Raw genomic sequence first — 114,189 nt, forward strand, 5'->3', positions numbered from 1 at the left:
TCGACCTCTTCCCAGGAGAAACGGCCATCTGCCGACAGCTCATGCGGTTTGCTGGCGATGCGTTCTTTGCAGACGGCGACCAAATCTTCGGCCCCACAGATCATGCAGGACGTGGTGCCGCAAACCTGAATATGTGCTACGGAACCAACGGGTTGCAACTGGAACATAAAGTAGAATGTCGCCACTTCCAGCCCGCGGATATAGGCCATGCCGAGCATTTCCGAGACATGTTCGATCGCCGGACGGGTCAGCCAGCCCTCTTGCTCTTGGGCGCGCCACAGCAGTGGGATGATCGCGCTGGCCTGACGGCCTTCAGGAAATTTGGTGATCTGCGCTTCGGCCCATTCTTGGTTGGCGGGCAAAAAGGCAAAACTGTCGGGCTGGTCAGGGTGTAGACGGCGGAGCATTAGTTCGAACCTATGGTCAGGCGGAGGCCAATCGTGCCTCCGGCGTAAATTTCTTCAAAACAGGGTGACGCGATCAGCATCACCGGTCGATCTCTCCAAAGACGACGTCCATGGTGCCGATGATCGCGGCCACATCGGCAAGTTGGTGCCCGCTGGCAACATGATCCATCGCCTGCAGGTGCAAGAACCCCGGCGCGCGGATCTTAGCGCGGTAGGGTTTGTTGGAGCCATCGGCAACAAGATAGACGCCAAACTCACCCTTTGGCGCTTCGACGGCGCAGTAGACTTCGCCCTCGGGCACGTGGAAACCTTCGGTGTAGAGCTTGAAGTGGTGGATCAGGCTTTCCATGTCGGTCTTCATCGCGGTGCGCGACGGCGGGGTGATCTTGCCACGGGCGAGGATATCGCCCTGCCCTTCGGGCGCGCGCAGTTTTTCAATCGCCTGCTGGATGATGTAGGTCGACTGGCGCATCTCTTCCATGCGGCAAAGGTAGCGGTCAAAGCAGTCGCCGTTCTTGCCCACGGGGATTTGGAAGTCGAATTCGTCATAGCATTCATAGGGTTGCGAACGCCGCAAATCCCAAGCCAGCCCCGAGCCGCGCACCATGACGCCGCTGAAACCGTAATCGAGAATTTCCTGCTCGGACACGATCCCGATGTCGACGTTCCGCTGTTTGAAGATCCGGTTTTCGGTCAGCAACTCGTCAATATCGACCATGAATTTCGTCAGGAACTGCTTGGACCACGCTTCGATATCGTCCAGCAGTTCGGGCGTCAGATCCTGATGCACCCCGCCCGGACGGAAATATGCCGCATGCAAGCGCGCACCGGAGGCCCGCTCGTAAAAGATCATCAAGTTTTCGCGCTCTTCAAAACCCCAGAGCGGCGGGGTCAGCGCGCCCACGTCAAGCGCCTGCGTGGTGATGTTGAGCAGGTGGTTCAGAACGCGGCCAATCTCGCAGAACAGCACCCGGATCAGCGAGGCGCGGCGTGGCACCACGGTGCCAGTCAGCTTTTCAATCGCCAGACACCAAGCGTGTTCCTGGTTCATCGGAGCCACATAATCGAGCCGGTCGAAATACGGCAGGTTCTGCAGGTAGGTGCGGCTTTCCATCAGCTTTTCGGTGCCACGGTGCAGCAGGCCGATATGCGGATCGCAGCGCTCGACCACTTCGCCGTCCAACTCAAGCACCAGCCGCAGAACGCCGTGCGCGGCGGGGTGTTGCGGGCCGAAGTTGATGTTGAAGTTGCGGATCTTCTGCTCGCCGGACTCAAAGTCGGTCGACCCGTCGTCAAAGGCTTTTGTGCGAATGTCGCCGTCCATTACCGTTTCTCCAGTTCTTGCAGCTTCATGCCCATCCACCACAGCAGGGCAATCGTGCCCAGCGGGATCAGGCAGGCCGCCGCCCAGTATTTGTTAATGCCAAAGAACGGCAGCAGCTTGACCATCGGAATGGCCGTCAGCGCCGAGAGGATCAGCCAGCCCAGCCCGCCCATTACTTCGCGTCCTTGCTCACATGGCCATCTGGCGCCGACTTGTCATCGCCGGGCAGGATGTATTCCGCACCTTCCCATGGCGACATGAAATCGAACTGGCGATACTCTTGCACGAGGCTCACAGGCTCATAGACCACGCGTTTGGCCGCTTCGTCATAGCGCACTTCGGTATAACCTGTGGTCGGGAAATCCTTGCGCAGCGGATGGCCGCGAAAACCATAGTCGGTCAAGATGCGGCGCAGGTCCGGGTGGCCAGAAAACAGAATGCCGAACATGTCGAAAACTTCACGCTCAAACCAATCGGCACTGGGGTGCACACCGGTGATCGACGGCACCATATCCTTTTCACGCGCGGTGGCACGCAGGCGGATGCGGTGATTTTGGTACATCGACAAGAAGTGATAAACCACGTCGAACCGTTTGGCACGACCGGGGTAGTCCACCGCAGTGATGTCGACCAAGGTCGAGAAACGGCAGGTCGGATCGCCCTTAAGGAACTCTACAAGGCCCGCGATATTCGCCAGCGCCACGGTCATGTTCAACTCACCTCTGGTGACATCCCATCCCAACACACAATCAGGGCGTTTGGCTTCGATATAAGCCCCAAGTTCCTGCAGTTGTTCGCTCATCGCAAATCTTCCTTCCACGCGCCGATCAACGCCATCAGTCTGTCCCGCGCATTTTGCGCGTCGTCCTTTTGCCTGCCCCTCGCCTGGCGCAGGCCTATGTCTTAGCGCACGATCGTCCCGGTGCGGCGCATCTTGCGCTGCAACTGTAGGATACCGTAAAGCAGCGCCTCTGCCGTGGGCGGGCATCCGGGCACATAGATATCGACCGGCACAATCCGGTCACAGCCGCGCACAACCGAATAGCTGTAGTGGTAGTACCCACCGCCATTGGCGCATGAGCCCATCGAGATCACATAGCGCGGCTCTGGCATCTGGTCATAAACCTTGCGCAGTGCCGGGGCCATTTTGTTGGTCAGCGTGCCCGCGACGATCATCAGGTCCGACTGCCGCGGAGAGGCACGTGGCGCTGTGCCGAACCGCTCAAGGTCGTAGCGCGGCATGGAGCTGTGCATCATCTCGACCGCACAGCAGGCCAGACCAAAGGTCATCCAGTGCAAGCTGCCGGTGCGCGCCCAATTGATGATGTCTTCGGTCGAGGTCAGCAGGAACCCTTTGTCCTGCAACTCGGCGTTCAAGCTATGGGTGGCCACATCACGGTCTGCACCTGCGCCGTACTGGCCATAGGCCTCAGGTGCAGAAGCGCCAGATTTCACCCGCGGGCTCTGGTGGCCATCGCCCATTACGGGGGTGACCAGCGCGTCGTCATTTACTGCCATTCCAGCGCTCCCTTCTTCCATTCATAGGCGAAGCCCGCCGTCAGCACACCCAAGAATACCATCATTGACCAAAAGCCCACCATGCTCACATCCTTGAAGGCCACGGCCCACGGGAAGAGAAAGGCGATTTCGAGATCGAAGATGATGAAAAGGATCGACACCAGATAGAAACGCACGTCGAATTTCATTCGGGCGTCGTCAAAAGCGTTGAACCCGCACTCATAGGCCGAGACCTTTTCCGGGTCCGGATTGCGTACAGCAACCACCACAGCGGCAAGGATCAGCACAAGGCCAAGGCCAATCGCCACAGCCAGAAAAACGAGGATAGGCAGGTATTCCCGCAGCATGTGGTCCAAGGGGATGCTCCTTTCGCGGTGCGCGGCATGAGGCAAAGGCCAAAAGCCCGCGCAGACAAACTTGGAACGGGTTTAACTCTGCCCGTGGGTAGGGTCAACGGGCCAAGCCCGCTTAATGCCGCCCACGGGCCCCCAATAGAACCATTTCGCCGCAGCCTTGGGCTAGACCACCCAAGCGGCCTTGCGCTTGTCGAAAAAGGCGCCGATTCCTTCAGCGGCTTCTTCGGTTTCCCAACGCGCGGAGAGCGCGTTAATCGACATCTCCACCGCCTCGGGCGTGGCGATTCCTCCCAAGTCCTGCGCCAGCTTCTTGGCGGCCGCGACGGCTCCCGGCGCACAGGCAAGATAGGGCACGACCTCGGCCTCAATCGCCGCATCGAGATCGGCAGCAGGCACCGCACGGGCCAGCAGACCCAGATCAACCGCTTCAGCCGCGCCAAAAATTCGCGCTGACATAAAGACCCGCCGCGCGCGCCCTTCGCCCATCCGCGCCAGCACGTAGGGCCCGATCGTCGCAGGGATGATCCCTAACCGCGCTTCGGTGAAGCCCATCTTGAGCGTATCGACCCCCACCGCCACATCACAGACCGAGGCCATGCCAACCCCGCCGCCAAAGGCATTGCCCTGCACTTTGCCGATCACTGGCTTGGGAAGTGCATTAAGCGCGCCCAGCATTGTCGCCAGTTTGCCCGCCTCTGCCGAGCGCGTCTCGGCATCCATATCCGCCTGCTCGCGCATCCAGCCCAAATCGCCCCCGGCGCAGAAGGATTTGCCCGCCCCAGTCAGGACCACGACGCGCACTGCGTCATCGGCGGCCAGCTTCCCAGCGGCATCCGTCAGGTCCGCCAGCATCTGCGCCGACATGGCATTATGCTTCTCCGGCAGGTTCAGGGTAAGCGTCGCCACCCCGCGCGCGTCGGTCTCGACCGTCAAAGTCTCGTACATGGTTAGCCTCGCATCGCCCGTGCCATCTCGGCGGCCTCGACCACCACCGCCTGATCGACCCCGGTGTCATAGCCCAGAGCCATCAGATGTTCGTTCACCGCCTCAGTGGCGACATTGCCCGCAGCGCCGGGCGCGTAAGGGCATCCACCCAAGCCGCCAACCGCTGCATCAAAGACCCGCACGCCCATAGAAAGCGACGCGTCGATATTCGCCATCGCCCGGCCATTTGTGTCGTGGTAGTGGCCTGCAAGGCGGCCCACCGGCACCACATCCCGCACCGCCAGCAGCATCCGTGCGATGCTGTCGGGCGTGCCCGCGCCGATGGTGTCCCCGAGCGAGACCTCATAGCAGCCCATGGCAAATAGCTTATCGGCCACCCGCGCCACATCCGCAGGCGCGACCTTGCCGTCATAAGGGCATTCAATCACGCAAGAGACATAGCCCCGCACCGGCAGATCAATATGCCGCGCCTCTTCGAGGATCGGGGCGAAGCGCTCAAATGCCTCTTCGATGCTGGCATTAATGTTCTTCTGGCTGAACCCTTCGGATGCCGAGGCGAAGATTGCAACCTCATCGGCCTTTGCGGCTACCGCGTCTTCATAGCCGCGCATATTGGGGGTAAGTGCCGCGTAGCGCACGCCGTCAGCGCGGTTGATGCCCGCCAGAACGTCGCCCGACCCGGCCATCTGCGGTACCCATTTGGGGCTCACGAAACTGGCACATTCGATCCGGCGGAACCCTGCTTCGCTGAGCTTGTTCACCAGCGCCACTTTCTCAGTCACCGGTATTTCGCGCTTTTCGTTCTGCAAGCCGTCCCGCGGGCCGACCTCGAAAATCTCACATGGTCCAAGGCTCATTCGCCGTTCTCCTCCACTGCAATTCCTGCCTGCCCGGTTTTACTCAACCGGCCACGGCGCGTAGAAATCCTGCGCGTACAACCGCCCCTCCTCGGGCAGTGCTTGTTCAAAGCTTTCACGCTCCGTGATCCGTTCATACCACGCCGCAACCGAAGGGTGGTCATCCAATTTCACGAAATGTTGCGCCATATAGACCGCTTGGCCGACCGAGATATCGGCAGCTGAAAACCCGCTGGTTAGTAGGTAGTCCCGGTTTTCCAACGGTGTGCTTAACCGCGCCTCAAGCGCGTCATAGCATTTGCTGATCCGCGCGGCTTCGAGCTTCATCACGATGGGGCTGCGCATCGAATCGTTGCGCAGGGCGATATGCTGCTGGGTCAGCGCCGCCGCGTGCTGGCTGATCGTCTCGGCGAAATGTACCCAAACCAGCCACGCCATACGATCTGGACTGCCAACCGAGCGGCCCATCCGGTCGGGCGAATAGCGCTCGCAAAGGTACTGGGTGATCGCCCCGGTCTCGAACATACGCTCACCGTCGATCTCCAACGCGGGCACACGGCCTGCGGGGGAAAGGATCAGATAGTCCGGATCCCGCAGGCTGCGGTCAAAGGCGCGGATCTTTACCTGAAACTCGATATCATCAAGCTCATGCAACAGCCAAAGCGTGCGCATGGAGCGGGTCTGTGGGCAGTGGTGTAGTGTAATCATGCCGCGTCCTCCGCTTCGGCTTCCAGCCGGACCAAGGCCGCCCCGGCCTCGACCTGATCGCCGGGCTGGGCTAGCACTTCGGCCACGACACCATCGCGTGCGGCCAACAAAGAGTGTTCCATCTTCATCGCCTCTAGCACCGCAAGACGGTCGCCTTTGGTGACATTCTGACCGACCTTGGCGTCAATCGCGCGGACCAAACCAGGCATCGGCGCCTCGACGATATTGCCGTCGCCATGCGCGCCTGCGGTCCGTGCCAGCGGGTCAATTATATCGAAGGCGATCCCGTAAGCGTCAAACACCGTGACCACGTCCCCGGCAACCGAGGCCGTGGGCGCGACATGCCCATCAACCTTCCAGCGCCCGCCGATCCGCTCGGCCCGGACTTCGCAGTCACCTACAGTCCAAAGCTGAACGTCCTCCGACAGCACCCGTACTTTCAGCAGATGCTCTTCGCCGTCGCGGCCAAGCATCACCTGCCGCCGCAGCGGTCGCCAAAGGTTAAAACCGGCCTCGGCCTGCGGTTGATCCAACCCCAACGCCGCCATACCGGCCAAAGCAAAATGCCGCTCCGGCACCTCGGGCTGGGCGGTTAGCGCATCGATATCGCGTGCGATCAGCCCGGTGTCGACGTCTCCATTCGCGAAACCTTCATGGCTCGCCAAAGCTCCGAGGAAGGCAAGGTTTGTCACCGTGCCACCGACCTCGCACCCTTTCAGCGCCGCACGCAGCCGTGACAGCGCCACATCGCGGGTCGGTCCGTGCACGATGACCTTGGCAATCATCGGGTCATAAAAAGGGCTGATCGTATCGCCCGCCCGCACACCACTGTCAGCGCGGGTTTGCGGGGTGAAGGAAAGATGCGTCAGCGTGCCTGTGGCGGGCAAAAATCCCTTCGGCACATCCTCAGCATAAAGCCGCGCCTCAAAAGCATGGCCGTTGATCGTCAACTCGTCCTGCTGCTTCGGCAACGCTTCCCCGGCCGCCACACGCAGCTGCCATTCGACCAAATCGACGCCGGTGACCAGTTCCGTCACCGGATGCTCCACCTGCAAGCGCGTGTTCATCTCCATAAAGAAGAACCCGTCCGCAGACAGACCGCCCGAGCCATCGACGATGAACTCAACCGTGCCTGCCCCCGCATAGCCAATCGCCTCCGCAGCACGCACAGCCGCTTGCCCCATCGCGCTGCGCATCTCTTCGGTCATGCCCGGCGCGGGGGCTTCTTCGATCACCTTCTGGTGGCGCCGCTGAAGCGAGCAATCCCGCTCAAACAAATGCACCGCATGGGTGCCATCGCCAAAGACCTGCACCTCGATATGGCGCGGTTTGGTGACAAATTTCTCGACCAGAACATCCGAGTTGCCAAAGGCGGTCTTAGCCTCTGAGCGCGCCGAATCCAGCGCCGCCTGAAACTCCTTGGCTTCCTCAACCAGCCGCATCCCTTTGCCGCCGCCGCCCGCCACGGCCTTGATGAGCACCGGATAGCCGATCTTCTCGGCCTCGTCGGCCAGCAGCGTGTCATCCTGATCCGCGCCATGATAGCCCGGCACTACGGGCACACCTGCCTCGACCATCAGCGCCTTGGCGGCGTCCTTTAGCCCCATGGCGCGAATGGCCTTGGCCGAGGGGCCGATGAAGGTGAGACCCGCCGCCTCCACCGCGTCCACAAAATCCGGGTTTTCGCTTAGAAAGCCATAGCCCGGATGGATCGCCTGCGCGCCGCTGTCTCGCGCGGCTTGAATGATTACATCGCCCTTGAGGTAACTCTCCGACGGTGCCGAGCCGCCGATATGCACAGCGGCATCCGCCATCTGAACATGTTTCGCGCCCGCATCTGCATCTGAATACACCGCAACACAGCGCACGCCCAATTTCTGGGCCGTTTCCATTACCCGGCAAGCAATCTCACCCCGGTTCGCAATCAGGATCGTGTCAAACATGCTCTAACCTTTTTATCCTCTACATTTCCAAATGCCGCGCGCGCCGGGAAACCCCGGAGCGCCCTGCGCGGATCACATCCGGAACAACCCAAATTTCGTCGGCTCAATCGGCGCGTTTAGACTGGCCGAGAGGCTCAGATAAAGCACATCCCGGCTCTTACGCGGGTCGATGATCCCGTCATCCCACAGCCGCGCCGAGGCATAAAGCGGGTGGCTCTGCTCCTCGAACATATCAATCGTCGGCTGTTTGAAGGCGGTCTCTTCCTCTTCGGTCCACGTATCCCCGGCCCGCTCGATCGCGTCGCGTTTCACCGTGGCCAGCACCCCCGCCGCCTGCGCGCCGCCCATGACCGAGATCCGGCTGTTGGGCCATGACCAGAGGAACCGCGGGCGGTAGGCCCGGCCCGACATGCCGTAGTTGCCCGCGCCAAAGGAGCCACCGACCAACATTGTGATTTTTGGCACATTGGTCGTGGCCACGGCGGTTACCATCTTGGCCCCGTGGCGCGCGATGCCTTCGTTTTCGTATTTCCGACCGACCATGAAGCCAGTGATGTTTTGTAGGAAGACCAACGGGATATTGCGCTGGCTGCACAGTTCCACGAAATGCGCGCCCTTCTGGGCGGCTTCGGAAAACAGCACGCCGTTGTTGGCAATGATGCCGATTGGGCAGCCTTTGACATGGGCAAAACCGGTCACCAGCGTATCGCCAAAACGGGGCTTGAACTCGTCAAAGCGGCTCCCGTCGACCAGCCGCATGATGACCTCGCGAATGTCATAAGGCGTGCGCAGATCGGCAGGCACCACGCCAAGCATCTCATCGGGGTCATAGGCGGGCTCTTCGGGGCTGGCCCAATCCACTGTCGCGGGCTTGGTCTTATTCAGATGGCCCACGGCACGCCGCGCCAGCGCCAGCGCATGGGCGTCGTCCTCGGCCAGATAATCCGCCACGCCGGAAAGCCGCGTATGCACGTCGCCGCCACCGAGGTCTTCGGCACTGACCACTTCGCCCGTCGCGGCCTTCACCAGAGGCGGACCGGCGAGGAAAATCGTGCCTTGCTCTTTCACAATGATCGTCACGTCCGACATCGCCGGCACGTAAGCACCGCCAGCGGTGCAGGAGCCCATCACCACGGCGATTTGGGCAATGCCCTTGGCGCTCATCCGCGCTTGATTATAGAAAATCGCGCCGAAATGGTCGCGGTCGGGGAAAACTTCATCTTGGTTCGGCAGGTTCGCGCCGCCACTGTCCACCAGATAGATGCAGGGCAGATGGTTCGCCTCGGCAATCTCCTGGGCGCGGAGGTGCTTTTTCACTGTCAGCGGGTAATAGGTGCCGCCCTTCACGGTGGCATCGTTGCAGACCACCATGACCTCATGCCCCTGAACCCGGCCAATGCCTGCGATCACACCCGCACAAGGCGCAGCACCACCATAAAGCCCATGAGCTGCCGTTGCACCGATCTCAAGAAACGGGCTGCCGGGGTCCAGTAGGTTCGCCACCCGCTCACGCGGCAGCATCTTGCCCCGGCTTTCATGCCGCGCGCGAGATTTTTCGCCGCCGCCGAGGGCTGCGGCTTCGGCGGCTTCGCGGACTTCGCTCAGCGCCTTAAGGTGGGCCATTTCGTTGGCCTTATAGGCCTCCGAGGATGGCAAGGCTTGGGATGTCAGTTTCATGTTACGTCCTCATTCTCTCGCGCCGCCAGACGCTTTAGTTCTTTGCGGATGACCTTGCCGGTGACGGTCATCGGCAGGTCTTCCACGAATGCAATCTCACGCGGGTAGGAATAGCTCGCGAGCCGCTCCTTAACCCAATCTTGCAGCTCTTTTATCTCGACTTGCGCGCCGGGTTTCAGCACCACATAGGCCTTTACAATCTCGGTCCTGAGCGCGTCGGGTTTGCCGACCACGCCGCAGGTTGCCACGGCGCTATGGGTCAGCAAGCAGTCTTCGATCTCTGCCGGGCCAATGCGGTAGCCTGCCGAAGTGATGACATCATCTTCGCGCCCCACAAAGCGCAGATAATCATCCTCCCAGATGCCCCGGTCGCCGGTCAGCAGCCAGTCGCCATGGAACTTAGCCGATGTTTCCTCGGGCCGGTTCCAGTAGCACAGCATCATTGAGGGCGCGCCCTTGCGCACCGCCACATCACCTTCGGCATCAGTGGGCTGGCCATTACCGTCCAGCACTGCCAGTTCAAACCCCGGCACCGATTTGCCGATGCAGCCGGGTTTAGCAGGGAAGTCAGCGCCGCAGTTTGAGGCGACCATGTTACATTCGGTCTGGCCGTAGAACTCGTTGATCTCAAGCCCAAAGGCCTTGCGCCCCCATGCCAGCATCTCTGCGCCCAAAGGCTCGCCGCCGCTGGCGACCGAGCGCAGACCGGGCAAGGACACATCCGCCGCTTTTAACATTCGTAGCGCGGTTGGCGGGAAGAAGACATTGCGCACCTCACCCCGCGCAATCACATCGGCGCAGCCTTCGACAGTGAACTTTGGCATCCGCGCGGCCACGACCGGCAAGCCGAGCGCCAGCGCGGGCATCGCCACGTCAAAGAGGCCGCCAATCCACGCCCAATCGGCAGGGGTCCAGAGGCAATCGCCGGTTTGACCTAGATGATCATGGCTGACCGAGACGCCGGGCAGATGACCCGAAAGCACCCGATGTCCATGCAACGCGCCTTTTGGCGTGCCGGTGGTGCCGGAGGTGTAGATCAAAACGGCGGGGTCTTCGGGGCCGACATCGGCAAACTCGACCGGCTCGCCCGCGATGCCAACCTCTGCCGCCATCAAAGGCGTTGCAAGATCGCCCAGCAGGTCGGCGCCTTCGGGGTCCGTCAAGACAATCGCACAGCCCGCGTCACCGATCCGGCTGGCCAGGGCGTCGTGCTTGAACAGTTTAAACAGCGGCACCGAGATCGCGCCGACCTTCCAGATCGCCAGATGTGCCGCGGCGCACCACGGCGATTGGCTGAGCAAAACGCCCACCCGGTCGCCGGGCTGCACCTCGGCCAACAACGCCCGCGCCAGACCATCGACCATTTGATGCAGCGCACCGTAGGTCACGTCGCGGCGGGTATCACTGGTCAGGTCGATAATCGCCAAAGCATCATCTGGCTGCGCAAGGCATTGCGCTGCCATATTGCCCTGCCAGATCGGCCACTGAGCGTCTTGTGTCATATCAGCTTCGATACTCCGGGTTCTCAAAATCAAACCGCGCGCCTGCGTCCCATGCGTTGCGGTCGTTGCCCTCTTGGGGATAGCCGCCCGCGCCTTTCAACATCCGCGCAAGATGCATCGCGTTCCATGTCATGATCGTGGTGTTGCGCTGCGTGAATTCGTTGTCAAAGCCCGCGCGCTTGCCGTCCACGTCATCGCCATAAGACGGCCCCGGCCCCGCCTCACCAATCCAGCCGCAATCGGCCTGCGGCGGAATGGTATAGCCAAGGTGGTTCATCGCAAAGCCGGTGGTCATGGCGACATGTTTGATACCGTCCTCGTTACCCGTCACCACCGAGCCGCCAACTTTGCCGTAAAAGACCGACTGACCCTTGTCGTTCAACTTACCCGACATGGCATAGAGCCGTTCGATCAAGACCCGGCAGACACTGCTTTCTTCGCCCAGCCATAGCGGCGTGCCGATGATCAGGATGTCAGCGGCCAGCACCTTTTCCCAAATCGCGGGCCAATCATCACGGTCCCAGCCATGTTCGGTCATGTCCGGATAGACGCCCGGCGGCACTTGATGGTCGAGCAGATAGAGATGTTCAACAGAGACGCCCTGCGCCTCCATGATGCCTGCGCTTGCGTTGAGCAAAAGCTGCGTGTGGCTGTCGCCCGGTGTCTTTTTCAGCGAGCAATTTACGTAGAGCGCGTTGAGGTCGGAAAGATCAGTCATCGCCAAGTTCCTTCTTCAGTTGTTCAAGTTCCCGGTCGAGGAAATACGACGTGATGGACCTGATGATGACCAGCATCAGCAAGAACAGAAGGTCAGCGAAACGCAGGCTGATCGCGGTGTGGATCACGTCAGAGACGATGAACAACTCCAGCCCGGCAAGGATGTAACGCCCCAGCTCTATGCGCTCGCGGTTGGTGCGGCGCACGCGTTCCGGCCCCTTCTTGACAATCTCGGCAATCGCAACCCCGGTCAGGAACCGCGCTGCGCCAATCAGCAAAAGGATGATCGCGGCGATATCAATGACCGCCGCAAGAATTTCGAAACCCTCAATCAGCCAAGGCAGAAAGTGGTGCATCACACCGCCTTCGGTCTCTAATTTAATTAGGTTCTCCATCCCGATCCTTCCGTCCTGTCTGGCCGACACGCCGTGACGCGGTTAATAGGCCGCTCCAAGACGCAGTGCCTGTTCGCCAGTCATCTGCATCAGGCAAGCAAGTGTCGCAGGCCCGCCGCCGGTGCCACCGCCCCATTGGCTGCGTTCGTAATCGCAGGCGGCATCGCGGAAGGTAATCCACACGCGCTGCATGTCACGCAAAGCCTCGGCCTGAGAAGGCAATTCCGGTTGATAAAGTGCTGCATCTTCATCGGCAGATTTGGCCTGAACCATCCGCGCACGGTAGTTCTCGTTCAACAATTCGTCCCAGAATGACAACTCCGCGTCGAGACAACCGCCCATGCCATAGGTCGAATAACCGCCCGGTCCTTCCATGCACAGATTGGACGAAAGGCCGATGCAGGCGCGCTGGTCGGGGAACTCTTCCGCCCCGGCTAGACATTCTGCCGTGGCTGCGTCGGAATAGGTGATCTCCTGCGCGGCCACCGGCCCGGCCAGAAGCGCGAGAGCCAGCAGCGCGGCGCGCATCACATCGCCCCCATCATCTCGCGGCCCACCAGCATGCGGCGGATTTCCGAGGTGCCCGCCCCGATCTCCATCAACTTGGCATCGCGGAAGATGCGGCCCACGGGGTTGTCCGACAGATAGCCCGCGCCGCCCATCGCCTGCACCGCCTGATGCGCCTGCACCATTGCCTGCTCAGAGGCATAGAGGCAGCAAGCCGCCGCGTCCTGACGGGTCACGTCGCCGCGATCACAGGCCTGCGCGACACTATAGACATAGGCACGCGCCGAGTTCATCGCGGTGTACATATCCGCCATTTTGCCCTGCATCAGCTGGAAATCCCCGATCCGCTGACCGAATTGCTTGCGCTCGGCCATGTAAGGCATGATTTCGTCCAGACAGGCCGCCATGATGCCAAGGCCGATGCCCGCCAGCACAACGCGCTCGTAATCCAGGCCAGACATCAGCACCCGCACGCCCTTGCCCTCTTCGCCGAGAATATTTTCGAACGGCACTTCGCAATCGTCAAAGATCAACTCGGCAGTGTTCGAGCCGCGCATGCCCAGCTTGTCGAAGTGTTTGGACGTGGTGAAACCCTTCATCGACTTTTCGATCAGGAAGGCGGTGATTCCCTTGGAGCCTGCTTCGGGGTCGGTCTTGGCATAGACGACCAGCGTCTCGGCGTCCGGACCGTTGGTGATCCAGTATTTGTTGCCATTCAGTCGGAAGTGATCGTTCCGCTTTTCGGCATTGAGTTTCATGCTGACCACGTCACTGCCCGCGCCCACTTCGGACATCGCTAGCGCGCCGACATGCTCGCCAGAGCAGAGCTTCGGCAGATACTGTGCCTTTTGCTCAGCCGTGCCGTTCAGCTTGATCTGGTTCACACAAAGGTTGGAATGCGCGCCATAGGAGAGCGAGACCGAAGCAGACGCCCGGGCGATCTCTTCCACGGCGACCGTATGGGCGACATAGCCAAGGCCCGAGCCGCCAAACTCTTCCTCAACGGTCATGCCCAAAAGGCCCAGTTCTCCCATCTCGGTCCAAAGCTCTGGCGGGAATTCATTCTTGCTGTCGATCTCGGCCGCCATCGGCTTGACGCGCTCCTGCGCCCAGCGATGCACCATCTCCCGCATGGCCGCGACGTCTTCTCCCAGATCAAACTGCATACTTGCGTTGAACACGGCTTCTCCCCCCGATTTATTGAACGCTTGTTCATTACCTACCGCCCTGTCCGCTTTGCGTCAAGCGGCGCGATGTGGAACCGCCCCGCGCCGCGGCGGGTTGGCCCTGCGACTGGGCGAACTTTACAACAAAGAGAGATGCAAATGAGCGATGATCTGAAAAAAGAGTTTTGGGACCGGCTGGACGACACCCGCGCCGGGATGTTGATGACCAAGACCGCCCGCGCGGTGCCGATGACACACTACATCGACGAAGACGACCGTGCCGCCGTGCTATGGTTCATCACCGCCAAAGGAACAGACCTTGCGAAGTCTGCTGAGGGCCGCGCGGCTGCGGAATATATCATCGCCAGCAAGGACGAATCTCTTTGGGCGCGGATCGACGGGCATGTCTCTGCCGTGACCAACCCTACCGAACTGGACAAAATCTGGAACGCCATTGCCGGCGCATGGTTCGAGGATGGCAAGCAAGACCCAGATGTGCAGCTGGTGCGTTTTGATCTGACCGAAGCCGAGGTCTGGGCCACTGACTGTGGGTTCAAGTTTCTTTACGAGATCGGCAAGGCGCAACTGACTGGCGGCAAGCCTGATATGGGCAAGCACGGTACGATCCGCTTCTGACCTTATCTGATCTGGGAGATGGTGCTGACCTCTGACCGGACGATCCGCGCACGTTCGTCCAATAGGAATATCGTGGTCAGCACCGCCCGCCGGTTCTCAACCAAACGGCGTGCAGAGCAGCAATCACACCATAGCACCCCTAGCCCACTGGGAGGACAGCATTTCACGCCTCAGCAGTGCGACCTCAGCGGCTGTCGCTGGGGACCAGTTCAAGCGGTGTCGCTGCTTGTCCCGTACCTCCTAAAATCAGCTGAGCCTAGGCGAAGCTGCGGATTTGTCGATGCCCCCTCAAGCAGCCTTACCGATCAGCCGCTCAACCACCCCCGGCAGATCGGCGAAATCGTTCAAAAGCGCCTCAGGTTCCAGCGCGGCCACATCTGTGCCGCCGGGGCCAAAGGTGACCAGCACACAAGGCACACCTGCCGCGCGCGCAGTCTTCCGGTCGGTTTCGGTATCCCCAATCAGAACACATTGCGCCGGGTCCCCGCCCGCGCGCCGCGCGGTTTCAAACAGGTGTTCCGGGTCAGGTTTGCGCACCGCCAGCGTATCGGCGCCAAGCATCGCACCAAATGCATCGCGGACGCCAAGCCGCGTGAGCAGAAGTTCCGCCAAGGCTTCGGGCTTGTTGGTGCAGATCGCAACGCGGTAGCCTGCCGCCTTTAGCGCAGCGACGGCCTCCATCGCACCGGGATACATGATCGTATGGGTGTCAATGTCGCGACCATACGCCTCAAGGAGCATCGGATAGTAGCGATCAATCGTCGCCGCATCATCGGCACGGCCAAGTTTCTGCATCCCCAGCGTCAGCATCGCGCGCCCGCCACGCAGCGCGGTCCCTGCATCTTCGGCATGGACCAGCACATCGCCCTCGCCCATGTCGCGGAAACAGGCATTGGCAGCGGCGATCAGATCGCCCGAGGTATCGGCTAAAGTGCCGTCGAGATCGAAAACGACTGTCTTCATCGGATACTCCTAGGGCGGAACCCCGCCTCTTTAATTGTCATCGTGTTGCAGACCGCAATCTAGTTTGATGGGTGGTGGCCTTGCGCCTTTGTGCGAAGCGCGTAAAGAGAATGCAAGCTGAAGGACAAAGAGATTTACATGGATACTGCACTGATCATCCTCGCCGCAGGCAAGGGGACACGGATGAACTCGGACCTGCCAAAGGTTCTGCACCGGGTCGCCTCTGCCCCGATGCTGGAACACGCCATGGCCGCTGGTGCCATGCTGGCGCCGCGCCATACGGTTGTCGTCGCGGGCCACGGGGCGGATCAGGTGCGTGCTGCGGCCACTCTATTTGATGAGGATGCGCAGGTGGTCGAACAGACCGAACAACTGGGCACGGCCCATGCTGTGGCACAGGCCCGCCCGGCGCTGGAAGGTTTTGATGGCATGGCGTTGGTGCTCTATGGCGACACGCCCTTCGTGCAACCCGAGACGCTGGAAAAGATGCAAGAAGCGCTGGCCACCCATGATGTGGTCGTTCTGGGCTTCGAGGCCGCTGATCCGGCCCGCTATGGCCGTCTGGTGATGCAGGGCGACGCGCTGGAGCGTATCGTCGAGTTCAAAGACGCCTCCCCCGAGGAACGCGCCATCACCCTGTGCAACTCCGGCGTGGTGGCTTGCAAGTCAGACCTGCTGTTCGATCTGATCGACAAGGTCGGCAACGAAAACGCCTCAGAAGAATACTACCTTACGGACATCATCGGCCTTGCCCGTGCCGAGGGCCGCAGCGCTACTGTGGTGACCTGCGCTGAGGCCGAGACGATGGGCGTGAACTCCCGTGCCGATCTCGCCCGCGCCGAGGCTGCGTTCCAATCCCGCGCCCGCGCGCTGCTGATGGAAGACGGCGTGACCCTGATCGCGCCCGAGACTGTTTTCCTCGCCCGCGACACCTATATTGGTCGCGATACGGTGGTTGAGCCCAACGTGGTCTTCGGCCCAAACGTTACCGTTGAATCCGGCACTACGATCCGTGCCTTTTCGCATCTTGAAGGCTGCCATGTCTCGCGCGGCGGCGTGGTCGGGCCTTACGCCCGCCTGCGGCCTGGGGCCGAACTCGCCGAAGACGTGCGGATTGGCAATTTCGTGGAGGTGAAGAACGCGCAGATCGCCGAAGGGGCCAAGGTTAACCATCTGAGCTACATCGGCGACGCGACCATAGGCGCGCGCAGCAATATCGGCGCGGGCACGATTACCTGCAACTATGATGGCGTAATGAAACACCATACAACCATCGGTGCCGGAGCTTTCATCGGCTCCAACACCATGCTGGTCGCGCCGGTAACCATCGGGGACGGTGCAATGACGGGCTCGGGCTCGGTCATCACATCCGACGTAGAGCCGGAAGCACTGGCACTGTCACGCGCGCCACAGGTCGAAAAACCCGGCATGGCGCGTAAAATGTTCGAAATTCTAAAGGCCAAAAAGGCAAAAATGCAGAGGGGCAGCTAAAAATGTGTGGAATTGTAGGGGTGCTCGGCAACCACGAAGCTGCGCCGATCCTCGTTGAATCGCTTAAACGTCTTGAATACCGCGGCTATGACAGCGCCGGTATCGCCACCTTAAACGAAGGCAAACTCGACCGTCGTCGGGCCTTGGGCAAGCTGGTGAACCTTTCTGATGCGCTGGTGCATGACCCGCTGGCGGGCAAGTCTGGTATCGGCCACACCCGTTGGGCCACCCATGGCGCGCCCAGCGTGAACAATGCGCACCCGCATCAAGCCGGACCGGTCGCCGTGGTACACAACGGGATCATCGAAAACTTCCGTGAACTGCGGGCCGAATTGGCCGAGCATGGCGTGCAGTCTGTCACAGAGACCGATACCGAAACTGTTGCCCTGCTGACCCAGCACCACATGGCCCAGGGCGCAGCCCCCATTGAGGCGGCCAAGCAAACCCTCGCGCGACTTGAGGGCGCTTTTGCGTTGGCTTTTCTTTTCGATGGGCACGAAGACCTCCTCATCGCCGCGCGCAAAGGCTCGCCCTTGGCCATCGGCTATGGTGAGGGCGAGATGTATGTCGGCAGCGACGCCATCGCGCTGGCCCCGTTGACCAACCGCATCGCCTATCTCGAAGAGGGCGATTGCGCTGTGATCACCCGCACCTCTGTCGAAATCACTGATCGGAACGGCGCGCTGGCCAACCGCGCGATCAAGACTGTGCAGATCGACAGTACCCGCATCGACAAAGCCGGGCACAAACACTTCATGTCGAAGGAAATCGCCGAGCAACCCGGCGTGATTGGTGCGGCTATCGGCCACTATCTAACGCCCGAAGGCCAGATCAATATCAGCACGCAGGATATTGATTTTACGCAGTTTGACCGGATCGTCATGGTGGCTTGCGGCACCGCTTCCTATGCCTGCCTTACCGCCAAATACTGGTTTGAACAGATCGCCCGCCTCCCGGTCGAAGTGGATGTGGCCTCTGAATTTCGCTACCGCGAACCGCCGATCTCGCCGCGCACGCTGGCGGTGTTTGTGAGCCAGTCAGGCGAAACCGCCGATACACTGGCCGCGCTGCGCTATTGCGAGGGCAAAGCGGCGCGGATCCTATCGGTCGTTAACGTGCCCGAAAGCTCGATCGCCCGCGAAAGCGATCTGGCCCTGCCGATCCATGCTGGTGTCGAAGTCGGCGTAGCCTCGACCAAGGCCTTCACCTGCCAATTGGTCGTGCTTTTCGCCCTCGTCCTCAAGGCCGCGCGTGACCGTGAGACGATCACGGCTGAAGCCTTCGCAGATCACATCTCAAGCCTGCGAGGGTTGCCCGCGATCATCAGCACCGCGCTGGAGCAGAACGACACGATGCAAGAGGCTGCGCTCAAGCTGTCTCATGCCCGCGACGTATTGTTCTTGGGTCGGGGGCAGATGTATCCGCTCGCTCTCGAAGGCGCACTTAAACTAAAAGAAATCAGCTATATACACGCCGAAGCTTATGCTTCTGGGGAGCTGAAGCACGGCCCTATCGCATTGGTCGATGAACATGTGCCCGTGGTGGTCATGGCCCCGCGCGATGCGCTTTTCGACAAAACTGTAAGCAACATGCAAGAAGTCATGGCGCGCAAAGGCAAGGTAATCCTGATCTCGGATTCCAAAGGTCAGGCCGAAGCCAATGATGGCGTTTGGTTCAGCATCGAAATGCCACCCGTTCCCGATGCCCTCGCCCCCATCCTCTATGCGATCCCGGCGCAGTTGCTGGCCTATCACACCGCTGTTGCCAAAGGCACGGATGTGGATCAGCCACGCAACCTTGCAAAGTCGGTGACGGTAGAATGATGGTTGAAACCGCTCTTGAAGAGCTTGAAGCACTGGCCAACCCGGCCCGTGCAGAAGAGATGCGCGCCTATCACAAAGCTGACCGCCGCTATCTTGGCCTGACCAACCCGCAAATCGCGGATCTTGCACAGGCTTGGCGCGAGGCGCTCGATGTTGAGGGGCGCGTCGCACTGGCCGACGGGTTGTGGCAGTTCGATATCTTTGAGGCGCGGGTCGCGGCGGCCAAATTACTGACCCAAGCGCGGCTACGGCCCGACGATCAAGCCGCATGGTCACTGATTGCCAGTTGGACCGCGGATTTCGACAGTTGGGCAATTGCCGATCATGCCAGTATGGCGGCGCAGAAACGCCTAATGGCCGATCCGACACGTTTGGACGAACTGGAAGACTGGGTCGCCTCTGATCACCTTTGGACGCGGCGCGCGGTGCTGGTTTCGACCCTGCCATGGACCAAGCAGAACAATCCCAGGCCCGAGGAACTCGAAGCCCGCGACCGCATTCTTGGTTGGGCGGCGACGATGGTTCCGGATCACCGGCAGTTCATCCAAAAGGCAATCGGCGCGTGGCTGCGTGACCTGTCCAAACATGACCCCGACCGCACGCGCACCTTTATCGCGGCCCATGGAGAGGCGATGAAACCTGTGGCGGCAAAAGAAGCCCTGCGCCTGCTGAAAAAGTCCGACGGCGCAGGCTAAAAGCCCATAAGCGTTTAACTTTCGGCCGACACTTCGACCGTGGTGAGATCAGTCAAAGACGCACCGATCAACCGCAATGCGGGCAGCGACATGCGGCTGCCCGCAGTTGCAGGCCCGTCCAGCGGGATCAACGTCACCGAGGCTGATTTGCCGGTGGTGGGATTGGTCACCCGGCCGGGCTGCTCGGATTTTACGAGGGGGGTTTTCAACCACAACCCAGGTTCCGTTGCGCTGCCGAGACTGGCCACAGTCGTTCCCAATGTAGCGCCTGTACTGGCTGGGGCGCGGGTGGCCGCTTCGCGTTCTGCCGCGGTTGTCGTATCCAGCGCCTCGGCACTGGCGCCTGAGGTCGCGATCGGAGAGGCGGCAGGCGCAGGGGCCGCGACCTCTGCTTGGGCGTCAACCGATGCCTCCGCTGATGCGGCAGCTGCGGGTGCCTGCTCTGGTTGGGCAGTTTCCATCCCAAAGCGTTCAGCCAGATTGCTGCAGCCCGCAGTGGCGGCTACGATGAAAAGCGGGAGAATAATACGTGTCATGCTGCAAGACTATCTCTGCCCCGCGCCCTTATCAATCGCCCAAATGCCGCTTGCCCCGCACTGGGCGGAGCATTACCTATGACACATGACAGCACCCCTTATTGACCCATTCATGCGCGCGATCACCTATCTTCGCGTCTCCGTCACCGACCGCTGCGATTTTCGCTGCGTCTACTGCATGTCGGAAAACATGACCTTTTTGCCTAAAAAGGAATTGCTGACGCTGGAAGAATTGGACCGGCTGTGCAGCAACTTCGTCAACTTGGGCGTGGAGAAACTGCGCATCACGGGTGGTGAGCCTTTGGTGCGCCGGGGGATCATGACCTTCTTTGAGGGGATGAAACGGCACCTCGACAGCGGCGCGTTGAAAGAATTGACGCTGACCACCAATGGCAGCCAGCTGGAACGTTTTGCCGATGACCTTTACGCCGCTGGTGTGCGCCGGGTGAATGTCTCGCTCGACACGTTGGATGAGCAGAAGTTCGCGGATATCACTCGCTGGGGTCGCCTGCCGCAGGTGCTGCGCGGGATTGATGCCGCGCAGCGTGCAGGGCTGAAGATCAAGATCAACGCCGTGGCGCTTAAGGGCTTCAACGAGCCCGAGCTGCCGCGCATCACCGAATGGTGCGCTGAGCGTAGCATTGATCTGACGTGGATCGAAGTCATGCCGATGGGCGATCTGGGCAACGAGGACCGCTTTGGTCAGTTCTGGTCCCTCAAGGACGTGCGGGCCCGCTACGCGGAGCATTACACCGTCACCGATCTGGCCGAGCGTACCGGCGGCCCCGCCCGCTATGTGCGGCTGGAAGAGACCGGTCAGAAGATCGGTTTCATCACCCCGCTAAGCCATAATTTCTGCGAAAGCTGCAACCGGGTGCGGGTCACTTGCACGGGTGAGATTTTCATGTGTCTCGGTCAAGAAGACGTGGCCGATCTACGCGCACCGCTGCGCGAGCACCCCGATACGGATGTCCCACTGCAAGAAGCGATCCGCGCGGCAATTGACCGCAAGCCGAAGGGGCATGATTTCGACTACTCCCGCCAGCGCGTCGACGGTCAAATGCCGCGCCACATGAGCCATACGGGCGGCTGAGCCCCATGGTCACGCCGCTTCTTTACCGGGTATGGGTCGCGGCAAGCGCTGTGATGCTGCCTGTTGCTGGGCGCCAGTCCATGGCCAAACTGCGCCGAGCTGAAGTTGACCCGCAACGCGCCCGCGAAAAGCTCGGCCACGCCAGCCAACCGCGCCCCGCAGGCCAGCTGATCTGGTTTCACGCCGCCTCAGTTGGGGAAAGCCTATCGGTGCTGGCGCTGATTGACCGGATGGGCCACGCGCTGCCCCAAGCGCATTTTCTGATCACCTCAGGAACCGCGACCTCGGCCCGGCTGCTGGCGAGCCGTCTGCCGCCCCGTACGCAGCATCAATTCGCGCCGCTCGACGCCCCTGGCCCGCTGAAGCGGTTTTTGAACCACTGGCGCCCGGATGCAGCACTTTTCGTCGAAAGCGAACTCTGGCCTCAAATGCTGCGGCGCACCCATGCACGCGGCACGGCGATGGCGCTGATCAACGCGCGGCTCTCGCAACGCTCGATTGAACGGTGGCAAAAGCAGCCCGCGCTGGCGGGGTTCCTGTTCGGCGTCTTTGATCTGATCTTGACCCAGAATGACGCGATGGCGCGGGCAATGGGTACAATCAATGCCCCCGCTGATCGCGTCGCGGCGGGGATAAACCTCAAATCAATGGCTGGCCCCTTGCCGCAGGAGGATGAAACCATCGCAGAGGCCCGCAAGGCCTTGGGCACCCGCCCGGTTTGGATCGCTTCTTCTACCCACCCGGGCGAAGAGAAATCCGTTTTGGAGGCACATCGGCAGTTGCTCACACGCTTCCCCGATCTCTGCCTCATCCTTGTCCCCCGCCACCCGGAACGCGGTGACGAAGTGGCCGGTCTCATCGCCAGTGTTGGTCTGACCCATGGCCGCCGAACGCGGGGCGACATGCCGGAAGAACAGGTCTATCTGGCCGATACTCTGGGGGAATTGGGCACGTGGTACGCTCTGTCGAACATCGTCTTTCTGGGAGGCTCACTGCACCCTATCGGGGGGCATAACCCATATGAGGTCGCACAGGCCGGCGCGATGGTACTGTCTGGCACCCATGTCACCAACTTTGCCGAAACCTATGCCGAGATGGAGACCGCAGGCGCGGCGCGGCTGGTCGCGGGCACGCAGGATTTGGCGGATCGGGTTGCGGATTTGCTCAGCAACGACATCGCCCGCGCCAATGGTGGGGCCTCGGCCAAATCCTATGCCGCGGCGCAAGCTGACAAGCTCGACAGTATCGCCGAGCGGCTGATCACGGCGCTCCGTCTACGTGAGAGAGGCCCGGATGCCTGAGCTTTACGTCACCAATTACAACCGCAACTTCACCGGGGTTTCCGCCACTGCGGCCAATGTGATCCGGCAACAGATCACACGCCACGAGATGGCGCTGGTGGGCCAGCCCCTGCCCGGCTGCCCGACCCCGCTGACCCGCGCGGCGGCTGCGCGGATCACCCGCAATCACCCGCCCGCAGATCATCCCTTTGCCATCTGGCACGTGCGCCGCAATACTGAGATGCGCAGCGCACTCTGGCTGCGGGATGTGCGCCGCGCCAATATCAAAATCGTCTTCACCTCGGCTGCGCAGCGCTTGCATTCGACCTATCCCCGTTGGCTGATTCGGCAGATGGACGCGGTGATTGCGACGACCGAACGCGCGGCGGAATTCGTCCCCCATGTCCGCGCCGTGGTGCCGCATGGTGTGGACACCGATGTCTTCTCGCCCGCCACGAACCGGGCGAACGCTTGGGAGCAGCTGGGCTTTGGCGGCACCCATGGCATTGCCACCGTGGGGCGCATTCGGCCCGAGAAAGGCACTGACCTTTTTGTAGAGGCGATGCTGCGCCTGTTGCCTGAACTCCCCCGCGCGGTGGCGCTGGTCATTGGCCGTGCGGGCGGCAAGCATGATGCGTTTCTGACCAAGCTCAAGGCACAGGTCGAAGCCGCAGGGCTGGCCGACCGCTTGCTCTTTGTCGGGGAATATCCGGCCGCCGACCTGCCGAAACTGATGCGCGCGCTGTCACTCGTTGTGCAACTGCCGCGCTACGAGGGCTATGGGATGGTCCCGCTTGAAGCGCTGGCCTCTGGCGTGCCTTTCGTGGGCAGCGACGCGGGCTATTACGGGGCATTCTCAAACGCGGGCCGCGTGGGCAAAGTGGTACCACTGGGCGCTGCGGAAGCTGCGGCCCATGCCGCGTTGTCTATACTTGAGCGGGATGACCAAGCCGCCCTCTCAGAGGCCGCGCGCCACTGGGCAGAACAGCGCTTTAGCGCGCGGGCCGAGGCAGACGGGATCGAAACGGTTTACCGCGCGCTTTGGGAACGCGGCTGACCCCCCAAACGAAAACGCCCCCCCCCCCCCCCGAGGGAGGCGCGCAATCTCTTCATGGGGTATGAAATTAAGCCGCTGGCATCCGCTGCTCGACGATCCCCGCCCACCAGCTACACCCAGCCGGAATAGCCTCATCGTTGAAGTTATATTCCGGGTGGTGCACCGCTGCGGTATCGCCATTGCCCACCAAAATATACGCGCCGGGACGCTCTTCGAGCATGAAGGCAAAATCTTCGCCGCCCATGACCAGCGGCGCCTCAACACAATCACCCGAGACGGAGCGCGCCACATCGGCTGCGAACTCGGTCTGCTCGTCGTGGTTCACCATGACCGGATAGCCCCGGTGATAGGTCACATCGGCCTTGCCACCAAAGGTTGCTGCGATGCCGTTGCAGATTTCATTGATGCGTTTTTCAGCAAGGCTGCGCACATCTGCCGACATTGTCCGCACGGTGCCTTTCATCTGCACCCGCTGCGGGATCACGTTGAACGCTTTGGAGGATGTCTCAAATGCGGTGACCGAGACAACGATCTGCTCAACCGGGTCGGCATTGCGCGCGGCGATGGTCTGCAACGCCAGAACGGCCTGTGCTGCCATGACTGTGGTATCAATCGTCTCATGCGGTTTGGCGGCATGGCCCCCACGGCCTTCGAAGGTGATGTCGAACTGATCGGTCGCGGCAAAGAATGCTCCGGGGCGGATGCCGAAAGAGCCGGTGGGCATGCCCGGCCAATTGTGCATGCCGTAAACTTCCTGAATGCCCCAACGGTCCATCATGCCGTCTTCGCACATTTCGCGCCCCCCGCCGCCGCCTTCTTCGGCGGGCTGGAAGATCACAACGACGGTGCCGTCGAAGTTCCGGGTCTCCGCTAGATATTGCGCGGCTCCCAGCAGCATGGCGGTGTGGCCGTCGTGGCCGCAGGCATGCATCGCGTCGGGGGTTTTCGAGGCATAGTCGAGGCCCGTCTGCTCATTGATCGGCAGCGCGTCCATGTCAGCGCGCAGGCCGACCACCTTGCCCGAGGCGGTAGAACTGCCCTTGATCACACCGACAACACCGGTACGGCCAATGCCTTCGACGACTTCGTCACAGCCAAAGGCGCGCAGTTTCTCAGCGACGATGCCTGAGGTGCGGTGCGTTTCAAACAGGATCTCTGGGTTCTCATGCAGGTCGCGGCGCCATGCGGTGATGTCGTCATGCAGTTCGGCAAATCGGTTCTTAACGGCCATTTGGGAAGTATCCTCCGGTTGGGTTTGAGCGCCGCGTTTCATGCATGCGCATTTATCTGCCACATGCTTACGCCCTTGCCAGCCGGTCCTCAACCACCTGCGCGAACCACGAGCAGCCCGCCGGGATCGCAGCATCGTCAAAGTCATATTCTGGGTGGTGCACCGTCGCCCCGTCGCCGTTTCCGATCATAATATAGGCACCCGGTCGCGCATTGAGCATGTAGGAAAAATCCTCCCCCGCCATGATGGGCGGTGTGTCGCGGTCGGTGCCGGGGGTGATCTGGTCGGCGGCCTCAGCAGCAAAGCGGGTGTGCTCGGCGTGGTTGCGGGTGACGGGATAGCCGCGCTGGTAGTCGATCTCGGCACGGCACTGATGTGCCTCGGCGGTCAGGCGGGTGATGTCGTGCAATCGCTTCTCGGCCAAGTCCCGCACATCAGGGTCCAACGTGCGCACTGTGCCGCGCAAGAGCACCTGATGCGGCAGCACATTATGGCTGTCGGTGTCGCTGCGCAGGGTGCAGACCGAGACGACGACCTGTTTCAGTGGGTCAGTGTTGCGGCTGGCGATAGATTGCAGGGCTATCAACACATGGGCGGCGGCGAGGTTGGTGTCGATCGCCTCATGCGGGGCAGCCGCATGGCCGCCCTGCCCGGTGAGTGTGATGGTAAACTCATCCGCTGCCGCCAAGAGCGCCCCTTCGCGGATTGCAAAATGCCCCGTCGGATGGCCGGGCATATTGTGCATGCCGTAAACTTCATCAATGCCCCAACGGTCCATCAGCCCTTCCTGCACCATGACTTCGCCGCCACCGCCGCCTTCTTCGGCGGGTTGAAAGATTAGCACGACACGCCCATCGAAATTGCGTGTTTCGGCCAGATACTGCGCGGCGCCGAGCAGCATCGCGGTGTGACCGTCATGGCCGCAGGCATGCATCTTGCCGGGGGTTTTGGAGGCATAGGGCAGCCCCGTCGCTTCCATAATCGGGAGCGCATCCATGTCAGCGCGCAGCCCGATGGTGCGGCCAGAGGTGTTGCTCTGCCCCTCAATCACCGCCACCACGCCCGTTTGGGCAATCCCGGTGGTGATGTCGGTGATGCCGAAGCTACGCAGCTTCTCTTCGACGAATTTCGAGGTTTCGGGCAGATCGAACATCAGTTCTGGATGCTCATGCAGGTGGCGCCGCCAAGCGGTGATCTCGGCGTGGGTTTCGGCGAAACGGTTCTTGATCGGCATGGGCTATCCTTTAATAAAATCGGGTCAGATCGCCGGGCCGGGGCGGATGGGACTGCCATCACTGAAACGATCGGCGCGGAACCTGCTCAGATCATGCCCCGGCGCATTTCCCATGACCAGAGCTGCCAGCACCCGGCCCATACCCGGCCCTATACCAAAACCATGACCAGACATGCCGGTGCCAATGGTCAGGCCCGGAATTTGCGCACAATGATCCACCACCGGCACGATATCGGGCATTGTGTCGATCATCCCGGCCCATGAAGTGCGCGCCGTGATGGGCGGCAGATCAGGATAAAGGGCAGCGAACTGTTTCAGCACTTTGCGCAGGCGTCGGTGATCGGGCGCGGGATCAAGAATGCGCATCGCCTCAAAGGGGCTAAGGCTGTCAGCGGCCCAACGGCGGGGGGTGGTCCAAGCGTCGGGAAACCCCTTTGGTGCCGATGCGCGGAGCCGCTGGCCAAACGGGTTGTCGCGCAGTTGCGGCAGGTAATGGCGGAAGGCGCGGAAGGCATCGGGGCCGATGTACAGGTCCGGAGCCGCCCCCGGCGCGAGCGAATAGCCCCCATCGGCACGGCGGCGGAAGGCAAGACCAGCCTCGGCCACGGCACCGGCGTGAACTTCGGGCAGCACATTGGTTGCCACGACGGATTCGCGCACCGAAAGTTGAGGCAGGCTGACGCCATGCGCACGTAGAAACAGCGCCGACCATGCTCCACCCGCCAGCACGACCGCGGCAGTGCGGATTGCGCCCGCTTCGGTCACCACCCCCGCGATGCGGCCAGCGGCAAGGTCGAGCTTGCGCACGGCGCAGTTCTCGATAATTCGCACGCCCTCTTTGACGGCCAAGGCGGCCAGCGCGGGCACCGCCACCCAAGGTTCGGCCCGCATGTCCGAGGGGGTGATCAGTCCCCCGGCATAGGTCTTGCTCAGTCCCGGAAAGGCAACAGCAACCTCGCCTGCGTCCATCAGGCGGCTGTCGATGCCGTTCGCAGCCGCATGGGTCAGCCAATCGGCATATCCCTGCATCTTGCCGTCCGAGTCTGCCAGATAGGTAACCCCGGTCTGCTTCAGCCCAATGTCGCGGTCCAATTGTGGGGCCAGTTCGCGCCAGAGTTTTGCCGCCTCGACCATGATAGGCAGTTCCGCCGGATCCCGCCCTTGCTGGCGAATCCAGCCCCAGTTGCGGCTGGACTGTTCGGCAGCGATGCGCCCCTTCTCCAATAGCGTGACCTGTTTACCTGCCCGCACCAGAAACAGCGCCGTGCAAACGCCGATCACCCCGCCGCCAATCACCACGACCTCGCTCTCGCGCGGCGGGGTGCGGGGATAGCTGGCAGGGCTTGAAAGGGTGATGGGGAAAGTAGACATGGCGCGGCCCTTTAGCAAAGGCCGCGTGAGCAGCATCAGGCGGCCGGAAAAATTTGCAGATCGTCTTACCGGGTCGCGGGGGCTGTCGGCCCCCGCCCCCGGCTTAGCCTTGTAGACGGGTCAACAATTTGCGCATGAAGTTATGACCTGCCTCAAATTGCGCCACCTCGATATATTCATTCGGCTGATGCGCCTGCACAATATCGCCGGGGCCGCAGATCACGGCGGAATAGCCTGCCTCCTGAAACTGCCCGGCCTCGGTGCCATAGCTCACCTTATGGCTCGCATTATCCCCAGTGATCTGGCGCACGATCTGCTCAGCCTCGCCGTCTTTCTCGGGCTGAAGCGCCGGCACGTCAAACCGGGTCGAAGTCTCGATATAGGTCTCCGGCACGATGGCCTGCATCTGCTTTTCGACCTCGCGCACCTTTTTGAGGTAGGCGGTGCCCCATTTGTCTTTGTCTTCGCCCGGCACCACGCGGAAATCCATCGCGAACTTGCAGTCTTTCGCGGTGATGTTGTGCGCCGTGCCGCCTTCGATCACGCCGACATGGGCGGTGGTGAAGGGCGGGTCGAACATCGCGGCCGTATCGGTCGGTTTGGCGGCCATATTGTCGCTGTTCACATCATTGGCCCATTCGATCAGCTTGGCCCCCGCCATGATTGCGTTGACGCCGGTGTGCAGCAGCGAGGAATGGACCTCAAACCCCACCAGATGCGTGTTGAAACCGATGCCGCCCTTATGGCCGGTCACGGCCTGCATGGTCGATGGCTCGCCCACGATAACGGCAGAGCCTTTCGGCACCACGCCCTGCATCGCTTGGATCATCGGCGGGGCGCCGGTGCAGCCGATCTCTTCGTCGAAGCTGAGCGCGATCTGTAGCGGGCGCTTCACTTCTGCATAATGCGCCTCAACCAGCGTCCAGATCGCAAGCGCATCGAACCCCTTCATGTCACAAGTGCCGCGTCCGTAATAGCGGCCATCGCGTTCGGTCACGGTGAAAGGATCACTTTCCCAAGGCTGGCCATCAATCGGCACCACATCGGTATGCCCCGAAAGCACGACAGCCCCCTCTTCCCACGGGCCCGCATGAGCAAAGAGCGCGTGTTTGGGTTGGTCGGGGTCGATGTAGCGGTGGCTGTCGATGCCGTGCGAAGCGAGATACTCGGCCACCCAGTCGATCAGCGGGATATTGGTGTCCCGCGACACGGTGGGAAAGCTGATGAGCTTGGTCATCAACTCAAGCGGGGTCAGGCGTTCGGTCATGGGTGTTCTTTCAATAGCCGCTGTCGGTGATAAGCACATGATGGCCCGGTTCCACCTCTTTATAGATCGAAGGCTCGGGCACATAGGAGGCAGGGTGGATCGGCGATGGGATGGGCTTGAAGTTCAAATCCTTCTCGGACTTGCGCCGCCGTGGGTCGGCGATCGGCACCGCTTTCATCAACGCTTGAGTATAGGGGTGCTGCGGGTTTTCAAACACCCGCTGGCGCGAGCCTAGCTCAACAATGCGGCCCAGATACATAACGCCGACATAGTGGCTTACCCGCTCCACCACCGCCATGTCGTGGCTGATGAAGAGGAAGGACAACTCCATCTCGGCCTGAAGCTCCATCATCAGGTTCAGCACCTGCGCTTGCACCGACACGTCGAGGGCCGAGACCGCCTCATCCGCGATGATCAGCTTGGGGTTCAACGCAAGCGCACGGGCGATGGCGACACGTTGGCGCTGGCCGCCCGAAAGCTCATGTGGGAAGCGGCGCATGAAGCTGCGCGGCAGTTCGACCCTGTCAAAGAGCATCTCAACGCGTTTGGTCACCTCGGCCCCTTTCAGGGTGGCGAAGTTGTGGATCGGTTCGGCCACCTGATCCGACAGCTGCATCTGCGGGTTGAGCGAGGCAAAGGGGTCTTGAAAGATCATCTGCATATCAAGCCGCGCGGTGCGTAGCGCGGATTGGTCCAGCGACATGATGTCGACGCCGTCGAGGTTCACCTCACCCGACATCGGTTCCACCAGCCGCAAGATCGACCGGCCCGCTGTGGATTTACCGCAACCGGATTCGCCCACAAGGCTCAGCGTCTGGCCCTTGTTGATGGTAAAGGACAGGTCTTCGACGGCGTGAACATTGGCCACGGTGCGGCGCAGGAAGCCGCCCTGCACTGGGAAACGCGTGGTCAGGTTCTTGACCGACAAGAGCACCTCTTCGCGTCCTTTGATCGGCAAGATTTCCTTGTCTTCCGACCCCAGCAGCTTCATCGGCTCTGGGTAGGGCTTGCCTGTCATCTCGCCCAGTTTTGGGACGGCGGCCAGCAGCGCCTTGGTATAGGGGTGCTTGGGGTTCTCGAAAATCTCTTCGACGGTGCCCTCTTCGACCTTCTTGCCGCGGAACATGACGACGACGCGGTCGGCCATCTGTGCCACCACGGCCATGTCGTGGGTGATGAACATCACCGCTGTGCCGGTCTCACGCTTCAAGCGGTCCATGAGTGCCAGGATTTCAGCCTGAATCGTCACATCAAGCGCTGTGGTCGGCTCGTCCGCGATCAGCAAGCGTGGCTCACAGGCCAGCGCCATGGCGATGACAACACGCTGGCGCATACCGCCCGACAGCTCATGCGGGTACTGCTTCAGCCGCCGCTCTGGTTCGGGGATGCGGACCTGTTTCATCAGTTCCAGCGCGCGGGCCTCGGCCTCTTTACGCGACATTTTCAGATGCAGGCGCAGGCCTTCGGTCATCTGCTTGCCGATGGTGAACACGGGGTTCAGCGCGGTCATCGGCTCTTGGAAGATCATGCCGATCTCATTGCCGCGAATCTTGCGCATGAGGCTGCCGCTGCTGGCCGCCAGATCAAGCTGGCCTTTTTCGCCGCGGTCAAAAAGGAGGCGACCGCCTGAAATTTCACCGCCGCCATATTCCACCAGCCGCATCAGCGACAGCGAAGACACCGATTTGCCCGACCCTGATTCTCCGACCACGCAAACCGTTTCGCCGGGGTTGATGTCAAAACTTACGTCTTCGACTCCCACCACCGGGCCATCTTTGGTTTGAAATTCGACGCGGAGGCCCTGAATTTGGGCGATTGGCGCCCCGCTTGTGTGATCCAGCATCTGTTTCCCTGATGTTTTTATTGGCGCAGATTTACCTGACGCTACGGCGAATGGGAGGAGGCTGTCAAACCTGACGCGTGGACGTTGAGCTTTGTCATAAATGCGCCATGTCCGCCCTTGCAATTTTCGGGAAACCTGTTTCGATACGGCCTATGCGGTTCGGAAAGAGCACTTCGATCACAGGTTGAATATTACTTGTTTTGTTATGTTTAGCTGGTGAAGTTCATGTTCTTTCTAAATCGACAACAAAAAGGCGGGGCTAATCCCGTCCACTAAAAGCGGCACGCCCACGTGTCCAACATGGAGTAAGATATGAAATTGAAGACCCTATTGATGGGGGCCGTCGCATCGACTGCGTTTGCCCCTATGGCCTTTGCCGAAGCCCATGAGGGCGAGCGCGGCCGCGACGGTGAAGTCAAAATCATCTATTGGCAGGCACCGTCGATCCTGAACCCCTATCTGTCCTCGGGCACCAAAGACGTTGAAGCCTCCTCGTTGGTGCTTGAACCGCTTGGCCGCTATGATGAAACCGGCGCGCTGGTGCCTTATCTGGCAACCGAAATTCCGACGCTGGAAAACGGCGGCGTGAGCGAAGACCTCACGACCATCACATGGAAGTTGAAAGACGGGCTCGTCTGGTCTGATGGTTCCCCGGTTACCGCCAATGACGTCAAGTTCACTGCGGACTACTGCATGAATCCCGAAGGCGGCTGCGCGCAGTTGGCAAAGTTTGAAGGCGTGTCCTCGGTCGAAGTCGTTGATGATCAGACGATCAAGGTCACCTTCTCTGAGCCGATGCCGAACCCCTATGGCCCCTTCATGGGCGGGCAATCCCCAATCATTCAAGCGGCACAGTTTGCTGATTGTACCGGCGCCAAAGCGCCCGAGTGCACCGAAGCCAACTTTAACCCCATCGGCACCGGCCCCTTCACCGTCACCGAATTCCGGCCCAATGACGTGATCACCATGGCCGCCAACGAAAACTTCCGCGATGCGGGTAAGCCTGCTTTTGCAACGCTGACCTTTAAAGGTGGCGGTGATGCGACTGCCGCTGGTCGTGCCGTCATGGAAACAGGCGAATTCGACTACGCGTGGAACCTGCAGCTGGCCCCCGATGTCATCGCCAAGATGGCCGAAGGCGGCAAAGGCGAGCCCATGTCAGCGTTCGGTACGTTGGTTGAGCGTCTCGAGCTGAACATGACAGACGCCTCGCCCGACCTGCCAGAAGGTGAGCGCGCCACAGCCAAACACCCGCACCCGATCCTGAGCGATGAAAAAGTGCGCCGCGCGCTTTCCATGGCGATTGACCGCGAACTGCTGGTTGAAGTCGGCTACGGCCAAGCGGGTCGCGCAACCTGCAACATGGTGCCCGCACCAGAGCTTTATGCATCCGACAACACCGACTGTCTGACCCAAGACATCGAAGGCGCCAAGGCGCTTTTGGACGAAGCGGGCTGGACCGACAGCGATGGCGACGGTGTGCGGGACAAGGACGGCAAAAAGCTGGCCCTGCTCTACCAGACCTCGACCAACGCCGTGCGTCAGGATTTCCAAGCGCTGATCAAAGATTGGTGGAGCCAGATCGGTGTTGAAACCGAACTGCGCAACATCGACTCTTCGGTCTTCTTTGGGGGTGATCCCGGTTCGACCGACACGTTCCAGCGTTTCTATGCAGACGTTGAAATGTACGCCAACAACTTCGATGGCACAGACCCGCAAAGCTACCTCGCTCAGCGGACCTGCGCCAAATTCCCAAGCCCGGAATCGCAGTGGCAGGGTGAGAACATCAACCGCTTCTGTAACGAAGAGTATGACGCGATGGTGGCCGAACTAGGCCGCACCGGCGAAATGGAAAAGCGCGGCGAGCTGGCCAAAAAGCTGAACGACATGCTGACCAAAGACAGCTACTCGATCCTGCCGCTGGTTGACCGTGGTCGCGTTTCGGCTGCTGCCAACACCCTCGGTGGCGTCGTGCTGAACACATGGGACTCCGAGTTGTGGAATGTCGCAGATTGGTACCGCAAGGCAGAATAACATAGGACGGAGGCGTGTCATAAAGCGCCTCCCTCCACCGACCTTCGGGGGTGTGCGCCATCCGCACGCCCCCTTTCGCCCCCACCCCCTCACAGACTGACTTACAAAGGCGACGCCCATGTTGACCTTCACCATCCGACGACTGTTTTTGTCGATCCCGACGCTTTTGTTTATCAGCCTGGTGATTTTCCTGCTGCTACAACTCGCCCCCGGCGACCCGATGGCCCAAGTGCCCCTCACGGTCCCGCCTGAGGTGAAAGAGAAGATGCGCGAGGCGCTTGGCCTTGGGCAACCGATCTATATCCAATATTGGAAATGGCTGGTTCAGGTCTTCTGGATCGAACCGCAGGTTTTCATCGACTACCTCACGAACCGTTCTGCCCTGTTTAGCTGGCTGCCCGACACCAACCTGTCTGACGGCAAGCTGCGCGTGATCTCTTGGCAGACCCGTTCGCCGGTGATGGATATCGTAATCCAGCGAATGCCGCAGACCCTTTGGGTCGTGGGGCTGGCCTATATCGTCGGCATCGTCATCGCCATTCCGATCGGCATCTACTCGGCCTACCGGCACTACTCGGTCTTCGACCAAGCCGGTACTTTCATCACCATGATCGGCTTTTCGATCCCGCCGTTCTTTACCGGGCCGCTGTTGATCGTGATCTTTTCGGTCTATCTGGGTTGGCTACCGTCAATCTATGACACGACCCATGTGGTGACTGACTGGGCCAGCTTTAAGGTGCAATTCATGCAGATGATCATGCCTGTCATGGTGCTGGCGCTGCAAACCACGGCGCAAATCAGCCGTTATATGCGTGGCGCGATGCTCGACAACCTGAACCAAGACTACGTCCGCACCGCCCGCGCCAAGGGGCTCAAGGAAAGCGTTGTCGTCATGGTGCATGTATTGCGCAACTCGATGATCCCGGTGGTCACCATCATCGCGCTTGGCATGCCTGCCATCTTTGGCGGGGCAATCATCACCGAGAACGTCTTCAAGGTGAATGGCATCGGCCAGCTGCTGCTGACCGCGCTGCGCGCCAATGACCTGCCGATGGTCATGACCCTGACCTTCATCTTTGCTGTGTTGATCGTTCTATTCAACCTGATCGCAGATATCCTGTACGGCCTGCTTGACCCGAGGATCCGTTATGACTGAGCAACCCATCCCCGCCAGCCCAATCGAAGCCGATCTGGAGTTTATGAAAGCCCTGCAGGACAAGGGCCCGCAGAAACCACCGCGTAGCCAGTGGCGCGATGTTTGGGACCAGTTCCGCAAGCACAAGGGCGCGCTCTTTGGCGGCTCGTTCCTGATCTTCATCACGCTGGCGGTAATCTTTGGCCCCTATATCTGGGACATCGACGCCAAGAAGCTGGACATCCGCAATAAGGACTGGCGGCCGATCTATACGCTGCTGTGGGACAGTGAGGCCAAGGCGGGCTGGATCCATCCTTTTGGGACCGACCAGCTGGGCCGCGATATCCTCGCGCAAATGCTATTCGGCGGGCGCGTGTCGATGGCCGTGGGCTGGATGGCGATGGCGCTGGCGCTGCTGATCGGCACCGCGGTCGGTGTGCTTTCGGGCTTTTTCAAGCGGATGGACTTCTGGCTCATGCGTTTTACCGACCTGATCCTCAGCCTACCGATCTTGCCGTTGGTGCTGCTGGCGGTGACACTCTTTGGCCAACCGCTGCGCTCGCAGTTCGGGCCTGAAGGCGGGATGTTTATCCTGATCGTCTCGGTCATCAGCCTGACCTCTTGGATGCAGACCGCGCGAATCGTGCGGGGTGATATCCTCGCGCTGAAAGAGCGTGAGTTCATCCTCGCCGCCCGCTCCATCGGCACCACACCGGGCAAGATCATCCGCCGTCACCTGCTGCCCAACGTCGTGTCGCCGATCATGGTTTCGGCCACGCTTGGCCTCGCCACGGCGATTATCACCGAAAGCGCGCTGAGCTTTCTTGGCGTCGGCTTCCCGTCTGACTTCCCAACATGGGGCAAGCAACTGGCCGATGCAGTGGACCGGATGCAAGAGTTCCCCGAGCGGGTGATGCTGCCGGGAATCGCGATCTCGCTAACCGTGTTGGCGGTGAACTACCTTGGTGACGGGCTGCGCGACGCACTTGATCCGCGCATCCGCGGCCGCTGAGTAGAAATAAGGACCGACCGGCCCCCGTCCATCGCGACGGGGGCCGGTTGTTTCGCGCACCCTGCTATGGGGTGAACAGCGTCGCCTATTTCCTCATCAAAACAGAATTTATTTCACTGACGCAGCGGACCTCGTCACCAGCTTTCACTTGATTGTGCCCTCCAGCCGCTCCAAATGGGAAATAATTCCGTTTTCGAGGGTTTTTGCGATGTTTGAGTCTTTCGGCTTTGAAGAGACGACAGCGAAAGAGGCGTCCGTTCTGCTGGCGGCGCTGATCGGGCTGGCGTTTGGCGTGTTGGCACAGCGCACGCGCTTTTGCTTCCGTCGCAGCCTTGTCGGCGAAGAACGCCGCCAAGCGCTTGGCATCTGGCTGACGGCACTCGCACTGGCGGTGGTGGGCACGCAGGCTGCCGTGGTTGCCGGTTGGATCAATTTCGACGCGCACCGCTTTATGGCCTCTGACGTGCCACTGTTGGCGATTGCTGTCGGCGGGCTGCTCTTTGGTGCGGGTATGGTGCTGACACGCGGTTGCATCTCTCGCCTTACGGTACTGACAGGCGGTGGTAACCTGCGCGCGGCGCTGGTGGTGCTGGTCTTCGCTGTGGTGGCCCACGCCACGCTCAAGGGCGTGCTGGCCCCGCTGCGCGTGGCGCTCGGCTCGGTGACCGTCGATATGGGCGAGAGCGTGAGCCTTGCCACCCTGCCCGGCGGCGCACTGATCTGGGGCGGCATGATTGCCGTGGCGGCGCTGGCCTATGCGCTGCGTTCGGGCAACCGTCCGGGGCAACTGTTGATGGCCGCGCTGATTGGCCTTTTGGTCCCAGCCGCTTGGATCGGCACCGGGTTTATCCTGCTTGATGAGTTCGACCCAATCGCGATGGAGAGCCTGAGCTTCACCTCCCCCTCTGCAGATACGCTATTTTGGACTATCGCCAGCAGTTCGATCCCCGCAGGTTTCGGGACCGGGCTTTTGGGCGGCGTTTTTATCGGCGCGCTCATCGCTAGCCTGATCGCACGAGAGTTCCAGTGGCAGAGCTTTGACGCGCCGCGCCAAACGGGCCGCTACCTGACCGGCGCTGCGATGATGGGCGTAGGCGGTGTACTGGCCGGTGGCTGCACGCTGGGCGCGGGCCTTTCGGGTGTCCCCACCCTGTCGGTTGCGGCCATCGAGGCCATTTTGATGATCGCACTGGGCGCGCTCGCCATGCAGGCGCTGCTCAGCCGATCTTCCGGCGCAGACGCCGCAGGGTCCACCACACGCCAAGTACAACCGGCAGAGTGACAACGGCGGTCAGCAGCCCCTTGCTGACCCCCAAAGGCTCTGCCAGCGGGTAGAGCAGATAGCCCATCAGTGACACCGCATAGTAGCTGATTGCCACCACTGACAGCCCTTCGACCGTATGTTGCAGACGCAATTGCAGATCAGCGCGGCGGTCCATGCTGGCAAGGATCGCTTGGTTCTGGGCCGAGCGTTCCACGTCCACCCGCGTGCGCAAAAGATCAGCGGCACGCAGGGCGCGGGCAGCGATGGTTTGCAATCGCGTCTCTGTCGACTTTACCGTGCGCATGGCGGGGGCATAGCGGCGCATCATGAACTCGCCAAACCCCTGCCGCCCCATGAAGCGCGCCTCGCGCAGGGCTGAGATGCGTTCATAGACAATAGCCTCATACGCACCCGTTGCGGCAAAGCGATAGGCCGTCTCGGCAGTCAGCGCCTCCAGCGCCACCGATACATCCAAAAGCGCGTGTAGCGTCTCCTCTGCCGCTGTCCCGGCCCCGCTGCGCATGGCCCCCATCAAGGTAGTCAGTTGCGCATCTAGATCATTGAGCGCCGCTGCCATGTTGCGGGCTTGCATAAAGCCCAGCATCGACATGGCCTTATAGGTCTCGATCTCGCATAGCCGCTGTACAATCCGCCCGATACGCCGCTCACCGGTTGAGGCATCGGTAAATAGCGCCAGCCGGAGATGCCCCGCAGGATCAATCCGAAAATCGCTGGCCACCACCGCGGCCCCTTCCAACACCTCGGCCACGGCGAGGCTTTCGGGCACGAACCAGTCACGCAAGTGATCTGCGATCTCCTCGTCCACTGCGGGTTTCGGCAGAACAGTCAGCAGCGCAGATGTGATCCGTTCGCCTTGTATCTCTGACAGCCAGTCTTCGGGAAAGGCATTGAAATCCGAAGCGGCAAATGGCGCAGACCGGCCAGCGTGGGCGATAACCGTATAAGTCACGAATTCGGTATGCTGCTCCCATTTCAGGGTGAAGCGACCCATCTCCCCGTAGTAATGCGTCGCCTCCGCATCCGCGCGCGGCGCGCCGTAATGGGACAACAGCGCGTTCAACTCCGCTTGCGCCACGGCACCCGGCGCAAGCTTCACCGCCAAAAAGGCAACCCGCGAAGGCGCGACAAGCTGCGGAAAAGGGCGCGCGTGCATCTCGCCTGTGAGCGCAAGTCGCTGGGGGTGGTCTTTGATCGGGGCCATGTGGGATTCCGCTGCTTTAGGCTGCATATTCCAGTAAGAATAGCGTTAAAATCTACGCTGAACAGCAAATAATCATTAATTTTCAGCATGTTGCAGTGTACCGAAGTATACCGCCCTTAAAAAGGCAAACGCCCCACCGTTTCCAGCAGGGCGTTAAAGGAATGTGGCGCGGGAATTTTTTGAAAATTCCCGGTCGTTTTCTTTAAAAGAAAACGATCAGTCGATCAGCGGCAGCAGCTTATCAAGGCTGGCTTTCGCATCACCGTAGAACATCCGCGTGTTTTCCTTGAAGAACAACGGATTCTCGATCCCCGAATAGCCCGTGCCCTGCCCCCGCTTGGAGACAAAGACCGTCTTGGCCTTCCAGCATTCCAGCACCGGCATACCGGCGATGGGGCTGTTGGGATCGTCCTGTGCCGCTGGGTTCACGATGTCGTTGGAGCCGATAACAATCGCCACGTCGGTGTTGGGGAAATCGTCGTTGATCTCGTCCATCTCCATAACGATGTCGTAAGGCACCTTGGCCTCGGCCAAGAGCACGTTCATGTGACCGGGCAGGCGACCCGCCACCGGGTGGATGGCGAAACGAACGTTCTTGCCCTTGGCCCGCAGCTTTTTGACCAGTTCGCTGACCGCGCCTTGTGCCTGTGCCACCGCCATGCCGTAACCGGGAATGATGATGACGCTGTCGGCCTCGTTAAGGGCCTGAGCGACACCATCCGCCTCAATCGCTACCTGCTCACCCTCGACCTCCATCGCCGGGCCAGATGTCCCGCCAAAGCCGCCGAGGATCACGCTGACGAACGAACGGTTCATCGCCTTACACATGATGTAGCTCAGGATCGCACCCGAGGAGCCGACCAGCGCGCCAACCACGATCAACAGATCATTGCCAAGCGAGAAGCCAATCGCCGCCGCGGCCCAGCCGGAATAGCTGTTGAGCATCGACACAACCACCGGCATGTCCGCACCACCGATGCCCATGATCAGGTGATACCCGATGAACAGGGCCGCCAATGTCAGCACGAAGAGCGGGAAGAAGCCCCCGGTGTTGAAGTACCAGATCAGGCAGATGACAGAAATCGCAGCGGCAGCAGCGTTCAGCATATGACCGCCGGGCAGTTTGGTTGCAGCAGAACTAACGCGCCCCGCCAGCTTGCCATAGGCGATGACCGAGCCGGTAAAGGTCACGGCACCGATGAAGATACCGAGCACCAGCTCAACCCGCAGGATCGCGATCTCAACGCTGTCTTTCTTGGCCAGCAGTGCTGCGAAACCTTCAGTAGACGCGCGCGCCACCTCGTCCATCGCCATTACGTTTCCCAGTTCGATATGGGCGTTGTAGCCGACGAAGACCGCCGCCAGACCAACGAGGCTGTGCATCGCTGCGACCAGTTCGGGCATCTGCGTCATCTGCACACGGGTGGCCAGTTGATAGCCGATGGCCCCACCTGCCGCGATCAGGATCAGCGAGAGGAGCCAGAACCCCGCCCCCGGCCCGATCAGTGTGGCGATAACCGCCAGCGCCATGCCTGCGATGCCGTACCAAACGGCGCGTTTCGCGCTTTCCTGACCTGACAAGCCGCCAAGCGACAGGATGAAGAGAACCGCTGCAACCACATAGGCTGCTGTCGTAAATCCATAGTCCATTATGCGTGCTCCTTCAGGATTTCTGGAACATGGCGAGCATGCGCCGTGTCACGAGGAAGCCGCCGAAGATGTTGATCCCACACATGAAGACCGACAAAGCAGCAAGAATAATCACCAGCGCCGAGTTCGAGCCGATCTGCATCAGCGCGCCCAGAATGATGATCGAGGAGATCGCGTTAGTCACCGCCATCAGCGGCGTGTGCAGGCTGTGCGCCACGCCCCAGATCACTTGGAAACCGACAAAGACCGCCAGAACGAAAACGATAAAGTGCTGCATGAAGCTGGCAGGCGCCACAAGGCCCACACCCAACAACACTGCCGCACCCACGGCCAAGAGCGTGACTTGGTTCTTGGTCTGCGCTTTGAAAGCCGCCAATTCGTCAGCACGCTTCTCTTCGGGGGTCTTTTCCTTGACCTTTTCCTTCTTCGGCGCTGCCGCGATGGCCGCAACCTTGGGCGGAGGTGGTGGGAAAGTGACTGCCTTTTCATGCGTGATGGTGGCGCCCCGAATTACGTCATCTTCCATGTTGTGGTTGATAACGCCGTCTTTTTCGGGGGTCAGATCGGTCAGCAGGTGGCGGATGTTGGTGGAATACAGGGTCGAGGCCTGCGTCGCCATGCGGCTGGGGAAATCGGTATAGCCGATGATCGTGACGCCGTTGTCGGTGACAACCTTCTCGTTCATCTTCGTGAGCTTACAGTTGCCGCCCTTTTCCGCTGCGAGGTCAATGATAACCGAGCCGGGCTTCATCGCCTTGACCATGTCCTCGGTCCAAAGCTCCGGCGCTTCGCGGTTGGGGATCAACGCCGTTGTGATAACGATGTCGACATCTGGCGCCAGCTCCCGGAACTTGGCCAGCTGTGCTTCGCGGAATTCGGGTGAGGAAACAGAGGCATAGCCGCCAGACGCCGAGCCGTCGGCCTGCTCTTCTTCGAAGTCGAGATAGACAAACTCCGCCCCCATCGACTCGACCTGTTCGGCCACTTCGGGGCGCACGTCAAAGGCCAGTGTGATCGCACCCAGCGAGGTCGATGTGCCGATCGCGGCAAGACCGGCCACACCTGCACCGACGACCAGAACCTTCGCCGGGGGCACCTTGCCCGCCGCCGTGATCTGCCCGGTAAAGAAACGGCCAAAGTTGTTGCCTGCCTCGATCACCGCACGGTAACCCGCGATGTTCGCCATTGACGAAAGCGCGTCCATCTTCTGGGCACGGCTGATGCGCGGCACCATATCCATCGCCATGACGGTTGCGCCCTGTTCGGCGGCGGCTTCCATCAGCTCGGTGTTACCGGCGGGATTGAACATGGAAATGAGCGTTTGGCTCGCGCGCAGACGCTTGACCTCGGCCTCGGACGGCGGGCGCACCTTAGCGACCACATCGGCGGCCTTCCAGAGGGCTGCGGCGGTTTTCGCCACTTCGACGCCTGCGGCTTCATAGGCGGCGTCGTCAAATCCTGCGGCAGCGCCAGCGCCTGTTTCAATAATACATGTATGTCCGAGTTTCTGCAGCTGCAGCGCGCTTTCCGGCGTCATCGCGACCCGGTTTTCGCCCTCAAATACTTCTTTTGGTGTCCCGACCTTCAAACCAAGAGTCCCCCTTTGCTGGCCTGCCACGCCGCCATGGCGCAACTTTGTTAGTCAGAGCGATAGCGCGCGCGCAGCAATAGTACAAGCAAACCAACACGTGAAACGGTGCAAAATTGCTGCACTGCCACATCGGGGGAACGGTTTGCTAATTTAGGGGCGGGGATAGAACAGTTGTTCCCTCAAGTGTCGAAGGCATGGCCCGAAGGCCATGCCTATTGATGTCGCCGACGCAAGACGCGCGCTTGGCCCCTTACAGGCCCGGAATAAGCCGCGAGAAACCGCGCTGTTCAAAGGTCGCACCACGCTCGGCACCAAAGGCGATCGTGCCGCCCAAACCAACAAATGGCTCAGAGTCGCTCAGGCCACCAACGTCCAACTTCGCAGAGCCAATTTCAACAAAGAGGTTCGCCATCGGCGAGACATCACGGTCCAGACGAACGGCAAAACGCGATCCGTCAATTACGCTGGAATCGGCGTGGTCGTAAGAGCCGGTCACCCCAAGACCCGTAGGCGTTTCATACCGCGCCTTAAGGCCACCGATGGTACCGTCGCCACCGTCGAAATCAACGTTGCCAAGATAGCCTTCGAACTCCCAGGCCAGCATCTCATAGCCGGCTTCGACACCGACGATGTCCAAGTCGTCGCCTTCGACGTCTTCGCGGGTGTAGAATGCGCCGAAGGACATTGCCTCGTCTGCGTGGTAGATACCGTGCAGACCCAGCGTATGGCTGTCGATGCCCGAGATATCAAAATCGTTATAGCCCGCATCAAGTTGCAGGCTCAGGTTTTGGTTGAACCCAAATTCAACCGATCCTTCGAGACCGAGACGGTTAAAATCCGTGTCATCGGTAAACGCCGAATAGGACAGCCCGACCGAACCGCCGGTGACTTCGACAGCCTGTGCCGTGGTGGCACCTAAGGCAAGTGCTGCGGTGAGCGTCAATGCTGGGAAATGCGAGAAATTCATAATACTGCTCCAATACAAAACAGGGCCCTGTGATCAGGTTGCCCAGTGCAACCCCTGAGGGAATCTACGGGGCGCCGCAAGGGCTGCTAAAGCCAGCGCAGTGAATTGTGTCTCGGCCGCAACTGCCCCCTCCCTTTGCCGTCTGATCCGTTGCAATTTAACGTCCCGTCATCCCCGGAAGCCTATTGTGCTGTCGCCTATGCCACGCCACCCTGTCCTGAAATGGGAGGTATTATGACACTGCAAGACAAACACGCATTCATCACCGGTGGCGGCACTGGCATCGGATTGGCCATCGCACAGGATTTGGCCGCCAAGGGCGCGCGGGTCACGATCACCGGGCGGCGACAAGAGGTGCTTGATGCCGTGTCGGGCAATGGCATCACCGGCATGGCAATGGACGTGCGCGAAGAGGCGCAGGTCATCGACACAATCGCCCGCGCGGTCGAGGCCAATGGCCCGGTCCAGATATGCATTGCCAACGCAGGCGTGGCCGAAGGGCGGTCGCTTCATAAAACCGACCTCGATTTTTGGCGCGACATGATGGCAACCAACCTTGACGGCGCGTTCCTGACCATACGCGAGAGCCTCAAATCCATGCGCCAGACCGATTGGGGCCGGGTTATTGCGGTTTCTTCCATAGCGGGGCTGCGCGGCCTCCCGGGGGCGGCCTGCTATTCTGCGTCGAAACATGGAATGATCGGCCTGATCCGTTCGCTGAGCGAAGATTACATGGGCCAGCCATTCACCTTTAACGCTTTGTGCCCCGGCTATGTGGATACCGACATTATCGCCCGTAATACTCAAGCGATCTCGCAGCGGGCCGGACTGTCCGAAGATAAAGCGCGCGATGTGATGGTGAATGCCAACCGCCACAAGCGCCTGATTGCCCCTTCCGAGGTTGCGGCAGCCGCGGCATGGCTCGTTGGCGAAGGATCGGAAAGCGTCAACGGGCAATCTATCGAGATCGCAGGCGGACAAATGTAGCGGTGTTAAAGCGAACTTAACCAAGGTGCGCGAAGTTCGGGGTCATGAAACGCGTCGCTTCCTCTCATGGCCCCGGCCGCTATTTCCTGACCTTGCGACTGGCGCGGCGGGGCGATGACGCGCTGCTGCGGCATATCTCGGTTCTGCGGCAGGCCATGCGAGAGACCTTGGCGCGCAAACCTTTCCAAATTGACGCCATCGCGGTGCTGCCGGATGTCATCCATACCATTTGGACCCTGCCAATTGGCGACCACGATTATGCCAACCGCGTTGGCATGTGGAAGGGCCGGTTTTCAAAACACCTTCCGCCTGCCCCGCATCGCAGCCTGCAACAGATCAAGCGCGGCGAGAAAGGGATTTGGCAACGGCGATTTTGGGAACATCAGATACGGGATCAAGCTGATTTCGCCCGGCACCGCGATTTGGTGCACCTCAGTCCGGTCCATGCAGGCTATTGTGAGCGTCCAGAAGACTGGTTATTCAGTTCATACAATCGTAAAGCAGCGCGCAAGGTGCCACCAAATTTCGACGTTGTGGATCACCTAGAGGAAGATGATGTGCTGGACGACAACTTGACACCGCTTAACCAACTTGCTCTGTTCAACGGCCCATCGGATCGATTGCACAGCTAAGGCCAGTGGTTTGCCTATTGCGGTCTATAACACGTTGGATGCGGCGTGAGACGCAGAGACCAACGGCTTGATAGCAAAACTGCGCGTACACCGCCGATATACTTCAGTCTAAGCGGATACCAGAGCAGGCTTTCTTTTAGGTAAAGCGCCCGGCGCTGCTACTGCGCGGCCGTCATCACCGGCAGGGCCGACCCATCCGCCGCCCAAGCCCTTACCGCTGCGCCGAATTGCTCGAACAAGGGCCGCGAGACTGGGTCTTTGGCCGCGTTCCACTCAGGGTGCCACTGCACCGCGAGGGTAAAGCCCGGCGCGTCTTTGATGTAGATCGCCTCGGGCGTGCCATCATCGGCACGACCGTCGATCACCACGCGCGGGCCGGGCTCTTTGATCCCCTGCCCATGCAGCGTATTCGTCAGCACTTTTGGTGCGCCCATCACCTGATGAAACACACCGCCTTCGGTAAAGGTCACGTCATGACGCAGCTCAAACTTCTCCTCGATCGTGCCATCGGGGGGCATGCGGTGGTTCATTCGGCCCGGCAGATCACGGATTTCAGGGTAGAGCGAGCCGCCCATGGCCACATTTACCTCCTGAAACCCTCGGCAAAGGCCAAGGAACGGCTGCCCCCGTGCCACGCAGGCGCGCACGAGCGCCAGCGCAACAGCATCGCGGGCACGGTCAAACGCGCCGTGTGCTTCGGTCTCAGGCTCGCCGTATTCTTCAGGATGGACATTGGGCCGCCCGCCGGTCAGCAGAAAACCATCGCAGACCTCAAGTAACTCATCGACCGAGACAAAGCGCGGATCGCCTGGAACGATCAGCGGCAGGCAGCCCGACACTTCGGCGATCGCTTCGGTGTTCATCTGCCCGCCTGCGTGCACAGGATAGCTATCGTTCAGCAGGTAGGAATTGCCAATAATACCAACGACGGGTCGAGCCATGAGTTACCTCTTTTCCACGATGGCCCAACCATATGCGCTTCGCGCCGGGGCCTCAACCTCAGCGCTGCGCCTTCAACTGCAAACGTCGCGCATGGAGCACCGGCTCAGTATAGCCTGAGGGCTGCTCACGGCCCTTGAGAACCAGATCACAGGCCGCCTGAAATGCCACCCCGTCAAAGTCGGGCGCCATCGAGCGATAGCTTGGATCGTCGGCGTTTTGCCGGTCCACGACCGCTGCCATTTTTTTGAGCGCTGCCTCGACCTCCTCGCGGCTGATGACACCGTGGTGCAGCCAGTTGGCCAGCGCTTGGGCCGAGATGCGGCAAGTGGCGCGGTCTTCCATCAGGCCGACATCGTTAATGTCAGGCACCTTAGAGCAGCCAACCCCGTGGTCGATCCAACGCACAACGTACCCCAGGATACCTTGGGCGTTATTCTCAATCTCGCGGGTGATTTCTTCGGTGCTGAGGTTGCGGCCTTCCATCACGGGGATGGTCAGCAGCGCATCAAGCGTCCCGCGCGCACCGCCCTCTTTGATCTCTTCCTGCCGCGCCAGCACGTCAACCTTGTGGTAATGTGTGGCATGTAGCGCGGCGGCGGTTGGTGACGGCACCCAAGCACAATTCGCGCCGGACTGCGGGTGGCCGATCTTGGCGTCGAGCATCTCGGCCATGCGGTCGGGCATGGCCCACATGCCCTTGCCGATCTGCGCGCGGCCCTGAAGGCCGCAAGCCAGCCCGATATCGACGTTGCGGTCTTCATAGGCGGCGATCCAAGCGCTGTTCTTCATCTCGCCTTTGGGCACCATCGGCCCGGCTTCCATGCTGGTGTGAATCTCATCGCCCGTGCGGTCAAGAAAGCCTGTGTTGATGAAGGCGACCCGATCTTTCGCGGCGCGGATACATTCAGCGAGGTTCGCACTGGTGCGGCGCTCTTCATCCATAATGCCCAGCTTCACCGTGTTTTGCGGCAGGCCGAGTGTCTTTTCCACATGGCTAAAGATTTCATCGGCAAAGGCCACTTCCTCGGGCCCGTGCATCTTGGGCTTCACCACATAGACGCTGCCGGTTGTTGAGTTCCCCCCCTCGCGCTGCAGATCATGCATTGCGATCAGCGTCGTCATCATCGCATCCATCAAGCCTTCGCCAACTTCACGGCCTTCGCGGTCATGCACGGCGGGGTTGGTCATCAGGTGCCCCACATTGCGCACCAACATCAGCGAACGGCCTTTGAGGGTGACGTCTCCGTTACCATCCGGCGCGGTGTAGCGACGGTCTTCGGCCATGCGCCGAGTGACGGATTTACCGCCCTTCTCGAATGTTTCCGCCAAATCGCCCTTCATCAGGCCGAGCCAGTTGCCATAGGCCAGCACCTTATCCTCGGCATCCACCGCAGCGACACTGTCTTCGCAATCCATAATGGTTGAAAGCGCGGATTCGATGATCAGATCGGCGACGCTCGCGGGATCATCTTTGCCGATGGCGTGATCTGGGTCGATTATGATTTCAATATGCAACCCGTTGTTACGCAAAAGGATTACGTCTGGCGCTTCGGCTGCGCCGCGGTAGCCCGCGAATTGCGCTGGCGTTGCCAACCCGCAAGGCGCTGCATCATGTGCCATCACACCTTCCAGATGGCCGTCCACCACACGGTAGCCTGCTAAATCCGCGTGGCTGCCCGCTGAGAGCGGCGCCGCTTCGTCCAAAAACGCTTTCGCGCGTTCGACCACCCGCGCGCCACGCTTAGCGTCATAACCTTGACCGCTTGGCAGGTCGCCCAGCGCATCGGTCCCATAGAACGCATCATAAAGGCTGCCCCAGCGCGCATTGGCCGCGTTGAGCGCAAAGCGTGCGTTGGTAATCGGCACAACAAGCTGCGGCCCCGGCACTTGGGCAATTTCGGGGTCTACGTTTTGAGTATTAATTTCAAAAGCGGGCCCTTCAGGTAGGAGATAGCCAATCTCGCGCAGGAAGGTGGTGTAGCCTTCCGCGTCATGCGCTTGACCTGTGCGATCCCGATGCCATTCGTCAATCTGCGCCTGCAAGTCGGCGCGTTTTTCCAGCAAGGCGCGGTTCTTGGGGCCAAGTTCGTGGACCAGATCAGAAAAACCAGCCCAGAAAGCCGCTGCCGTTACACCGGTTCCCGGCAAAGCCGATGTTTCAATGAACTCAACCAGTGCAGGTTCTACCTGCAAACCGTTTCTATCAACCTTGCCCGTCATTCTCTGCCCTCTCCCGCACTGAATACCATTTGGAAATGTCTAGCAGAAAGGCGAAGCCGCGCAAGCGTGCGGCGAATGCCGGGTCTAGCGGTGCTCCTCAACCGGTTGCGGTCTGGCGATCACGGGCTCAATATCGGCCGGGCCATCGACGGGCTGCACATCTCCATCGGGGGAAGGGTCGGTGGCCTGGAGCACGGCATAAACAATGCCAGCAATCATCAACAGCGCCCCCGCGATGATTGCGGTTTTGATACCGATCAGCGCGTGGCGATGGCGTTTCTTCTGCGTTTTGGTATCGGTGTCGGGAGCGGACATGGATATACCTCATTGCTCGAAGTTAGGGCAGCTCGGCTTGCAGGCCGCCACCTAGAGACCTAACCTCTCCCAAACCATTTACGTTCCCCCCACTGGAGGCCCAATGCGCTACGCCACCCCCCAAACGATCTATCTCAGCGACTATCAGCCGTTCGGCTTTCTTGTGGATGAGGTGGCGCTGACCTTTGACCTTGATCCCCATAAGACGCGGGTGAAAAGCCGCATCTTGTTTCGCCCAAATCCGGCAGCACAGGATGCCGTATTTTTCCTGCATGGCGAAGACCTCAAGCTGGTCTCCGCGCAGATTGATGGCAAGCCGGTTACCCCCAAGGTGACGGACCGTGGCCTAACCTGCGATGTCCCCGACGCGCCTTTCATTTGGGAGGCTGAGGTGGAGATTGACCCCAAAGGCAACACCGCCCTCGAAGGGCTTTATATGTCGGGCGGCATGTATTGCACCCAATGCGAGGCCGAAGGGTTTCGCAAAATTACCTATTACCCCGACCGCCCCGACGTGATGAGCGTCTTCACCGTCACGATTAACGGCCCGCATCCCGTATTGCTCTCCAACGGCAATCCAGTGGCGCAGGGGCAGAACCATGCCGAATGGCATGATCCATGGCCGAAGCCCGCCTACCTATTCGCGCTGGTCGCGGGCGATCTAGTCGCCCATTCCGACCGCTTCACCACCATGTCGGGCCGCGATGTTGAGCTGAACCTCTATGTGCGCCCCGGCGACGAGGGCAAATGCGCTTTTGGGATGGAAGCGCTGAAGGCCTCCATGAAATGGGACGAGGAGGTCTATGGCCGCGAGTATGACCTCGATATTTTCAACATCGTCGCAGTGGATGATTTCAACATGGGCGCGATGGAAAACAAGGGGCTGAATATCTTCAACTCCGCCGCCGTGCTCGCCTCTCCCGAAACCTCGACTGATGACAATTTCGAGCGGATTGAGGCGATCATCGCCCATGAGTATTTCCACAATTGGACCGGCAACCGCATCACCTGCCGCGATTGGTTCCAGCTGTGTCTTAAAGAAGGGCTGACGGTCTATCGCGACAGCCAGTTCACATCCGATATGCGCTCTCCGGCGGTGAAACGCATCAGCGACGTGATCGACTTGCGCGGCCGTCAGTTCGCCGAAGATCAAGGCCCGTTGGCGCATCCGGTACGGCCTGAAAGCTTTCAGGAAATCAACAACTTCTACACCGCCACCATCTATGAAAAGGGCGCCGAGGTGATCGGCATGCTCAAGACATTGGTGGGCGATGACGCCTATGCCAAGGCGCTGGACCTCTATTTTGAACGTCACGACGGCGATGCCGCAACGATTGAAGATTGGCTAAAGGTGTTTGAGGAAACCACGGGCCGGGATCTGACCCAGTTCAAGCGCTGGTATTCCCAAGCTGGCACACCGCGCCTGTCGGTGTCGGAGGCTTGGGACGCGGGCAAAGGCGCCTTTACGCTCACCTTCACCCAACACACGCCGCCCAGCACGGCCACGCCAAAGCCCGAGCCACAGGTCCTGCCCATCACTGTGGGGCTGATTGGCGAGGATGGTGCCGAAGTGGTCCCCTCCCGCGTGTTGGAGATGACCGAAGCCAAGCAGAGCTTTACCTTCGACGGGCTGGATGCGCGCCCTGTCGCCTCTGTCCTTCGTGGCTTCTCTGCGCCGGTGGTGCTTGCACATGACCTCTCAAAACAGGAACGTCTGCTTCTGCTGGCCCATGACAGCGATCCCTTCAACCGATGGGAGGCCGGGCGCACTTTGGCGCGACAGTCCTTGCTGGCAACGATCACCGAAGGCAGCGCGCCGGACGCTGAATGGCTTGGCGCACTCCAGGCCGTATTAAGCGATGAAGCGTTGGAGCCCGCCTACCGCGCGCTGATGCTTGGCCTACCCAGCCATGCCGATCTGGCAAACACCCTCTATGATACAGGCAACACGCCGGACCCTGCCGCGATCCATGCTGCTGTTGAGACCACCCGCGATGCAATGGCACAGGCTTTCGCCTCAACCCTGAGCGGGCTTTACGATCGCCACGCCGTCGACGCCCCCTACCAGCCCAATGCCGAACAATCGGGCAAACGCGCGTTAACCAATGCGGCCCTTGCCCTACTCACCCGCGTGCAGGGTCCGGCGCGCGCGCAGGCGCAATACGATCAGGCCGACAACATGACCCAGCAACTGAGCGCTTTGGCCGCGTTACTGCGCGCGGGCCATGGCGACGAGGCACTGGCTGAGTTTGAGGCGCAGTGGCGCGAGGACCGGTTGGTGATGGACAAATGGTTTGGGCTGCAGGTCTCTCAAGCGGCCCCGGAGCAGGCCGCCGAGGTCGCGCAAAAGCTTACCCAGCACACGGACTTTAACTGGAAGAACCCCAACCGCTTCCGCGCGGTCTTTGGCAGTCTTGCCACGCATCATGCCGGGTTCCACCACGAGAGCGGCAAAGGCTACGCACTGCTGGCCGATTGGCTGATCAAGCTCGATCCTGTGAACCCGCAGACCACGGCGCGAATGTGCTCGGCCTTCCAAACATGGCGGCGCTATGATGCGGCGCGACAGGAGATGATCCAGACGCAATTGGACCGAATCCTCGCCAGTCCCACGCTCAGCCGGGACACGTCAGAAATGCTCAGCCGCATTCGCGGTGCCTGAGACCTTGACCCAAACAGAGTCCATGGCGACCTATGATTACCGCCGCCATGGCCGCAGTCGACCCGCAGTATTGGTGCTGCCCACAATCTGGGCAGGACTAACCGCGGCTTGGGTTTGGTTGGATGCATCGGGCTGGATCATGGGGCTGCTGGGGCTGTTTACCCTACCCGCCCTGTGGGAGGTTTTTACGGATCCCCCAAGCGGCCTAACCCTGACCTCTAGCGACTTGTCATGGTTCACCGGAAAGCGCGACGCAAAGATCGCGCTGTCGCAGATAGATCACATCCGGCTTGATACACGGCTGGACATGTCAGTCCGCGCCACAGTGGTCTTGCGATCGGGCCGCAAGATCAAGCTGCCGTTCGAGGCCACGCCACCGCACCGCGCGTTTGAAACCGCGCTTCAGGCACGCAGCGTCGCCACGCAGCGACATCACTTCACGCTAATCCAATAATTAAGGTCGGCTGCGAGGCCGGGTGGTCCCTAAAGGCTTGCAATAGGACTGCTGCCGCAGCCAGCGGGCAATATCTTCACGTTTGGACGCACTGCGCATCGGCCCCCAATCGGCCCCGACCCCTCGCCTGCCATTTCCGGCGATCACGCCGTCACGGGGCACAGTTGTGGCCATGATCCGTACGGCACAGCTTAGGTTCGCGGCCCCATTCTTGAGCCCATCGCCGCTGCCCGCATTACATTTATAGCCCCGCGCGGTGCCGGGCAGGATTTGCAGCAGCCCATACCACCGCCCCCCGCCGCCCACGGCCCAAGACCGATAGGTACTCTCATGTTTCGCCAGCGTCGACATGAACCCAACCCAAAAGGCGCGCCGCTGGCTGTCTGATGCTGTCGGATAGGCCGGGCACCATTCCTCCACATCTGCGGGCACCATATCCACCAAGGGCTTACCGTGAGATTTCAGTGCCGAGATTGCCGCACGGGTCCATAGGGAATGCCCCCGCATATGCTGCCAACGCGTGCGCGGCAGGTTGCCGGGGCGTGCCGACGGGCGCAAGGAGGTGGTAAAGGGCGCAGTCTCAAGTGCGGGAGGGGTTGTGTCGGCCTCAACTTCGTCGGGAAATGACAGTGGCACAGATGCGGTCTGTACGACGGCCTCAGCCTCGGTCGCCGAAACGGGGCCGGGTTGTTTGGAAAGGTCAGCCAACAAAAAGCTGGGGCTGGCGCAAAGAATTAGGGCAATCATGGCAGGTTTCATGGCGCGCATAAGACCGCCCCAAACGGCGCTTGGCAAGCGCGGTGGCGGCTTGGCATCGGCAGTTTTCCTCTGATCGCGGCTCAAGGGGCGGCACGGCCTTGAGGTTGCCGACCAAGACCGCACGTTGTCCTGCCCCGCTTCGCTGCAGAAATTTCCCGAAACCTCCGCAGCGTGGTCACGGTTCCGCCCCATTGCCCGGTCAAATCTAAGCCATCGAAAATAGCAGGCAGGACCGGCCCCAGATGAAGAACCTCGCTCACATGATCCCGTCCGCCTTGCAGGGGATTTTTGCCAAGTCCGCGCCTCAAGCGCCTGAGCTTGAGCCACTGGAAATGCCGATGCTGCGCCGCCGTGCGCCGCGCGATGCGCTGCTGCGGATTGCCTGCGCCGATCCCACCGCCGAAGAGATGCAGCGCGACCGCCACCAGTACCGCGCGCAGTGGCTGGTGCGCCAGGAACGCTGGGAGGAGATGGCAGACCTGCTGCATGACGCCGATATGAACCGCGAAATGACGCCGGGCGCGATGCCGGTGGCCGAGTTGATGGCCTTTGGCGCGCGGGCGGATGTGATTCTTGCCGCCGAACATGCGCTTTATGACGGCAAACCGGCCAGCGATGCGCCGTTGATGGCCGGGATCGAAGCGTTGGAATATGTGCTGGCAGACCATGCTGGCAACCAAGTGATCGCGGCCATCGTGGCCCAAGCGCACATTGACATCGGCTGGGCGTGGCGCGGTACCGGCTGGGACAGTGACGTGCCCGTCCGCAACCGCGCAGCCTTTGAGGCACACTTTGACCGCGCTGAGGAAATCCTCGCGCCATTCGATAAGGACACGGCGGGCTCGCCCCTGCTCGCGGCGACGCGCTGTGCCTTGCTTGGGGGATCAGGCGGTGACACCCGCATGGTTGCTGACCGCTATGAACGGCTCATTGACCTGAACCCCGAAAACCCGCGCCCCATGCGGGCTATGGGCAACCACCTTCTGCCGCGGTGGCATGGCTCATACGCCCAACTAGAACTCGAAGCCCGTCGCACTGCCGCGCGGACCGAAGAGACATGGGGCGCGGGCGGCTATACGTGGGTGCAATTCGACGCGATCAGCTGCGATGCGCAGGCCTGTGCCAACCTTGACGTGCCGTTCTTCATCGAAGGGCTGCGTGATATCCTCGCGCACCGCCCCGATCCGCATACCGCCAACCTGCTGGCCGCCTATTGTGCCAGCGCCATCGGCCAAGCCGCCCCGTCCGAGGATGCCGCAGGGGCCGTGCGCGCCGAAATCGCAAATTGCGCGCGCTGGATCGTGCGGGATCATATGACCGAACTGCATCCGATGCTGTGGGCCCATGCCGCGCGCGGCTTTGACAACAACCTGCGCGTCCGCTCCCCCAGCCGCTTTGCCGCAACAGGCCGAGACGAGGCAATGCGCATCATCACCGGGCTGTTTCAGCGCGAGATTGATGCCGGCAAACGGGTCATCTTTACCGAAGGACGTCGCGCGATTGCACAGCCGGGCTAAGCCTGCCTCTTGAAGCGCGTGTTGCGCTCCAGTATGACCGGCCAAGTTCCAATTGACCGAAGGCGGCCGCGATGCTTGATCTGAGTTACGACACCCCGAAACCGCGCGTGATTGCCGGTGCCAAACATGACTGGGAACTGGTCATCGGCATGGAGGTGCACGCGCAGGTCGCGTCGAACGCCAAGCTCTTCTCTGGCGCGTCCACCCAATTCGGTGCGGAGCCCAACAGCAATGTGGCGTTTGTTGACGCCGCGATGCCGGGGATGCTGCCGGTGATTAACGAATACTGCATCGAACAAGCGGTGCGCACCGGGCTGGGCCTCAAGGCCGAGATCAACCTGAAGTCCGCCTTTGACCGCAAGAACTACTTCTACCCCGATCTGCCGCAGGGCTATCAGATCAGTCAGCTTTATGAACCCATCGTCGGCGAAGGCGAAGTGCTGGTAGAGCTTGGCGACGGCACCGCGCGGCTGGTGCGGATCGAACGCATCCACATGGAACAGGACGCGGGCAAATCGATCCACGACATGGACCCGAATATGTCCTTCGTCGACCTAAACCGCACGGGCGTTTGCCTGATGGAGATCGTCTCCCGCCCCGACATTCGCGGCCCGGAAGAGGCCGCAGCTTACCTTAGTAAACTGCGCCAGATCCTCCGCTATCTGGGCACCTGCAACGGCGACATGCAGTCGGGCGCGATGCGCGCTGACGTGAACGTGTCGATCTGCCGTGTCGGTCAGTACGAGAAATATCAAGAAACGCAGGACTTCTCTCACCTAGGGACCCGCTGCGAGATCAAGAACATGAACTCCATGCGCTTCATCCAGCAAGCCATTGAAGTCGAAGCGAAACGCCAGATTGCCATCGTCGAAGCTGGCGGCGAAGTCGTGCAGGAAACCCGCCTCTTTGACCCCGACAAGCAAGAGACCCGCTCCATGCGCTCCAAAGAAGAAGCGCATGACTACCGCTATTTCCCCGACCCCGACCTGCTGCCTTTGGAAATCGAGCAAGCCTGGGTCGATGAGATCGCCGCGAACCTGCCGGAATTGCCCGACCAGAAAAAAGCGCGTTTCATTGGCGACTTTGGGCTCAGCGACTATGACGCCTCCGTTCTAACCGCCGATCTCGACAGCGCAGGCTACTTTGAGGCCGTGGCGCAGGGCCGTGATGGCAAGATGGCGGCAAACTGGGTCATCAACGAGTTGTTCGGACGCCTCAAGAAAGACGACAAGAACATCACCGACAGCCCGGTCAGCCCGGCGCAGTTGGGCGCAATCGTCGATCTGATCGCCTCGGATGCCATCTCGGGCAAGATCGCCAAAGAAGTCTTTGAGATCACCTATACAACGGGCCGCGACCCGGCAGAGATTGTCGAGACCGAAGGCCTCAAGCAGGTAACCGATACCGGCGCGATTGAGACTGCGGTGGATGAAATCATCGCCGCCAACCCGGATCAGGTTGCCAAGGCACAGCAGAACCCGAAACTTGCAGGCTGGTTCGTCGGTCAGGTGATGAAAGCCACGGGCGGCAAGGCCAACCCCAAGGCCGTCAACGAAATCGTGTCGCGCAAGCTCGCTCAGCAATGAGCGAGACCCCGGCCCCCTTCCGTTCGAGCGAGATGAAAGTTCTCCCCGAGTGGATTGATTTCAATGGTCATTTGAACATGGCCTATTACAACGTCCTGTTCGATCAGGGCGTCGACCAAGCCTATGCGCAGATTGGTTTCGGCCCCGACTATCAGCGGACCGGTTGCACCACCTATGTAGCGGAATTTCATGTCTGCTACCTGCGCGAGTTGCACGAGGGCGACAGCGTCTATACGACGCTGCAACTGCTTGATTACGATGAAAAGCGTTTTCACAGCTTCCAGCAGCTTTGGCACAGCGACGGGTGGCTCGCTGCTACAGGCGAAGGGCTCACATTACACGTGGACCAATCCGGCCCGCGCGTCGCCCCGATGCCCGAGGCCGTGCTGGCCAAACTTGACAAGATGCACCGCGCGCATGCCACCCTGCCCACGCCCACGCAGGCAGGGCGCAGCATCGGCATCCGTCGCAAATCTACATAACATTCCGGCCTTCGCGGCTTTCTCAATGAGGTTCTTATGCGCTTTGAATACAAGATCGTTCCCGCTCCTACCAAAAGCCTGAAGAACAAGGGCCTCAAGTCTGCCGAAGACCGTTTTGCCTACACGCTGGAAGAGTGTCTGAACGAACTCGCTGCTGAGGGCTGGGAATACCAGCGCGCTGAGACGTTGCCGTCGCAGGAGCGGTCTGGCCTAACGTCGACAACGACAGAATGGCGCAATGTGCTGGTGTTCCGCCGTTTGGCCACCGCCGCCACCCAGCAAGATGACACCGACCTTTTGCCCTCTCCTGCCGCATCCGCAACGCCCGCGCTGGCCGCCACGATTGAGGGAGAAGACACGGCGCTTCAGGCCGATGCCCCCGCCTCCATCACACCGGATGAGGAGGAACCTGCGAAGGTGGAGCCTGCTAAAAAGGCGATGCCCCCGGCGTTTCTTACCCGCACCTCGGAAGGCGTAGCGCCGGAAGTGTCCTCGCCGGACAAAACCGACGAAGACGACGATAAATCAAAGCCCTAAGCGCGGGCTTCTATTCGTCCAGATCAAGCGCTAACGCATGGATGCGCCCCATCAGATCCGGCCCCAAGGCATTGTGCACCGCACGGTGCCGCGCCAGCCGGTTCTGACCCTTAAAACGCTCTGAGCGGATGCGCACGTTGAAGTGGCTTTCGCCCCCCTCTTGAAACCCGGCATGACCGCGATGGCTTTCGCTGTCATCCACCACATCCAACTCTCGCGGCGCAAATTCGGCCTCCAGTCGGTCTGAAATCTCTTGAGTTGTCGACATGTTTTTTACCTCGGCCCCCTTCAATCCTGCGACGCAGGGTATATGGTGACCGGCCTGAGTCGGAAAGGTCTATCCACATGCCAAAAGCTGATCCCTTCGGATTCGACATGTCCGTGTCGTCCTCCAAAAAGAAAAACCCCCGCGGCCGTCGCGGCATGTCTGGTGCGTCTGAGACTTCCACCCGGATTTGCGACCACGAAGGCTGCGAAGAAGCGGGCAAATTCCGCGCGCCCAAAGCGCCGGATGTGCTGGATGACTACTTCTGGTTCTGCCAGCAGCACGTCCGCGAATATAACGCGAAGTGGAGCTTTTTTGATGGCACCACCGAAGCCGAGTTGAACGCGCAAATGTCCAAGGACAAGGTCTGGGAACGCGCCACCAAGCCGCTCGGCGACCCTGAACAACGCGCATGGGCCCGCCTTGGTATCGAAGACCCGCATCAGGTGTTGGGTAAGAACGCGACCCAGAACCCAGGCAAAGGCCAGCAAGCGGGCCGCCGCCTGCCCCCGACCGAGCGTCGTGCGATCGAGATTCTGGAGGCCAAGGACACTTGGACCAAGCCCGAGGTGCGTAAATCCTACAAAGCGCTGATCAAAGTGCTGCACCCTGACATGAACGGCGGTGACCGCAGCCAAGAAGAGCAGCTGCAGCTGGTCGTCTGGGCATGGGATCAGATCAAGGCCAGCCGAAACTTCAAGGATTAATAAATCGGCAAGGCGGCGCAGAGGGCGCACTGGTCCCTGCGGATAATGCCAGTTCCCCCTTCCCCTTGCGGATAGGCACGATATGTTGCACCAGATACGCGCGCGGCCCGAACTGCGCGCCTAAGGAAAAGGATGACGAGCGATGGCTGACGGCGCACTGGAACAGAACATGAGACCCACCGAAGAGCTTTCGGTTCGCGACGTTTTCGGCATCGACTCCGATATGATCGTCAAGGGTTTCCCTGAGCGTACCAACCGCGTGCCGGACATCGACAGCACCTATAAGTTTGACCCTGACACGACGCTGGCGATCCTCGCGGGCTTTACCCACAACCGCCGCGTCATGATCCAAGGCTACCACGGCACCGGCAAATCGACCCATATCGAACAGGTCGCCGCGCTGCTGAACTGGCCCACCGTGCGCGTCAACCTCGACAGCCACATCAGCCGGATCGACCTGATCGGCAAAGACGCGATCAAACTGCGCGACGGCAAGCAGGTTACTGAATTCCACGAAGGCATCCTGCCTTGGGCGCTGCGCAATCCGACGGCGATTGTGTTCGATGAATACGACGCGGGCCGTGCAGACGTGATGTTCGTAATCCAGCGTGTGCTGGAGCATGACGGCAAACTGACGCTGATGGATCAGAACGAGATCATCACCCCGCACCCCTATTTCCGCCTTTTCGCCACGGCCAACACCGTGGGCTTGGGCGACACCACCGGCCTCTACCACGGCACCCAGCAGATCAACCAAGCGCAGATGGACCGTTGGTCGCTCGTCGCCACGCTGAACTACCTCAGCATTGACGCCGAGACCGCGATCGTGCTGGCCAAAAACCCGCATTACAATACCGAGAAGGGCCGCAAGACCCTCAAGCAGATGGTCACCGTGGCCGACCTGACCCGGACCGCCTTCATGAATGGTGAACTCTCGACAGTGATGAGCCCGCGGACCGTCATCGCATGGGCGCAGAACGCGGAAATCTTCCGCAATGTGGGTTACGCCTTCCGCCTGTCCTTCCTCAACAAATGTGATGAGTTGGAGAGGCAGACCGTTGCGGAATTCTACCAGCGTCTGTTTGATGAAGAACTGCCCGAAAGTGCTGCGAGCCTCAGCTTGGGGTGACCTCGCTTCACCATTGAACACAGAAAAAGGGGCGCTGGTATCAGCGCCCCTTCTTCGTCCCGGCTGTGGCCCGTGCTTAGTTGACAGGCGTGGGCTCAGTCGTGACCGCGTTGGGGTCTTGTGGGGCAGCATTCTCAAGCGCTTGCTGCTCGGCTTCCATATCCTGCGCGGTTTTGAAGGCTTCTGCGGCTTCAAGGTCGGTCTTGGTGGCCGAAGACACCAAACGCAGCGTGCCGCTTTCGTCGGTCATGGTTGACAGGCTGTCCATCTTAACAGCCACCCATTTCTCGCCCAATCCGAGGAAACCACCAACACCGATGACAACGCCTTCGACGGTCCCATCAAGGTTGACGATCAAGTCATCCACATCACCGATCTTTTCACCAGCGTCTGAGAAGACATTGCTGCCAATCAGGTCATCAGCGAGGATCGTGTTCTCGCTCTGCATGGTGATTTGACCTTCAACCGGCTTTGCAGGCTCTTCCACTGGTGCTTCGGCGGTTGCATCGGCGGTGGCGGCATCGTCGGTCATCGGCTCAATCGCGGGGGCCTCTGCGGTGTCTTCGGTCATCGGCTCGGTTGTCGCCGGTGCATCGGCGCTGTCGGCGGTCGCATCCGTTTCAGGCGCCTCTGCCGTATCGGCTTCCATTTCGGCGTCAGTTTCAGGCGCCTCTGCCGTGTCGGCTTCCATCTCGGCGTCGCCTTCGGGCGCTTCGGCAGTGTCGGTCTCGGTCTCGGCCTCTACTGCATCATCGCTCGCGTTGGCCTCACCAGCCTGAGCCGCCTCATCAGTCTGCGGCGCTTCGGCGGTGGCTTCATCGGTTGCGGGTTTTGTGGCATCCTGTGCGGTGGCGGCCAAAGGCGCGGCACCCAAAACAGCGATCATAGCCAGACGGCTTGCGTGTTGCATAAAGTTGGTCATTTTCTCACTCCTACTTGCTGAGACGCGTTGCTGCCAGGGTTCAGAGCGGCACCGATGCGTCGACTGCTGGGGAAATGCCGATCTACGGGTGGGGGTTCCCGCTCAGCGGGTGATATGGGCGGAAACTGGCGCATACCGTGCAGTGGTCCTGCCCCTTTGACCCTTCTGCGAAAACCTGCCAAACCTCATGTCAAAGCTGACAAAGGCATGGGCTCATGAAGAAATCCGACAACCCCGCTGACGCGTTCAAAAAGGCCCTCGCAGAGGCGACCAAAGTGATGGCCGATGACGCCGATCTGAATGTCAGCTACTCCGTTGATCCCTCAGGGCTTTCCGGTGATGCGATGCGCCTGCCGCAGGTCAGCCGACGGATGACCCGCGAAGAGGTTTTACTGGCCCGTGGCACCGCCGATGCGCTGGCGCTGAACCGTCGCTATCACGATGACGCGACCCATGCCCGCTATGCACCCCAAGGCGAAATGGCGCGCGAGCTGTATGAAGCGATGGAAACCGCGCGTTGCGAGGCGATGGGCGCGCGCGACATGCCCGGCACGGCGGGCAATATCGACGTAAAGATCAAACATGACGCGCTGCGCAAGGGCTACGATCAGGCCAAACAGGCCAGTGATGTGCCGCTTGCGGTGGCGGCAGGCTATATGGTGCGCCATCTCGCCACCGGGCGTCCGCTGCCCGCCGGGGCCGAGAATGCGATGGAATTGTGGCGCGGCTTTATTGAGGATCAGGCGGGCGGCACGCTGGAGGGGCTCGACGGCAGCCTCGCCGATCAGGCCGATTTCGCACGGTTGGCGCGCAAGATGATCTCTGACCTTGGCTATGGCGATCAGCTGGGCGACGACCCCGACCAACAAGATGATACCCAAGAGGATCAGGCCGAAGAGGGCGCCGAGGAGGAGCAAGATCCCGACAGCACGGGGCAAGACGATCAGGACGAGGAAGAGGCCGAAGGCACGCCCGAAAACAGCCAAGAGCAGCAGCAGGACGAAAGTCAGGCGCAGGTCTCGATGGACGATGAGGCCGATCAGGAATTGGGCGACGAGGCCGATATGCCCGAGGGCGACGCGCCCATGGACCCGCCGCCCCCGCCGCCTGTCTCGGATGCTGACCCCGAATACCGCGTCTATTTGGGCGAGCATGATGAGGTGATCGGCGCCGAAGAACTGGCCGATCCGATTGAGTTGGAGCGTCTGCGCGCCTATCTGGATCAGCAGCTTGAGCCACTTAAAGGCGCGGTAGGCCGTCTGGCCAATAAGCTGCAACGCCGCCTTCAGGCACAGCAAAACCGCTCTTGGGAGTTTGACCTTGAAGAGGGCACGCTGGACGCAGGCCGTCTGGCGCGGGTGGTGGCGAACCCCACCACGCCGCTCAGCTTTAAGGTGGAGAAGGATACGGAATTCCGCGACACCGTGGTGACGCTGCTGCTGGACAACTCCGGCTCTATGCGCGGGCGGCCCATCTCAATCGCCGCGATCTGCGCCGATGTTTTGGCGCGCACGCTGGAGCGGTGCAACGTTAAAGTAGAAATCCTCGGATTTACCACCCGCGCGTGGAAGGGTGGTCAGGCCCGTGAGGCGTGGCTGAACGACGGGCGGCCTGCGCAGCCCGGGCGGCTAAATGATCTGCGCCACATCATCTATAAATCCGCTGACGCGCCATGGCGGCGGACCCGTGACCACCTCGGATTGATGATGAAAGAAGGGCTGCTGAAAGAGAACATCGACGGTGAAGCGCTGGAATGGGCGCATCGTCGCATGACCGCACGGCATGAGGCACGCAAGATCCTGATGGTAATCTCGGACGGTGCACCGGTAGATGACAGCACGCTGTCGGTGAACCCGGCCAACTATCTGGAGAAACACCTGCGCGATGTGATCGCCATGGTCGAGAAACGCCGCGCCGTGGAATTGTTGGCGATTGGCATCGGCCATGACGTGACACGCTACTACGACCGTGCCGTCACAATTACGGATGTTGATCAGTTGGCTGGGGCGATGACCGAACAGCTTGCCGCGCTCTTCGACAGCGATCCGCGGAAACGGGCGCGTGCCATGGGCATGCGTCGCCGCGGCTGAACCGTCGGACGGTATTTAAGAAAAGATGAAGGAGGGGCGTTTGTTCCAGAGTTTCGAGGTCACCGCACGTCCGGAACAGGGGCCGCCGCGTTTGGCGGCGCTGCGCGAAGAATTGCTACGTGCGGGGCTGGACGGGTTTCTGGTGCCGCGCGCCGATGCGCATCAAGGGGAATATGTAGCACCACGTGATGATCGTTTGGCGTGGCTGACGGGGTTTACCGGATCGGCAGGCTTTTGTGCGGCGCTGCGTGATGTGGCGGGGGTTTTTATCGACGGGCGCTACCGCACGCAGGTGAAGGCGCAGGTGGCGGATGTTTTTACGCCTGTAGCATGGCCAGAGACCTCTCTTGCTGATTGGGTGAAGGACCAGTTGCCTGAGGGCGGTGTGATAGGATTTGACCCATGGTTGCATACGCCGGGACAAATGGATCTGTTGATGGATGCACTAGCCGGCTCTGGCATTGAGCTGCGGCGCGTCGAGAACATGGTGGACCGGGTTTGGGAAAACCAACCTGCGCCACCAGTGGGCAAAGTGGCGGCACATCCAGAGCGTTTTGCCGGGGAGAGCCATGAGGCCAAGCGGCAACGCTTGGCGGCGGATCTGCGCGCGGCAGGGCAGAAGGCGGCTCTGATCACTTTGCCGGATAGCCACAATTGGTTGTTGAATATTCGCGGGCAGGACATTCCGCGCAATCCGGTGGCGCATGGATTTGCGGTGCTGCACGACGATGCGCGGGTTGATCTGTTTATGGCGGCGGAAAAGCTGGTGGATGTGCTGGATCATCTGGGGCCCGAGGTGGTGCCGCATGATCCTGAGGCCCTGCCCAACTATCTGAACGCGCTTGAGGGGCCGGTTCGGCTTGATCGGCAGTCGGCTCCGGTTCTGTTCGCGGAACTGCTGGGGGATCGCGCGCAGGCGGGGGAAGACCCCTGCGCCCTTCCAAAAGCTTGCAAGAATGAGGCTGAGATTGCCGGGGCCGCGGAGGCGCATTTGCGGGATGGTGCGGCAGTGGTCGAGTTGCTGGCCTGGCTTGATGCGCAAGAACCGGGATCGATTACGGAAATAAAAGTCGTGCGCCGGTTGGAAGAGTTGCGCCGCCGTGACCCAGCATTGCGCGACATTAGTTTCGAGACGATTTCGGGCAGCGGGCCAAACGGGGCGATTATCCATTACCGGGTGAACGAAGAGACCGATAGCGTGCTGGAAGATGGGCATTTGCTGGTGCTCGACAGTGGCGGTCAGTATCTTGATGGGACTACGGATATCACCCGCACCATCGCCATCGGCACGCCGGACCCAGAAGCCCGCAGCGCCTTTACGCGGGTGCTGTCGGGCATGATCGCCATGAGCCGTCTACGCTGGCCGCGTGGGCTGGCCGGGCGGGATATCGAAATGTTGGGTCGTTTGCCGCTTTGGATGGCGGGGCAGGATTTCGATCATGGTCTGGGGCATGGCGTTGGCGCCTACCTGTCGGTGCATGAGGGGCCACAGCGGCTGAGCCGGATGAGCCATGTGCCGCTGCTACCAGGTATGATCCTTAGCAATGAGCCGGGATATTACCGCGAGGGGGCGTTCGGCATTCGCATTGAGAACCTTCTGGTGGTGCAAGAGGCCCCCGCCCTGTCCGGCGGAGACGCGCATCGCAAAATGTTGGATTGGCGCACCCTGACGCTCGTGCCGATTGATCGACGTTTGATTGATGCCGAGGCACTGAGCCCAGAGGCGCGCGATTGGTTGAACGCCTATCACCGCGACGTTGCGGAAAAGATCGGGCCGCGGCTATCACCTATTACGAAACTGTGGTTGGATGCGGCAACGGCGCCCCTATGAGCGTCCGAATTCAGTAAAACTAGGGGGGTACGGCATGTCCGACCATATTACGATTACTCCGGCCCAAGGCACATGGGTTATCCGCGCTGGCGGTGCAATTTTAGGCGAAACGACAGAGGCCCTGGAACTGCGCGAGGGTGACTATTCGCCGGTGATTTATTTTCCCCGCGGTGACATCGCCATGGCCTTTCTCGATGGCTCCGACAAGACGACGCATTGCCCCTATAAGGGCGATGCCAGCTATTACTCCGTCGTGACCAAGAGCCGCACGTTGGAAGATGCCGTCTGGTCCTACGAAGATCCAAAAGCGGATGTCGCGGCGATCAAAGGTTATCTTGCCTTCACGCCGATGGAAGAAATCGCCATCGAACGCCTTTGATAACGGATCAGGAATGCTCCTCGGCCGCTGTGGCGGCCAAGGCGCGGTTATAGGCCTTCAGCGCATCAACATGGAACAGCGCGCCCAGCAATTCGGGCGGCGCATCTGCGCTGAGGGTGACCACCGGGATAAAGTTGGAGTGTGTCTGGTCAAACAGGGGCAATGCGGCCTCTAGCGTGGCGCTGCCGTCGATATAGGTGCCTTTGTCGATTAGGTCCCAACAGGCGTCTACTGAGGCCGCGTCTTTGTCATCAGGGCGGCGCATGATGCGGCCCACCAAGAACATCGACAGCAGATAGGCCTGCGGGCCTGCGGCCAGATGGATCCCGCGCCGCTCCATCTGGGTCAGGAAGAACGAGCGGTCCACCAGCTTTGACGCCAGTGCCGTCGACATGCTGACGGCAACCATGACGGCGAGGCCGGTCTGCCAATCCCCGGTCATTTCAAAGACGATGAGCGTGGTCGAGATCGGCGCGCCGAGTACGGCGGCGGCCACGGCCCCCATGCCAGCCAGCGCGTAGAGCGATGAAGAACCTGAGATTTCGGGGAAGACGCCAGTGGCGATCAAGCCGAAGGCCAGCCCCGTGAGCGCGCCCACCATCAGCGAAGGCGAGAAGACACCACCGCCCATGCGTCCGCCCAGTGTGATCGCCACGGCGGCGACCTTGAGCACGGCAAATATGATCACCTCGTGTAGTACCAGCTCACCCACCAGCGCGCGGGAGGTCGTCTCATAGCCGACGCCAATGATATGCGGGAACCAGAGCGCGATGATGCCAAGGATCGCCCCCGCCACCGCGGGACGCAGCCAGCGAGCAAGGCCCGTGCGGGCTTGGAGGTAATTGCCAAAATCCTCGGCCCAGAAGATTGACCGCATCAGCACGACAGAGACCAAACCGCAGGTCAGGCCCAACAGCAGGAAGGCGGGCAGTTCGACATAGAATTGCACGTCGCCAAGGCTGGGTAAGACGAACTCGGTCAGCCCGCCAAATTCCAGCCGGTTGATCACCGTGCCCGCTGCCGAGGCGATGACGATGGGGGCAAAGGCGTGGACCGCAAAATGCCGCAGCACAACTTCGAGCGCGAAGAGCGCACCGGCGATGGGGGCGTTAAAACTAGCCGAAACCGCTGCGGCCACCGCGCAGCCCAAGAGATCACGCCCGGTGATCCCGTCGGCTTTGATCAGGCGGCTGACCTTGGTGGAGATCACGGCGGCCAAATGCACCACCGGCCCTTCGCGGCCCGATGACCCGCCCGTCGACAGGGTGATGAGCGAGGCAAGTGCTGACGCCACGCCAGCACGCGTTTCAACCCGACCGTCGTGCATGGCGGCACCAAGGATCACATCGCCGACGCTGCGCGCCCGCCCGTCGCGGGTGAAACGGTGCAGGATTAACCCCACAGTAAGCCCGCCAAAAGTCGGGATCAGCACCACCCAATACCAAGGCAGCCCGGCTAGAAAGCTGTGCAGGAATTGTACATCATCGGTGCCATAAAGTGTTGCTTGTAACCAGTTGATCCCCTTACGGAAAAACAGCGCGGCGAAACCTGCGGCAATGCCGACCAGCAAGGCGATGAACCAAAATGTGATCTTGCCCGGACCGCGCGTGCGCAGCACTTGCCAGCCCAATTTACAGCCGCCAAGCGCCTGATCGAATTGTTGCGAGAAGAATGAGTTATCTTGCGGGGGCATGGGACTTTGACCAGTTGGACCCTTCCTGTCTAGGCCAAGCTGACCTTGGGTAAAACCGCCATTTAAGAAGTAGTTGCGTCCTGTTGCCCGTTCAGCAAAGACAGGGCCGCGGCGCGGGCGGCGTCGGTGATCGTATCGCCTGCCAACATTCGCGCGACTTCATCAACGCGTTCCTCGGCGACAAGGGGCGTGACTGTTGAGGTGGTCATGCCCTTGGTGACCGATTTGGCCACACGCCAGTGATGCGCGCCAAGGGCCGCGACCTGCGGCGAGTGTGTTACGACAAGCACCTGACCCTCAGCCGCGAGCGCTTTTAGCCGGCGCCCTACGGCGTCAGCAGTGGCCCCCCCCACCCCACGGTCAATCTCGTCAAAGATCAGCGTGAGGCCGGATTGGCTCTGGGTCAGGCAGACCTTAAGTGCCAAAAGAAAACGGCTAAGTTCCCCGCCCGAGGCGATTTTGCCCAACGGGCCAGCAGGTGCGCCGGGGTTGGTCGCAACGGTGAAAGACACCGCATCGCGCCCGTCGGGACCGGAGGTGTCTTCTGTCAACTGCGTCTCAAAAACGGCGCGTTCCATCTTAAGCGGGGCAAGCTCTGCCGCCACGGCTTTGTCGAGCTTGATTGCCGCCCTGCGCCGCTTTTCGGTCAAAGCACTGGCGCGTTCGTCATAAAGCGCCTGTGCGTCGCGCACGGCCTTTTCCAGCCCGGCCTGTGCCGCCTCGCCCGCGTCGAGCGCGTCGAGCTTGGCACGCAGCGTGTCAGCGAAACCGGCCAGCTCATCGGGCTGCACGTCATGTTTGCGCGCCAGCCCCCGGATCGCGAAAAGCCGCTCTTCGCAGGCCTCCAACTCATATGGATCGAACGACATGCCGTCGATTGCATCAGCCACGCCGGACATCGCTTCGTCCAACTCCACCATCGCACGGTTAAGCGCGGCCAGTGGTCCTTCCAACGCGCCCTCGGCCTTGTCAGCCACACCGTCGAGCCAGCGCAGCGCATCGCCCATTGCGGTCTCTGCCCCACCTTGACCCATCAGTTCATAGGCGTTGACCACATCGCGGCGGATTTTCTCGGCGCCCTGCATCTGGCGGCGGCGGGTGTCGAGGGTGGCTTCCTCGCCTGCCTCTGGGGCAAGCTTGTCGAGTTCGGCCACTGCGTGGCGCAGGAACTCTTCCTCGGCGGCGATGGCGTCGCGTTCGGCGGCGGCAGCGGCGGCAGCTTTACGTGCGGCACCTAAAGCCAGCCAAGCCTCACGCACGCCAGCAATCGCGCGGTCGTTGTTCGCATAATCATCAAGAATGGCGCGGTGGCCACGGGGATTCAGCAGGCCACGATCATCGTGCTGGCCGTGCAGCTCCACCAGCGTCTCCGACAGCCGTCGCAGCACCTCACCCGAGCAGCGGCGGTCATTGACCCATGCGGTTTTGCGCCCGTCTGAAGTGTTGATGCGGCGCAGGATCAACTCATCCCCGGCAGGCAGCCCCGCCTCTTCGAGCACCACATGAGCCGGATGCCCCGCTGGCAGGTCGAACCAAGCGGTCACCTCGCCCTGTGCGGCTCCTTGGCGCACCAAATCAGCGCGCCCGCGCCAGCCCAGCACAAACCCTAACGAATCCAACAAGATCGACTTGCCTGCGCCGGTTTCACCGGTCAATACATTCAGCCCCGGCTGGAAGCCAAGCTCCAGCCGGTCGATGATCAGCATGTCCGAAATATCAAGTCCGCGCAGCATCTAGAACCGTTGGATGGGTTTGCCCCACCCCCCTTAAAGCCACTCGCCCTTGATGGTCTGGCGATAGGCTGACCCCAGCCAATTGTCTTTGTAGAAGGCAGGGGCAAGGCCACGGCCTGTCAGCAGCTTGTAGCTGTCTTCGTACCATTCCGAGCCACGGTAGTTGTGGCCCAAAATTGCCCCCGCTGTCTGTGCTTCTTTGTCCAGACCAAGCGAAAGGTAGGATTCCACCAGACGGTGCAACGCTTCAGCCGTGTGGGTCGTGGTTTGGAAGTCCTCCACCACAACGCGGAAGCGATTAATCGCGGCGGTATAGTGATCGCGGCGCAAGTAGTAGCGGCCGATCTCCATCTCTTTGCCTGCTAGGTGGTCGAAGGCGAGGTCGAATTTCAGGATCGCAGAGCGGGCATATTCACTGTCCGGGTAGCCTTCAATCACGGCGCGCAGGGACTGCAGCGCTTGGAAGGTCAGACCCTGATCGCGGCCCACTTCGTCGATCTGGTCGTAATAGCTCAATGCCAGAAGATACTGCGCATAAGCGGCGTCATCTTCGGCGGGGTAGAAATCAATGAACCGCTGCGCCGCCGAGCGGCTGTTGGGGTAGTCTTGATCCTTGTGATAGGCGAACGCCTGCATGATCAGCGCGCGTTTGGCCCATTCGGAATAGGGATAAAGGCGCTCAATCTCAGCGAAATAAAACGCCGCCTCACCGGGGTTGTTGCTGGTCAGCTCGTATTCGCCACGCTCAAAAATCTGCTCGGCTGAATAGGTTTCAAGCGGGATTTCCTGCGGGTTAAAAAAGCTCCCGTTCGAGCGTCCGTCACCACCGCCGCAGGCCGCCAGTGTCGCGACCAGCAGCACTGCACTGATCGTCCGCTTGCGCGATCCTGCTACCGTCATGCCCGCACCCCTTGCATCGTCCAACCCATGGTCTTTGACCCTCTTGCGCATGTGACTAGCACAATATTCTGCGTTGCAAAACGCCCATTGCACCCCCCGCCCGCAGCCGGGCGCGCGGCGGCGCATCGCTGGGTCAGACTTGTCACTTTGGATTAGTGAATACAAGGCATTGGCGGGGCGTTCAATGGCAACTCGTCGCCGAAGCGAGATGCCGTCTGGCACCATCTTAGGCAACCGTCGGGTCAGGCCACCTGTGGGATTTCGTTCCAAACCAGCCCGAAGCCGGGGAGACGCGCCGCTTGCGCCGCATCGCAGGTGACAAGACGCACGGCATCCGGTGTCGCGAAAAGCGCGCGCAGCAAGGTATTTGTCAGCGAATGACCTGCGCGTTTGCCTTCGTAATGGCCAAAGAGCGGCGCACCAGCGAGCGCCAAATCACCAAGTGCGTCGAGCATCTTATGGCGCACAGGCTCATCCGCGTGACGCAGACCGCCGGGGCTAACAACCGCATCACCATCGAACACAACAGCGTTTTCACCAGCCTCGCCGCCAAGCGCCAGACCATTGGCCTGCATCGCATCGACGTCGGCTTGACGGCAGAATGTACGGCTGTCGCAAAGCTCACGCGCGAAGGCGCCATTATTCAAGGTCAGCGACTTATGCTGGTGACCGATGGCGGCGTCGGCGAAATCGATCTCGAAATCGATCCGCAGCGTATCGGCAGGGGAAATCGTTGCTGTCGCATCGCCGTCTTGCACGGTCACGGTTTTCAGGACTTCGAAGGCCATCACAGGCGCGGCGAGCTGACGCAGCCCGCGCTGCATGATGCCCCGTACGAAGGGCACGGAAGAACCATCGAGGATCGGCACTTCTGGACCGTCGATTTCGATCAGCAGGTTATGAATGCCGCAGCCCGCAACGGCGGCCATCAGATGCTCTACGGTAGAGATCGACAGGCCTGTGCGGTTTTCCAGCTTGGTGCACAGCGGCGAACGGTTCACAGCATCCCAACGGGCCGGGATCATGCGGTCACCCACAGCCACATCGCTGCGCGAGAACCAGATACCATGATGGGCCGAAGCCGGACGCAAGGTGACAGTCGCAGGCAGGCCGGAATGCAGGCCTGTGCCAGAAAAGCTTACTGCTGATTTAATTGTTGTCTGCACCGGATCATCCTCAAGCTTCGAACATCTTATTGTGTGTTGAACTCTGGATTAAGGCGCTGGTTCGTTTTGCTCAACTCAATCTTTGCAACGGTCTGAAACATGCCCGTAACATTTGGGCGCTAGAGTGCCACCCCAATTGTAATTGTCTGATCTACAACGAAAAAGGGTCGCCCTAAGGCGACCCTGTCGTTCATTATCGTGATCGGATTAATTGGCCTGACGGCGCAGGAAGGCAGGAATTTCGATACGCTCTTGATCGGGATCGTTGTTTTCTTGCGGCTGCGGCGCAGCTGCAGAAGCGCGTGTCTGCACCGGAGGCTGCTGACGCGCAGGGCGCGGCTGTGCTTCGCCTTCGGCGTGACCGGTCATCCGGTTGATCAGAGAGTTGATGCCAAAGCGACCTTTATCGCCCTGCTCACCCTGCTGCTGCTGGGCCTGACGGTGCTGCTCAGGGGCGGCCTTTTGAGCAGCGGCGCGCAGACGGGCCAGTGCTTCGGGGGATGGCGTGCCGGGTGTCGGCGCGCGCGGTGCAACGAAGGCTTCAGGCTGGGCTTCGATCGTTTCTTCCTGACGCGGCTCGAATGCGGCGACTTCGGGCTGGTAGGCCGGTGCAGGCAGACCGTCATCATCTTCAACAACGTTCTCTTCTTCGTAGCGGTCCTGCTCACGCGGCGTCGGCTGAAGGTCTTGGAACAGAGCGGCTTGCTCAACCTCCTGCTTCATTTCCGCAGCAATCGGAGCCGCGACAGGCGCTTGGGCGGCGGAAACCTGGGCAACATCGTCAACCGACACGTTCTGACGCAGCGGCTGGCTCATGGAGCGGCGCGGCACCGGCATTTCGGTGTTCACGTCGGTGGCGTCGATGCCGGTGGCAACAACGCTGACGCGCATCAGGCCACCAAGGCTTTCGTCCAGCGTGGAGCCGACGATGATGTTTGCTTCGGGGTCGACTTCTTCACGGATGCGGTTGGCCGCTTCGTCCAGCTCAAACAGCGTGAGGTCGTGGCCACCAGTGATGTTGATGAGCACGCCCTTGGCACCACGCAGGCTGATTTCGTCCAGCAGCGGGTTGGCGATGGCCTTCTCGGCGGCCTGGATCGCGCGATCTTCGCCCTCGGCCTCGCCTGTGCCCATCATCGCTTTGCCCATCTCGTCCATCACGGCGCGCACGTCGGCAAAGTCGAGGTTGATCAGGCCCGGACGGACCATCAGGTCGGTCACACCCTTCACACCTTGATACAGCACGTCATCGGCGAGCGAGAAGGCTTCGGTAAAGGTGGTCTTTTCGTTGGCCAGACGGAACAGGTTCTGGTTGGGGATGATGATCAGCGTGTCGACGACCTTTTGCAGCGTCTCAACACCGTCTTCGGCCTGACGCATGCGCTTGGCGCCCTCAAACTGGAAAGGCTTGGTCACGACGCCAACGGTCAGTACGCCCAGCTCACGCGCGGCCTGCGCGATGATCGGTGCCGCACCTGTACCGGTGCCGCCGCCCATGCCAGCCGTGATGAAACACATATGCGCGCCAGCAAGGTGGTCAACGATCTGCTCAATGCTCTCTTCGGCAGCGGCGGCGCCAACGCTGGCACGGGCGCCCGCGCCCAGACCTTCGGTGACTTTGATGCCTAGCTGGACGCGGTTCTCGGCCTGTGCCTGCTGCAGTGCCTGAGCGTCGGTGTTCGCCACGACGAAATCAACACCATCCAGCTGCTTCTCGATCATGTTGTTGACCGCGTTGCCGCCTGCCCCACCAACACCAAAGACGGTGATACGGGGTTTCAGATCATCTTGTCCTGGCATTGAAAGGTTGAGTGTCATGTGCTGTCCGCCTGTCCAGTTATCCGCGTTCTGCGGGAGTTTTTCGACCAAATTTACCCGACCCTACCGGGCTAGGGCCGGATCGTCACCTAAAAAACATCGTTTTGACGCTAAATATGGGCAGAAACTTGCCAGTTTCCGCCTTATCTCGGGTCTGCCACCCGATATTGCGGTCACCAGTTGTCTCTGAACCATTTCACCGCGCGTTTAAGCGAGCGTGACGGGTAACGGTCGGCGGGGATGTCGAAATCCCACCACTCGTCCTGTGGGTGCGCCGCAAAGAGCGCGAGGCCCACCGAGCTGGCAAATCCCGGCCCCGTTGCCGCCTGCGGCAGCCCATGCACGCGCAGCGGACGGCCCAGACGGACCTGCTGGCCAAGGATCTTGCTGGCAAGCCCATCAAGCCCCGGTATCTGGCTGCCTGCGCCAGTAAGTACAATCTGTTGGCTTGGCAGGTGGTCAAAACCGGCAGCATCCAGCCGAACGCGAACTTCTTCGAGGATCTCTTCGACGCGCGGACGCATGATGCCGATCAATTCGGCCCGGCTCGCGGTGCGGCGGTCGTGCTCATAGTCGCCCGTCTCGCCGCCGATCTCGATCATGTCGCGGTCGTCCATGCCCGTCGCATGCACGCCGCCGTAGAAGGTCTTGATCCGCTCGGCATTGGCCATCGGCACCTGCAGGCCCATGGAGATATCAGAGGTGACGTGATCGCCGCCCATACGCACGGTATCGGCATAGATCATATGTTTCTTGATGAAGATCGACACGCCGGTGGTGCCACCGCCAAAGTCGATACAGGCCGCGCCGAGTTCCTGCTCGTCCTCAACCAGCGCGGAGATACCCGAGGCATAGGAGGATGACGCAATGCCCGCCAGTTCCAGATCGCAGCGTTTGATACAATGCGCCAGGTGCTGCACCGTATCGGCATCCACGGTGAGCATATGCATGTCCACCGAGAGACTGTTGCCCAACTGGCCACGCGGATCAGCCAGACCGCTGCGGTGATCCAACGCAAAGTTCACCGGTTGTGCGTGCAGCACCTCGCGGCCCTCGCCGTACTCAGGCACATCGCAATCCGCGAGCACGCGCGCCACGTCCTGCTCGGACACCGACTGCCCCTCAAGTTCGACCTGCGCATCCAAGCCGTAGCTGCGCGGCTCCCCGCCCGAGAAACAGGCGATGACGTGATCGACGCGGATACCGGCCATTTTCTGTGCGGCCTGAAGTGCTGTGCGGATCGCACGCTCGGTCTCGCCCATAGCGCAGATCTCGCCAAACCGAACCCCACGGGAGCGGGTGGTCGCGGCCCCGATGACCCGGAAACCCGATTGCCCGGCCAATGAGCCGATGTCGCCGTTCTCTCCGTCATGGGTAATGCCGTCAAAACGCAACACCAGACAGGCAATTTTGGAACTGCCAACATCCAGAATGGCAACCACCCCACGTTGGATCGCCATTTTGCGCATATGGCGCATCGAACGCTGACTGTCGTATAGGTCCATCATTTCGTTACTGTCCCGATTCCAATGGCCATCTTACTGGCCGGAAAGCTGCCTGATGTGCCACCATTCGCGGGTGGCATCTTCGTTCATTCTAACGGTCGGTCTTGCCGCCAACCTCATGTCCACACGCGCCACATCCCGCGTGAGGACTTCTTGTGCGCCTTCCAGCGCGATCACCCGTTCCAGCGCTTGCAGCGCGTTTTCTTCGGGCAACATGATCGTCTGATCGCGGTCCAGCACCACATCCCAACGGCGGCCACCCACGCGAACCAAACCGCGCAAACGGTCGCCCAGTACATTGGCCGCGGCGATCAACTTGAGCGCCTCAGGCACCTCTTTGGCGGCCCCCGCCCCGGCGATCAAGGGCAGATCGGCATGGTCGCGGCGCGCGTCAATCCGTGCCACATGCGCGCCGGTATTGTCCACCAGCGCCAGCCCCGTCTCATCGCGCCAAACGGCAACGGGCACACGCGGCGTGACGTCGATTTGCAACACGCCACCGGGGCGGATACGCACGTTGGCCTGCTTCACGCCGTCAAGCGCCGTGATCTTCTCGCGTATTTGCGGCAGATCGAGGTCAAAGGATGACAGCGGAAACTCCAGCGGCAAAGCCGTGCGGATTTCCGTCGACAGCATATCGCTGCCGCCATCGATGGCCATGAGCTTAACCATGAACTCGGGCCGCTCTTGGATGCTGGAGCGCACGTCGGCGATGGCCTGCACCACGGTGCCGCGCCGCTCTTCATCCGCCATATAGATTGTGCCCACCAGCAGGCTTAGCGTGAAGGGCAGCCCCACGCGCAGAGCAAAGCGAAAGCCGGGCGTGAGCATCAGGCGCTGCATGCGCCATGACCACCGCGAGGGGGCGGGGTCGGCCTTGCCTGTTTCAGGGCGGCGGCGGATCAGCGGTCGCATGATGCATCCTCCACCATCCAAGCGCATAGCTCAGGGAATGAAATGCCGCAGGCGGCGGCCTGTTCGGGCGAAAGCGAGGTGGCCGTCATGCCGGGCTGGGTGTTGGTCTCAAGCAGGATCAACCCCTCAGGCCCGCGCGCTTCGTCCCAGCGAAAATCGGTACGGCTGACGCCCCTGCAGCCAAGCGCCTCATGGGCGCGGCGGGCATAGTCGAAACACAGGTCGGTAATCTCTTGCGGCAAATCGGCGGGCACCACGTGGCGCGAGCCGCCGGGCTTATACTTTGCGTCGTAGTCGTACCAACCAGTGGTGATGATGTCGGTCACCGCCAGCGCGCGGTCGCCCATCACGGTGGTGGTCAGTTCCCGCCCGGGGGCGAAGGTTTCAACCATCACCTCGGCAGGCATATCTTCCGAGAGTTGCGGCGGGCCGTTGTTTTCCTTGGCCACCAAATAAACGCCGACAGAGGAGCCTTCGTTATTTGGTTTAACCACATAGGGCGGCGCCATCACATGGCCTGCCATGACATCGGCCTTGGGCGCAATCATGCTTTCCAGCACCGGCAGTCCCGCGTGGCGGAACACGTCCTTGGACCGTTGCTTGTCCATCGCCAGCGCCGAAGCCAGCACGCCAGAATGTGTATAAGGGATATGGAGCCACTCAAGCAGCCCCTGCACGCAGCCATCTTCGCCCCAGCGGCCATGCAAGCAGTTCAAAACGGCATAGGGCTTGAGGTCGGTCAAAACAGCAGCGAGGTCGCGGTCGGCTTCGACCTCGATCACGTTATACCCGCCATGTTCCCGCAAGGCAGCGGCGCATGCACGCCCACTGGACAAGGACACCTCGCGCTCAGCCGAGGGGCCGCCCATTAATACCGCCACTGTCGGGGTTTGTCCGCTCGACTTACCCACCAAAGTGCCTCTTTGCCTTGGGCCGTTTGCGGCCCCTATCATTGTTATCTTTGTTTTGCCGTCACTTAGCTGCCAGCCAAAGGCTCAGCCCTGCGACACCGGATCACCCAATTTTTCACCGATGCGCATAATTTCCCATTCTAGCCCTATACCGCTTGAAGCGTAAACCTTTTTTCGCACCTCTTCGCCTAAGGTTTCGAGATCATTGGCGGTGGCGTCTCCGGTGTTGATGAGGAAGTTGGAGTGTTTCGGGCTCATCTGTGCGCCGCCAATGGTGGCTCCGCGCATACCGGCGTCGTCGATCACCTTCCACGCCTTTAGGTCGTGCACATCATCTGCCTTCCCGGTCGAGGAGAACCCCGCCGGATTGCGAAAGGTCGATCCGGCGCTGCGGTCCTTAGTGGGTTGAGTTTCATCGCGTTTGGCGAGCTGCTCTTCCATCCGCGCGTGAAGCGCCTCCGGCTCCCCCTTGGGCGGTGCAAAGGTCGCGCCGATCAGCACCGCGCCGGGCGACAGATCAGACTGCCGATAGCGGAAATTAAGGTCATCGGCGGTGAGGGTCACCACTTCGCCCGCGCGGGTCACGGCCTGAGCCGAGACGAAATGATCCGCCGTGTAAGTGCCATAACAGCCCGCATTCATGCGCAAGGCTCCGCCGATGCTGCCGGGGATGGTGCGCAAAAAGGTGAGGTCCAGCCCCGCGTCCGCCGCTTTGCGCGCCACATGGGCGTCCAGTGCTGCGGCCCCTGCGGTCACCCGGTCGCCGTCAATCTCGATCCCGTTGAAGCCACGGCCCAACCGGATCACCACAGCCCGCAGACCGCCATCGCGCACGATCAAATTGCTGCCCACCCCCATCGGGAAAACCGACACCGCTTGCGGCAAACGGCGCATGAAGAGGCACAGATCCTCAATATCGGCAGGTTGGAACAGATAATCCGCAGGGCCGCCAACGCGCAGCCATGTCAGGTCGCTCAGATCGCGGTTCGGGGTCAGCCTGCCGCGCAGGTCGGGGATATTCAGCGTATTCATGGCGCGGGACTTAGCTCATTTCCACGACAGAGCAAACCATCAAGAGCGCGGATCATCAACGCGGCTTTCGCGCCAGCGTTTGGCCACGCGGCCCGCCAGCCAACCCAGCCCAAATCCGCCCACGGCGTAGAGCACGACCGAGACCTGCGCCAAAAGCGCATGCGGCTCGAACACCCGTGCGTCCAACCCGAACACCATCCAAATGGCGTTGAGTGACAGGCCAACGGCCAACACGACGAAAAACCACAGCACACGAGCGCGAAAGCCGGTCCAGATACAGGCGATCAGCCAAAGTGCGAAAACAGCCAACAGCGCGACAAGCGTGGGCGTTAGGGTCATTCTGCCGGTCCTTTGACCCGCCCTGCCCCACGGCGCAGCCAGCGCGCGAAATAGATCACGGGCCAACGCAGCACCGAACAGCCCCCCGCCAGCACCAACAGACCCAGCCACGGGCCATGCTGCGCGGTGACAAAGCCAACGATTGGAATGCCAGCAGCGATCAGCATATAGGCGCTGCGCCAATGAAAGTCCTTGCTCGGCGTCATGGCCAGAACATTCGCAATGACGAACCAAAAACAGGCGAGGATGAGAGAAAGGCTCATTTCGGCAGCTCCGGTTTCCGGCCCCGCAACCGCGCCCAAAGATAGCGCAGCGGATTACGAAACATTGACAGGAACGCCAAAAGCGCCAGCAACGCCAAGGCCCATGAATAGGTCATCCCGATGGCGATGATCAAAGCCGGGGCTGCGATCAGCAAGTTCACCCCCGGCAGATACTGGGAACGCAGAGGCAGCATGGCCACGGTCACGGCGGCGAAGACCCAGAGGATCGACAGCCAGACCAACGTCACGCGGCGGCCTCTTTGGCGGCGCGCAGTGCCTCCGGCAGATCATTGGCCCATGCGCTGATCGTACCAGCCCCAAGGCAGACGACCATATCGCCCGCTCGCGCCTCGCGTAGGACCAGTTGGGTCAACGCCTCCGCATCCTCGACCGCATAGGCGTGGCGGTGTCCGTGTTGGATGAGGCCGGCAACCAGACCATCGCGGTCGGCACCGGGGATCGGCTCTTCGCCCGCGGCATAGACATCGGTGATGCCCACGACATCGGCGTCGTTAAAACAGGCGCAGAACTCATCAAAGTGATGGCTCAGACGCGAGTAGCGGTGCGGCTGGTGAACTGCGATAACACGCCCCTTGCTGGCCTGCCGCGCAGCTTTGAGCACGGCAGAGATTTCGACCGGGTGGTGGCCATAGTCATCAATGACCGTCACCCCATCAACTTCGCCCACGCGGGTAAAGCGACGGTTAACGCCGCCAAAACTGCCCAAGGCGGCACGGATTTGCTCAAGTTTCATGCCGAGGTGCCGCGCCACGGTCACTGCCGCCAGTGCGTTTGAGACGTTGTGATCGCCCGGCATCGGCAGGGCGCAGTTTTCAATGACCATATCCTCGGACTGCAGATGCACATCGAAATGCGCCACGCCGTCCTTATAATGAAGCCCCACCGCGCGGACATCGGCCTGCGCATTAAAGCCATAGGTCATGACGCGGCGGTCTGTCAGCTTGCCCACCAAAGACTGCACTTCGGGGTGATCGGTGCAACAGACGGCCAGACCGTAGAAAGGAATGTTCGACACGAAGTTCAGAAAGCCTTGGCGTAGCGTGTCGAAATCACCCCAATGCTCCATATGCTCGGGGTCGATGTTGGTGACGATGGCAATAGTGGCCGGCAGCCGGTTAAAGGTGCCGTCGCTCTCATCGGCCTCAACCACCATCCATTCGCCCTGCCCCATCCGCGCGTTGGAGCCATAGGCGTGGATGATGCCGCCGTTTACCACAGTGGGGTCGATGCCCCCCGCAACAAGCAGTTCGGCCACCAGCGTGGTGGTCGTCGTTTTGCCATGTGTGCCGGCCACGGCAATGTTGGATTTCAGGCGCATCAACTCGGCCAACATCTCGGCGCGGCGCACCACCGGCAAGCCACGGCGGCGGGCCTCGTCCAACTCGGCATTGCCCGGCTTGATCGCCGAAGAGATCACGATCACCGCCGCCCCTTCGATATTCTCAGCCGCTTGGCCTTCAAAGATGCGCCCGCCCAACTCAGCCAGCCGCACGGTGATTTTGGTGGTTTTCAGGTCAGACCCCTGCACCTTGTAGCCGTGGTTCAACAACACTTCGGCGATGCCGGACATGCCAATACCGCCGATGCCGACGAAGTGGATCGGGCCGACATCGGTCGGCAACTTGGTGGCGGCGGCGTTCATTGGGGGTATTCCTCTTCTGCGGGGGTCAGCGTGCCGTGGGATGCAAGCTGTTCAACCATATCAGCCAGTGTCTCAGCCGCATCGGGTTTGCCGACCGAAAGCGCGGCCCGCGACATCTGCAACGCCCCTTGGGGCATCTCCAGCACCGCGAGGATTTGCTCGGTCATGATTTCGGGGTTCGCCTTGCGCTCAGGCACCATGATCGCGGCTCCGGCCTCGACCAAACCACGGGCATTGGCGGTTTGATGGTCCCCGGCTGCGGCGGCAAAGGGGATCAGGATCGAAGGCCGTCCAATGATTGACAGGTCTGCCACACTCGACGCGCCCGAGCGGCTGATCACCAGCTGCGCTTCGGACATGCGGCGCGGCACGTCGTCAAAGAAAGGGCGCACATCGGCGCTGATGCCAGAGTCGGCATAGTAATCAGCCACCCGCTGACCGTCTTCGTCGCGGGCCTGATGGCTGACGCGGATGTTGCGGATCATGTTCATCGGCAGAGCGGCCAGTGCCGGGGGCACCACGTCACTGAGGATGCGCGCGCCTTGGCTGCCGCCCATCACCAGCACTTCCATTGGATAGTCACCGGGCGGAATATAGGCGGCCCCTGCACGGTCCAAAACACTCGCGCGCACCGGGTTGCCGACGTGCCAGCCCTGCACGCCCTCGGGCAGTTTGGTGGGCCAGATGCCACAGGCCACCGCATGCACACGTTTGGCAAAAATCTCGTTAACGCGGCCCAGAACACCGTTCTGCTCATGAATCATCCGTGGCATCCGCAGCGCCCAAGCGGCGCCAAGGGCCGGGATCGACGGATAGCCACCAAAGCCCACAACAACTGAAGGCCGGTCGCGCAGCATGTTCAGCCCCGCGCGCACCACGCCAGAGGCGATACGAAAGGGCACCAGCGCCTTGGCAGCGACCCCGCCACGGGCAAAGGTGGCGCTGCTGATCTGGGTAATTTCGACCGCTTCTGGAAAGCCCCCCGTATAGCGCGCGCCACGCGCATCGGTGCTGAGTTTCACCCGCCAGCCACGCTGCAACATCACCTCAGCCAGCGCCTGTGCCGGAAACAGATGCCCACCGGTCCCCCCGGCGGCGATGATCAGCAGTGGCGCGGCCATCAGCGGCGACCCCGGCCCAGAATGTCGCTGATCTCACCCTGCGGGCGTGAGCGGGTAAAGGCCAAGAGCATGCCCACGGCAATGCCGCTGGCGATCACCGAAGAGCCACCGTAGCTGACGAAGGGCAAGGTCATGCCTTTTGCGGGCAAAAGCCGCACTGCCACACCCATGTTAATCATCGCCTGTACTCCGAATGTGCAGGCCAGCCCGGTTCCAGCCAGCCGGATGAAAGGGTCACGCTCGCGCACCAACCGCAGCAGCGAACGGACAACCACAACAGTATATAGAGCAATGATACAGACGACCAGAATAAGGCCATATTCCTCGGCGGCGACAGCAATGATAAAGTCGGTGTGCGCGTCGGGCAGCGACCATTTCACTTCGCCCTCGCCGACGCCCACGCCAAACAGCCCACCCTCCCGGATGGCATTGGTGGCATAGCCAAGCTGGGTGGTCGGATCGACATCGACGCTGAGAAAGCCGTCAATACGCCGCGCGAAGTGCTCGGAGTTGGAGTAGGCGAAGGTGCCTGCCAGAACCACCAGCCCTGCCATGCCGACCAGCAGCACCATCGGCGCGCCAGCAACGAAATACATCACGCCCCAACCAAAGAGCACAAGGCAAGCTTGGCCAAAGTCAGGCTGCATCGCCAGCATCAGCACGATGGAGATACACAGCGCAAAGGACCAAGTTTTGCCCGGAGGACCGTTAATCTCGGTCGCGGCGGCCATCATCCATGCGGCGGCGACCATGAAACCGGGTTTGAGAAACTCGGACGGCTGAAGCGAGGCAAAGCCCAGCGAGTACCAGCGCGTGGCGCCTTTGCCAAAGTCGGTGCCGAAAAAGGGCAGCAGGGCCAGCGCTACGAAGGAAAGGACAAACCCCAACACTGCTAGACGCCGGACCAGTGTCGGCGACATCATCGAGGTCAACAGCATCGCAATCAACGCCAATCCGCCGAAGAACGCTTGTCGCTGCACATAGTGGAAGGGATCAAAGCCATTTTTCGACGCCAAAGGCGGCGACGCAGCCAGCCCCAGCAAGATGCCAACGGCAAACAAAATCAACACGCCGGACAACGCCCAGCGGTCGACTGTACGCCACCATTTTGGAAGAATCGGTTCACCATCCCGTACCGGGACCGCGCCATAGACCATCTCTGTCATGGGTATCTGCCTTAACTGCCTCAACGGCCCCTTTGCGGGGTCTCATCCGGGCAGAGTAGCCCGAATTGTTATATGAAGCTAGTGCATTTCACCCGTAGACGGCGCGTAGAGTCGGCGGGGCCGTGCAAGGCCCCGCCATTGAGCGATCAAGCCGCCTTATGGGTACCGCGCACTGGATAGCCTTTGTCGCGGATGAACTTGAGCCCGTTCAGCAGACCTTCCAAGTCGGGGCGCGCAAAGGGCGCGTTGGAGATGTCGATGATCTGCAGCTTGCCTTCCTCGTTAATCACAAAGGTCGCAGGCTCGGCGAAGGGCCGGTCGGTTTCCTGCGGGCTGCGCGGATCAGAGATATAAAGACCAAGTTCAGCCATCTGCGCGAGGCTCATATCATAGCCGATGGGCAGAGTTAGGCTGTCTTCCTCGGCCATTGATTTGGCCTTTTCCTCCGGATCGCCAGAAACCGCGATCACATCAACGCCGATCTCATGAAACTGGCTTTGCAGTTTCTCAAGCTGCGCGAGGTATTTTTTGCAGATCGGGCAGTGCAGCCCACGGTAGACCACGACCAGCTGCCAATCGCGCCCCTCTTGGGGGTTGCCCAAGGTCAGCGTGCCGCCGCCCAGCTTGGCCACGTCCATTTTCGGAAAATCTTGTTCTGCGGTCAGTTTGGTCATTCTCTGCTCCTGTTTAATTTGCGTCTGCACCCCAACTATGACGCTTTAGTGATCCGACAACCGCTGTCACGTCTTCTTGACCGGGGCCGCGCATTCGGGCAGAGCGCGCCCATGCAAGTCGATACAGCCATTATTGGAGCCGGTGCCGCAGGCATGATGTGCGCCGCCCACGCAGGCGGGCGGGTGTTGATCGTCGATCATGCGAAAGCGCCGGGCGAAAAAATCCGCATCTCAGGCGGCGGGCGCTGCAACTTCACCAATATGTATTGCGAGCCGCAGGCTTTTCTCAGCGAGAACCCTCATTTCGCGAAATCCGCATTGGCGCGCTATACCCAGTGGGATTTTATCGAGCTGGTCGATCGCCACGGCATCGCGTGGCATGAGAAAACCTTGGGTCAGCTTTTCTGCGATACCAGCGCGAAAGAGATTATCGCCATGCTGCGCGGGTTGATGCAGCAGACCGGGGTTGATCTGCAGTTGCAAAGCAGCGCGCGCAATTTTGAAAAGGTTGAAGGCCACTTCACCTTTGACCTGCAAACACCTGATAAGACGGTAAAAGTAACCGCGCGCAACCTCGTGATTGCCACAGGCGGCAAATCGATCCCCAAGATGGGCGCGACCGGCATCGCCTATGACATCGCGCGCCAGTTCGGCCTGAAAGTGACGGACACACGCGCGGGGCTGGTGCCTTTCACCTTTGCCGACGGCCGCTTTGCCCCGCTGGCCGGGGTGGCGACGCCTGTCCGTATCACTGCCGGTGCCACGGGCTTTGACGAGGCGCTGCTGTTCACCCACCGTGGCCTCTCAGGCCCCGCAGTTCTGCAGGCGTCATCTTACTGGCACGAGGGCGAAGCGATCACGGTGAACCTCGCCCCTGAAGGAGCCCTTCTGGGCGCATTGCGCGATCAGCGGCAGCAGTCCGGGCGGCGCAACTTTACCACCATCCTCGCGCAACACTTACCGTCGCGGTTGGTCGAGTATCTTGGGCAAGAGTTCGATCTCTCGGGCAACCTCGCTGATTGGTCGGACGCACGGCTGACCACCTTCGTCGAAGCGCTACAGAATTGGCAATTGCACCCCGGCGGAACCGAAGGCTACCGCACGGCGGAGGTGACCCTTGGCGGCGTGGATACCGACGCGCTCTCATCCAAGACCATGGCGGCGAAAGAGGTGCCCGGGCTTTATTTCATCGGTGAAGCTGTGGACGTGACCGGCTGGCTCGGCGGGTATAACTTCCAGTGGGCGTGGTCGTCGGGCATGGCGGCGGCGCGGGCGATTGGCGGCTAGGCCCTGCCCTACTCCGCCAAAACCTTCTGCACCTGCGCCACGAAATCCTCACCGCGCCGTTCGAAATTGTCATATTGATCGAAACTCGCCGCAGCCGGGGCAAGCAGGACAACATCGCCCTCTTCCGCCTCTGCCGCCGCGCGCGCCACGGCTTTTTCCATCGTGCCGCAGACTTCGGCTTCGGTCGTCAACTGCATGGCAAAATGCGCAGCCTCGCGGCCAATGACATAGGCCTTGCGTACTGACCCTTGGGCCTCCGCCAGACCTTTCAGCCCGCCCTCTTTCTCCAACCCGCCGCAGATCCAGCGGATATTGCGGAAGGCCGCAAGCGCCTTGGCCGCGCTGTCGACGTTGGTGGCTTTGCTGTCGTTGACATAACGCACGCCATTCGCCTCGGCCACGGTCTGTGAACGGTGCGGCAAGCCGCCGAAACTGTGGAACGCCGCTTCGATCACGCGCGGGGCGAGGCCAAGCGCGCGGCAGGCGGCATAGGCCGCACAGGCGTTCTGGTGGTTATGCGCGCCCGGCAGCCCCTGAATGCTGCGAAGATCGATCGAGCCGACCTGTTTGCCGCGCCGGTATTCGCTCAAAAACCCTTTTTTGGCAAAGACCTGCCAGCCGGGGCCGGAGAGTTTGGTCTCCGCACTGATGCGGATCACCCGGTCATCGCTTGGTCCCTCGCTCATTTGCCCGGCGAGGAAACAGCCCTCGGCCTCGTCCACACCGATGACGGCGCGGTCTGGCCCGCCTTCGGCAAACAGACGACGCTTCGCGGCATAGTAGCCGCCCATCCCTGCGTGACGGTCCAGATGGTCGGGGCTGAGGTTGGTAAAGACAGCCACATCGGGCGTGAGCGCGCGGGCAAGTTCGGTCTGATAGCTGCTCAGTTCCAGCACGACGACTTCGCCATCCACTGCCGGGTCAAGGTCCAGCACTCCGCGCCCGATGTTACCCGCCAATTGGCAGGGCCGCCCGACATGCTCCAGAATGTGATGGATCAGCGCCGAGGTGGTGGACTTGCCGTTCGAGCCGGTCACCGCCACGACGCGCGGCGCCACATCGTAGTGATCCCATGCCAGTGTCGCAAAGCTTTGGAAGAAAAGGCCAATGTCATTATCAACCGGCACCCCCGCGACGAGTGCCGCCGCAACCACAGGGTTCGGCGCAGGATAGAGGTGTGGAATGCCGGGGCTGACGATCAGCCGGGTGATTTTGTCGAGCGCGCCGGGGCTGTTGAGGTCAACACAGGCAAACCCCTCCCCTTCGGCCCGCGCCCGTGCGGCTGGGTCATCGTCCCAACAGCTTACCTTAGCCCCGCCCGCCTGCAACGCGCGCGCCGCGCTCAGGCCAGAGCGGCCCAATCCCAGCACCGCCACGCGTGCGCCTTCCAAGCCCTGTACTGGAATCATCTGCAAACCCCTGCTACCCGTTGGCCCCAGAATGGGGGCATGATGCGCTCATCACAAGCCAGAGGCCGTCCAAGATGTCCAGCCCCGCCAAACCTGACCTTAACGATGTGTTGCCGCGCCTCAATGACATGATGCGCGAAGATGACCATTGGGGCGATGTGGCGGCCTATATTCCGCAATTGGCCACGGTGGATCCGGCACAGTTCGGCATCGCGGTGGTGACGGCGGACGGCCAATGCCATGTGGCGGGCGACACACAGGTGCCCTTTTCGGTGCAGTCGATCACCAAGGTCTTTACGTTGGCGATCGCCCTTGGCCGGTCTGGCGATCAACTTTGGCACCGTGTGGGGCGTGAGCCTTCGGGGCGGGCGTTCAACTCCATCGTCCAGTTGGAGCAGGAACAGGGCCGCCCCCGCAATCCGTTCATCAATGCGGGCGCGATTGTTACAACAGATGAAGTCTTGGGCAACCGTGAGCCGCGCGAAGCGCTGGCTGAAATCATGCGCTTCGTACGCGAGGCCGCGGGCACTGATGACATCCACATTAATGACACCGTCGCCGCGTCAGAGACCGATTTCGGCCACCGCAATTTCGCGCTGGCGCATTTTTTAAAATCCTATGGCAATCTCATCAACGCGCCGGAGCGGACGCTCGGCACCTATTTCCACCACTGCGCGATGGAGATGACGGTAGAGCAGCTTGCGATGGCGGGCCGTTTCCTCATCGAAGCGCCTGAGGTGCCGCGCTTGGTCGCACCCAGCCGCATCCGGCGTTTGAATGCGCTGATGCTGACTTGCGGGCATTACGATGGGTCAGGCGATTTCGCCTACCGGGTCGGCCTGCCGGGCAAATCTGGCGTAGGGGGCGGCATTCTGGCGATCGTCCCGGGACGCGCCAGCATCGCGGTCTGGTCGCCGGGGTTGAACCGCTATGGCAACAGCCAAAAGGGCACCGAAGCATTGGCCCTTTTGGCGCGTCACATGGATTGGTCGATCTTCTAGGCTTAACGGACCTTGAGCGTCGCCAGCCCCAGCAGGGCGAGGATCAGCGAGATGATCCAGAAACGGATCACGATCTGCGGCTCTGCCCAGCCCTTTTTCTCATAGTGGTGGTGGATTGGCGCCATCAGGAAGACGCGCTTGCCGGTGCGCTTGAAGTAGAGCACCTGAATGATGACCGAAAGTGCCTCGACCACGAAGAGGCCACCAACAATTGCCAGTACCAGCTCGTGTTTCGTCGCCACAGCGATGGCTCCCAAAGCGCCGCCGAGTGCAAGCGAACCTGTGTCGCCCATGAAGACGGCCGCGGGTGGCGCGTTGTACCACAAGAACCCAAGCCCCCCGCCGAAAATCCCAGCGGTAAAGATCAAGATTTCGCCCGTGCCCGGCACGTAATGCACATCAAGGTAGTCGGTGAAATCGACACGTCCCACGGCATAAGCGATAACGCCAAGCGCCCCGGCCGCGATCATCACCGGCATAATCGCCAGACCATCCAGCCCGTCGGTAAGGTTCACCGCATTTGCCGATCCGACAATCACGATAATCGCGAAAGGCACGAACAGAATACCAAGGTTCACAAGCGTATCTTTGAACACCGGCAAAGCCAGTTGGTACTGCAGCTCGGCAGGGTGATATTGCGCGGCCCAGTAGCCCGCGATGCCTGCGATCAGAAAACCTAACAAAAGTCGCACCTTGCCTGGCACGCCGTCAGAATTTTGCTTGCTCACTTTGGCATGATCGTCCGCATAGCCGATGGCCGCGAAACTCATCGTTACGAACAGCACCAACCAGATATACGGATTGTCCAGCCGCGCCCAAAGCAAGGTAGATGTCAGCAGCGCGCCAACGATCAACAGCCCGCCCATCGTTGGCGTGCCGGCCTTGGCGAAATGCCCTTCGGGGCCATCATCGCGAATGGGCTGGCCCTTACCCTGCCGTTTGCGCAACACCTCGATCAGCGGTTTGCCGAACAGGAACCCAAAAACAAGCGCCGTGAAAAACGCCCCGCCTGCGCGGAAGGTGATATAGCGAAACAGGTTAAAGAAATCGCCGCCATCAGACAGCAGCGTCAACCAATAGAGCATATATCGCGTCCTAACTCATCATGTTGGGGTTATTCGCCAATCAGGCGGTCGGGACCGGATGGCCCATTTTGCGGATGGCGTCAACAATACTGCCCAGCTTCATCGAAAGCGACCCTTTGATCAGCACGACGTCGCCGGAATCCAGACGACTGCGGAGACCTTGCAACATTTCTTCGGCGGTCTCTGTCCAATCGCCACGTTGGTGTTCGGGCAGGTTGTCGTAGAAGGCTTTCATCAACGGACCGACGCAATGCACCACGTCAAGCGCGCGGGTAGCCTCCAGATCGGCCAGCCCTGCATGCAGCGCTAACGCCTCGGGGCCGAGTTCTTTCATATCGCCGACAAAGGCAATCCGCCGCCCCTTGCTGACACGGCCAATGTCATGGGTCACTTCCGAGGCCGCCAGCACTTCAAGTGCTGCGGCCATCGAGGTCGGGTTGGCGTTATAGCTGTCGTCGATCAACTCCAGCGCCAAATGGGTATCCACGGGGTCCAGTTGGATGCGCTCACGCACCCCGCGTCCGGCATAAGGCGACCAGCGGCCCAGCGATTGCACCGCCAGCGCCCGATCCGCGCCAAGCGCCTCGGCCAGTGCCAGTGCGCCAAGCGCGTTCATCGCAAAATGCCGCCCCGGAGTGTCAATCTTGAAGATCAGCGGCGCGCCTTCGACCTCTGCTTGGGCCACGGTGGCATCGCCCTGCACTTTGACCTCGCCCAGCTTGTAGTGATGGCCCGCTTGACCAAAGGTCGTCTCGCGCAGGCCCCGTTCCAGCGCCTTGTCGAGCACGATATCGCTATGTTCATGGTCGGCGTTAATCACCGCCACGCCGCCCGGCTCCATCCCGTCGAAGATGCTGGCCTTCTCCACCGCGATGGCGGCGACATCCTTGAAGGCTTCGAGGTGGACGGCGGCGACATTGGTCACCATCGCCGCGTGGGGCTGCGCCTGTTTGGCAAGGGGCGCAATTTCTCCGGGGTGGTTCATACCGATTTCGATCACCGCGTAATCCGTATCACGCGGCATGCGCGCCAGCGTCAGCGGCACGCCCCAATGGTTGTTGTAGCTGTCGACGCTGGCATGGGCTTTGCCCTGATCGCCAAAGATCGCCAGCAGCATTTCTTTGGTCGAGGTCTTGCCCACGCTCCCCGTCACCGCCGCGACCTTGGCCTGCGGGCCAAGACGCGCACGCCCTGCCCGACCAAGCGCTTCAAGCGCGGTTTGCACATCTTCAACGATCAACAGCGGCGCATCTTCGGCCAGGCCTTCGGGCACATGGGTCACGAGCGCGGCAGCCGCCCCATTGTCGAGCGCTTGCGCCACGAATTCATGCCCATCCCGCGCGGCTTTGAGCGCCACGAAGAGGTTTCCCGGTTGCAGGGTCCGTGTGTCGATCGAGACACCGTTGCACGCCCAATCTCCCTGCGCTTTACCGCCCGTGGCTTCCGCCGCTTCCGTCGCTGTCCAAAGGCTCATGCCAATCTCCCGTCCAGTGCCGCCACGGCTACGCTGGCCTGTTCCACATCGTCAAAGGGCAGCACATCGTCACCCACAGTCTGCCCCGTCTCATGGCCTTTGCCCGCGATCAGCAGCGCGTCGCCCGGCTCCAGCGCGTCAACGCCGCGCAGGATCGCTTCGGCGCGGTCGCCGACCTCCATCGCATCGGGCGCGCCGTCCAGTACCGCGGCACGGATGCTGGCCGGGTCTTCGCTGCGCGGGTTGTCGTCTGTGACGATCACCATATCCGCATTCTCTGCTGCTGCCTGCCCCATCAGAGGGCGTTTGGCCCGGTCCCGGTCCCCGCCCGCGCCGATGATGGCGACCAGACGGCCCATCACATGCGGGCGCATCGCGGCGAGTGCGGTGGCAACGGCATCAGGGGTATGGGCGTAATCGACAAAGACCGCCGCGCCATTGTCGCGGGTGGCGGCAAGCTGCATCCGGCCCCGAACAGTGGTGAGATGCGGCAGCGTGTCGAAGACCTCCTGCGGGTCCGCACCGCAGGCGATGACCAACCCGGCGGCCAGCAACACGTTGTCGCCCTGAAAACCGCCAATGAGATTGAGCCGCTTCTGATAGGCCTTACCGCGCCACGTGAAGCGCAGGTCTTGCCCGGTGGCGTCGAAACGCTGGCCTTGCAAATGCAGATCACCCCCGTCGCGGCCCACGGTGAGGACCTCACAGCCCCGCGCGCGGGCGATGGCGGCGATGTCGACGCCCTTTTCGTCGTCGATGTTCAACACTGCCGTGCCGTCTTCGGGCAGAACGCGGGCGAAAAGCGCGGCCTTGGCGGCGAAATAGGCCTCGAATGTCTCGTGATAATCAAGGTGGTCTTGGGTAAAGTTAGTGAACCCCGCCGCTTTTAGCGTCACCCCATCCAGCCGCCGCTGGTCAAGCCCGTGGCTCGATGCCTCCATCGCGGCATGGGTAATGCCATTTCGGGCGGCCTCAGCCAAGGTGCGGTGCAGGGTGATCGGCTCGGGCGTGGTATGCGCCAAGGGGGCGGCCCACGCGCCTTCAACCCCGGTGGTACCAAGGTTCACAGCAGGCAGTCCCATCTCAACCCAAATTTGGCGCACGAAGGTCGAGACCGAGGTTTTTCCGTTGGTGCCCGTCACCGCGATCATCGTGGCAGGCTTGCCACCGAACCACAGCGCCGCCGTGCGTGCCAGCGCCTCACGCGGGGAGTCGGAGACCACCAGCGCGGCGTTGGAGCCTGCCAATTCCGCGGCTGCGATCTTGGCCCCAGCTGCATCGGTCAGCACCGCTACCGCGCCCATCCGCAAAGCATATTGAATGAATTCCGCCCCATGCACACGGCTGCCGGGCATGGCCGCGAATAACATGCCTTCACGCACCTCGCGGCTGTCCACGGCGATCCCGGTGATCAAAGGATTTGCCCCCGCCCGCGCGGTCAGCCCGAGGGAGGAAAGGGGTACGGCCCGGTCAGTCATAGCGATGTCTTTTCAGTTGCTGCTGGTCAGCGTTAGCACAGCGTCGTTCACCGGTTCAACAGCCGGGCGCAGGCCCAGCAATGGCGCAATACGGCGGACCATCTCAGCGGCCACAGGTACGGCTGTCCAACCCGCCGTGCGGCGTGGTTTCGGGCCAGAGGTTTCGACCGGTTCGTCCAGCGTGACGATCAGCACATATTTGGGATTATCAATCGGGAAGATGCTAGCGAATGTGTTGATCACCTTGTCCTCGTAATAGCCCCCGGTGGGCTTTGGTTTGTCCGCCGTGCCGGTCTTGCCCGCGATCTGATAGCCGGGCACCTCGGCAAAGCTCGCCGTGCCATCGGTGACCACTTTGCGTAGCATATTGCGGGCCTGCGCAGCGGTCTCTTCTGACATGACGCGGGGGCCGAGTTGGGGGGCGGATTGTTTCAGCAGCGTCGGCTTCACCACGCGCCCGCCATTGGCGATGGCCGCATAGCCTGCCGCAAGGTGCATCGGCGTGCTCGACAACCCGTGACCATAAGAAATCGTGACGCTCGACAATTCGGTCCAGCGGCTTGGGAGCAGTGGCTTCCCGCCAGAAGCTTCGACGATCTCAAAGGGGGTCGGCTCAAAGAAACCGAGGCTTTTCAGGAACTCTTGCTGCCGCTCGATGCCGATCTCAAGCGCCATACGGCCTGTGCCCCGGTTGGAGGAGTGCACGATAATGTCAGCGACGCTCAGCTTGCCATAGTTCTTGTTGCGGAATTCACCGATGCGGAACCCGCCGACCTTCATCGGGCCGGAGGTGTCGATGATGGTGTCTGCGTTAAACAGCCCCAACTCAATCGCCTGCGCGGCTGCAAAAATCTTGAAGGTTGAGCCCAGCTCATAAACCCCCTGCACCGAGCGGTTGAACAGCGGGCTGTCGGACGCGTCCCCTTGGGTCAGCGGACGGGGGCGGTTGTTGGGGTCAAAGTCGGGCAGCGAGGCGACCGAGATCACTTCGCCGGTATGCACATCCATCAGAATGCTGGTGGCACCCTTGGCGTTCATCAATTTCATGCCGCCGTAGAGCACCCGTTCCGATGCCGCCTGCACGGTCAGGTCAAGCGACAGCTCCAGCGGTGTCCCGCCATTGGCCGGATCGCGCAGATAGTCATCGAAATACTTCTCGGCCCCCGCGACGCCGATCACCTCGGCGGCGTGGACGCCTTCCTTGCCGTAACTCGCCCCGCCAAGCACATGCGCCGCCAGCGAGCCGTTGGGATAAAGGCGCATATCGCGCGGCGCAAAAAGCAGGCCCGGATCGCCGATGTCATGAACGGCTTGCATCTGCTCAGGGCTAATTTTCTTCTTGATCCACAGGAACTTACGCTTGCCAGTGAAGTCCTTGATCAGGCGCTCTTCCTTGAGGTCGGGAAAGATTTTGACCAGCTTTTTCGCCGCCGCTTCGGGGTCGATCATATGGCGCGGCTGCGCATAAAGCGCGTGGGTCTCGAAATTCGTGGCCAGCAGGTTGCCGTTGCGGTCTGTGATATCGGCGCGCGAGGCCGAGATTACCGCGCCCGGCGCATGGCCGCGCGGCTCGGAAGGCTCAGACATCGCCAAAAGGCCCATCCGCCCGCCAATGACGGTGAAAGCACAAAGGAAACAGACGCCCAGCACCAAAAGCCGCCCTTCTGCGCGCATACGGGCTTTGTCACGCATTTGCTCATGGCGGATCCGCTTGTTCTCGCGCTCAATCGCATCGGGGTTTTCACCCTTTTCGCGGGCGTCGAGGATACGGGCCAGAGGGCGCAGCGGGGTGCGGATCATTCGAAGTCCTCCTCGGACTCATCCGCGCCGGTAAGCGCGTCGTAATTCATGGTCGAGACATCTACGGGATCGGTGATCGGCAGCATCGGCGCGGGTGGGTAAGTCACCTGATCGACCTGACCGAATTGGCCGGGGTGCAGTGGCAAAAGGCCAAGACGGTCAAAGTTCAGATCGGCCAGATCGCGCAGCCGGTCGGGGCGGTTCTGAAACGCCCATTCGGCGCGCAACACGGCGAGCCGGGCATGGGCGGCGCGAATATTGGCGTGCAAGCGGTCGGCGTCACTCAGTGCCTGTTGGGTCGCGTAATTCTCGCGGTACGCCCAGAAGGCCAGCCCGACCACGGCAATGGTGGTGAGGATATACATCACCGTGCGCATCTCTCAGATCCCCCTGACCATCGGCATGCCGATGGATTTCGCATCAATCTCACCACTGGGCGCATCCGTGCGCGTGGCGACCCGCAGTTTGGCCGAACGGCTGCGCGGGTTTTCATCCAATTCCTGCGCGTCAGGTCCGATAGCCTTGCGCGATTTCAGTGTAAACTGCGGCGCTTCCTGTTCTAGCGCAGGGGCGAAGCGGTTGGCATTGCCCCCAGCCCCTGCCCGCGCGGTGAGGAAGCGTTTGACCATGCGGTCCTCGACCGAATGGAATGTCACGACAGCTAGTTTTCCGCCCGGCTTCAACGCCCGTTCTGCAGCCATAAGACCTTGAAACAACTCGCCGTATTCATTGTTCACCGCGATGCGCAGCGCCTGAAAACTACGCGTGGCCGGGTGGCTTTGACCAGGCTTCGAGCGCGGCAAACAGCCTTCGACCAGCTTGGCCAATTCCAACGTAGTGGTGATCGGCGCATCTTCCCGTGCGCGGACAATCGCCTTTGCGATCCGGCGGGAGGCGCGTTCTTCGCCGTATTGGAACAGGATATTGGCGATGATCTCTTCTTCGGCCTCATTGACCAGATCGGCAGCCGAGGGGCCGTCTTGGCTCATCCGCATGTCGAGCGGGCCGTCCTTCATAAAGGAAAACCCACGCTCGGCCTGATCGAGCTGCATTGAGGAAACGCCGAGATCAAGCACCACGCCGTCGAGGTCTTGGGCATATTCATCCATGCGCGAGAAGACACCCTGCTGCATGGTGATGCGGTTGCCATAGTCTCCGGCCCATTTGGCGGCCATTTCAAAAGCCAGCGGATCACGGTCCACTGCAATCACACGCGCGGCCCCGGCCTCTAGAAAACCACGGGTATAGCCGCCAGCACCAAAGGTACCATCAAGCCAAACGCCTTCGACAGGCGCCACAGCAGTCAGAATGGGGCGCAGCAGAACAGGGGTGTGGGGGGCGGAAGGGGCAGAAGCAGCAGCCATTCCGTCAGACCTCCATATCGCCATCCAGGAACGAGAGCGGATCAACATCATCCGGCAGTTCCTGCTGCCACGATTCTTCCTCAGTCTCGTAGGTTTCGGGCTTCCAAATTTGGAAGGTGTCACCGGCGGCGATGAAGAACGCCTCGCCGTTGAGTTCGATCTTGTTGCGCAGCTTGGCGGGCAGCACCAAGCGGCCTGTCTCATCTACCGTGGTCGGGAAAGACTGGCCGTGGAACAGACGCTGAAGCGCCTTACGCTGCATGGAGCCACGCGGCATGCGGTCGATCTTGGCGTCGACCTCGTCAATGGCTTCCATTGTATAGCATTCAAGGTAGTTGCGGCGCTGATCGCCATAGACGATGACCAACTCAGGGTTGTCACCGCTCTTCCAGTTCGGATCGCCAGCCTCCAACACACGCCGAAAAGAGGCTGGGATAGACACCCGCCCCTTCGTATCGACCTTGTGTTGGCTCTCGCCTCTGAACCTGCGGCTCACGTGTTGTCCCTGCCTCTTGCGCGTTTGCGCTTAATTCGTTGCTCGCCCCGAAAATGCTGCTCTGGAAATGGAAACGGCGGGTTGATCTGCTGCCACTGATCAACCCGCCGCCCACGTCCCGCAGCTTGGCGGGGAAGTCCGACTGCGCGCGCCACCTGGGGGGATGTCTGCTCGCTCACGCGCCGGATCTCTTTGGTCTGATGAAAGCGAGGTGCCTGTATGAAACCTGCTAGGTTTTGTTTTATTTTTGGGGTCGTTTGCTGCCCCGTGTCCCGTTCTCATCCGATGAACTAGGGATGCCATGGGAATTGATGGGCGTCTACATTTTTTTTGAATCTCAGCGCAATATTTTGTTTTGCACAGGCTGTGGGAACAACATCTGGTATAACTTCTTGAGCGGAAATTGGCTCAATTAGGGATATTTCACCGATAAAACACAATATATTGATTCGATCTTGGAACCTGCATATCGTCCCACGTATTCCCACTAAAATTTGCACACATAGTTATCCACAGGGCATGTTCGTTGCCTGTTCTGCAGATTAACGCATGACGGCCGAACCATTGCAACGCAACCCGCCAAAATACGCGCCATTCCCGTGGCTCCGAATCGGCGAAGGCGTCCAGCGGGCCATGACAGACCCATCATTTCCCAGACTTCCCATGTTTTCCCGCGACTTTTCCTACGACCTCCCGCTTGCCCATGCTTTCCCAGCCAATCGCCCCGGACAGCCCAGCCGCATCTTGTCCTTTCACCGCACCCACGCCATGTAGTGCCCCGAAACGAGGGAGTGCATCATGATCCAATCCACAGCTCTATTTACGCACGCACTGAACATGCTTTTCCACGCGCCCGCGACGACGCTGCGTGTGATCCTGCCAGCGCTGCTTTGGGTAATGGGTGCAGCGGCCGTGGCAGGCGTGCTGGCCAAAGATGCGCTTGGCGCGATGAACCAAGCTCTAGAGAACGCTGCCCCGCCGCCCACAGATCAATTGCTGATCCTGATCGCCTGCGGTCTTGCTGGCATCCTTGGCTACGCGCTGATGGCCGTGCTCTGGCACCGCCACGTGCTGCTTGACCGTGATCGCACCGGGGCTGAGGTGCGCCCGGGTGCGCGGCTGTTCTGGGCCTATGTCTGGCGCGCGCTCGTATTGGGGTTTGTACAACTGCTTGCCGCGGTCCCGATTGGTCTGGCGATGCTGCTGCTGGGCGGGCTTACCGGATCGAGCCCTGCAGCATTGCTGCTGATCGGGTTGGCCGCGGGGGTGGCATTCTTGTGGGTGGCGCTGCGGCTTAGCCTTGTGCTGCCCGCAGCGGCCATGGGTCATGTCATGGCTGTCCGCGACAGTTGGCGCGCGACGGAACCGCTCGCGGGTACGCTATGGGCGCTGGCGGTGTTGCTGGCTGTGGTGAATACGCTATTGGGCGTCATCGCGGGCATATTGCCATCTGTCGACCCAGGCCTGCGCCTGATGCTCGATTCAGCACTCTATCTTATAGAGGGGCTTGTCTTCGTCTCGATGCTAACGACGCTCTATGGTCATCTGATCGAAGGGCGCGAGCTGGGTTAAGCCGCCCGCGCCCCTCTATTCAAGCCATGCCGCCGTCGATCAACCCGCGCGCGATGCGGGCATAAGCGTCGGCCATGGCCCCCTCGCCTGCGGCAACCGGTGTGCCATTGTCGCCCGCAAGACGGGTCTCCAGATCAATCGGCAGGCTGCCCAGCAGCGGCACACCCATCTTGTCGGCCTCTGCCGCAACGCCGCCATGGCCAAATATCTCATGCTGCGATCCGCAATCAGGGCAGACGAACATCGACATATTCTCGATCAGACCCAGTATGGGGGTTTTTAGGGTGGCGAACATATCCAGCGCCTTGCGTGCATCGATCAGCGCCACATCTTGCGGCGTGCTGACGACAATAGCGCCGGACAATTCGGATTTGGTGCAAAGCGTCAACTGCACATCTCCCGTGCCCGGCGGCAGATCAACAAGCAGCACATCAAGCTCGCCCCACTCTACCTGCCCCAGCATCTGCTGCAACGCGCCCATCAGCATTGGGCCACGCCAGACCACGGCCTTGCCCTCTTCTAACATAAAGCCAATCGACATCATCGTGACGCCATGCGCTTGAAGGGGGATGATCGTTTTTCCGTCCGGGCTGGCGGGGCGTTTGTTGATCCCCATCATGCGCGGCTGGCTGGGACCATAGATATCAGCGTCCAACAGCCCCACCTTGCGACCCGCGCGCGCCAGCGCCACGGCGAGGTTAGAGCTGACCGTGGATTTACCCACCCCACCCTTGCCTGAGCCGATTGCCAGGATGCGTTTTACACCACTGGGCTTCATCGGCCCCTCTTGTGGCTTTGGGTGGCCGCCAACTTTAAGACTGGGCGCCTTGGGCGCAGGGCCATGGGCGGTAAGGGCCACGGAGACATCGCCAACTCCCGGCAAATCGCGGACCACCTGCTCAGCTGCGTCTCGCAGCGGTGCCATCTGGCGAGCCACATCAGCGTTGGGTGCCTCAATCACGAATCGCACCTTTTCGCCGTCAATCACCAATGCGCGAACCAGATCATGGGACAACAGGCTTTTTCCGTCGGGCAGCTGCACCCGCTCCAGCGCCGCTTCGACTTCTGCTTTGGTCACAGACATGCGCAAATTCTCCTCTATTAGGCCTCCTGAAATGGCAGGTTCTGCGCCAAGCGCAAGGGGACGGCCCGTTTCGCACAAGGATCAGGCGGAACGCCTAAGGATTGCGCAGGGATCCCATGTTTTTGCTGCATGGCAGCATTGCAAAAACAAACATTGTGCACTTGCAGCAATTAGCGCTAACTTAAGTTCATAGGCAGGGCGAAACGCCCAGCCTTCGGAAAGACCAGACACATTCATCCTCCTCCCGAATGTGTCTGATTTTGACAAGGCCCAGAGCATCCATCCTCCTCCCGGATGTATCTGAGTTCGGAAAGACCAGACGTATCCATCCTCCTCCCGGATGTGTCTGTAATTGGCGGCGACATCTACCTCCTCCCAGATGTCGCCGCACTTTTCCCTCCCCACCCCAAAATGACAGTTTTATGACAGCGCGCTACTTTGTCGCGCGACTAAATCTCTTTTTAATCAACCTCTTACAGGTTTTTTCACCTATGCGATTTCTGCATAGCGGCATTGCCTTTATGCCCGTTGTGCAAATGCAGAAAGAGCGTAAATAGCAGGCAACGAGATAATCCACAGATGAAAAAAGAGGCGCCGAAATGGCTTACATGAACACAACTACCGCAAACACAACTTCCGTCTTCGCCCGCGTTGGCGCAACACTCGAAGCACTTGCCACCCGCTACAAACAGCACCGTCTGTACCGTGAAACTTTTGACGGTCTGAGCGCGTTGAGCAACCGCGAACTGGCTGACCTTGGTCTGAGCCGTTCCGAACTGCGCCGCGTCGCATGGGAATCTTCCCGCGGCTAAGCCGATATTGAGATCGGACGTCAGAACCCCTCCCTGTTCTGTCGTCTGAAAGCCGGGGTGCGCGTCACTTTCCTCCTCCCTGATGAGGCGGACCCCGCAAGGAGACCCGAAGCCGACCCTCCCTCGACGCTTCGGGCCAACATAGAAACGGCACCTTCCTCCCAAGGTGCCGTCGTTTTTGTTTGTCTGGGTCCGCGTTTAAGCAGCTAAACACGTATAAGCGTCTGCTATCTATATTCAGATTGATGAAAAGCGCGCTCCGCACAAACGCGGAACGCATAAGGCATTAAAATGGGACGTCTTGCCCGCCGGTCAAAAACCGCGAGACGACCTTCTTGGTCCCGGCCTTCTCAAAAGCGACTTCCATTTTATCGCCTTCGATGCCGATTACTTCGCCGTAGCCGAATTTATCGTGAAAAACGCGTTCACCCATCTCAAAAGCGGCGACTGCTTGCATGTCGATGGTGACATTACGGCTTTCTCGGGGCTGACTGGTGCCCCGCGCCCCACTGCGCGATTGCAATCGTTTCCACCCGGGCGAGTTATAGACATTCGCATTGGCCGCGCGGTCATGCAGATCAGACTGCGGCATCGCAGCGCCAAAGCCCCCACCGTAAAGCCCTGGAGGGGTTAACACCTCAACATGCTCCTCTGGCAGCTCATCGATAAACCGCGACGGCATTGCATTTTGCCATTGTCCAAAGACACGGCGGTTCGCGGCAAAAGAGATTGTGCAGATTTGCTCGGCCCGGGTGATTCCCACATAAGCAAGCCGCCGCTCCTCCTCGAGCCCCTTGATCCCGCTTTCGTCCATCGACCGCTGCGAGGGGAAAAGCCCATCTTCCCAGCCTGGCAAAAACACCATTGGAAACTCAAGCCCTTTGGCGGCGTGAAGGGTCATGATCGATACCTTCTCGCCATCGCCTTCCTGCTCGTTGTCCATGATTAAGCTGACGTGTTCGAGGAAACCCTGCAGATTCTCGAACCCCTCTAATGCCTTGACCAATTCCTTGAGATTCTCCAACCGTCCAGGCGCTTCGGGCGTTTTGTCGTTTTGCCACATGCCAGTATAGCCGCTTTCGTCGAGAATCATTTCGGCCAGCTCGACATGAGAAACTTCGGGTGGGCCGTAATCAACCCGCAGCGGCACCGAGCCATCATCAAGCACGCTCTCATCTTCGCTGATCTCGATCCGAGGGCCATGCAACATCGATGACCAGCGGTCGATTCCGTCGACCAGCAGCCGCAACTGGGCCGCTCCTTTGCCGCCGATCCCGTCATGTGCCAAGAGGATCCGCGCCCCTTCGACAAGGTTCACCCCATGATCGCGCGCGGTGCGCTGAATTTTTTGCTGGGCCTTGTCGCCAAGACCCCGCTTCGGTGTGTTTACGATGCGCTCAAACGCCAAATCATCGTCAGGGCTGGTGACGACGCGGAAATAGGCCATGGCATCGCGAATTTCCAACCGCTCATAGAATCGCGGGCCGCCGATCACCTTATAAGGCAGCCCAATGGTTAAAAAACGATCTTCAAACGCCCGCATCTGATGGCTCGCCCGGACCAGTATCGCCATATCGTCGAGTGAGAATGGATCGAGGCCCCGCGTGCCGCGCTGTGCAGATTCGATCTCATCCCCGATCCAGCGCGCCTCTTCCTCGCCATCCCAATGGCCGATCAGGCGGACCTTTTCGCCCTCAGTCTCTTCGGTCCATAGCGTCTTACCCAAGCGCCCTTCATTTCCGGCAATCACGCCTGAGGCAGCCGCCAAAATATGTGGGGTCGAGCGGTAATTTTGCTCCAACTTGACCACATGTGCACCGGGGAAATCCGTTTCGAACCGCAGGATATTGCCCACTTCGGCCCCGCGCCAACCGTAGATCGACTGGTCGTCATCGCCAACGCAGCAAATGTTCTTATGCCCCTGCGCCAAAAGCCGCAGCCACAGGTATTGGGCGACGTTGGTATCTTGATATTCGTCCACCAGAATGTACTTAAACCAGCGCTGATACTGCGCCAGAACATCCGGGTGCTTTTGGAAAATCGTTACCATATGCAGCAGCAAATCGCCAAAGTCGGTCGCGTTTAATTCGATCAAACGACGTTGATATTGCGCGTAAATCTCGGGTCCACGGTGGTTATAAGCCCCGGCATCCGCCGTTGGCACCTTGTCGGGCGTCAGCGCCCTATTCTTCCAGCCATCGATAAGCCCTGCCAACATCCGCGCCGGCCAGCGTTTGTCATCTATCCCCTCAGCCGCCACCAATTGTTTCAGTAGTCGCAACTGATCATCTGTGTCTAGAATGGTAAAATTACTCTTAAGCCCCACCAATTCCGCATGGCGCCGCAGCAGTTTGACGCAGATCGCATGGAAAGTGCCGAGCCATGGCATCCCCTCCACCTGCTGGCCCAACATCTGACCCACACGGTTCTTCATCTCCCGCGCGGCTTTGTTGGTGAAAGTGACCGCCAAAACCTCATTCGGCCGCGCCCGCCCGGTGTTAAGCAGATGCACGATTCGCGCCGTAAGTGCCCGCGTCTTGCCGGTGCCTGCCCCCGCAAGCATCAGCACTGGTCCGTCCATCGTCTCAACCGCGGCACGCTGGGCGGGGTTCAACCCCTCCAGATAAGGCTGCGGGCGCGCGGCCATGGCGCGGGCGGACAATGATGCGCCTTCAAAGGCATCCATTTCGTCAAAATCACTCATGAACGTAATCTAGCGCGTCCGCGATACGAGATAAAGAGACGTTCCGCAAATGTTCTCGCAAAGGATTTACGACCGGTTAATTCCCGCCGTGAAATAACACTGTCGTACGCAAAGACTGGCGAATTTGAAGAGTGCTGCAAATCTTTACCCGTTGCTAATGCTTTGGCCCCAATGTGGCAGAACAACGACAAACGAGAGGAACCGCTCATGTTCAGGAATGATGATACTTCGGTACTACGCCGAGAGATTGATCGGTTCAAACTGCCAATGTTCATTGCGGAATTGAACAATGATAGTGGGCATTTCGAACTTCTCGCGCTTAATACCGCCCATGAGGCCCATAGCGGCATGGTTATGGAGGAGGTGATAAACCGCCCCCTTCATGCCTTCATGAACGAAGATGAGGCCGAAGCCGTCAATGAACGCTATGCGCGCTGTGTCTCAAACGCAGGCCAGATCCGGTTTCGCGAAATGCTGCATATGCCGCGCGGCCCGCTTATCTGGGACACCACGCTGCATCATGTGCAATCGCATCGTGGCCTTGATCGGGTGGTGGGCAGCGCAATTGTCGTGGAACGGGTGCAACGCGATAATCGTGACACCCTAGCATTCGAAGATGTTCGCTATTTTGCAGCGACTTCGTCGTTCAAGCTTGAACAGATTTCGACTGTGCTGGACGCCGCGGAAAAAGGGCTGATTGATCCTTCAAAACTTACAGGTTCTGCGGGGATGCTTGCAGGTCTTTGCCGCGCGATTGACAGCACCATGCAAGAGCTTCGCTCGATCGCGCAGGAGCGTTTGGAGGCAGAGGCCAGTCCGACAGTGCATTTGATCGACTTAGACAGTGCAGATGCGCATGAGGGTGATGAAATCGAAGCTGCTATCGCAGCGTTGGTGGACATGGCGGACAACCTGCCGACCGCGCCGGGCGACAAGCAAAACGACACCCCTCCGCTTGTTCGGTCGGCTCAGCGCCAGTGACCTTGGCGTAGATGAACTGTGCAATATAGGCCTGAGGTTATCATTCCGGGATCGGCTCCGCAGGCGGGCCACTGCGCAAACAAAATCACCACAAATCTGATTGCGTTTTCACTATCTGGACAATCTGCAGTCCTTTGGCGCAAATGCGGCCATGGACTTACATGCAACCTATCCCGCCCTCTCAGACCTCCGCAGCCGCGCGCAGTCGCGCCTACCTAAGTTTGTGTGGGAGTACCTTGATTCCGCAACAGGGACCGAGGCGACCAAACACCGCAACCGTGCGGCTCTGGATCGTGTTGGCCTTATGCCCTCGGTATTGCATGGTGAATTCAGCCCCGATCTAGGCGTTGAGCTTATGGGGCAAAAAATGCCCCTGCCCTTCGGCATGTCTCCCTTGGGTATGTCCGGCCTGATTTGGCCGGATGCCGAAGTACACCTTGCCCGCGCCGCGGATCGCGCTGGCATTCCCTTCGGTCTTTCAACTGTCGCTGCCGCCAGCCCCGAAGACGTAGCACCACATTTAGGCACACACGGCTGGTTCCAACTTTACCCTCCGCGCGACCCTGAGATCCGCACAGATATGCTGGCCCGTGCCAAGGCCGCGGGTTTCACCACGCTTGTTCTTACAGTCGATGTTCCGGTCGCGTCGCGCCGCGAGCGGCAAACTCGCTCCGGCTTGACCAGCCCACCTAAACTTACACCACGCTTGATGGCACAGGTTGCGATGCGGCCCGCATGGGCGATGGGCATGGCACGCCGTGGCCTGCCGCATATGAAAATGCTCGATAAATACACCGAAGGCACGGCCACCGCAAACTTACCGCCGACGGCCCATGTAGGCTATCTGCTGCGCACCGCGCCGGATTGGGATTATCTACATTGGCTGCGAGACCATTGGGACGGGCCATTGGTGATCAAAGGCGTTCTGCGTCCCGAAGATGCGACTGCATTAGAACAAGCCGGAGCAGATGCAATCTGGGTTTCTAATCATGCGGGCCGACAGTTCGACGCCGCGCCTGCCAGTGCCGAAGCTCTGCCCGCGATCCGCGCCGCCACAAAACTGCCCGTGATTTTCGACAGCGGCGTAGAAACGGGCCTTGATATTCTGCGTGCCTTTGCGCTTGGCGCGGATTTTGTCATGCTGGGCCGGGCCTTTCATATCGCGCTCGCAGCACTTGGGCCGCGTGGAGTGGAACACCTTATTGATCTGCTCGCCCGCGACCTCACCGCGAATATGGGCCAGTTGGGCGCGCACAACCTACGCGAGTTACCCACCCCCTTTGATCTGTCGCCCCTTTAACGACAATCCTTGCAGAAATGTGACAAAGACTGCCACAGCCCCCTTGCGCTGCACCGCAGCATCCCTAAGCTGCCGTTAAATCCAGCAGGGGAGACCAACGAGTGACCGATTTCAAAAAGATCCTGATCGCCAACCGCGGAGAGATTGCGATCCGCATCATGCGCGCCGCCAATGAGATGGGCAAGAAAACGGTCGCGGTTTACGCCGAAGAAGACAAGCTAGGCCTGCACCGGTTTAAAGCTGACGAAGCCTACCGCATTGGCGAAGGACTGGGCCCCGTCGCGGCCTACCTCAGCATCGACGAGATGATCCGGGTCGCCAAGGCTGCGGGCGCTGATGCGATCCATCCCGGCTACGGCCTGCTGTCGGAAAATCCTGAATTTGTCGACGCTTGCGTGAACAATGGCATCACTTTTATCGGACCCCGCGCTGAAACCATGCGCGCTCTGGGCGACAAAGCCTCGGCCCGCCGCGTGGCGATGGACGCGGGCGTGCCGGTCATTCCCGCCACCGAAGTGCTGGGCGACGACATGGATGCGATCCGCGCGGAGGCGGCTGAGGTTGGCTATCCCCTGATGCTCAAGGCGTCATGGGGCGGTGGCGGCCGTGGCATGCGCCCGATTATGTCCGAAAAGGAACTGGCCGAAAAAGTCCGCGAAGGCCGCCGCGAAGCCGAAGCTGCTTTCGGCAATGGCGAAGGGTATCTGGAGAAAATGATCCTCCGCGCCCGCCACGTCGAAGTGCAAATCTTGGGCGACAAACAGGGTGACATTTACCACCTTTATGAGCGCGACTGCTCTGTCCAGCGCCGCAACCAAAAGGTGGTTGAGCGTGCCCCGGCCCCCTACCTCACCGAAGAACAACGTGCCGAAATCTGCGAGTTGGGCCGCAAAATTTGCGCCCATGTAAACTATGAATGCGCGGGCACCGTCGAATTCCTGATGGATATGGACGACGGCCAGTTCTATTTCATCGAAGTAAACCCCCGCGTGCAGGTCGAACATACCGTCACCGAAGAGGTCACGGGCATCGACATCGTGCGGGCGCAGATCCTTATCGCCGAGGGCAAATCGCTGGCCGATGCCACCGGTAAGACACGGCAGGAGGACATCACCCTCACCGGTCACGCCCTTCAAACCCGCGTGACCACCGAAGACCCGCAGAATAACTTTATCCCCGACTATGGCCGCATCACTGCCTACCGTTCGGCCACCGGCATGGGCATTCGTCTTGATGGTGGCACGGCCTACGCGGGCGGCGTCATCACGCGCTACTACGACAGCCTGCTGACCAAGGTCACGGCCAAAGCCCCAACGCCCGAAATGGCCATCGCCCGGATGGATAGAGCCTTACGCGAATTCCGCGTGCGCGGGGTGTCGACCAACATCGCCTTTGTGGAAAACCTGCTGAAACACCCGACGTTTCTCAACAATGAATACACCACCAAATTCATCGACGAGACGCCCGAGCTTTTCAACTTCAAGCAGCGGCGCGACCGCGCCACCAAGGTGCTGACCTACATCGCCGATATCACCGTTAACGGCCATCCGGAGACCAAGGGCCACGCCCTGCCCGCCGCCCATGTCCGCGATCCCAAGCCGCCCGTACTGCGCGGCGAGCCGCAGATGGGCACACGTAACCTATTGGAACAAAAGGGCCCTCAGGCCGTGGCCGATTGGATGGGGCAACAACGCCAGCTTCTTATCACCGACACCACCATGCGTGATGCACATCAATCCCTGCTAGCCACGCGCATGCGCAGCATTGATATGATCAAGGTGGCCCCGGCTTATGCCGCCAATCTGCCGCAACTTTTCTCGGTCGAATGCTGGGGCGGGGCGACTTTTGATGTGGCCTACCGTTTCTTGCAGGAATGCCCTTGGCAGCGCCTGCGCGATCTGCGCGCGGCCTTGCCCAACGTAATGACGCAAATGCTGCTGCGCGCCTCTAACGGTGTGGGCTACACCAACTACCCTGACAATGTGGTGCAAAAGTTTGTGGCGACAGCCGCCAATACCGGTGTCGATGTGTTCCGCGTTTTCGACAGTCTCAACTGGGTTGAAAACATGCGCGTGGCGATGGATGCGGTGGTCGAAGCAGGCAAGGTTTGCGAAGGTACAATCTGCTACACCGGTGACATTTTTGACCCTGATCGTGCGAAATACGACCTTCAGTATTACGTGAATATGGGCAAAGACCTGAAAGCCGCAGGCGCGCATGTGCTGGGGCTAAAGGATATGGCCGGACTGCTGAAACCTGCCCAAGCCCGCGCCTTGATCAAGGCTCTGAAATCCGAAGTTGGCCTGCCGATCCACTTCCACACCCATGACACCGCCGGCAGCGCCACCGCCACGATCCTTGCCGCATCTGAGGCGGGCGTCGACGCCGTCGATTGCGCCATGGACGCGCTCTCGGGCAACACCTCGCAGGCGACCCTTGGCACCGTGGTTTCGGCGCTCCAGCATACCGATCGCGACACCGGGATCGACATGAAGGCCGTGCGCGAAATCTCTGATTACTGGGAAGAAGTGCGCGGCCACTACGCCGCCTTTGAGACCGGGATGCAGGCACCTTCGTCTGAGGTCTATTTGCATGAGATGCCCGGCGGCCAATTCACCAACCTGAAGGCACAGGCCGCCTCCATGGGGCTGGAAGACCGCTGGCCCGAGGTTGCGCGCACCTATGCGGACGTGAACCAGATGTTCGGCGATATCGTCAAAGTGACGCCCTCCTCCAAGGTCGTTGGCGACATGGCTTTGATGATGGTGTCCCAAGGGCTGACCCGCGCGCAGGTCGAGGACCCGAACGTTGATGTTTCCTTCCCCGACAGTGTGATCGATATGATGCGCGGGAACCTTGGACAGCCGCCAAACGGTTTCCCGGCGGGGATCGTCAAGAAGGTGCTCAAGGGCGAAGCGCCCAATACCGAGCGCCCCGGCAAACACTTGGATCCGGTCGATTTTGAAGCTGTACGCAAAGACCTGTCAGAGCAGCTTGACGGCATAAAGATCGACGACGAGGACCTGTGCGGCTACCTCATGTATCCCAAGGTTTTCCTCGATTACATGGGCCGTCACCGCATTTATGGCCCGGTCCGCACCCTGCCTACGCATACCTTCTTTTATGGGATGGAACCGGGCGCGGAAATCTCTGCCGAGATTGATCCCGGCAAGACCTTGGAGATCCGTCTTCAGGCCGAATCTGAGGCCGGAGAAGATGGCGAAGTGAAGGTGTTTTTCGAGCTTAACGGCCAGCCGCGGGTGATCCGCGTGGCGAACCGATTGGTAAAAGACGCCACCGTGCAGCGCCCCAAGGCCGAGGCTGGAAACGCCAATCACATCGGCGCGCCGATGCCCGGTGTTGTGGCCTCAGTTGGGGTCAAGGAAGGGCAGAAGATCAAAGCGGGCGACTTACTGTTGACCATCGAGGCGATGAAGATGGAAACCGGCCTGCACGCCGAGCGGGATGCCACAGTGAAGGCCGTACATGTGCAAGCAGGCGGCCAGATCGACGCCAAGGACCTACTTGTCGAACTGGAGTAATTTCGCGCCGGGTGCGTTTGGACGCGCCCGGCGACCGCTCTGCCGAACGGCAAACCCGCCCCCCTATGGCACCTGCGAGCTCTGATGAGCCAAACCCTCCGCGTCGCCGCGCCGCATTGCCATCGCTTCCGTCTTGGCTATCGTGGCAGCTGAGTGAGCCTGAGCGACGTCATGCCCTACGAATGGACAACCCCACCTCGCGCTGATCCGCAAAAGATGCGCCTTTGGCCGCATCAATCTCTGCCCGCGCGCGGCTTTGCTGCCTTTATGTTGGCGACCTTTACACTCGCGATGATTCCGCTGATTGCGATGCTCGGCACCGCATTGCTTTGGGGGCTGCTGCCATTTGTAGTGCTGGCTTTGGGGGCGGTCTATTGGGCCTTGCGGCACAATCACCGTGCCCGCCAGATCGAAGAGACGTTAACCCTCGACGCCTCGACGGTACGGCTGGTCCATACCACTGCCAAAGGCGCGGTGAAGGACTGGACCTGCAACCGATATTGGACCCGCGTGAAGAAATACGACGGCGACGGCCCGGTGCCGCACTACGTCACCCTACGCGGCGGAGGCCGCGAGGTAGAGATCGGCGCATTCCTGAGCGAGGAAGAACGTATTGCGCTGTTCGAAGACCTATCGCGCCACCTGCAAACCTGAAAAAGGGGCCGGGCCCACTGGCCCAGCCCCTCATTCTGACAGCAAAGTAAGTCGCTTAGCTCAAGCGGTCTTTAATGACGGGCCCAACAGCGCCGAAATCCATTTGGCCGGTGTAGCGTTCCTTCAGCAGCCCCATGACCTTGCCCATATCGCGGATCGAGGTTGCGCCAATCTCTTTGATGGCGTCATCCACAGCAGCGGCGGTCTCTGGCACAGTCAGTTGCCGTGGCAGGAATTCTTCGATCACCTCGACTTCTTCGCGCTCACGCTCAGCAAGGTCGAGCCGCCCACCCTCTTCATAGGCGCGCGCCGATTCTTGGCGTTGTTTGGCCATCTTGCTTAAGATGCCCAGCACTTCGGCATCGGACACGCCGTCGTCCTTACCGGTTGCCCGGGCGGCAATGTCCTTATCCTTGATCGCTGCATTGATCAGCCGCAGCGTCGAAAGCCGGTCCGCCGCCTTGTCTTTCATAGCCTGTTTCAAAGCATCTGAGATGCGCATCCGCAATGACATGGTGGTTTCCTGTGTTTCGCTTAATCCAAGGGGCGCAGCTTACCTGCTCTCTTCGCGCGGAGCAATGGGGGGCGACGATGGGTAAGCCGCTGATGTAAAAGGATATCTCATTTCCCTCTGCCTATTGACCCCGCGTACGCGCGGGATTAGGTTGCCACCCGTTTACCCGCCCCCCTTCTGCCCGGAGACTGCCCCATGTCCGCGCCTGCTCGCCCCCGCCCAACCGCCTGCCTTGCCCTCGCGGATGGATCGATTTTCTACGGTTTGGGGTTTGGCGCCACAGGCCAAACCGTGGCGGAGTTGTGCTTCAACACCGCGATGACCGGTTACCAAGAAATCATGACCGACCCCTCCTATGCGGGCCAGATCGTGACCTTTACCTTCCCGCATATCGGCAATGTCGGCACCAACCCCGAAGATGACGAGACCGGCGATCCGGTCGCTGCAGGTATGGTCGTCAAATGGATGCCAACCACCCCAAGCAGCTGGCGCAATGTACAGCCGCTGTCGGACTGGCTGGCCGCGCGTGGCCGTATCGCCATCGGTGGCATCGACACCCGCCGCCTGACCCGCGCGATCCGCCAACAAGGCGCGCCGCACGCAGCCCTAGCGCATGACCCCGACGGCAACTTTGACATCGAAGCGCTGGTCGCCGCGGCCCGCGAATTTGCCGGCCTTGAAGGGATGGATCTGGCCAAAGACGTCACCTGCGCCCAAACATACCGTTGGAACGAGATGCGGTGGGCATGGCCTGATGGCTACGCACCGCAGACCGAGGCCAAGCACAAGGTGGTCGCCGTGGACTACGGCGCCAAACGCAACATTCTGCGCTGTCTTGCTTCTGCTGGCTGTGACGTGACCGTGCTGCCCGCCAGTGCCACCTATGACGATATCATGGCGCATGAGCCGGATGGTGTCTTTTTGACCAATGGCCCCGGCGATCCGGCTGCCACCGGTGTCTATGCGGTGCCGATGATCAAGGATGTCCTAAACAAAACCGACTTGCCGGTCTTCGGAATCTGTCTTGGCCATCAGATGCTGGCACTGGCGCTTGGCGCCAAGACCGTCAAGATGAGCCACGGCCACCACGGTGCCAACCACCCGGTCAAAGACCGCGATACTGGCAAGGTCGAGATTACCTCAATGAACCACGGTTTCGCGGTCGACGGCCAGTCCCTGCCCGAAGGCGTACGCGAAACGCATGTGTCGCTGTTTGATGGATCGAACTGCGGTATCTGCGTCGATGGCCGCCCCGTCTGGTCAGTTCAACACCACCCCGAAGCCAGCCCTGGCCCGCAAGACAGCTACTACCTGTTTGAGCGTTTTAGCGAGGCCATGGCCGCGCGAAGTGCTTAAAATTCACTACATGCATTGATTGCATAGGCGACTGTTAACTCTCGATTAACGGTGGCCTGCCAGTCTCACTCCGGAACCTTAGCGAGGCCCGGGATGAGCAACCTTCGCCTGAAACTTTCGGCACCACGCATTGCCACCGCCCCCGCCCGCCGAATGCGGTTGGGCCAGCATTTGGTTGCAGCAGGGATCATTGGACCAGATGATCTGCTCCATGGCCTGGCCCTGCAACGCCGCATTGACGCCCCTTTGGGTGAGATTCTTGCAGCCGAAGGGCTAGTGTCGCCCGATGACGTCGTAAAAGCTCTGGCCCGGCAATATGGTGCACAGCCTGTCGATCTAACCCGCAGCCCGTCCGACCCGCGTCTGTCTCGGCAAATCCCCGTCGCCCTTTGCTTACAATTCGGCGCGGTTCCTTGGCTGGAACTGGGCGACCGGCTTTTGGTGGCCACCGGACGACCCGGCGATTTTGCGCAGTTGTGCACGGCCTTGGGTGAAAAAGGGGAAGCCTTGATACTGGTCATTGCCGACCCGCAACAAGTGCTGACCCAGATTGGCCGTCTCTACGCCACAGAGCTTGCGCATCAGGCCGCGACCCGAGTGCCCGCAGCCGAAAGCTGCCGGAACTGGGGTGCGCGACAGGAAAAGCGACAGTCTTTAACGCTTGGTCTATGGGTGGCCATCGTTGCACTGCTGGTTCTCTTCCCCTCGGCAGTTTGGTCCTTAATGTTGATCTGGGCGACCCTTACACTGTTGATGACCAGCGGCCTAAAGGGGGCCGCGCTTTGGGCATCACTGGCTCTTGCGCGCTCACCGCCAATCCCTTCAAAGCCCGAAGACCTAACTGGATTTCGCCTGCCCCGCGTCTCCGTACTTGTGCCCCTGCTGCACGAAAAAGAGATCGCGCAGGAGTTGATCGCACGGCTTTCGCATCTGACCTATCCAAAATCGCTGTTAGAGGTGGTTCTGGTGCTTGAAGAAAGCGATCATATCACCCGCGGCACGGTCGCGCGCACCCACCTGCCCGGCTGGATCAACGTGATCGAAGTGCCCGACGCAGGTGCGTTAAAAACCAAGCCCCGCGCCTTGAATTACGCGTTGGACTTTTGCCGTGGCAGCATCATCGGCGTATGGGATGCTGAGGACGCGCCCGAGCCGGACCAGATCGAACAAATTGTCACCCGCTTTCAGAGTGCACCTGAAAACGTCGCATGTTTGCAGGGAGTTCTGGATTTCTATAACAGCCGCAGCAATTGGATGGCCCGTTGCTTTGCCATCGAATATGCCACGTGGTGGCGGGTGATCCTTCCCGGTATCGCTCGGCTGGGGCTGGTCGTGCCACTGGGCGGAACGACTCTGTTTTTTCGCCGCGATATCCTCCAGAAACTCGGCGCGTGGGATGCGCATAACGTGACTGAAGATGCCGATCTGGGCCTACGGCTGGCGCGCCATGGCTATGTGACCGAACTTTTACCCACCACCACCTACGAGGAAGCCAACTGCCGTCCGTGGCTATGGGTACGACAACGGTCACGTTGGCTTAAGGGATATCTCATCACGTGGTGTGTCCACATGCGCAGACCGCGGGCGCTGCTAAAAGACTTAGGTTTGTTGCGATTTCTAGGCGTTCAGGCAATATTCCTTGCCACATTTTCGCAATTCGCTCTCGCCCCGTTGCTCTGGTCGCTCTGGCTTAGTTTCTTTGGGCTGTATCACCCCGTCACAGATTGGCTGGGGCCGCCACTAATGACGGCGATTTTTACGCTCTTCATTCTGTCGGAACTGTTGAACCTCTGTGCTTCTTGTCTTGCTGTGTCAAAACGCGGGCATCGGCACCTGCTGCCATGGGTAATCACGCTGCCGCTTTATTTTTCGATAGGGGCCATCGCTGCCGCTAAAGCGCTGTATGAGCTCTACCGCAGGCCACATTTCTGGGACAAAACCGCCCATGGACAAACCCTGCCTCACAACGATGCGCGCGAGAACGCCGCCTAAAACTCTTCCTCGCGCCGGGCCGCTTCCTGCTTCAGCCGGGTCATAAACGCGACAGAGATATGGGTGCGCAGCGCCTCGTCGGCACCGTCCTCGTCACGCGCTTCGATCATTTGCACGATCCGGTCATGTTCCGCCTGAGCAATCTCGCCGCGCCCCTCCACCGCCAGCGAAGATGTCGCCATCAGCGCCATCGAGCGATGCACAAGGTCAAGCTGCTGAACTAAATAGCGATTATGTGAGGCCAGATGGATCTGCTTATGAAACCGCTTATTGGCCCGCGCCAGCGCATTTGGATTGCCCGCCAAGGCATTGTCGGCATCCACCATCTCGCGCAGCACGCGTACTTCTTCGGTAGTGGCATGGCGCGCGGCCAAACGCGCGGCCAGCCCCTCCAACTCACCCCGGACCACGTAAAGCTCGGCCATCTGGTTGTGATCCAGCGAGGCAACGATCAGGCTGCGCCCATCGCGCACCAACAAAGATTGCGTCTCAAGTCGTTGTAAGGCCTCACGGATCGGTGTGCGCGAGACGCCGAAGCGCTCGGCCAGCTCGCTCTCGACCAACCGGTCGCCGGGGCGATAGGTGCCGATGTCGATGGCCTCAAGTATCATCGAATAGGCGTCGGTCGGGCCAGTTTTGGCGTCGGGCATGCATATCAGTCCTTGAAAGTTGCGCCACCTTACCCACCGCGACCATATGCGCAACCCGGGAGGGCTTGCGCGGCTGCCCGTCTCGGCCTACCTCTGCGCCATGCCGCGCGATGCTTTCTCTCATGTCACCACCTGGGTTTTCGACCTTGATCAGACGCTCTACCCGCCTGAAGCGCGGCTTTTCGATCTGATCGAAGCGCGCATGGTCGATTGGGTGATGAATGCCATCAAGGTCGACCGGGCCGAGGCCAACCACCTGCGCCAGCACTATTGGCAGACCTATGGCACCACGCTCGCGGGCCTGATGCGCGAACATGGCGTCGATCCCGGCCCCTATCTTACCGATGTGCATGACATCCCGATGGACCGGCTGACCCCTGATCCGCTGCTGGCCCAAGCGATCCGCGTTCTGCCGGGGCGGCGCATCGTCTACACCAACGGCTGCGCTCCTTACGCCGAGCGGGTGCTGGAGGCGCGCGGGCTCACGGGGCTTTTCGACGCGGTCTACGGCGTCGAACACGCCGATTTCCTGCCCAAACCCGAACGCGCGGCCTTTGACAAAGTCTTTGCCATCGACGGGTTTCAAACCGCCGCAGCCGCTATGTTTGAGGATGATCCGCGCAACCTTGCCGCCCCCCACGCGTTGGGGATGCGCACGGTGCATGTGGCCCCCGAACGTGGCGAAGGCGATCACATCCACTACCATACGCAAGACCTTTGCGATTTCCTGACACGGGTGGCGGGCTGATGACTTTCGATTGCGATATCCTGATTTCCGGCGGCGGCATCGCCGGGCTTACCGCCGCGGCGGCCTTCGGCGCGGCAGGCTTTGATGTGATCTGCGTCGACCCAACGCCGCCCGTCACAGATGGCGCCGCCCAAGGGGCCGATATGCGCTCCACCGCCCTGCTGCAACCGGCCCGCTTGCTGCTGGAAGACGCCGGCCTGTGGGACCGCCTCGCCCCGCATGCCGCTCCCTTGCAGATCATGCGGATCGTGGATGCGGGTGGCGAGGACCCGAGCCCCCGCGTCACCCGCGAGTTCGATGCCGCCGATATTTCCGATGCCCCCTTCGGCTGGAACTTCCCAAATTGGTTGCTGCGTCGTGAGATTCTCACCCGCCTCAATGAGCTTCCCAACGTCGATTTTCGCCCCGGCACCGGCACCACCACGCTCTTTACCCGGCAAAGCGAGGCCCGCGTGGGCCTGAGCGACGGCAGCCGGATCAGAACGCGACTGGTGATCGCCGCCGATGGGCGCGACAGCCCGATGCGCGAGGCCGCCGGGATCGAAGTTACCACCCGCCGCTACGGGCAAAAAGCGCTGGCCTTCTGCGTCACCCACCCGATCCCGCATGAGAATGTCTCAACCGAAGTGCACCGCTCCGGCGGCCCCTTCACACTTGTCCCCCTGCCCGACCGCGACGGCATGCCTTGTTCCGCCGTGGTCTGGATGGACAACGGCCCCGCGACCCAGGCCCGTGCAACGCTTGACCCGGCCGCCTTTGAGGCGGAGGCGACGGCACGCTCGGCCAATCTCTTCGGACCGCTCACCCTCGCCAGCCCCCGCGCGCTCTGGCCGATCATCAGCCAAGAAGCCAAACGCCTCTCTGGCGAGCGGTTGGCGCTGGTGGCTGAGGCTGCGCATGTGCTGCCCCCCATCGGCGCGCAGGGGTTGAACATGTCTCTCACTGATCTAGCGACCCTGCTGGACCTTGCCCGCGCCGCGCCGGAAACGCTGGGGGATGCGAAAATGCTGGAGGCCTACCACAAGGCCCGCCATGCTGACATCACGCTCAGAGTGCGGGGGATCGATCTGCTGAACCGGGCAAGCCAAGCCAGCAGCCCACTGGCCCGCGACGCGCGTGCGGCGGGGCTGAATGCGCTCTACGCCCTGCCCCAAGTGCGCAAGATGCTGATGCAAATGGGGCTGGGTCTGCGCCGCTAACCCGCGGCGCAGTTGATCTTACAAAACTTCGTCGAGCACCGCCGTCAGCCGCGCCACGGTCGCGTCCACATCATAGAGCTTATCCAGACCGAACAGCCCCAGACGGAAGGTGCGGAAATCATCCGGCTCGCCAACCTGCAAAGGTACCCCGGCAGCGATCTGCATGCCCTTGGCGGCAAAGGCCTTGCCGTTTTGGACATCGGGATCAGTGGTATAGCCGACCACCACACCCGGCGCGGCGAACCCGTCGGCAGCAACCGAAGTCACCCCGCGCGCGGCCAGCGCCTGACGCACCGCTTCGCCCAAACGCCACTGCGCCTCTTTCAACCGGTTAAACCCATAATCGCGGGTCTCTTTCACCGTATCGCGGAAAGCACGCAGCGCATCCGTCGGCATGGTCGCGTGATAGGCATGGCCGCCCGCTTCATAGGCTTTCATCATGTCACGCCACTTGCGCAGGTCGATGGCGAAACTATCCGATGTGGTCTCACTAAGCCGCGCCTCGGCCCGAGCTGACATCATCACCAACCCGGCCGAAGGCGAAGCACTCCACCCCTTTTGCGGCGCTGAGATCAGCACATCGACGCCAAGCGCCTTCATATCAACCCAGACACAGCCCGACGCGATGCAATCAAGCACCATCAACGCGCCCACCTCATGCGCCGCTGCGGCCATTTCTTTGATGTAGTCATCGGGCAGGATCATGCCTGAGCTCGTCTCCACATGCGGTGCGAACACCACCTGCGGCTTGCCTTCGCGGATCGCGGCGGTGACCTCGTTGATCGGTGCGGGCGCAAAGGGCGCGGGGCTGGCGTTGCCCTGCATCCGTGCCTTCATCACCTCGGCGCTGTTGGTCAGATCGGCGCTCTCGATGATCTGGCTCCAACGGTAGGAAAACCACCCGTTGCGCACCACCAGCACGTCTTGGCCCCGCGCGAACTGCCGGGCCACGGCCTCCATCGCATAGGTGCCGCCGCCGGGCACCAGCGCCACGGCATCGGCGTTGTACACTTCGCCCAGCCAGTCCGAGAGGTCGCGCATGACCTGCTGAAACTCTGCTGACATGTGGTTGAGCGAACGGTCGGTGAAAACCACGCTGAATTCATCGAGCCCCGTGGGGTCTACCGTGTCGAGCAATGCCATCGTTCTTCCTCCATCTTTCGATCAAAGGCATATGGCCCGCCGCCGCAAAAGGCAATTGACGGCTAAAGCGGCCCCGGCAAACGTTCTTCGCTCAAGAGCACATTGGCCTCCACCTCTCCCGCGCCGGGCAGGGTCATGATCCGCCGCCTCAGCACACGTTCGAAATCGGGCAAATCCCGCGCCACGACCCGCAGCCGGTAGTCGAAAAGCCCCAAGACGTGCTCAACAGTCTGCACCTCGGGAATAGCACTCACCGCCCGCTCGAAAGCCTCCAAACTCACCCGGCCCCGCGTGGCCAGTTTGATGCCCAGAAAAACAGTTACGCCAAAGCCCAAAGCCTCGGCATTCAGCCGCAACCGTCTCCCCGAAATCGCGCCGCCCTCCTCCAACCGCCTGATGCGCCGCCACGTTGCAGGCTGCGACAGACCAAACCGCCGCCCCAAGGCGCTCGCACTTTGCGTCGCATCCCGTGCCAATGCGCGCAGCAAGGCGCGGTCAATCTCATCAAGCTCAATCACAACGGAAGCCCCTCTTGCGTCTTAATCCGCGCCACGTGCATCAGCGCCTCAATCTCGGCGATATGCGGCAGGGTGAGGATACGGCTGCGATAGATCTGCTGATAATGTGCCATGTCCCGCGCGATGATCGACAGCCGCAGATCGACCCGACCCAAAAACGTCTGAAGCTCGATCACCTCAGGCACCTGCCGCGCCTCTGCCATAAAGATGTCGAAGGCATTGGGCTGCGTCTTGTCCAGTGTCACCCGCAAGGACACCTCCAACGCATATCCAAGCGCCGCCCAATCAATCACCACGCCGCTGCCCTGCACGATCCCCTGATCTTGCAAACGCGCAATCCGCCGCGCGGCCTTGCCAGAGGTGATATTGCACCGCTCCGCCAACTCGCCGGGGCTGAGGCTCGGCTCAGCCTGCCAATAGCGCAGAATACGTCGATCCAAATCATCAAGCATGAATTTTCCGTTTTTCAGTAAGACGACGAATAACTATCTTCATTCTTTCACAAATACCTCTGCGATGGCAATGGCTCCTAGACGCTACATCGCTATGGTGAACCCCAGATAGAGATTAACCAAAGGACAAGATCATGCGCGTTTACTACGACCGCGATTGCGACGTGAACCTCATCAAAGACAAAAAAGTAGCGATCCTCGGCTACGGCTCCCAGGGCCACGCCCACGCGCTGAACCTGCGCGATTCGGGCGCCAAAAACCTCGTCGTCGCCCTGCGCGAAGGCTCCGCTTCCGCCGCCAAGGCTGAAGGCGAAGGCCTTAAGGTCATGGGCATCGCCGAAGCGGCTGCTTGGGCCGACCTGATCATGTTCACCATGCCCGATGAGCTTCAGGCCGAAACCTACAAGAAATACGTACATGACAACATTCGCGAAGGTGCCGCCATCGCTTTCGCCCACGGTCTGAACGTCCACTTCGGCCTGATCGAGCCGAAAGAAGGCATCGACGTGATCATGATGGCCCCCAAAGGCCCCGGCCACACCGTACGCGGCGAATATACCAAAGGCGGCGGCGTGCCCTGCCTCGTGGCGGTGGATCGCGACGCTTCCGGCAAAGCGCTGGAGATCGGCCTGTCCTATTGCTCCGCCATCGGTGGCGGCCGCTCCGGCATCATCGAGACCAACTTCCGCGAAGAATGCGAAACCGACCTCTTCGGTGAACAGGCCGTGCTTTGCGGTGGCTTGGTTGAACTGATCCGCATGGGTTTCGAGACATTGGTCGAAGCGGGCTATGCGCCTGAGATGGCTTATTTCGAATGTCTGCACGAAGTGAAGCTGATCGTCGACCTGATCTATGAAGGCGGCATCGCCAACATGAACTACTCGATCTCGAACACAGCGGAATACGGCGAATATGTCTCTGGCCCGCGCATCCTGCCCTACGACGAGACCAAGAAGCGCATGAAAGACGTGCTGACGGACATCCAGAACGGCAAGTTCGTGCGTGACTTCATGCAGGAAAACGCTGTTGGCCAGCCCTCGTTCAAAGCCACACGTCGCATCAACGACGAACACCGCATCGAGCAGGTCGGCGCAAAGCTGCGTGAGATGATGCCGTGGATTTCCGCGGGCAAGATGGTGGACAAGGCTAAGAACTGAGCCATCTACCCTCTATCACAACTGACACTGACCCCGGCCCTGCGCCGGGGTCTTTGCGCTTGCCCCCGGAGCCTTGAATGACCGACACCCCTCAGATCACCTTGACCAGCTGGCTGTTGATCATTTTGCTGGGCTTAGTCTGGGGCGGTACTTTCTTGCTGATCGAGATTGCCCTCACTGGCATCACTCCCTTCTGGCTGGCTGCGACGCGGATCGGTTTGGCAGGTGTGATCATGGCCGCAATCTGGGCCTTCCGGGGCTTCACCCTTTTCAAGCAGCGTCCGGAACCTGGCCAAATCGCGATCGTAGGGATTATTGGCATTCTTAGCTCAGCCCTGCCTTTTTCGTTGCTTGCATGGGGGCAGCAATACGTGACCTCAGGCTTCGCCGGGGTTTCCATGGCTTCGGTGGCGCTGATCGTGCTGCCGATGGCGCATTTCCTGCTGCCGGGCGAACGGCTCACCCCACGCAAGCTCGGCGGCTTTGTCATTGGGTTCTTGGGCGTTGTGGTGCTGGTTGGCGGGCAAGCCTTCGAAAGCAGCGGTGCCGCGATGGAGACACCGGGACGTCTGGCTTGTATCGGCGCGGCCTCTTGCTATGCCGTAAGCTCGATCCTGATGCGCCGTCTGCCGCCGGTGGACCCGATGGGGCTGGCGGCTACGCTGATGCTGGTGGGCGCTGCGGTCATGTTACCCTTGGCGCTGCTTACCGAAGGGGCCCCGCCACTGCCTTCGTCAGAGACAATGGGCGTGCTGTTGCTGCTTGGGCTCGTGCCCACAGCAGGCGCGGCCTTTCTGCGGACCTATGTAGTGCGCACTGCCGGGCCGGTCTTTATGTCACTGGTCAATTACCAAGTGCCGGTCTGGTCCGTTCTACTCGGCGCGCTGATCCTGTCCGAGCCACTGCCGATGTCGCTGCTTTATGCGATGGCGCTGATCCTCGCCGGGGTCGGCCTTAGCCAATATGGCGCGCTGAAACGGTTGTTCCAGCGCGGACGGGCCTAGCTGCCCACTGCCGCGTTCACTGCGTCAACCACACTGTCCACCGCACGCTCCATCAGCGCCGCATCTTCATGCTCTGCCATCACCCGCACAAGCGGCTCGGTGCCAGACTTGCGGATTAACAGCCGCCCACCTTGAGCGAGATCGGCTTCGGCTTGTGCGATGGCGGCCTGCACCTGTGCGTCTTCCAGTGGGGTCTGCCCGCTGGAAAAGCGCACGTTCTTCAGCAGTTGCGGCACCGGATCGAATTGATACAGCAGTTCCGAAGCAGGCTTGCCCGAACGCACCATCTCGGCCAAGAACTGCATCCCGGCCATGAGGCCATCGCCCGTGGTGGCGTGATCGGTCATGACGATATGCCCCGATTGTTCCCCGCCGAGGTTAAAGCCCCCCGCGCGCATCCGCTCCACCACATAGCGGTCCCCAACGGCGGTCCGCTCCAGCTGAACCCCGCGATCGTTCAGGAAACGCTCTAGCCCAAGATTGCTCATCACCGTGGCCACCAGCGCCTTGTTCGCGAGCCGGTCATCCGCAGCCCAACGCGCCGCCATCAGCGCCATAAATTGATCCCCGTCGCCAATACGGCCATTCTGGTCGATCAAGATCACCCGATCCGCATCACCATCAAGGCAAATGCCGATGTCTGCGCCATTCGCGACCACGGCCTCGGCTGCCGATTGTGGC

103 protein-coding genes (2 of these 103 cut by a window edge) are annotated in these 114,189 nt (G+C 60.7%); 38 read left to right on the forward strand and 65 right to left on the reverse strand.

All coding sequences use genetic code 11. The features are described from left to right. The 16 genes from WNY61_RS04850 to WNY61_RS04925 all read right to left on the reverse strand — a co-directional run. On the reverse strand, positions 1-407 hold the beginning of the coding sequence (locus tag WNY61_RS04850; RefSeq protein WP_342850320.1) for an NADH-quinone oxidoreductase subunit E. The gene continues 763 nt to the left of window position 1, outside the view; 407 of the gene's 1,170 nt are visible here — the first part of the coding sequence; it begins with the start codon at positions 405-407; its stop codon lies off the left edge, out of view. Positions 408-486: 79 nt separating this feature from the next. Continuing rightward, positions 487-1,731: an NADH-quinone oxidoreductase subunit D gene (locus WNY61_RS04855; protein WP_342850321.1), complete on the reverse strand. Its 1,245-nt coding sequence runs from the start codon at positions 1,729-1,731 to the stop codon at positions 487-489. Continuing rightward, positions 1,731-1,904, reverse strand: coding sequence for a hypothetical protein (locus WNY61_RS04860; protein WP_162931847.1), 174 nt, complete (start codon positions 1,902-1,904; stop codon positions 1,731-1,733). Before WNY61_RS04860 ends, WNY61_RS04855 begins: the two co-directional genes overlap by 1 nt. After that, positions 1,904-2,533 (reverse strand): NADH-quinone oxidoreductase subunit C, encoded by a 630-nt coding sequence (locus WNY61_RS04865; RefSeq protein ID WP_342850322.1) that lies wholly within the window; start codon positions 2,531-2,533, stop codon positions 1,904-1,906. The genes WNY61_RS04860 and WNY61_RS04865 overlap by 1 nt, the downstream gene beginning before the upstream one ends. Before the next feature lie 101 nt (positions 2,534-2,634). Beyond that, on the reverse strand, positions 2,635-3,249 hold the full coding sequence (locus WNY61_RS04870) for an NADH-quinone oxidoreductase subunit B family protein (RefSeq protein WP_342850323.1): 615 nt from the start codon (positions 3,247-3,249) through the stop codon (positions 2,635-2,637). Continuing rightward, on the reverse strand, positions 3,240-3,605 hold the full coding sequence (locus WNY61_RS04875; RefSeq protein WP_007119489.1) for an NADH-quinone oxidoreductase subunit A: 366 nt from the start codon (positions 3,603-3,605) through the stop codon (positions 3,240-3,242). Before WNY61_RS04875 ends, WNY61_RS04870 begins: the two co-directional genes overlap by 10 nt. Positions 3,606-3,767: 162 nt before the next feature. Continuing rightward, on the reverse strand, positions 3,768-4,550 hold the full coding sequence (locus WNY61_RS04880) for a crotonase/enoyl-CoA hydratase family protein (RefSeq protein ID WP_342850325.1): 783 nt from the start codon (positions 4,548-4,550) through the stop codon (positions 3,768-3,770). A gap of 2 nt (positions 4,551-4,552) precedes the next feature. Next, complete coding sequence (locus WNY61_RS04885) at positions 4,553-5,407, reverse strand: hydroxymethylglutaryl-CoA lyase (protein ID WP_342850327.1); 855 nt, start codon at positions 5,405-5,407, stop codon at positions 4,553-4,555. A gap of 39 nt (positions 5,408-5,446) precedes the next feature. Beyond that, positions 5,447-6,115: a glutathione S-transferase family protein gene (locus WNY61_RS04890; protein WP_342850328.1), complete on the reverse strand. Its 669-nt coding sequence runs from the start codon at positions 6,113-6,115 to the stop codon at positions 5,447-5,449. Then, positions 6,112-8,058, reverse strand: a complete 1,947-nt coding sequence (locus WNY61_RS04895) for an acetyl/propionyl/methylcrotonyl-CoA carboxylase subunit alpha (protein ID WP_342850329.1) — start codon at positions 8,056-8,058, stop codon at positions 6,112-6,114. Before WNY61_RS04895 ends, WNY61_RS04890 begins: the two co-directional genes overlap by 4 nt. A 72-nt stretch (positions 8,059-8,130) precedes the next feature. Further along, positions 8,131-9,735, reverse strand: coding sequence for a carboxyl transferase domain-containing protein (locus WNY61_RS04900; protein ID WP_342850331.1), 1,605 nt, complete (start codon positions 9,733-9,735; stop codon positions 8,131-8,133). Next, the gene (locus tag WNY61_RS04905; RefSeq protein WP_342850332.1) at positions 9,732-11,237 is read right to left on the reverse strand and encodes an AMP-binding protein; all 1,506 of its coding nucleotides are present in this window, start codon (positions 11,235-11,237) and stop codon (positions 9,732-9,734) included. Before WNY61_RS04905 ends, WNY61_RS04900 begins: the two co-directional genes overlap by 4 nt. A gap of 1 nt (position 11,238) precedes the next feature. Further along, positions 11,239-11,955, reverse strand: a complete 717-nt coding sequence (locus WNY61_RS04910; RefSeq protein WP_342850333.1) for a flavodoxin family protein — start codon at positions 11,953-11,955, stop codon at positions 11,239-11,241. Beyond that, on the reverse strand, positions 11,948-12,349 hold the full coding sequence (locus WNY61_RS04915) for a DUF1622 domain-containing protein (protein ID WP_342850334.1): 402 nt from the start codon (positions 12,347-12,349) through the stop codon (positions 11,948-11,950). Before WNY61_RS04915 ends, WNY61_RS04910 begins: the two co-directional genes overlap by 8 nt. 42 nt (positions 12,350-12,391) lie before the next feature. Further along, positions 12,392-12,877 (reverse strand): lysozyme inhibitor LprI family protein, encoded by a 486-nt coding sequence (locus WNY61_RS04920; protein ID WP_342850335.1) that lies wholly within the window; start codon positions 12,875-12,877, stop codon positions 12,392-12,394. Further along, positions 12,877-14,037 carry an isovaleryl-CoA dehydrogenase gene (locus WNY61_RS04925; protein ID WP_342850337.1) on the reverse strand — a complete coding sequence of 387 codons (1,161 nt, stop codon included), beginning with the start codon at positions 14,035-14,037 and terminating at the stop codon, positions 12,877-12,879. The genes WNY61_RS04920 and WNY61_RS04925 overlap by 1 nt, the downstream gene beginning before the upstream one ends. Positions 14,038-14,181: 144 nt before the next feature. On the opposite strand from WNY61_RS04925, the gene WNY61_RS04930 reads away from it, so the two are divergent. Next, the gene (locus tag WNY61_RS04930; RefSeq protein ID WP_342850338.1) at positions 14,182-14,658 is read left to right on the forward strand and encodes a pyridoxamine 5'-phosphate oxidase family protein; all 477 of its coding nucleotides are present in this window, start codon (positions 14,182-14,184) and stop codon (positions 14,656-14,658) included. 288 nt (positions 14,659-14,946) lie between these two features. On the opposite strand, the gene WNY61_RS04935 is transcribed toward WNY61_RS04930, so the two are convergent. Next, a complete protein-coding gene (locus tag WNY61_RS04935; protein WP_342850339.1) occupies positions 14,947-15,621 on the reverse strand; it encodes an HAD-IA family hydrolase in 675 nt (224 codons plus the stop codon). Positions 15,622-15,759: 138 nt separating this feature from the next. Here WNY61_RS04935 and glmU point away from each other — a divergent pair, with 138 nt between their 5' ends. The 3 genes from glmU to WNY61_RS04950 are packed head-to-tail and all read left to right on the forward strand — an operon-like array spanning position 15,760 to position 19,630. Further along, positions 15,760-17,112, forward strand: a complete 1,353-nt coding sequence (glmU, locus tag WNY61_RS04940; protein ID WP_342850340.1) for a bifunctional UDP-N-acetylglucosamine diphosphorylase/glucosamine-1-phosphate N-acetyltransferase GlmU — start codon at positions 15,760-15,762, stop codon at positions 17,110-17,112. Between the two features lie 2 nt (positions 17,113-17,114). Continuing rightward, entirely contained in the window at positions 17,115-18,935 is a 1,821-nt protein-coding gene (gene glmS, locus WNY61_RS04945; protein ID WP_342850341.1) for a glutamine--fructose-6-phosphate transaminase (isomerizing), read from the forward strand. Further along, positions 18,932-19,630 carry a DNA alkylation repair protein gene (locus WNY61_RS04950; RefSeq protein ID WP_342850343.1) on the forward strand — a complete coding sequence of 233 codons (699 nt, stop codon included), beginning with the start codon at positions 18,932-18,934 and terminating at the stop codon, positions 19,628-19,630. The genes glmS and WNY61_RS04950 overlap by 4 nt, the downstream gene beginning before the upstream one ends. A gap of 14 nt (positions 19,631-19,644) precedes the next feature. Here WNY61_RS04950 and WNY61_RS04955 read toward each other — a convergent pair whose 3' ends face one another. Further along, on the reverse strand, positions 19,645-20,166 hold the full coding sequence (locus WNY61_RS04955) for a hypothetical protein (RefSeq protein ID WP_342850344.1): 522 nt from the start codon (positions 20,164-20,166) through the stop codon (positions 19,645-19,647). A gap of 85 nt (positions 20,167-20,251) precedes the next feature. Between WNY61_RS04955 and moaA the strand changes: the two genes are divergently transcribed. From moaA to WNY61_RS04970, 3 genes are read left to right on the forward strand one after another with little or no spacing between them, the layout of a single operon-like run. Continuing rightward, a complete protein-coding gene (gene moaA / locus WNY61_RS04960) occupies positions 20,252-21,259 on the forward strand; it encodes a GTP 3',8-cyclase MoaA (protein ID WP_342850345.1) in 1,008 nt (335 codons plus the stop codon). A gap of 5 nt (positions 21,260-21,264) precedes the next feature. Next, complete coding sequence (locus WNY61_RS04965; protein WP_342850346.1) at positions 21,265-22,560, forward strand: 3-deoxy-D-manno-octulosonic acid transferase; 1,296 nt, start codon at positions 21,265-21,267, stop codon at positions 22,558-22,560. Then, positions 22,553-23,596 (forward strand): glycosyltransferase family 4 protein, encoded by a 1,044-nt coding sequence (locus tag WNY61_RS04970; RefSeq protein WP_342850347.1) that lies wholly within the window; start codon positions 22,553-22,555, stop codon positions 23,594-23,596. The genes WNY61_RS04965 and WNY61_RS04970 overlap by 8 nt, the downstream gene beginning before the upstream one ends. Positions 23,597-23,663: 67 nt before the next feature. Here WNY61_RS04970 and WNY61_RS04975 read toward each other — a convergent pair whose 3' ends face one another. The 5 genes from WNY61_RS04975 to WNY61_RS04995 form a co-directional block, all read right to left on the reverse strand. Further along, positions 23,664-24,827 carry a M20 aminoacylase family protein gene (locus tag WNY61_RS04975; RefSeq protein ID WP_342850348.1) on the reverse strand — a complete coding sequence of 388 codons (1,164 nt, stop codon included), beginning with the start codon at positions 24,825-24,827 and terminating at the stop codon, positions 23,664-23,666. A gap of 67 nt (positions 24,828-24,894) precedes the next feature. After that, the gene (locus tag WNY61_RS04980; RefSeq protein WP_342850349.1) at positions 24,895-26,061 is read right to left on the reverse strand and encodes a M20 aminoacylase family protein; all 1,167 of its coding nucleotides are present in this window, start codon (positions 26,059-26,061) and stop codon (positions 24,895-24,897) included. 24 nt (positions 26,062-26,085) lie between these two features. Further along, entirely contained in the window at positions 26,086-27,432 is a 1,347-nt protein-coding gene (locus WNY61_RS04985) for an FAD-binding oxidoreductase (RefSeq protein ID WP_342850350.1), read from the reverse strand. Positions 27,433-27,535: 103 nt separating this feature from the next. Beyond that, positions 27,536-28,699: an acetylornithine deacetylase gene (gene argE / locus WNY61_RS04990; protein WP_342850351.1), complete on the reverse strand. Its 1,164-nt coding sequence runs from the start codon at positions 28,697-28,699 to the stop codon at positions 27,536-27,538. A gap of 10 nt (positions 28,700-28,709) precedes the next feature. Next, positions 28,710-30,542, reverse strand: a complete 1,833-nt coding sequence (locus WNY61_RS04995; RefSeq protein WP_342850353.1) for an ABC transporter ATP-binding protein — start codon at positions 30,540-30,542, stop codon at positions 28,710-28,712. A 312-nt stretch (positions 30,543-30,854) separates the two neighbouring features. On the opposite strand from WNY61_RS04995, the gene WNY61_RS05000 reads away from it, so the two are divergent. The 4 genes from WNY61_RS05000 to WNY61_RS05015 all read left to right on the forward strand — a co-directional run bounded on the left by WNY61_RS05000 (position 30,855) and on the right by WNY61_RS05015 (position 36,005). Then, entirely contained in the window at positions 30,855-32,576 is a 1,722-nt protein-coding gene (locus WNY61_RS05000; RefSeq protein WP_342850354.1) for a peptide ABC transporter substrate-binding protein, read from the forward strand. 118 nt (positions 32,577-32,694) lie between these two features. Further along, a complete protein-coding gene (locus tag WNY61_RS05005; RefSeq protein ID WP_342850355.1) occupies positions 32,695-33,732 on the forward strand; it encodes an ABC transporter permease in 1,038 nt (345 codons plus the stop codon). Continuing rightward, positions 33,725-34,723, forward strand: coding sequence for an ABC transporter permease (locus WNY61_RS05010; RefSeq protein ID WP_342850356.1), 999 nt, complete (start codon positions 33,725-33,727; stop codon positions 34,721-34,723). The genes WNY61_RS05005 and WNY61_RS05010 overlap by 8 nt, the downstream gene beginning before the upstream one ends. 208 nt (positions 34,724-34,931) lie before the next feature. After that, a complete protein-coding gene (locus tag WNY61_RS05015) occupies positions 34,932-36,005 on the forward strand; it encodes a YeeE/YedE family protein (RefSeq protein WP_342850357.1) in 1,074 nt (357 codons plus the stop codon). Here WNY61_RS05015 and WNY61_RS05020 read toward each other — a convergent pair. From WNY61_RS05020 to WNY61_RS05035, 4 genes are all read right to left on the reverse strand, one after another. Then, on the reverse strand, positions 35,941-37,209 hold the full coding sequence (locus tag WNY61_RS05020) for a DUF3422 domain-containing protein (RefSeq protein ID WP_342850358.1): 1,269 nt from the start codon (positions 37,207-37,209) through the stop codon (positions 35,941-35,943). The two genes, WNY61_RS05015 and WNY61_RS05020, sit on opposite strands and share 65 nt — an antisense overlap. A 216-nt stretch (positions 37,210-37,425) precedes the next feature. Further along, a complete protein-coding gene (locus tag WNY61_RS05025; protein WP_342850359.1) occupies positions 37,426-38,859 on the reverse strand; it encodes an NAD(P)(+) transhydrogenase (Re/Si-specific) subunit beta in 1,434 nt (477 codons plus the stop codon). Between the two features lie 13 nt (positions 38,860-38,872). After that, positions 38,873-40,447: a Re/Si-specific NAD(P)(+) transhydrogenase subunit alpha gene (locus tag WNY61_RS05030; RefSeq protein ID WP_342850360.1), complete on the reverse strand. Its 1,575-nt coding sequence runs from the start codon at positions 40,445-40,447 to the stop codon at positions 38,873-38,875. Between the two features lie 253 nt (positions 40,448-40,700). Further along, positions 40,701-41,417 (reverse strand): hypothetical protein, encoded by a 717-nt coding sequence (locus WNY61_RS05035; RefSeq protein WP_342850361.1) that lies wholly within the window; start codon positions 41,415-41,417, stop codon positions 40,701-40,703. Positions 41,418-41,651: 234 nt separating this feature from the next. Between WNY61_RS05035 and WNY61_RS05040 the strand changes: the two genes are divergently transcribed. Continuing rightward, a complete protein-coding gene (locus WNY61_RS05040) occupies positions 41,652-42,404 on the forward strand; it encodes an SDR family oxidoreductase (protein WP_342850362.1) in 753 nt (250 codons plus the stop codon). A gap of 44 nt (positions 42,405-42,448) precedes the next feature. Continuing rightward, positions 42,449-43,036 (forward strand): transposase, encoded by a 588-nt coding sequence (locus WNY61_RS05045; RefSeq protein WP_342850363.1) that lies wholly within the window; start codon positions 42,449-42,451, stop codon positions 43,034-43,036. 158 nt (positions 43,037-43,194) lie between these two features. On the opposite strand, the gene WNY61_RS05050 is transcribed toward WNY61_RS05045, so the two are convergent. The 3 genes from WNY61_RS05050 to WNY61_RS05060 form a co-directional block, all read right to left on the reverse strand. Beyond that, the gene (locus tag WNY61_RS05050; protein ID WP_342850364.1) at positions 43,195-43,977 is read right to left on the reverse strand and encodes a gamma-glutamyl-gamma-aminobutyrate hydrolase family protein; all 783 of its coding nucleotides are present in this window, start codon (positions 43,975-43,977) and stop codon (positions 43,195-43,197) included. 58 nt (positions 43,978-44,035) lie between these two features. Then, the gene (locus tag WNY61_RS05055) at positions 44,036-46,198 is read right to left on the reverse strand and encodes a malate synthase G (protein WP_342850365.1); all 2,163 of its coding nucleotides are present in this window, start codon (positions 46,196-46,198) and stop codon (positions 44,036-44,038) included. An 84-nt stretch (positions 46,199-46,282) separates the two neighbouring features. After that, the gene (locus WNY61_RS05060) at positions 46,283-46,513 is read right to left on the reverse strand and encodes a hypothetical protein (protein ID WP_342850366.1); all 231 of its coding nucleotides are present in this window, start codon (positions 46,511-46,513) and stop codon (positions 46,283-46,285) included. 103 nt (positions 46,514-46,616) lie between these two features. Between WNY61_RS05060 and pepN the strand changes: the two genes are divergently transcribed. Both pepN and WNY61_RS05070 read left to right on the forward strand, forming a co-directional pair. Beyond that, positions 46,617-49,175: an aminopeptidase N gene (pepN, locus tag WNY61_RS05065; RefSeq protein ID WP_342850367.1), complete on the forward strand. Its 2,559-nt coding sequence runs from the start codon at positions 46,617-46,619 to the stop codon at positions 49,173-49,175. 22 nt (positions 49,176-49,197) lie between these two features. Beyond that, positions 49,198-49,629: a hypothetical protein gene (locus WNY61_RS05070; RefSeq protein ID WP_342850368.1), complete on the forward strand. Its 432-nt coding sequence runs from the start codon at positions 49,198-49,200 to the stop codon at positions 49,627-49,629. On the opposite strand, the gene WNY61_RS05075 is transcribed toward WNY61_RS05070, so the two are convergent. Then, positions 49,630-50,376 carry a lytic transglycosylase gene (locus WNY61_RS05075; protein ID WP_342850369.1) on the reverse strand — a complete coding sequence of 249 codons (747 nt, stop codon included), beginning with the start codon at positions 50,374-50,376 and terminating at the stop codon, positions 49,630-49,632. Positions 50,377-50,630: 254 nt separating this feature from the next. Between WNY61_RS05075 and WNY61_RS05080 the strand changes: the two genes are divergently transcribed. From WNY61_RS05080 to WNY61_RS05095, 4 genes are all read left to right on the forward strand, one after another. After that, on the forward strand, positions 50,631-51,905 hold the full coding sequence (locus tag WNY61_RS05080) for a hypothetical protein (protein ID WP_342850370.1): 1,275 nt from the start codon (positions 50,631-50,633) through the stop codon (positions 51,903-51,905). Between the two features lie 71 nt (positions 51,906-51,976). Next, the gene (gene gatB, locus WNY61_RS05085) at positions 51,977-53,491 is read left to right on the forward strand and encodes an Asp-tRNA(Asn)/Glu-tRNA(Gln) amidotransferase subunit GatB (RefSeq protein WP_007119447.1); all 1,515 of its coding nucleotides are present in this window, start codon (positions 51,977-51,979) and stop codon (positions 53,489-53,491) included. Next, the gene (locus WNY61_RS05090) at positions 53,488-53,973 is read left to right on the forward strand and encodes a thioesterase family protein (protein ID WP_342850371.1); all 486 of its coding nucleotides are present in this window, start codon (positions 53,488-53,490) and stop codon (positions 53,971-53,973) included. Before gatB ends, WNY61_RS05090 begins: the two co-directional genes overlap by 4 nt. 36 nt (positions 53,974-54,009) lie before the next feature. Beyond that, positions 54,010-54,510 carry a DUF4177 domain-containing protein gene (locus tag WNY61_RS05095; RefSeq protein WP_342850372.1) on the forward strand — a complete coding sequence of 167 codons (501 nt, stop codon included), beginning with the start codon at positions 54,010-54,012 and terminating at the stop codon, positions 54,508-54,510. A gap of 10 nt (positions 54,511-54,520) precedes the next feature. On the opposite strand, the gene WNY61_RS05100 is transcribed toward WNY61_RS05095, so the two are convergent. Further along, on the reverse strand, positions 54,521-54,778 hold the full coding sequence (locus tag WNY61_RS05100) for a BolA family protein (RefSeq protein ID WP_007119444.1): 258 nt from the start codon (positions 54,776-54,778) through the stop codon (positions 54,521-54,523). A gap of 77 nt (positions 54,779-54,855) precedes the next feature. Here WNY61_RS05100 and WNY61_RS05105 point away from each other — a divergent pair, with 77 nt between their 5' ends. Then, positions 54,856-55,482: a J domain-containing protein gene (locus tag WNY61_RS05105; protein WP_007119443.1), complete on the forward strand. Its 627-nt coding sequence runs from the start codon at positions 54,856-54,858 to the stop codon at positions 55,480-55,482. A gap of 142 nt (positions 55,483-55,624) precedes the next feature. After that, positions 55,625-56,611 carry a cobaltochelatase subunit CobS gene (gene cobS, locus WNY61_RS05110; protein ID WP_007119442.1) on the forward strand — a complete coding sequence of 329 codons (987 nt, stop codon included), beginning with the start codon at positions 55,625-55,627 and terminating at the stop codon, positions 56,609-56,611. Between the two features lie 76 nt (positions 56,612-56,687). Here the strand turns inward: cobS and WNY61_RS05115 are convergent, their stop codons facing one another. Further along, a complete protein-coding gene (locus tag WNY61_RS05115) occupies positions 56,688-57,533 on the reverse strand; it encodes a PRC-barrel domain-containing protein (RefSeq protein ID WP_342850373.1) in 846 nt (281 codons plus the stop codon). A 215-nt stretch (positions 57,534-57,748) separates the two neighbouring features. On the opposite strand from WNY61_RS05115, the gene cobT reads away from it, so the two are divergent. Genes cobT through WNY61_RS05130 form a run of 3 tightly spaced genes read left to right on the forward strand, consistent with a single transcriptional unit; the run spans position 57,749 to position 61,833 of the window. Beyond that, complete coding sequence (gene cobT / locus WNY61_RS05120; protein WP_342850374.1) at positions 57,749-59,623, forward strand: cobaltochelatase subunit CobT; 1,875 nt, start codon at positions 57,749-57,751, stop codon at positions 59,621-59,623. Positions 59,624-59,663: 40 nt separating this feature from the next. After that, entirely contained in the window at positions 59,664-61,454 is a 1,791-nt protein-coding gene (locus WNY61_RS05125; protein WP_342850375.1) for an aminopeptidase P family protein, read from the forward strand. Positions 61,455-61,488: 34 nt separating this feature from the next. Continuing rightward, positions 61,489-61,833 (forward strand): DUF427 domain-containing protein, encoded by a 345-nt coding sequence (locus WNY61_RS05130; RefSeq protein WP_342850376.1) that lies wholly within the window; start codon positions 61,489-61,491, stop codon positions 61,831-61,833. 7 nt (positions 61,834-61,840) lie between these two features. On the opposite strand, the gene WNY61_RS05135 is transcribed toward WNY61_RS05130, so the two are convergent. The 16 genes from WNY61_RS05135 to WNY61_RS05210 form a co-directional block, all read right to left on the reverse strand. Then, positions 61,841-63,526, reverse strand: coding sequence for a chloride channel protein (locus WNY61_RS05135; RefSeq protein WP_342850377.1), 1,686 nt, complete (start codon positions 63,524-63,526; stop codon positions 61,841-61,843). A 62-nt stretch (positions 63,527-63,588) separates the two neighbouring features. After that, complete coding sequence (gene recN, locus WNY61_RS05140; protein WP_342850378.1) at positions 63,589-65,259, reverse strand: DNA repair protein RecN; 1,671 nt, start codon at positions 65,257-65,259, stop codon at positions 63,589-63,591. A 33-nt stretch (positions 65,260-65,292) separates the two neighbouring features. Next, positions 65,293-66,159: an outer membrane protein assembly factor BamD gene (locus WNY61_RS05145; RefSeq protein WP_342850379.1), complete on the reverse strand. Its 867-nt coding sequence runs from the start codon at positions 66,157-66,159 to the stop codon at positions 65,293-65,295. Between the two features lie 242 nt (positions 66,160-66,401). Beyond that, positions 66,402-67,325, reverse strand: a complete 924-nt coding sequence (lpxC, locus tag WNY61_RS05150) for a UDP-3-O-acyl-N-acetylglucosamine deacetylase (RefSeq protein WP_342850380.1) — start codon at positions 67,323-67,325, stop codon at positions 66,402-66,404. Between the two features lie 207 nt (positions 67,326-67,532). Next, entirely contained in the window at positions 67,533-69,143 is a 1,611-nt protein-coding gene (gene ftsZ, locus WNY61_RS05155; protein ID WP_342850381.1) for a cell division protein FtsZ, read from the reverse strand. A 173-nt stretch (positions 69,144-69,316) separates the two neighbouring features. Next, complete coding sequence (ftsA, locus tag WNY61_RS05160) at positions 69,317-70,651, reverse strand: cell division protein FtsA (RefSeq protein WP_040700995.1); 1,335 nt, start codon at positions 70,649-70,651, stop codon at positions 69,317-69,319. A 30-nt stretch (positions 70,652-70,681) separates the two neighbouring features. Further along, positions 70,682-71,563: a cell division protein FtsQ/DivIB gene (locus WNY61_RS05165; protein ID WP_342850382.1), complete on the reverse strand. Its 882-nt coding sequence runs from the start codon at positions 71,561-71,563 to the stop codon at positions 70,682-70,684. Further along, positions 71,551-72,474, reverse strand: coding sequence for a D-alanine--D-alanine ligase (locus WNY61_RS05170; protein ID WP_342850383.1), 924 nt, complete (start codon positions 72,472-72,474; stop codon positions 71,551-71,553). The genes WNY61_RS05165 and WNY61_RS05170 overlap by 13 nt, the downstream gene beginning before the upstream one ends. Before the next feature lie 84 nt (positions 72,475-72,558). Then, on the reverse strand, positions 72,559-73,506 hold the full coding sequence (gene murB / locus WNY61_RS05175; protein WP_342850384.1) for a UDP-N-acetylmuramate dehydrogenase: 948 nt from the start codon (positions 73,504-73,506) through the stop codon (positions 72,559-72,561). 39 nt (positions 73,507-73,545) lie between these two features. Continuing rightward, positions 73,546-73,845, reverse strand: a complete 300-nt coding sequence (locus WNY61_RS05180) for a hypothetical protein (protein WP_342850385.1) — start codon at positions 73,843-73,845, stop codon at positions 73,546-73,548. Beyond that, on the reverse strand, positions 73,842-74,108 hold the full coding sequence (locus WNY61_RS05185; RefSeq protein WP_007119427.1) for a DUF2484 family protein: 267 nt from the start codon (positions 74,106-74,108) through the stop codon (positions 73,842-73,844). The genes WNY61_RS05180 and WNY61_RS05185 overlap by 4 nt, the downstream gene beginning before the upstream one ends. Next, complete coding sequence (locus tag WNY61_RS05190) at positions 74,105-74,356, reverse strand: DUF2484 family protein (RefSeq protein ID WP_342850386.1); 252 nt, start codon at positions 74,354-74,356, stop codon at positions 74,105-74,107. Before WNY61_RS05190 ends, WNY61_RS05185 begins: the two co-directional genes overlap by 4 nt. Further along, positions 74,353-75,771, reverse strand: coding sequence for a UDP-N-acetylmuramate--L-alanine ligase (gene murC, locus WNY61_RS05195; RefSeq protein WP_342850387.1), 1,419 nt, complete (start codon positions 75,769-75,771; stop codon positions 74,353-74,355). Before murC ends, WNY61_RS05190 begins: the two co-directional genes overlap by 4 nt. Next, entirely contained in the window at positions 75,768-76,892 is a 1,125-nt protein-coding gene (locus WNY61_RS05200) for a UDP-N-acetylglucosamine--N-acetylmuramyl-(pentapeptide) pyrophosphoryl-undecaprenol N-acetylglucosamine transferase (protein ID WP_342850388.1), read from the reverse strand. Before WNY61_RS05200 ends, murC begins: the two co-directional genes overlap by 4 nt. After that, entirely contained in the window at positions 76,892-78,058 is a 1,167-nt protein-coding gene (gene ftsW / locus WNY61_RS05205) for a putative lipid II flippase FtsW (RefSeq protein ID WP_007119423.1), read from the reverse strand. Before ftsW ends, WNY61_RS05200 begins: the two co-directional genes overlap by 1 nt. Before the next feature lie 146 nt (positions 78,059-78,204). Next, entirely contained in the window at positions 78,205-78,732 is a 528-nt protein-coding gene (locus WNY61_RS05210; RefSeq protein ID WP_342850389.1) for a peroxiredoxin-like family protein, read from the reverse strand. Between the two features lie 111 nt (positions 78,733-78,843). Here WNY61_RS05210 and WNY61_RS05215 point away from each other — a divergent pair, with 111 nt between their 5' ends. After that, positions 78,844-80,019 (forward strand): NAD(P)/FAD-dependent oxidoreductase, encoded by a 1,176-nt coding sequence (locus tag WNY61_RS05215; RefSeq protein WP_342850390.1) that lies wholly within the window; start codon positions 78,844-78,846, stop codon positions 80,017-80,019. Positions 80,020-80,027: 8 nt separating this feature from the next. Here the strand turns inward: WNY61_RS05215 and murD are convergent, their stop codons facing one another. Continuing rightward, positions 80,028-81,428, reverse strand: coding sequence for a UDP-N-acetylmuramoyl-L-alanine--D-glutamate ligase (murD, locus tag WNY61_RS05220; protein ID WP_342850391.1), 1,401 nt, complete (start codon positions 81,426-81,428; stop codon positions 80,028-80,030). Between the two features lie 74 nt (positions 81,429-81,502). Between murD and WNY61_RS05225 the strand changes: the two genes are divergently transcribed. Then, positions 81,503-82,429 carry a glutaminase gene (locus tag WNY61_RS05225; protein ID WP_007119419.1) on the forward strand — a complete coding sequence of 309 codons (927 nt, stop codon included), beginning with the start codon at positions 81,503-81,505 and terminating at the stop codon, positions 82,427-82,429. A 2-nt stretch (positions 82,430-82,431) separates the two neighbouring features. Here WNY61_RS05225 and mraY read toward each other — a convergent pair whose 3' ends face one another. The 7 genes from mraY to mraZ are packed head-to-tail and all read right to left on the reverse strand — an operon-like array spanning position 82,432 to position 90,126. Beyond that, on the reverse strand, positions 82,432-83,514 hold the full coding sequence (gene mraY / locus WNY61_RS05230; protein WP_342850393.1) for a phospho-N-acetylmuramoyl-pentapeptide-transferase: 1,083 nt from the start codon (positions 83,512-83,514) through the stop codon (positions 82,432-82,434). Between the two features lie 40 nt (positions 83,515-83,554). Continuing rightward, the gene (gene murF, locus WNY61_RS05235) at positions 83,555-84,988 is read right to left on the reverse strand and encodes a UDP-N-acetylmuramoyl-tripeptide--D-alanyl-D-alanine ligase (RefSeq protein ID WP_342850395.1); all 1,434 of its coding nucleotides are present in this window, start codon (positions 84,986-84,988) and stop codon (positions 83,555-83,557) included. Next, a complete protein-coding gene (locus WNY61_RS05240) occupies positions 84,985-86,466 on the reverse strand; it encodes a UDP-N-acetylmuramoyl-L-alanyl-D-glutamate--2,6-diaminopimelate ligase (protein WP_342850397.1) in 1,482 nt (493 codons plus the stop codon). Before WNY61_RS05240 ends, murF begins: the two co-directional genes overlap by 4 nt. Positions 86,467-86,478: 12 nt before the next feature. Continuing rightward, on the reverse strand, positions 86,479-88,266 hold the full coding sequence (locus WNY61_RS05245) for a penicillin-binding protein 2 (protein WP_342850398.1): 1,788 nt from the start codon (positions 88,264-88,266) through the stop codon (positions 86,479-86,481). Then, the gene (locus WNY61_RS05250) at positions 88,263-88,643 is read right to left on the reverse strand and encodes a hypothetical protein (protein ID WP_007119414.1); all 381 of its coding nucleotides are present in this window, start codon (positions 88,641-88,643) and stop codon (positions 88,263-88,265) included. Before WNY61_RS05250 ends, WNY61_RS05245 begins: the two co-directional genes overlap by 4 nt. Before the next feature lie 3 nt (positions 88,644-88,646). After that, positions 88,647-89,630: a 16S rRNA (cytosine(1402)-N(4))-methyltransferase RsmH gene (gene rsmH / locus WNY61_RS05255; protein WP_342850399.1), complete on the reverse strand. Its 984-nt coding sequence runs from the start codon at positions 89,628-89,630 to the stop codon at positions 88,647-88,649. Positions 89,631-89,634: 4 nt separating this feature from the next. After that, complete coding sequence (gene mraZ / locus WNY61_RS05260) at positions 89,635-90,126, reverse strand: division/cell wall cluster transcriptional repressor MraZ (protein ID WP_342850400.1); 492 nt, start codon at positions 90,124-90,126, stop codon at positions 89,635-89,637. A 798-nt stretch (positions 90,127-90,924) separates the two neighbouring features. Between mraZ and WNY61_RS05265 the strand changes: the two genes are divergently transcribed. Further along, on the forward strand, positions 90,925-91,698 hold the full coding sequence (locus WNY61_RS05265; RefSeq protein ID WP_342850401.1) for a hypothetical protein: 774 nt from the start codon (positions 90,925-90,927) through the stop codon (positions 91,696-91,698). Positions 91,699-91,717: 19 nt separating this feature from the next. Here the strand turns inward: WNY61_RS05265 and WNY61_RS05270 are convergent, their stop codons facing one another. Further along, entirely contained in the window at positions 91,718-92,782 is a 1,065-nt protein-coding gene (locus tag WNY61_RS05270) for an Mrp/NBP35 family ATP-binding protein (RefSeq protein WP_342850402.1), read from the reverse strand. Positions 92,783-93,390: 608 nt separating this feature from the next. Between WNY61_RS05270 and WNY61_RS05275 the strand changes: the two genes are divergently transcribed. Beyond that, positions 93,391-93,594, forward strand: a complete 204-nt coding sequence (locus tag WNY61_RS05275) for a DUF1127 domain-containing protein (protein ID WP_342850403.1) — start codon at positions 93,391-93,393, stop codon at positions 93,592-93,594. Between the two features lie 286 nt (positions 93,595-93,880). Here WNY61_RS05275 and WNY61_RS05280 read toward each other — a convergent pair whose 3' ends face one another. After that, positions 93,881-96,298: a UvrD-helicase domain-containing protein gene (locus WNY61_RS05280; protein ID WP_342850404.1), complete on the reverse strand. Its 2,418-nt coding sequence runs from the start codon at positions 96,296-96,298 to the stop codon at positions 93,881-93,883. A 207-nt stretch (positions 96,299-96,505) separates the two neighbouring features. Here WNY61_RS05280 and WNY61_RS05285 point away from each other — a divergent pair, with 207 nt between their 5' ends. The 4 genes from WNY61_RS05285 to WNY61_RS05300 all read left to right on the forward strand — a co-directional run bounded on the left by WNY61_RS05285 (position 96,506) and on the right by WNY61_RS05300 (position 102,775). Continuing rightward, the gene (locus tag WNY61_RS05285; protein ID WP_342850405.1) at positions 96,506-97,279 is read left to right on the forward strand and encodes a hypothetical protein; all 774 of its coding nucleotides are present in this window, start codon (positions 96,506-96,508) and stop codon (positions 97,277-97,279) included. 151 nt (positions 97,280-97,430) lie between these two features. Then, positions 97,431-98,579 carry an alpha-hydroxy acid oxidase gene (locus tag WNY61_RS05290; RefSeq protein ID WP_342850406.1) on the forward strand — a complete coding sequence of 383 codons (1,149 nt, stop codon included), beginning with the start codon at positions 97,431-97,433 and terminating at the stop codon, positions 98,577-98,579. 101 nt (positions 98,580-98,680) lie between these two features. Next, positions 98,681-102,121, forward strand: a complete 3,441-nt coding sequence (locus WNY61_RS05295) for a pyruvate carboxylase (protein WP_342850407.1) — start codon at positions 98,681-98,683, stop codon at positions 102,119-102,121. A 171-nt stretch (positions 102,122-102,292) separates the two neighbouring features. After that, a complete protein-coding gene (locus WNY61_RS05300; protein ID WP_342850577.1) occupies positions 102,293-102,775 on the forward strand; it encodes a DUF2244 domain-containing protein in 483 nt (160 codons plus the stop codon). Between the two features lie 55 nt (positions 102,776-102,830). Here WNY61_RS05300 and WNY61_RS05305 read toward each other — a convergent pair whose 3' ends face one another. Beyond that, on the reverse strand, positions 102,831-103,289 hold the full coding sequence (locus tag WNY61_RS05305) for a GatB/YqeY domain-containing protein (RefSeq protein ID WP_342850408.1): 459 nt from the start codon (positions 103,287-103,289) through the stop codon (positions 102,831-102,833). Positions 103,290-103,484: 195 nt separating this feature from the next. Between WNY61_RS05305 and carA the strand changes: the two genes are divergently transcribed. Continuing rightward, the gene (gene carA, locus WNY61_RS05310) at positions 103,485-104,645 is read left to right on the forward strand and encodes a glutamine-hydrolyzing carbamoyl-phosphate synthase small subunit (RefSeq protein ID WP_342850410.1); all 1,161 of its coding nucleotides are present in this window, start codon (positions 103,485-103,487) and stop codon (positions 104,643-104,645) included. 93 nt (positions 104,646-104,738) lie between these two features. Then, positions 104,739-106,637, forward strand: coding sequence for a glycosyltransferase (locus WNY61_RS05315; protein ID WP_342850412.1), 1,899 nt, complete (start codon positions 104,739-104,741; stop codon positions 106,635-106,637). Here the strand turns inward: WNY61_RS05315 and WNY61_RS05320 are convergent. After that, positions 106,634-107,287, reverse strand: a complete 654-nt coding sequence (locus WNY61_RS05320) for a GntR family transcriptional regulator (protein WP_342850413.1) — start codon at positions 107,285-107,287, stop codon at positions 106,634-106,636. The two genes, WNY61_RS05315 and WNY61_RS05320, sit on opposite strands and share 4 nt — an antisense overlap. 100 nt (positions 107,288-107,387) lie before the next feature. On the opposite strand from WNY61_RS05320, the gene WNY61_RS05325 reads away from it, so the two are divergent. Further along, the gene (locus tag WNY61_RS05325; RefSeq protein ID WP_342850578.1) at positions 107,388-108,035 is read left to right on the forward strand and encodes a pyrimidine 5'-nucleotidase; all 648 of its coding nucleotides are present in this window, start codon (positions 107,388-107,390) and stop codon (positions 108,033-108,035) included. Next, positions 108,035-109,234 (forward strand): UbiH/UbiF family hydroxylase, encoded by a 1,200-nt coding sequence (locus WNY61_RS05330; protein ID WP_342850414.1) that lies wholly within the window; start codon positions 108,035-108,037, stop codon positions 109,232-109,234. The genes WNY61_RS05325 and WNY61_RS05330 overlap by 1 nt, the downstream gene beginning before the upstream one ends. Before the next feature lie 18 nt (positions 109,235-109,252). On the opposite strand, the gene WNY61_RS05335 is transcribed toward WNY61_RS05330, so the two are convergent. The 3 genes from WNY61_RS05335 to WNY61_RS05345 all read right to left on the reverse strand — a co-directional run bounded on the left by WNY61_RS05335 (position 109,253) and on the right by WNY61_RS05345 (position 111,347). Continuing rightward, the gene (locus WNY61_RS05335) at positions 109,253-110,377 is read right to left on the reverse strand and encodes an aminotransferase class V-fold PLP-dependent enzyme (protein ID WP_342850415.1); all 1,125 of its coding nucleotides are present in this window, start codon (positions 110,375-110,377) and stop codon (positions 109,253-109,255) included. 62 nt (positions 110,378-110,439) lie between these two features. Beyond that, entirely contained in the window at positions 110,440-110,895 is a 456-nt protein-coding gene (locus WNY61_RS05340) for an Lrp/AsnC family transcriptional regulator (RefSeq protein ID WP_342850416.1), read from the reverse strand. Then, positions 110,892-111,347, reverse strand: coding sequence for an Lrp/AsnC family transcriptional regulator (locus WNY61_RS05345; RefSeq protein ID WP_342850417.1), 456 nt, complete (start codon positions 111,345-111,347; stop codon positions 110,892-110,894). The genes WNY61_RS05340 and WNY61_RS05345 overlap by 4 nt, the downstream gene beginning before the upstream one ends. Positions 111,348-111,481: 134 nt before the next feature. Here WNY61_RS05345 and ilvC point away from each other — a divergent pair, with 134 nt between their 5' ends. Together ilvC and WNY61_RS05355 are read left to right on the forward strand one after the other, a co-directional pair. Next, a complete protein-coding gene (gene ilvC / locus WNY61_RS05350; RefSeq protein WP_007119394.1) occupies positions 111,482-112,504 on the forward strand; it encodes a ketol-acid reductoisomerase in 1,023 nt (340 codons plus the stop codon). Positions 112,505-112,581: 77 nt separating this feature from the next. Then, on the forward strand, positions 112,582-113,508 hold the full coding sequence (locus WNY61_RS05355; protein WP_342850419.1) for a DMT family transporter: 927 nt from the start codon (positions 112,582-112,584) through the stop codon (positions 113,506-113,508). Here the strand turns inward: WNY61_RS05355 and glmM are convergent. Then, a protein-coding gene (gene glmM / locus WNY61_RS05360) for a phosphoglucosamine mutase (RefSeq protein WP_342850420.1) crosses the window boundary here: on the reverse strand, positions 113,505-114,189 show its 3' portion. 662 nt of this gene lie beyond the right edge of the window; the window shows 685 of its 1,347 coding nt (coding positions 663-1,347); the start codon falls outside the window, past its right edge; it ends in the stop codon at positions 113,505-113,507. The two genes, WNY61_RS05355 and glmM, sit on opposite strands and share 4 nt — an antisense overlap.

It is taken from the genome of Sulfitobacter sp. AS92, from assembly GCF_038900015.1.
Taxonomy (GTDB): Bacteria; Pseudomonadota; Alphaproteobacteria; order Rhodobacterales; family Rhodobacteraceae; genus Sulfitobacter.

What these genes read in the sequence shown, in the direction of transcription:
- murC (WP_342850387.1), bottom strand. Translation starts at nt 75,771, where the DNA reads ATGAACGCCGCCGCCACCAAGTTGCCGACCGATGTCGGCCCGATCCAC.
- WNY61_RS04980 (WP_342850349.1), bottom strand. Translation starts at nt 26,061, where the DNA reads ATGCCGATCAAGAACCGTTTCGCCGAAACCCACGCCGAGATCACCGCT.
- murD (WP_342850391.1), bottom strand. Translation starts at nt 81,428, where the DNA reads ATGATTCCAGTACAGGGCTTGGAAGGCGCACGCGTGGCGGTGCTGGGA.
- WNY61_RS05325 (WP_342850578.1), top strand. Translation starts at nt 107,388, where the DNA reads ATGCCGCGCGATGCTTTCTCTCATGTCACCACCTGGGTTTTCGACCTT.
- WNY61_RS05015 (WP_342850357.1), top strand. Translation starts at nt 34,932, where the DNA reads ATGTTTGAGTCTTTCGGCTTTGAAGAGACGACAGCGAAAGAGGCGTCC.
- recN (WP_342850378.1), bottom strand. Translation starts at nt 65,259, where the DNA reads ATGCTGCGCGGACTTGATATTTCGGACATGCTGATCATCGACCGGCTG.
- WNY61_RS05105 (WP_007119443.1), top strand. Translation starts at nt 54,856, where the DNA reads ATGCCAAAAGCTGATCCCTTCGGATTCGACATGTCCGTGTCGTCCTCC.
- WNY61_RS04910 (WP_342850333.1), bottom strand. Translation starts at nt 11,955, where the DNA reads ATGACTGATCTTTCCGACCTCAACGCGCTCTACGTAAATTGCTCGCTG.
- WNY61_RS05000 (WP_342850354.1), top strand. Translation starts at nt 30,855, where the DNA reads ATGAAATTGAAGACCCTATTGATGGGGGCCGTCGCATCGACTGCGTTT.
- WNY61_RS04965 (WP_342850346.1), top strand. Translation starts at nt 21,265, where the DNA reads ATGGTCACGCCGCTTCTTTACCGGGTATGGGTCGCGGCAAGCGCTGTG.
- WNY61_RS05040 (WP_342850362.1), top strand. Translation starts at nt 41,652, where the DNA reads ATGACACTGCAAGACAAACACGCATTCATCACCGGTGGCGGCACTGGC.
- WNY61_RS04900 (WP_342850331.1), bottom strand. Translation starts at nt 9,735, where the DNA reads ATGAAACTGACATCCCAAGCCTTGCCATCCTCGGAGGCCTATAAGGCC.
- WNY61_RS05010 (WP_342850356.1), top strand. Translation starts at nt 33,725, where the DNA reads ATGACTGAGCAACCCATCCCCGCCAGCCCAATCGAAGCCGATCTGGAG.
- WNY61_RS04920 (WP_342850335.1), bottom strand. Translation starts at nt 12,877, where the DNA reads ATGCGCGCCGCGCTGCTGGCTCTCGCGCTTCTGGCCGGGCCGGTGGCC.
- ilvC (WP_007119394.1), top strand. Translation starts at nt 111,482, where the DNA reads ATGCGCGTTTACTACGACCGCGATTGCGACGTGAACCTCATCAAAGAC.
- WNY61_RS05275 (WP_342850403.1), top strand. Translation starts at nt 93,391, where the DNA reads ATGAACACAACTACCGCAAACACAACTTCCGTCTTCGCCCGCGTTGGC.
- WNY61_RS05080 (WP_342850370.1), top strand. Translation starts at nt 50,631, where the DNA reads ATGAAGAACCTCGCTCACATGATCCCGTCCGCCTTGCAGGGGATTTTT.
- moaA (WP_342850345.1), top strand. Translation starts at nt 20,252, where the DNA reads ATGACAGCACCCCTTATTGACCCATTCATGCGCGCGATCACCTATCTT.
- WNY61_RS04985 (WP_342850350.1), bottom strand. Translation starts at nt 27,432, where the DNA reads ATGTCTACTTTCCCCATCACCCTTTCAAGCCCTGCCAGCTATCCCCGC.
- WNY61_RS05285 (WP_342850405.1), top strand. Translation starts at nt 96,506, where the DNA reads ATGTTCAGGAATGATGATACTTCGGTACTACGCCGAGAGATTGATCGG.
- ftsW (WP_007119423.1), bottom strand. Translation starts at nt 78,058, where the DNA reads ATGACAGAGATGGTCTATGGCGCGGTCCCGGTACGGGATGGTGAACCG.
- WNY61_RS05305 (WP_342850408.1), bottom strand. Translation starts at nt 103,289, where the DNA reads ATGTCATTGCGGATGCGCATCTCAGATGCTTTGAAACAGGCTATGAAA.
- WNY61_RS04935 (WP_342850339.1), bottom strand. Translation starts at nt 15,621, where the DNA reads ATGAAGACAGTCGTTTTCGATCTCGACGGCACTTTAGCCGATACCTCG.
- WNY61_RS05005 (WP_342850355.1), top strand. Translation starts at nt 32,695, where the DNA reads ATGTTGACCTTCACCATCCGACGACTGTTTTTGTCGATCCCGACGCTT.
- WNY61_RS05215 (WP_342850390.1), top strand. Translation starts at nt 78,844, where the DNA reads ATGCAAGTCGATACAGCCATTATTGGAGCCGGTGCCGCAGGCATGATG.
- WNY61_RS05060 (WP_342850366.1), bottom strand. Translation starts at nt 46,513, where the DNA reads ATGTCCGCTCCCGACACCGATACCAAAACGCAGAAGAAACGCCATCGC.
- WNY61_RS04880 (WP_342850325.1), bottom strand. Translation starts at nt 4,550, where the DNA reads ATGTACGAGACTTTGACGGTCGAGACCGACGCGCGCGGGGTGGCGACG.
- WNY61_RS04860 (WP_162931847.1), bottom strand. Translation starts at nt 1,904, where the DNA reads ATGGGCGGGCTGGGCTGGCTGATCCTCTCGGCGCTGACGGCCATTCCG.
- WNY61_RS05130 (WP_342850376.1), top strand. Translation starts at nt 61,489, where the DNA reads ATGTCCGACCATATTACGATTACTCCGGCCCAAGGCACATGGGTTATC.
- WNY61_RS05315 (WP_342850412.1), top strand. Translation starts at nt 104,739, where the DNA reads ATGAGCAACCTTCGCCTGAAACTTTCGGCACCACGCATTGCCACCGCC.
- murF (WP_342850395.1), bottom strand. Translation starts at nt 84,988, where the DNA reads ATGAGCCTTTGGACAGCGACGGAAGCGGCGGAAGCCACGGGCGGTAAA.
- WNY61_RS04865 (WP_342850322.1), bottom strand. Translation starts at nt 2,533, where the DNA reads ATGAGCGAACAACTGCAGGAACTTGGGGCTTATATCGAAGCCAAACGC.
- WNY61_RS05355 (WP_342850419.1), top strand. Translation starts at nt 112,582, where the DNA reads ATGACCGACACCCCTCAGATCACCTTGACCAGCTGGCTGTTGATCATT.
- murB (WP_342850384.1), bottom strand. Translation starts at nt 73,506, where the DNA reads ATGAATACGCTGAATATCCCCGACCTGCGCGGCAGGCTGACCCCGAAC.
- WNY61_RS05100 (WP_007119444.1), bottom strand. Translation starts at nt 54,778, where the DNA reads ATGTCGACAACTCAAGAGATTTCAGACCGACTGGAGGCCGAATTTGCG.
- WNY61_RS05225 (WP_007119419.1), top strand. Translation starts at nt 81,503, where the DNA reads ATGTCCAGCCCCGCCAAACCTGACCTTAACGATGTGTTGCCGCGCCTC.
- WNY61_RS05185 (WP_007119427.1), bottom strand. Translation starts at nt 74,108, where the DNA reads ATGAGCCTTTCTCTCATCCTCGCCTGTTTTTGGTTCGTCATTGCGAAT.
- glmS (WP_342850341.1), top strand. Translation starts at nt 17,115, where the DNA reads ATGTGTGGAATTGTAGGGGTGCTCGGCAACCACGAAGCTGCGCCGATC.
- WNY61_RS04950 (WP_342850343.1), top strand. Translation starts at nt 18,932, where the DNA reads ATGATGGTTGAAACCGCTCTTGAAGAGCTTGAAGCACTGGCCAACCCG.
- WNY61_RS04970 (WP_342850347.1), top strand. Translation starts at nt 22,553, where the DNA reads ATGCCTGAGCTTTACGTCACCAATTACAACCGCAACTTCACCGGGGTT.
- pepN (WP_342850367.1), top strand. Translation starts at nt 46,617, where the DNA reads ATGCGCTACGCCACCCCCCAAACGATCTATCTCAGCGACTATCAGCCG.
- WNY61_RS05265 (WP_342850401.1), top strand. Translation starts at nt 90,925, where the DNA reads ATGATCCAATCCACAGCTCTATTTACGCACGCACTGAACATGCTTTTC.
- WNY61_RS05200 (WP_342850388.1), bottom strand. Translation starts at nt 76,892, where the DNA reads ATGGCCGCGCCACTGCTGATCATCGCCGCCGGGGGGACCGGTGGGCAT.
- WNY61_RS05145 (WP_342850379.1), bottom strand. Translation starts at nt 66,159, where the DNA reads ATGACGGTAGCAGGATCGCGCAAGCGGACGATCAGTGCAGTGCTGCTG.
- WNY61_RS05250 (WP_007119414.1), bottom strand. Translation starts at nt 88,643, where the DNA reads ATGCGCACGGTGATGTATATCCTCACCACCATTGCCGTGGTCGGGCTG.
- WNY61_RS05270 (WP_342850402.1), bottom strand. Translation starts at nt 92,782, where the DNA reads ATGTCTGTGACCAAAGCAGAAGTCGAAGCGGCGCTGGAGCGGGTGCAG.
- ftsA (WP_040700995.1), bottom strand. Translation starts at nt 70,651, where the DNA reads ATGATGGACCTATACGACAGTCAGCGTTCGATGCGCCATATGCGCAAA.
- WNY61_RS05095 (WP_342850372.1), top strand. Translation starts at nt 54,010, where the DNA reads ATGCGCTTTGAATACAAGATCGTTCCCGCTCCTACCAAAAGCCTGAAG.
- WNY61_RS05320 (WP_342850413.1), bottom strand. Translation starts at nt 107,287, where the DNA reads ATGCCCGACGCCAAAACTGGCCCGACCGACGCCTATTCGATGATACTT.
- WNY61_RS05070 (WP_342850368.1), top strand. Translation starts at nt 49,198, where the DNA reads ATGGCGACCTATGATTACCGCCGCCATGGCCGCAGTCGACCCGCAGTA.
- WNY61_RS05075 (WP_342850369.1), bottom strand. Translation starts at nt 50,376, where the DNA reads ATGATTGCCCTAATTCTTTGCGCCAGCCCCAGCTTTTTGTTGGCTGAC.
- WNY61_RS05035 (WP_342850361.1), bottom strand. Translation starts at nt 41,417, where the DNA reads ATGAATTTCTCGCATTTCCCAGCATTGACGCTCACCGCAGCACTTGCC.
- WNY61_RS04895 (WP_342850329.1), bottom strand. Translation starts at nt 8,058, where the DNA reads ATGTTTGACACGATCCTGATTGCGAACCGGGGTGAGATTGCTTGCCGG.
- WNY61_RS05020 (WP_342850358.1), bottom strand. Translation starts at nt 37,209, where the DNA reads ATGGCCCCGATCAAAGACCACCCCCAGCGACTTGCGCTCACAGGCGAG.
- WNY61_RS04975 (WP_342850348.1), bottom strand. Translation starts at nt 24,827, where the DNA reads ATGGCCGTTAAGAACCGATTTGCCGAACTGCATGACGACATCACCGCA.
- WNY61_RS04955 (WP_342850344.1), bottom strand. Translation starts at nt 20,166, where the DNA reads ATGACACGTATTATTCTCCCGCTTTTCATCGTAGCCGCCACTGCGGGC.
- WNY61_RS05045 (WP_342850363.1), top strand. Translation starts at nt 42,449, where the DNA reads ATGAAACGCGTCGCTTCCTCTCATGGCCCCGGCCGCTATTTCCTGACC.
- WNY61_RS04915 (WP_342850334.1), bottom strand. Translation starts at nt 12,349, where the DNA reads ATGGAGAACCTAATTAAATTAGAGACCGAAGGCGGTGTGATGCACCAC.
- WNY61_RS04905 (WP_342850332.1), bottom strand. Translation starts at nt 11,237, where the DNA reads ATGACACAAGACGCTCAGTGGCCGATCTGGCAGGGCAATATGGCAGCG.
- WNY61_RS04855 (WP_342850321.1), bottom strand. Translation starts at nt 1,731, where the DNA reads ATGGACGGCGACATTCGCACAAAAGCCTTTGACGACGGGTCGACCGAC.
- WNY61_RS04885 (WP_342850327.1), bottom strand. Translation starts at nt 5,407, where the DNA reads ATGAGCCTTGGACCATGTGAGATTTTCGAGGTCGGCCCGCGGGACGGC.
- WNY61_RS04870 (WP_342850323.1), bottom strand. Translation starts at nt 3,249, where the DNA reads ATGGCAGTAAATGACGACGCGCTGGTCACCCCCGTAATGGGCGATGGC.
- carA (WP_342850410.1), top strand. Translation starts at nt 103,485, where the DNA reads ATGTCCGCGCCTGCTCGCCCCCGCCCAACCGCCTGCCTTGCCCTCGCG.
- WNY61_RS05135 (WP_342850377.1), bottom strand. Translation starts at nt 63,526, where the DNA reads ATGCCCCCGCAAGATAACTCATTCTTCTCGCAACAATTCGATCAGGCG.
- WNY61_RS05165 (WP_342850382.1), bottom strand. Translation starts at nt 71,563, where the DNA reads ATGCGACCGCTGATCCGCCGCCGCCCTGAAACAGGCAAGGCCGACCCC.
- WNY61_RS05240 (WP_342850397.1), bottom strand. Translation starts at nt 86,466, where the DNA reads ATGACTGACCGGGCCGTACCCCTTTCCTCCCTCGGGCTGACCGCGCGG.
- WNY61_RS05025 (WP_342850359.1), bottom strand. Translation starts at nt 38,859, where the DNA reads ATGGACTATGGATTTACGACAGCAGCCTATGTGGTTGCAGCGGTTCTC.
- WNY61_RS04890 (WP_342850328.1), bottom strand. Translation starts at nt 6,115, where the DNA reads ATGATTACACTACACCACTGCCCACAGACCCGCTCCATGCGCACGCTT.
- WNY61_RS05280 (WP_342850404.1), bottom strand. Translation starts at nt 96,298, where the DNA reads ATGAGTGATTTTGACGAAATGGATGCCTTTGAAGGCGCATCATTGTCC.
- ftsZ (WP_342850381.1), bottom strand. Translation starts at nt 69,143, where the DNA reads ATGACACTCAACCTTTCAATGCCAGGACAAGATGATCTGAAACCCCGT.
- WNY61_RS05180 (WP_342850385.1), bottom strand. Translation starts at nt 73,845, where the DNA reads ATGACCCTAACGCCCACGCTTGTCGCGCTGTTGGCTGTTTTCGCACTT.
- WNY61_RS04995 (WP_342850353.1), bottom strand. Translation starts at nt 30,542, where the DNA reads ATGCTGGATCACACAAGCGGGGCGCCAATCGCCCAAATTCAGGGCCTC.
- gatB (WP_007119447.1), top strand. Translation starts at nt 51,977, where the DNA reads ATGCTTGATCTGAGTTACGACACCCCGAAACCGCGCGTGATTGCCGGT.
- WNY61_RS05300 (WP_342850577.1), top strand. Translation starts at nt 102,293, where the DNA reads ATGCCCTACGAATGGACAACCCCACCTCGCGCTGATCCGCAAAAGATG.
- WNY61_RS05290 (WP_342850406.1), top strand. Translation starts at nt 97,431, where the DNA reads ATGGACTTACATGCAACCTATCCCGCCCTCTCAGACCTCCGCAGCCGC.
- argE (WP_342850351.1), bottom strand. Translation starts at nt 28,699, where the DNA reads ATGACCGAACGCCTGACCCCGCTTGAGTTGATGACCAAGCTCATCAGC.
- WNY61_RS05245 (WP_342850398.1), bottom strand. Translation starts at nt 88,266, where the DNA reads ATGATCCGCACCCCGCTGCGCCCTCTGGCCCGTATCCTCGACGCCCGC.
- WNY61_RS05330 (WP_342850414.1), top strand. Translation starts at nt 108,035, where the DNA reads ATGACTTTCGATTGCGATATCCTGATTTCCGGCGGCGGCATCGCCGGG.
- WNY61_RS05335 (WP_342850415.1), bottom strand. Translation starts at nt 110,377, where the DNA reads ATGGCATTGCTCGACACGGTAGACCCCACGGGGCTCGATGAATTCAGC.
- WNY61_RS05090 (WP_342850371.1), top strand. Translation starts at nt 53,488, where the DNA reads ATGAGCGAGACCCCGGCCCCCTTCCGTTCGAGCGAGATGAAAGTTCTC.
- WNY61_RS04930 (WP_342850338.1), top strand. Translation starts at nt 14,182, where the DNA reads ATGAGCGATGATCTGAAAAAAGAGTTTTGGGACCGGCTGGACGACACC.
- cobT (WP_342850374.1), top strand. Translation starts at nt 57,749, where the DNA reads ATGAAGAAATCCGACAACCCCGCTGACGCGTTCAAAAAGGCCCTCGCA.
- WNY61_RS05210 (WP_342850389.1), bottom strand. Translation starts at nt 78,732, where the DNA reads ATGACCAAACTGACCGCAGAACAAGATTTTCCGAAAATGGACGTGGCC.
- mraY (WP_342850393.1), bottom strand. Translation starts at nt 83,514, where the DNA reads ATGCTCTATTGGTTGACGCTGCTGTCTGATGGCGGCGATTTCTTTAAC.
- WNY61_RS05345 (WP_342850417.1), bottom strand. Translation starts at nt 111,347, where the DNA reads ATGCTTGATGATTTGGATCGACGTATTCTGCGCTATTGGCAGGCTGAG.
- WNY61_RS05050 (WP_342850364.1), bottom strand. Translation starts at nt 43,977, where the DNA reads ATGGCTCGACCCGTCGTTGGTATTATTGGCAATTCCTACCTGCTGAAC.
- WNY61_RS05055 (WP_342850365.1), bottom strand. Translation starts at nt 46,198, where the DNA reads ATGACGGGCAAGGTTGATAGAAACGGTTTGCAGGTAGAACCTGCACTG.
- WNY61_RS05115 (WP_342850373.1), bottom strand. Translation starts at nt 57,533, where the DNA reads ATGACCAACTTTATGCAACACGCAAGCCGTCTGGCTATGATCGCTGTT.
- cobS (WP_007119442.1), top strand. Translation starts at nt 55,625, where the DNA reads ATGGCTGACGGCGCACTGGAACAGAACATGAGACCCACCGAAGAGCTT.
- glmU (WP_342850340.1), top strand. Translation starts at nt 15,760, where the DNA reads ATGGATACTGCACTGATCATCCTCGCCGCAGGCAAGGGGACACGGATG.
- rsmH (WP_342850399.1), bottom strand. Translation starts at nt 89,630, where the DNA reads ATGGCTGCTGCTTCTGCCCCTTCCGCCCCCCACACCCCTGTTCTGCTG.